Source organism: Gordonibacter sp. RACS_AR49, from assembly GCF_030418435.1.
GTDB lineage: Bacteria > Actinomycetota > Coriobacteriia > Coriobacteriales > Eggerthellaceae > Gordonibacter > Gordonibacter urolithinfaciens.
This window is the reverse complement of the sequence record NZ_JAIUDM010000001.1, coordinates 401,414-516,756: the sequence shown is the minus strand read 5'-3', so window position 1 is coordinate 516,756 and position 115,343 is coordinate 401,414. Positions and strand designations below refer to the sequence as shown.

General features: G+C 67.1%; 99 protein-coding genes and 2 tRNA genes (2 of these 101 running past the window's edge). 74 read left to right on the top strand and 27 right to left on the bottom strand.

Going from position 1 to position 115,343, the window contains the following annotated elements; all coding sequences use genetic code 11:
* From nrfD to LB310_RS02185, 7 genes are all read left to right on the top strand, one after another.
* A protein-coding gene (nrfD, locus tag LB310_RS02215) for an NrfD/PsrC family molybdoenzyme membrane anchor subunit (protein WP_087190083.1) crosses the window boundary here: on the top strand, positions 1–121 show its end. Its footprint begins 773 nt before the window's first position; only the last 121 of its 894 coding nucleotides appear in the window; the start codon falls outside the window, past its left edge; the stop codon is at positions 119–121.
* A gap of 197 nt (positions 122–318) precedes the next feature.
* A complete protein-coding gene (locus LB310_RS02210) occupies positions 319–1,014 on the top strand; it encodes a polyphosphate polymerase domain-containing protein (RefSeq protein ID WP_278805352.1) in 696 nt (231 codons plus the stop codon).
* A gap of 11 nt (positions 1,015–1,025) precedes the next feature.
* On the top strand, positions 1,026–1,709 hold the full coding sequence (locus LB310_RS02205) for a DUF4956 domain-containing protein (protein ID WP_278805351.1): 684 nt from the start codon (positions 1,026–1,028) through the stop codon (positions 1,707–1,709).
* Between the two features lie 10 nt (positions 1,710–1,719).
* On the top strand, positions 1,720–3,282 hold the full coding sequence (locus LB310_RS02200; protein WP_278805350.1) for a CotH kinase family protein: 1,563 nt from the start codon (positions 1,720–1,722) through the stop codon (positions 3,280–3,282).
* A gap of 15 nt (positions 3,283–3,297) precedes the next feature.
* Positions 3,298–5,538: a hypothetical protein gene (locus LB310_RS02195; RefSeq protein ID WP_278805349.1), complete on the top strand. Its 2,241-nt coding sequence runs from the start codon at positions 3,298–3,300 to the stop codon at positions 5,536–5,538.
* Positions 5,535–6,650: a HEAT repeat domain-containing protein gene (locus LB310_RS02190; RefSeq protein WP_278805348.1), complete on the top strand. Its 1,116-nt coding sequence runs from the start codon at positions 5,535–5,537 to the stop codon at positions 6,648–6,650. The genes LB310_RS02195 and LB310_RS02190 overlap by 4 nt, the downstream gene beginning before the upstream one ends.
* Positions 6,647–8,074 (top strand): glycosyltransferase, encoded by a 1,428-nt coding sequence (locus LB310_RS02185; protein WP_278805347.1) that lies wholly within the window; start codon positions 6,647–6,649, stop codon positions 8,072–8,074. Before LB310_RS02190 ends, LB310_RS02185 begins: the two co-directional genes overlap by 4 nt.
* Before the next feature lie 524 nt (positions 8,075–8,598).
* Here LB310_RS02185 and LB310_RS02180 read toward each other — a convergent pair.
* The 3 genes from LB310_RS02180 to LB310_RS02170 are packed head-to-tail and all read right to left on the bottom strand — an operon-like array spanning position 8,599 to position 13,314.
* Positions 8,599–10,665: an alkyl sulfatase dimerization domain-containing protein gene (locus LB310_RS02180; protein WP_278805346.1), complete on the bottom strand. Its 2,067-nt coding sequence runs from the start codon at positions 10,663–10,665 to the stop codon at positions 8,599–8,601.
* A gap of 10 nt (positions 10,666–10,675) precedes the next feature.
* Positions 10,676–12,886, bottom strand: coding sequence for an MBG domain-containing protein (locus LB310_RS02175; RefSeq protein ID WP_278805345.1), 2,211 nt, complete (start codon positions 12,884–12,886; stop codon positions 10,676–10,678).
* The gene (locus tag LB310_RS02170) at positions 12,883–13,314 is read right to left on the bottom strand and encodes a four helix bundle protein (RefSeq protein WP_301154290.1); all 432 of its coding nucleotides are present in this window, start codon (positions 13,312–13,314) and stop codon (positions 12,883–12,885) included. Before LB310_RS02170 ends, LB310_RS02175 begins: the two co-directional genes overlap by 4 nt.
* A gap of 141 nt (positions 13,315–13,455) precedes the next feature.
* On the opposite strand from LB310_RS02170, the gene LB310_RS02165 reads away from it, so the two are divergent.
* Positions 13,456–16,014, top strand: coding sequence for a LuxR C-terminal-related transcriptional regulator (locus LB310_RS02165; RefSeq protein WP_301154288.1), 2,559 nt, complete (start codon positions 13,456–13,458; stop codon positions 16,012–16,014).
* An 87-nt stretch (positions 16,015–16,101) separates the two neighbouring features.
* On the top strand, positions 16,102–17,208 hold the full coding sequence (locus LB310_RS02160; RefSeq protein WP_278805342.1) for a DUF559 domain-containing protein: 1,107 nt from the start codon (positions 16,102–16,104) through the stop codon (positions 17,206–17,208).
* Between the two features lie 55 nt (positions 17,209–17,263).
* Here LB310_RS02160 and LB310_RS02155 read toward each other — a convergent pair whose 3' ends face one another.
* Positions 17,264–20,404: an ABC transporter ATP-binding protein/permease gene (locus tag LB310_RS02155; RefSeq protein WP_278805341.1), complete on the bottom strand. Its 3,141-nt coding sequence runs from the start codon at positions 20,402–20,404 to the stop codon at positions 17,264–17,266.
* Positions 20,405–20,644: 240 nt separating this feature from the next.
* Here LB310_RS02155 and LB310_RS02150 point away from each other — a divergent pair, with 240 nt between their 5' ends.
* Positions 20,645–21,880 (top strand): hypothetical protein, encoded by a 1,236-nt coding sequence (locus LB310_RS02150; protein WP_278805340.1) that lies wholly within the window; start codon positions 20,645–20,647, stop codon positions 21,878–21,880.
* Between the two features lie 191 nt (positions 21,881–22,071).
* The gene (locus tag LB310_RS02145) at positions 22,072–22,587 is read left to right on the top strand and encodes a ferritin (RefSeq protein WP_087190038.1); all 516 of its coding nucleotides are present in this window, start codon (positions 22,072–22,074) and stop codon (positions 22,585–22,587) included.
* A 117-nt stretch (positions 22,588–22,704) separates the two neighbouring features.
* On the opposite strand, the gene LB310_RS02140 is transcribed toward LB310_RS02145, so the two are convergent.
* A tRNA-Val gene (locus LB310_RS02140) sits at positions 22,705–22,779 on the bottom strand.
* Positions 22,780–23,189: 410 nt separating this feature from the next.
* Here LB310_RS02140 and cpaB (LB310_RS02135) point away from each other — a divergent pair.
* The 24 genes from cpaB (LB310_RS02135) to LB310_RS02020 all read left to right on the top strand — a co-directional run bounded on the left by cpaB (LB310_RS02135) (position 23,190) and on the right by LB310_RS02020 (position 44,521).
* Positions 23,190–23,909, top strand: a complete 720-nt coding sequence (gene cpaB, locus LB310_RS02135; protein ID WP_278805339.1) for a Flp pilus assembly protein CpaB — start codon at positions 23,190–23,192, stop codon at positions 23,907–23,909.
* Positions 23,906–25,333: a chromosome partitioning protein ParA gene (locus LB310_RS02130; RefSeq protein ID WP_278805338.1), complete on the top strand. Its 1,428-nt coding sequence runs from the start codon at positions 23,906–23,908 to the stop codon at positions 25,331–25,333. The genes cpaB (LB310_RS02135) and LB310_RS02130 overlap by 4 nt, the downstream gene beginning before the upstream one ends.
* The gene (locus tag LB310_RS02125) at positions 25,321–26,646 is read left to right on the top strand and encodes a CpaF family protein (RefSeq protein WP_278805337.1); all 1,326 of its coding nucleotides are present in this window, start codon (positions 25,321–25,323) and stop codon (positions 26,644–26,646) included. The genes LB310_RS02130 and LB310_RS02125 overlap by 13 nt, the downstream gene beginning before the upstream one ends.
* Entirely contained in the window at positions 26,616–27,596 is a 981-nt protein-coding gene (locus LB310_RS02120; RefSeq protein ID WP_278805336.1) for a type II secretion system F family protein, read from the top strand. Before LB310_RS02125 ends, LB310_RS02120 begins: the two co-directional genes overlap by 31 nt.
* Positions 27,593–28,600 (top strand): type II secretion system F family protein, encoded by a 1,008-nt coding sequence (locus LB310_RS02115; protein ID WP_278805335.1) that lies wholly within the window; start codon positions 27,593–27,595, stop codon positions 28,598–28,600. Before LB310_RS02120 ends, LB310_RS02115 begins: the two co-directional genes overlap by 4 nt.
* Positions 28,601–28,675: 75 nt before the next feature.
* Complete coding sequence (locus LB310_RS02110; RefSeq protein ID WP_278805334.1) at positions 28,676–28,921, top strand: hypothetical protein; 246 nt, start codon at positions 28,676–28,678, stop codon at positions 28,919–28,921.
* Positions 28,922–28,977: 56 nt separating this feature from the next.
* Positions 28,978–29,145, top strand: a complete 168-nt coding sequence (locus tag LB310_RS02105; RefSeq protein ID WP_224767945.1) for a hypothetical protein — start codon at positions 28,978–28,980, stop codon at positions 29,143–29,145.
* A gap of 36 nt (positions 29,146–29,181) precedes the next feature.
* On the top strand, positions 29,182–29,757 hold the full coding sequence (locus tag LB310_RS02100; protein ID WP_278805333.1) for a TadE/TadG family type IV pilus assembly protein: 576 nt from the start codon (positions 29,182–29,184) through the stop codon (positions 29,755–29,757).
* The gene (locus tag LB310_RS02095; protein WP_278805368.1) at positions 29,754–31,994 is read left to right on the top strand and encodes a molybdenum cofactor biosynthesis enzyme; all 2,241 of its coding nucleotides are present in this window, start codon (positions 29,754–29,756) and stop codon (positions 31,992–31,994) included. Before LB310_RS02100 ends, LB310_RS02095 begins: the two co-directional genes overlap by 4 nt.
* Positions 31,985–32,425 (top strand): hypothetical protein, encoded by a 441-nt coding sequence (locus tag LB310_RS02090; RefSeq protein WP_278805332.1) that lies wholly within the window; start codon positions 31,985–31,987, stop codon positions 32,423–32,425. Before LB310_RS02095 ends, LB310_RS02090 begins: the two co-directional genes overlap by 10 nt.
* Positions 32,426–32,454: 29 nt before the next feature.
* Positions 32,455–32,886 (top strand): hypothetical protein, encoded by a 432-nt coding sequence (locus LB310_RS02085; RefSeq protein ID WP_096227726.1) that lies wholly within the window; start codon positions 32,455–32,457, stop codon positions 32,884–32,886.
* Positions 32,887–32,888: 2 nt separating this feature from the next.
* Positions 32,889–33,353 carry a DUF192 domain-containing protein gene (locus tag LB310_RS02080; protein ID WP_278805331.1) on the top strand — a complete coding sequence of 155 codons (465 nt, stop codon included), beginning with the start codon at positions 32,889–32,891 and terminating at the stop codon, positions 33,351–33,353.
* A gap of 850 nt (positions 33,354–34,203) precedes the next feature.
* Positions 34,204–35,100, top strand: a complete 897-nt coding sequence (locus LB310_RS02075) for a helicase associated domain-containing protein (RefSeq protein WP_301154279.1) — start codon at positions 34,204–34,206, stop codon at positions 35,098–35,100.
* Positions 35,101–35,164: 64 nt separating this feature from the next.
* Entirely contained in the window at positions 35,165–35,398 is a 234-nt protein-coding gene (locus tag LB310_RS02070; RefSeq protein WP_154270831.1) for a hypothetical protein, read from the top strand.
* Complete coding sequence (locus LB310_RS02065; protein WP_278805329.1) at positions 35,385–35,903, top strand: TadE/TadG family type IV pilus assembly protein; 519 nt, start codon at positions 35,385–35,387, stop codon at positions 35,901–35,903. Before LB310_RS02070 ends, LB310_RS02065 begins: the two co-directional genes overlap by 14 nt.
* Before the next feature lie 107 nt (positions 35,904–36,010).
* A complete protein-coding gene (locus LB310_RS02060; RefSeq protein WP_301154274.1) occupies positions 36,011–36,496 on the top strand; it encodes a hypothetical protein in 486 nt (161 codons plus the stop codon).
* Complete coding sequence (locus tag LB310_RS02055) at positions 36,493–37,173, top strand: hypothetical protein (RefSeq protein ID WP_301154273.1); 681 nt, start codon at positions 36,493–36,495, stop codon at positions 37,171–37,173. The genes LB310_RS02060 and LB310_RS02055 overlap by 4 nt, the downstream gene beginning before the upstream one ends.
* Positions 37,174–37,175: 2 nt before the next feature.
* Positions 37,176–38,102, top strand: coding sequence for a Flp pilus assembly protein CpaB (gene cpaB, locus LB310_RS02050; RefSeq protein WP_301154272.1), 927 nt, complete (start codon positions 37,176–37,178; stop codon positions 38,100–38,102).
* Positions 38,095–39,414: a CpaF family protein gene (locus LB310_RS02045; RefSeq protein WP_301154271.1), complete on the top strand. Its 1,320-nt coding sequence runs from the start codon at positions 38,095–38,097 to the stop codon at positions 39,412–39,414. Before cpaB (LB310_RS02050) ends, LB310_RS02045 begins: the two co-directional genes overlap by 8 nt.
* A 118-nt stretch (positions 39,415–39,532) precedes the next feature.
* Complete coding sequence (locus tag LB310_RS02040; RefSeq protein ID WP_301154269.1) at positions 39,533–40,468, top strand: type II secretion system F family protein; 936 nt, start codon at positions 39,533–39,535, stop codon at positions 40,466–40,468.
* Positions 40,469–40,503: 35 nt separating this feature from the next.
* Positions 40,504–41,613, top strand: coding sequence for a type II secretion system F family protein (locus tag LB310_RS02035; RefSeq protein ID WP_301154268.1), 1,110 nt, complete (start codon positions 40,504–40,506; stop codon positions 41,611–41,613).
* Positions 41,614–41,627: 14 nt separating this feature from the next.
* Complete coding sequence (locus LB310_RS02030) at positions 41,628–43,790, top strand: RICIN domain-containing protein (protein WP_301154265.1); 2,163 nt, start codon at positions 41,628–41,630, stop codon at positions 43,788–43,790.
* 58 nt (positions 43,791–43,848) lie between these two features.
* Positions 43,849–44,034: a type II toxin-antitoxin system HicA family toxin gene (locus LB310_RS02025; protein ID WP_096227735.1), complete on the top strand. Its 186-nt coding sequence runs from the start codon at positions 43,849–43,851 to the stop codon at positions 44,032–44,034.
* A 22-nt stretch (positions 44,035–44,056) separates the two neighbouring features.
* On the top strand, positions 44,057–44,521 hold the full coding sequence (locus LB310_RS02020) for a type II toxin-antitoxin system HicB family antitoxin (protein WP_301154263.1): 465 nt from the start codon (positions 44,057–44,059) through the stop codon (positions 44,519–44,521).
* A gap of 65 nt (positions 44,522–44,586) precedes the next feature.
* Here LB310_RS02020 and LB310_RS02015 read toward each other — a convergent pair whose 3' ends face one another.
* From LB310_RS02015 to LB310_RS02005, 3 genes are read right to left on the bottom strand one after another with little or no spacing between them, the layout of a single operon-like run.
* Positions 44,587–45,816, bottom strand: coding sequence for an ABC transporter permease (locus LB310_RS02015; protein WP_301154262.1), 1,230 nt, complete (start codon positions 45,814–45,816; stop codon positions 44,587–44,589).
* A complete protein-coding gene (locus LB310_RS02010) occupies positions 45,803–46,984 on the bottom strand; it encodes an ABC transporter permease (protein WP_301154260.1) in 1,182 nt (393 codons plus the stop codon). Before LB310_RS02010 ends, LB310_RS02015 begins: the two co-directional genes overlap by 14 nt.
* Before the next feature lie 10 nt (positions 46,985–46,994).
* Positions 46,995–47,933, bottom strand: a complete 939-nt coding sequence (locus LB310_RS02005; protein ID WP_301154258.1) for an ABC transporter ATP-binding protein — start codon at positions 47,931–47,933, stop codon at positions 46,995–46,997.
* A 124-nt stretch (positions 47,934–48,057) separates the two neighbouring features.
* Between LB310_RS02005 and LB310_RS02000 the strand changes: the two genes are divergently transcribed.
* The 3 genes from LB310_RS02000 to nrdD all read left to right on the top strand — a co-directional run bounded on the left by LB310_RS02000 (position 48,058) and on the right by nrdD (position 50,597).
* Positions 48,058–49,221, top strand: coding sequence for a sensor histidine kinase (locus LB310_RS02000; RefSeq protein WP_301154256.1), 1,164 nt, complete (start codon positions 48,058–48,060; stop codon positions 49,219–49,221).
* Complete coding sequence (locus tag LB310_RS01995) at positions 49,218–49,958, top strand: response regulator transcription factor (RefSeq protein WP_087190017.1); 741 nt, start codon at positions 49,218–49,220, stop codon at positions 49,956–49,958. Before LB310_RS02000 ends, LB310_RS01995 begins: the two co-directional genes overlap by 4 nt.
* Before the next feature lie 288 nt (positions 49,959–50,246).
* Positions 50,247–50,597 (top strand): anaerobic ribonucleoside-triphosphate reductase, encoded by a 351-nt coding sequence (gene nrdD / locus LB310_RS01990; RefSeq protein WP_301154254.1) that lies wholly within the window; start codon positions 50,247–50,249, stop codon positions 50,595–50,597.
* Between the two features lie 124 nt (positions 50,598–50,721).
* Here the strand turns inward: nrdD and LB310_RS01985 are convergent, their stop codons facing one another.
* Both LB310_RS01985 and thrC read right to left on the bottom strand, forming a co-directional pair.
* Positions 50,722–51,066, bottom strand: coding sequence for a winged helix-turn-helix domain-containing protein (locus tag LB310_RS01985; RefSeq protein WP_087190015.1), 345 nt, complete (start codon positions 51,064–51,066; stop codon positions 50,722–50,724).
* A gap of 50 nt (positions 51,067–51,116) precedes the next feature.
* The gene (gene thrC / locus LB310_RS01980) at positions 51,117–52,685 is read right to left on the bottom strand and encodes a threonine synthase (protein ID WP_301154252.1); all 1,569 of its coding nucleotides are present in this window, start codon (positions 52,683–52,685) and stop codon (positions 51,117–51,119) included.
* Positions 52,686–53,077: 392 nt separating this feature from the next.
* Between thrC and LB310_RS01975 the strand changes: the two genes are divergently transcribed.
* The 10 genes from LB310_RS01975 to LB310_RS01930 all read left to right on the top strand — a co-directional run bounded on the left by LB310_RS01975 (position 53,078) and on the right by LB310_RS01930 (position 64,115).
* Complete coding sequence (locus LB310_RS01975; protein WP_301154251.1) at positions 53,078–55,219, top strand: HAD-IC family P-type ATPase; 2,142 nt, start codon at positions 53,078–53,080, stop codon at positions 55,217–55,219.
* Positions 55,220–55,366: 147 nt separating this feature from the next.
* On the top strand, positions 55,367–55,708 hold the full coding sequence (locus LB310_RS01970; RefSeq protein ID WP_278807024.1) for a FeoA family protein: 342 nt from the start codon (positions 55,367–55,369) through the stop codon (positions 55,706–55,708).
* A 342-nt stretch (positions 55,709–56,050) separates the two neighbouring features.
* On the top strand, positions 56,051–56,293 hold the full coding sequence (locus LB310_RS01965) for a FeoA family protein (protein ID WP_087190012.1): 243 nt from the start codon (positions 56,051–56,053) through the stop codon (positions 56,291–56,293).
* Positions 56,294–56,652: 359 nt separating this feature from the next.
* On the top strand, positions 56,653–59,004 hold the full coding sequence (locus LB310_RS01960; RefSeq protein ID WP_278807023.1) for a ferrous iron transporter B: 2,352 nt from the start codon (positions 56,653–56,655) through the stop codon (positions 59,002–59,004).
* Between the two features lie 144 nt (positions 59,005–59,148).
* A complete protein-coding gene (locus tag LB310_RS01955) occupies positions 59,149–59,388 on the top strand; it encodes a hypothetical protein (RefSeq protein WP_087190010.1) in 240 nt (79 codons plus the stop codon).
* Positions 59,389–59,889: 501 nt separating this feature from the next.
* Complete coding sequence (locus tag LB310_RS01950) at positions 59,890–60,270, top strand: metal-dependent transcriptional regulator (protein WP_041239223.1); 381 nt, start codon at positions 59,890–59,892, stop codon at positions 60,268–60,270.
* A 311-nt stretch (positions 60,271–60,581) separates the two neighbouring features.
* Entirely contained in the window at positions 60,582–61,565 is a 984-nt protein-coding gene (locus LB310_RS01945) for a septum formation initiator family protein (protein WP_278807021.1), read from the top strand.
* A gap of 75 nt (positions 61,566–61,640) precedes the next feature.
* On the top strand, positions 61,641–62,642 hold the full coding sequence (locus tag LB310_RS01940) for a Ppx/GppA family phosphatase (protein ID WP_301154250.1): 1,002 nt from the start codon (positions 61,641–61,643) through the stop codon (positions 62,640–62,642).
* Between the two features lie 109 nt (positions 62,643–62,751).
* Positions 62,752–62,836, top strand: a tRNA-Leu gene (locus LB310_RS01935).
* A 229-nt stretch (positions 62,837–63,065) separates the two neighbouring features.
* Positions 63,066–64,115, top strand: a complete 1,050-nt coding sequence (locus LB310_RS01930) for a polyprenyl synthetase family protein (protein ID WP_015539437.1) — start codon at positions 63,066–63,068, stop codon at positions 64,113–64,115.
* Between the two features lie 36 nt (positions 64,116–64,151).
* Here the strand turns inward: LB310_RS01930 and LB310_RS01925 are convergent, their stop codons facing one another.
* From LB310_RS01925 to LB310_RS01910, 4 genes are all read right to left on the bottom strand, one after another.
* The gene (locus LB310_RS01925) at positions 64,152–64,850 is read right to left on the bottom strand and encodes an LrgB family protein (protein WP_015539438.1); all 699 of its coding nucleotides are present in this window, start codon (positions 64,848–64,850) and stop codon (positions 64,152–64,154) included.
* 5 nt (positions 64,851–64,855) lie between these two features.
* Positions 64,856–65,344, bottom strand: a complete 489-nt coding sequence (locus LB310_RS01920) for a CidA/LrgA family protein (protein ID WP_087190007.1) — start codon at positions 65,342–65,344, stop codon at positions 64,856–64,858.
* A gap of 188 nt (positions 65,345–65,532) precedes the next feature.
* Complete coding sequence (locus LB310_RS01915; protein WP_087190006.1) at positions 65,533–65,901, bottom strand: phage holin family protein; 369 nt, start codon at positions 65,899–65,901, stop codon at positions 65,533–65,535.
* 138 nt (positions 65,902–66,039) lie between these two features.
* Entirely contained in the window at positions 66,040–66,816 is a 777-nt protein-coding gene (locus LB310_RS01910) for a dimethylarginine dimethylaminohydrolase family protein (RefSeq protein ID WP_096227745.1), read from the bottom strand.
* Between the two features lie 90 nt (positions 66,817–66,906).
* Here LB310_RS01910 and rlmD point away from each other — a divergent pair, with 90 nt between their 5' ends.
* From rlmD to LB310_RS01855, 11 genes are all read left to right on the top strand, one after another.
* On the top strand, positions 66,907–68,247 hold the full coding sequence (rlmD, locus tag LB310_RS01905) for a 23S rRNA (uracil(1939)-C(5))-methyltransferase RlmD (RefSeq protein ID WP_301154247.1): 1,341 nt from the start codon (positions 66,907–66,909) through the stop codon (positions 68,245–68,247).
* A gap of 1 nt (position 68,248) precedes the next feature.
* Entirely contained in the window at positions 68,249–70,864 is a 2,616-nt protein-coding gene (locus LB310_RS01900; protein ID WP_301154246.1) for an EAL domain-containing protein, read from the top strand.
* A 194-nt stretch (positions 70,865–71,058) separates the two neighbouring features.
* Positions 71,059–71,997: a cysteine synthase A gene (cysK, locus tag LB310_RS01895; RefSeq protein WP_301154244.1), complete on the top strand. Its 939-nt coding sequence runs from the start codon at positions 71,059–71,061 to the stop codon at positions 71,995–71,997.
* Positions 71,998–72,007: 10 nt separating this feature from the next.
* Positions 72,008–73,126: a tRNA lysidine(34) synthetase TilS gene (gene tilS, locus LB310_RS01890; RefSeq protein WP_301154242.1), complete on the top strand. Its 1,119-nt coding sequence runs from the start codon at positions 72,008–72,010 to the stop codon at positions 73,124–73,126.
* A 54-nt stretch (positions 73,127–73,180) separates the two neighbouring features.
* Positions 73,181–73,870, top strand: coding sequence for a nucleoside triphosphate pyrophosphatase (locus LB310_RS01885; protein WP_301154238.1), 690 nt, complete (start codon positions 73,181–73,183; stop codon positions 73,868–73,870).
* Between the two features lie 215 nt (positions 73,871–74,085).
* A complete protein-coding gene (gene hpt, locus LB310_RS01880) occupies positions 74,086–74,655 on the top strand; it encodes a hypoxanthine phosphoribosyltransferase (protein ID WP_227115076.1) in 570 nt (189 codons plus the stop codon).
* Positions 74,656–74,801: 146 nt separating this feature from the next.
* Positions 74,802–77,150 carry an ATP-dependent zinc metalloprotease FtsH gene (gene ftsH / locus LB310_RS01875; protein WP_301154236.1) on the top strand — a complete coding sequence of 783 codons (2,349 nt, stop codon included), beginning with the start codon at positions 74,802–74,804 and terminating at the stop codon, positions 77,148–77,150.
* The gene (folP, locus tag LB310_RS01870; RefSeq protein WP_301154234.1) at positions 77,147–78,454 is read left to right on the top strand and encodes a dihydropteroate synthase; all 1,308 of its coding nucleotides are present in this window, start codon (positions 77,147–77,149) and stop codon (positions 78,452–78,454) included. Before ftsH ends, folP begins: the two co-directional genes overlap by 4 nt.
* Positions 78,451–79,254, top strand: a complete 804-nt coding sequence (locus LB310_RS01865; RefSeq protein ID WP_162457323.1) for a biotin--[acetyl-CoA-carboxylase] ligase — start codon at positions 78,451–78,453, stop codon at positions 79,252–79,254. The genes folP and LB310_RS01865 overlap by 4 nt, the downstream gene beginning before the upstream one ends.
* Before the next feature lie 143 nt (positions 79,255–79,397).
* Complete coding sequence (locus LB310_RS01860) at positions 79,398–80,915, top strand: MATE family efflux transporter (protein ID WP_301154231.1); 1,518 nt, start codon at positions 79,398–79,400, stop codon at positions 80,913–80,915.
* 262 nt (positions 80,916–81,177) lie between these two features.
* Entirely contained in the window at positions 81,178–81,789 is a 612-nt protein-coding gene (locus tag LB310_RS01855; protein ID WP_301154230.1) for a biotin transporter BioY, read from the top strand.
* Between the two features lie 124 nt (positions 81,790–81,913).
* Here LB310_RS01855 and LB310_RS01850 read toward each other — a convergent pair whose 3' ends face one another.
* On the bottom strand, positions 81,914–83,023 hold the full coding sequence (locus LB310_RS01850) for a 3-oxoacyl-ACP synthase III family protein (protein WP_301154229.1): 1,110 nt from the start codon (positions 83,021–83,023) through the stop codon (positions 81,914–81,916).
* Positions 83,024–83,693: 670 nt separating this feature from the next.
* Here LB310_RS01850 and LB310_RS01845 point away from each other — a divergent pair.
* The 3 genes from LB310_RS01845 to LB310_RS01835 all read left to right on the top strand — a co-directional run bounded on the left by LB310_RS01845 (position 83,694) and on the right by LB310_RS01835 (position 87,195).
* A complete protein-coding gene (locus LB310_RS01845; RefSeq protein ID WP_301154227.1) occupies positions 83,694–85,934 on the top strand; it encodes a molybdopterin-dependent oxidoreductase in 2,241 nt (746 codons plus the stop codon).
* A 2-nt stretch (positions 85,935–85,936) separates the two neighbouring features.
* The gene (locus tag LB310_RS01840) at positions 85,937–86,275 is read left to right on the top strand and encodes an oxidoreductase (RefSeq protein WP_301154224.1); all 339 of its coding nucleotides are present in this window, start codon (positions 85,937–85,939) and stop codon (positions 86,273–86,275) included.
* A gap of 215 nt (positions 86,276–86,490) precedes the next feature.
* Positions 86,491–87,195 carry a hypothetical protein gene (locus LB310_RS01835; protein WP_301154222.1) on the top strand — a complete coding sequence of 235 codons (705 nt, stop codon included), beginning with the start codon at positions 86,491–86,493 and terminating at the stop codon, positions 87,193–87,195.
* 31 nt (positions 87,196–87,226) lie between these two features.
* Here the strand turns inward: LB310_RS01835 and LB310_RS01830 are convergent, their stop codons facing one another.
* A complete protein-coding gene (locus LB310_RS01830; RefSeq protein WP_301154220.1) occupies positions 87,227–87,892 on the bottom strand; it encodes a haloacid dehalogenase type II in 666 nt (221 codons plus the stop codon).
* A 383-nt stretch (positions 87,893–88,275) separates the two neighbouring features.
* Positions 88,276–89,709 (bottom strand): SLC13 family permease, encoded by a 1,434-nt coding sequence (locus LB310_RS01825; RefSeq protein WP_123673356.1) that lies wholly within the window; start codon positions 89,707–89,709, stop codon positions 88,276–88,278.
* A gap of 341 nt (positions 89,710–90,050) precedes the next feature.
* Between LB310_RS01825 and LB310_RS01820 the strand changes: the two genes are divergently transcribed.
* The gene (locus LB310_RS01820) at positions 90,051–91,490 is read left to right on the top strand and encodes an SLC13 family permease (RefSeq protein ID WP_301154217.1); all 1,440 of its coding nucleotides are present in this window, start codon (positions 90,051–90,053) and stop codon (positions 91,488–91,490) included.
* Between the two features lie 72 nt (positions 91,491–91,562).
* Here the strand turns inward: LB310_RS01820 and LB310_RS01815 are convergent, their stop codons facing one another.
* From LB310_RS01815 to LB310_RS01805, 3 genes are all read right to left on the bottom strand, one after another.
* A complete protein-coding gene (locus LB310_RS01815; protein WP_157780564.1) occupies positions 91,563–92,960 on the bottom strand; it encodes a LuxR C-terminal-related transcriptional regulator in 1,398 nt (465 codons plus the stop codon).
* Between the two features lie 150 nt (positions 92,961–93,110).
* Positions 93,111–94,127: a cell wall metabolism sensor histidine kinase WalK gene (locus LB310_RS01810; RefSeq protein WP_227115073.1), complete on the bottom strand. Its 1,017-nt coding sequence runs from the start codon at positions 94,125–94,127 to the stop codon at positions 93,111–93,113.
* A 23-nt stretch (positions 94,128–94,150) separates the two neighbouring features.
* Entirely contained in the window at positions 94,151–94,846 is a 696-nt protein-coding gene (locus LB310_RS01805) for a response regulator transcription factor (protein WP_015539450.1), read from the bottom strand.
* Between the two features lie 124 nt (positions 94,847–94,970).
* Here LB310_RS01805 and LB310_RS01800 point away from each other — a divergent pair, with 124 nt between their 5' ends.
* Positions 94,971–95,753 (top strand): type III pantothenate kinase, encoded by a 783-nt coding sequence (locus LB310_RS01800; RefSeq protein ID WP_301154215.1) that lies wholly within the window; start codon positions 94,971–94,973, stop codon positions 95,751–95,753.
* Here the strand turns inward: LB310_RS01800 and LB310_RS01795 are convergent.
* On the bottom strand, positions 95,750–96,217 hold the full coding sequence (locus tag LB310_RS01795; protein ID WP_301154213.1) for a hypothetical protein: 468 nt from the start codon (positions 96,215–96,217) through the stop codon (positions 95,750–95,752). The genes LB310_RS01800 and LB310_RS01795 overlap by 4 nt on opposite strands.
* 739 nt (positions 96,218–96,956) lie before the next feature.
* A complete protein-coding gene (locus LB310_RS01790) occupies positions 96,957–97,238 on the bottom strand; it encodes a hypothetical protein (protein ID WP_301154211.1) in 282 nt (93 codons plus the stop codon).
* Between the two features lie 629 nt (positions 97,239–97,867).
* Here LB310_RS01790 and LB310_RS01785 point away from each other — a divergent pair.
* The gene (locus LB310_RS01785; protein WP_301154210.1) at positions 97,868–99,556 is read left to right on the top strand and encodes a formate--tetrahydrofolate ligase; all 1,689 of its coding nucleotides are present in this window, start codon (positions 97,868–97,870) and stop codon (positions 99,554–99,556) included.
* Between the two features lie 109 nt (positions 99,557–99,665).
* Here LB310_RS01785 and LB310_RS01780 read toward each other — a convergent pair whose 3' ends face one another.
* Positions 99,666–100,949, bottom strand: a complete 1,284-nt coding sequence (locus LB310_RS01780) for an ATP-binding protein (RefSeq protein ID WP_278806970.1) — start codon at positions 100,947–100,949, stop codon at positions 99,666–99,668.
* A 355-nt stretch (positions 100,950–101,304) separates the two neighbouring features.
* Between LB310_RS01780 and LB310_RS01775 the strand changes: the two genes are divergently transcribed.
* Genes LB310_RS01775 through LB310_RS01750 form a run of 6 tightly spaced genes read left to right on the top strand, consistent with a single transcriptional unit; the run spans position 101,305 to position 106,964 of the window.
* Positions 101,305–101,919 (top strand): cyclodeaminase/cyclohydrolase family protein, encoded by a 615-nt coding sequence (locus LB310_RS01775; RefSeq protein ID WP_301154208.1) that lies wholly within the window; start codon positions 101,305–101,307, stop codon positions 101,917–101,919.
* 25 nt (positions 101,920–101,944) lie between these two features.
* On the top strand, positions 101,945–102,814 hold the full coding sequence (locus LB310_RS01770; RefSeq protein WP_301154207.1) for a bifunctional 5,10-methylenetetrahydrofolate dehydrogenase/5,10-methenyltetrahydrofolate cyclohydrolase: 870 nt from the start codon (positions 101,945–101,947) through the stop codon (positions 102,812–102,814).
* Complete coding sequence (locus LB310_RS01765) at positions 102,811–103,470, top strand: 4Fe-4S dicluster domain-containing protein (protein WP_301154205.1); 660 nt, start codon at positions 102,811–102,813, stop codon at positions 103,468–103,470. Before LB310_RS01770 ends, LB310_RS01765 begins: the two co-directional genes overlap by 4 nt.
* Positions 103,471–103,474: 4 nt before the next feature.
* Positions 103,475–105,820 (top strand): formate dehydrogenase subunit alpha, encoded by a 2,346-nt coding sequence (gene fdhF / locus LB310_RS01760; protein WP_301154203.1) that lies wholly within the window; start codon positions 103,475–103,477, stop codon positions 105,818–105,820.
* Positions 105,817–106,440 carry a 4Fe-4S dicluster domain-containing protein gene (locus LB310_RS01755; RefSeq protein WP_301154200.1) on the top strand — a complete coding sequence of 208 codons (624 nt, stop codon included), beginning with the start codon at positions 105,817–105,819 and terminating at the stop codon, positions 106,438–106,440. The genes fdhF and LB310_RS01755 overlap by 4 nt, the downstream gene beginning before the upstream one ends.
* Positions 106,440–106,964 carry a 4Fe-4S dicluster domain-containing protein gene (locus LB310_RS01750; RefSeq protein WP_301154199.1) on the top strand — a complete coding sequence of 175 codons (525 nt, stop codon included), beginning with the start codon at positions 106,440–106,442 and terminating at the stop codon, positions 106,962–106,964. Before LB310_RS01755 ends, LB310_RS01750 begins: the two co-directional genes overlap by 1 nt.
* Positions 106,965–107,073: 109 nt before the next feature.
* Here the strand turns inward: LB310_RS01750 and LB310_RS01745 are convergent, their stop codons facing one another.
* The gene (locus LB310_RS01745) at positions 107,074–108,150 is read right to left on the bottom strand and encodes a Xaa-Pro peptidase family protein (RefSeq protein ID WP_301154198.1); all 1,077 of its coding nucleotides are present in this window, start codon (positions 108,148–108,150) and stop codon (positions 107,074–107,076) included.
* Between the two features lie 342 nt (positions 108,151–108,492).
* Here LB310_RS01745 and tsaE point away from each other — a divergent pair, with 342 nt between their 5' ends.
* The 3 genes from tsaE to LB310_RS01730 all read left to right on the top strand — a co-directional run bounded on the left by tsaE (position 108,493) and on the right by LB310_RS01730 (position 112,300).
* Positions 108,493–109,008 (top strand): tRNA (adenosine(37)-N6)-threonylcarbamoyltransferase complex ATPase subunit type 1 TsaE, encoded by a 516-nt coding sequence (tsaE, locus tag LB310_RS01740; RefSeq protein WP_157005187.1) that lies wholly within the window; start codon positions 108,493–108,495, stop codon positions 109,006–109,008.
* Complete coding sequence (gene tsaD, locus LB310_RS01735; RefSeq protein ID WP_301154195.1) at positions 109,005–111,518, top strand: tRNA (adenosine(37)-N6)-threonylcarbamoyltransferase complex transferase subunit TsaD; 2,514 nt, start codon at positions 109,005–109,007, stop codon at positions 111,516–111,518. The genes tsaE and tsaD overlap by 4 nt, the downstream gene beginning before the upstream one ends.
* Positions 111,519–111,634: 116 nt before the next feature.
* Positions 111,635–112,300 (top strand): BRO family protein, encoded by a 666-nt coding sequence (locus LB310_RS01730; protein ID WP_301154193.1) that lies wholly within the window; start codon positions 111,635–111,637, stop codon positions 112,298–112,300.
* 46 nt (positions 112,301–112,346) lie between these two features.
* Here LB310_RS01730 and LB310_RS01725 read toward each other — a convergent pair whose 3' ends face one another.
* The 3 genes from LB310_RS01725 to LB310_RS01715 all read right to left on the bottom strand — a co-directional run.
* On the bottom strand, positions 112,347–113,843 hold the full coding sequence (locus LB310_RS01725) for an MFS transporter (RefSeq protein WP_301154192.1): 1,497 nt from the start codon (positions 113,841–113,843) through the stop codon (positions 112,347–112,349).
* Between the two features lie 111 nt (positions 113,844–113,954).
* Positions 113,955–114,701, bottom strand: coding sequence for a class I SAM-dependent methyltransferase (locus tag LB310_RS01720; protein ID WP_301154190.1), 747 nt, complete (start codon positions 114,699–114,701; stop codon positions 113,955–113,957).
* A 333-nt stretch (positions 114,702–115,034) separates the two neighbouring features.
* Positions 115,035–115,343: the 3' end of a TIGR04190 family B12-binding domain/radical SAM domain protein gene (locus LB310_RS01715; RefSeq protein WP_301154188.1), read on the bottom strand. 1,950 nt of this gene lie beyond the right edge of the window; the window shows 309 of its 2,259 coding nt (coding positions 1,951–2,259); its start codon lies off the right edge, out of view; its stop codon occupies positions 115,035–115,037.

The window sequence follows — 115,343 nt, the reverse complement described above, 5'->3', positions numbered from 1 at the left end:
CCGCAAGGCCCACTGGATCAGCTTCGGCTCCGATGCCGGCGTGCTGGTAGGCGGCTTCCTGCTGCGCTTCCTGGTGGTCATGGCGGCCCTGCCGGTGACGATCACGGTGCCCATGCTGTAGCAGCGCTCTGACAAGACGCGTATCCGCAATGCGCCGTCCCTTCCGAGGGGCGGCGTTTTTTTGCATGAAAGGGACGGATATGGTAGGTTGGTTCAACCGCTGATTGAGCTTGAGATGTTGCGGAACCAGAAAATTTTGCACGGGCCTTCGGGGAACGGTAGAATCAGCTTTCCAATGAAGAGAAGCCTGGGTGCTGCATGAGAAACGTCAGCCGAAAAGAGAAGAAGTTCCTCGTCGACTTGGCGAATGCTAAGCAGCTCGAAGGGCTGCTCTCGCAAGTGATGCCCGGCGATCCGCACAATGGCTCGCGCGGCTACCCGGTACGGTCGCTCTACTTCGATACGCTGCATGACCGCGACTTCGCAGAAAAGCTGTTCGGCACCGACCCGCGCCGCAAGGTGCGGTTGCGCGTGTACGATCCGGCTGCCGACTTCGCGCTGCTCGAGCTCAAGCAGAAGCAGGGCGAGAGCCAGCGCAAGCGCTCGCTGCCCGTAACGCAGGCCGAGGCGCGCCGCCTCGTCGAAGGCGATTTCGACGTGCTGCTCGATCGCGAGGAGCCCTTCGCGGCGGAGATGCACGCGCTTATGAGCATCAACGGCTATCGGCCGAAGGCCGTCGTCGAGTACGACCGCACGGCCTTCATCGCGAAGGAGAACAAGACGCGCGTGACGTTCGACCGGTCGATCCGCGCGTCCGAGCTGAACTACGACCTGTTCGATCCGAAGCTGCCCCTGTACCCGGTGTTCGACCCGTTCAACGTGGTGCTGGAAGTGAAGTTCGACGGTTTTCTGCTCAGCTACGTCCGGTCGGTGCTGAACATGGCAGACAAGAGCGAGCTGTCGGTGAGCAAGTACTGCCTGGCGCGCGGCGCGCGCATGGCGTACCAGTTCTAAGAGGAGAGAGCGTGAAAGAGCAACTGTACCAGCTGTTCCAGGGCACCACGGGCGCGCCCACGGTGGAGGACCTCCTGCTGCGCGTGGGCGTGTCGGTGGTCATCGGCCTGGCCATCTTCGTGTCGTACTGGATATCGCATGCGGGCACCATCTACTCGCAGAAGTTCAACATCAACCTCATCACGCTCACCATCCTCACGGCCACGGTGATGACGGTCATCGGCAACAACATCGCGCTGTCGCTCGGCATGGTGGGCGCGCTGTCCATCGTGCGTTTCCGCACGGCCATCAAGGACCCGCGCGACACTACCTACATCTTCTGGGCCATCATCTGCGGCATCTGCTGCGGTGTGGGAATGTTCCTGGCGGCGGCCATCGGCAGCGTGGCCGTGTTCGTGGTGCTGCTCATCCTGGGGCGCGTGCGCAACGACGTGCGGACCCTTCTGGTGGTGCGCGCCGCGCGCACGCAGGAGCTGCCCATCGAGGGCAAGGTGTACGAGTACTTCGGCGGCCGCGCCGTGCAGCGCGTGAAGAACACCACCGAGGACGCCGTCGAGTTCATGTTCGAGCTGTCGCGCGGCATGCTCGAGCGCGCGCAGAAGAAGGCGGAGCGCCCTATCACCGACGAGCTGTACGCCCTCGGCGGCGTGGAGTACGTGAACGTCGTGGCGCAAAACGACGAGATAGGCAGCTAGCACGCAGGGCATGGAGGCATTGCGAGGCAGGAAATACCAGCTCATCGCCATGGCGGCCATCGTGGCCGTCGTGGCTGCGGGCGTCGTGGGCACACTGGCGGACGCGAACAAACTGCTGCCGGAGCGGTACCATCAGCATGAGAAGGCCCAGAAGCTGGCCGACCTCCCCGAGGCCGACCGCGCGGCGGCGTCCGGCACCAACACCGATGCGGCCACCTTCGCCTCGCACCTGCCGGTCGTGAGCATCGACACCGGCGGGCAGGAGATACCGGGCGAGCTCGTCCGCGACGAGAACGGCAAGACCATCGAAGGCGAAGACGGCCGGGCCGTCGTCACTGCTGTGCCTTCCGGCGAGCCGTCCATCACCGCCAGCCTGGTCGCCTTCGACGCCGAGAGCCAGGACGCGGTGCGCGCGAACCGGCTCTCCGACGAGCCTGAGATTGAAAGCTCGTGCCTTCTGCGCATCCGCGGCAATTCATCGCGCGCTTTCGACAAGAAGAACTACCAGATCACGTTCGTGAAAAGCGACGGAACCGACAACGACCAAGAGTTCTTGGGCATGGCGAAGAGCGAGACGTGGACGCTGCACGGTCCCTCGCTCGACAAGACCCTCATGCGAAACTACCTGGCGTACGGCATCGCTGGCGAGTTCATGAACGACTACGTGCCCGACGTGCGCTATTGCGAGCTGTTCATCGACGGCGAGTACCAGGGGCTCTATCTGGCAACCGAGACGGTGAAGGTGGAGGACGGCCGGCTCGACCTCAACCCCACCGATCCGAAAAGCCCCACGACCAGCTACGTGCTCGGCATAGATCTGACGGGCTCCGGTCCGCTGACCATCTCGGATTTCCTCCGCTACACGCTGCGCCTGAGCAAGTACATGAACATCGAGTATCCGAACGCGACCACGCTCACCGATGAGCAGAAGGCGTGGATCGAGCAGGATGTGAGCTCGTTCGAGAAGGCTTTGTTCTCGTACGACTACGACACCCGCGACTACGGGTACGCCAACTACATCGACGTCGACAGCTTCGTTGATTCATTCGTGTGGAACGAGTTCGTCATCAACGACGATTTCGCCGCCTACTCGACGTATCTGTACAAGGACGTTCGGGGCAAGCTCACGTTGGGACCTCCTTGGGACTTCAACAACGTGTTCGACAATTATCGACTGGCCACGCCTACTGACAAGTTCTACCTGGTCGATCGCGCGTGGTACTTCATGCTATTCAAAGACGAGGCGTTCACCGAGCGCGTGATCAGCCGCTATAGGGAGCTTCGGGCGGGCGCATTGAGCGAGGAGCACCTCAACGCCTACATCGACGAGACGACGGAGTACCTGGGCCCGGCCGTGGAGCGCAACTTCAAGGTGTGGGGCTATCTGTTCGACGCTGAAAATGTTTCCCATGCGCAGAAGGTTGAGCCTGACGAGCGGAACCCGCGCTCGTTCGACGAGGCCATCAGCCTGTTGAAGTCATTCGTGGCGGAGCGCGGTGCGTGGCTCGACGGTTCCATCGAGCATCTGCGCCAATACTCTCATGAGTCGGCCGTCAAGAAGTTCAACCATTAGGGAAGGGAGGGGTCCGTGAAGAAGTTCATCATCGCTGCCGCGTGCCTGTTTGCGCTGGCGGCTTGCGCGGCGTTCGCCGTGTTCGGCACGAGCGTGAGCATCGATCTCGACCCCTCAAAGCCCGTGACCGCCTGGGTGCGCCAAGAGGGACGTGCGATCCAGATCGATCGCGGCGACGGTTGGGAGGATTTCGAGATACGCGGCGTGGACATGGGCGCAGGCATCCCCGGGCATTTCGCCACCGACTACGCCATCGACAAGGAGACGTACCTGCGATGGTTTCAGCAGGTCAAGGATATGGGTGCGAACACCATCCGCGTCTACATCCTGCTGGGCACCGACTTCTACGAGGCCTTCTACGAGTTCAACAAGGATAATCCCGATCCGCTCTACCTCATCCACGGCGTGTGGATCGACGACTACGCGCAGAACTCCCATATGGACGCATACGACCCCGCCTACCTCGGGCGGTTCAAAGAGGATGCGCGCACGGTGGTGGACGTGATACACGGCCAACGTTGGATCGAGCTTGGCCGGCTGTCCGGAACGGGCATGTACACGAAGGACATCTCGCCATGGGTGCTCGGCTACATCTTGGGCGTCGAATGGGAGGCGCCTACCGTCATCTACACCGATCGCACGCACGAGGGCATGGGCACCTACCATGGCTCCTACGTGAGCAGCACGTCGGAGGCGAGCGCGTTCGAGATCATGCTCGCCCAGGTGGGCGACGACCTGATGGGCTACGAGTCCAAGCGCTACAAGCAGCAGCGGCTGCTTGCTTTCAGCAATTGGCCCACCACCGACCCGATGAGCTATCCGCTGCCGCTGCAGCTGTTCTTCGAGAAGTACAGCCAGGTGGATGTGGAGAACATCGTGGCCGAGGAGACCGTGGTGTCGGGCATGTTCGCCTCTTACCACGTGTACCCCTACTATCCCGACTACCTGCAGTACCTGCCCGAATACGCCAACGCTTTGGACGATACGGGCCAGGTGAACACCTACCGCGCGTATCTGGAGACGCTCGTTGCGCACCACAGCGTGCCGGTTGTCATATCGGAGTTCGGCGTGCCCAGCTCGCGCGGGCGCGCCCAGGTGGACGCGAACACCGGTCGCAACCAGGGCGGCATGAGCGAGGACGACCAAGGGAGGGCCATCGTTCGCTCCTATGTCGATATCATGGCTTCGGGATGCGCGGGGTCGGTGATCTTCACCTGGCAAGATGAATGGTTCAAGCGCACGTGGAACACCATGGCCAACGTGGATCTGCTGAAGACGCCCTACTGGAGCGACTACCAGACCAACGAGCAGTATTTCGGGCTTTTATCGTTCGACCCTGGCACGGAGCGCAGCGTGAGCTATGCGGACGGCGACGACGAGGAGTGGACGGACGCAGACGTGATCGGCGAGGCCGACGGTCGCACGCTGTCGATGAAGTACGACGAGAAGTTTGTGTACCTCATGGTGCGCGGAAGCGACGTCGGACCGGGCACGCCGCTGTACCTGCCAGTGGACACGACGCAGAAGACGGGCGCAACGACCAGCGCCGACCCGATCGTGTCGTTCGAGCGTGCGGCTGACTTCCTCATCGTGCTCGACGGCGAGGACGAGAGCCGCGTGCTGGTGCAGGAACGCTACGAGGTCATGCGCGCCATGGCGTTGCGCACCACCACTGGCGAGGATCCTTACGAGAACATCCCTGCGAAGGACACGACCCGCTTCAAGCACATCGACCTGGTGCTGCAGACCATAACGGAAACCCAGGCCATTGCAGATGCGGTCGCCAACCAGAAGAACGCCATCGCGGACAATTTCTACTTCGAGTCCTACGAGACCGGCAAACTCGTCTACGGGGACGCGAACCCTGCGCACGAAAACTTCGACTCGATGGCCGACTTCTGCTATGGCGACGGGTTCGTGGAGATCAAGCTGCCGTGGCAGCTGTTGAACTTCTCGAATCCCTCCGAGATGCAGATCCACGACGACTATTACGAGCATTACGGCGTGGAGAACATGAAGATCGACCGTATGTACGTGGGCGTGGGCGACGGGGCGGACGGGCAGGTCATCCCTTTGTTCGAGAAGCCGCTTAAAGGCTGGGGCACGAAGGTGACGTATCACGAGCGCCTGAAGGAGAGCTACTATATCGTGCAACAGATGTGGGCAGAAGGCGTTCCGGCCGAGGAGCTGTGGCGCGAGGACGCGGCAACGGGCGGTGAGACGACGGATGCCGTCGAAGCGGGCGGCACCTCGTGAAGATCGAGTGGCTCATAGCGTTTTACCTGTTCATCAGCGTGATGATGATCGTATTCAACTTCGGCTACCTGGCCTACGAGAAGCTGCATGCGAAGCGGTTCGATGCCCGGACGAGGCGCATCGCGGAGCTTCTGGGGCAGGAGATCGAACGCAACGCGGACTTCCCCACCGAAGAGCATAAGCGCACGCTCGAGCGTGCGATGCGCCGGATGGCCGGCATGGAGTCGTTCGACCTGACCATGGGACACCTGCTGCGCAAGGATCCCGGCAAGAGCGAACGCTATCTGCACGGCATCGCTACGGTGTTCGACCACCTCACGTACCACTTCTCGAAGAAGGATGACCTGCACCGCGCCTACTTCGCCTACATCGTGAAGCGCTGGTACCGCGAACGTCCGGCCAGCAACACCGTGGAGCAGGCGCTCCTGCGCTATGTGCGCGAGGGCTCGTTCTACGCTCGGCAGAACGCGCTCGAGGCGCTTTCGCAGGTGGGAAGCGCCCGCGCGCTGGCCGAGGCCATCGCCACGCTCGAGCGCGACGGCGAGTTTCACAGTCCCAAGCTGGTCACGGAGGCCGCGCTTGCTTTCTCGGGCGAGGCGGCGGAGCTGGAGGCTGAGCTCAAGGAGCGCGTCGGGCGCTTCAGCCCCCATACCGTCGCGGCCCTCGTCAACTATCTGCGTATGGCGGACCTCGGAGATCCCGACGTCATCCTCGCCCTCATGCGCGACGAGCGGGAGGACCTCGAAGTGCGCCTTGCGTGCATCCGCTACTTCATGCGCCGGCACTGGCCGGCCGCCGAGGCCGACCTGCTCAAGCTCGTCTCCGACAACGATCCGGCGCGCTGGGAGTACCAGGCCATCGCGGCCACGGCGTTGTCGAACTATCCCGGCATGGAAGCCGTCGTGACGTTGAAAGGGTGCCTCTCGAGTCCCTCGTGGTTCGTGCGCAACAATGCAGCGAAGACGCTGTACGACTACGGCCTCACGCTCGATGACCTTGCCGACATCATGAATGGCCCCGACGCCTATGCACGCGACATGCTCGCCTACCACTGGGAGCTCAAGCGCGTGGAGGAAGAGGAGCGCAAGCGGAAGGAGGCGAAGCCGGCATGATCACCACCACCGTGGCGGCGGCGTCTTTCGTGCAGGGCTTCCTGTATTTCGTTGGCGTATTCTTCGTGCTGTACCTCATCGGTTACTCGACGTTCCTGTTCCTGTCGGTGACGGTGGGCTCGTCCATCCTGTACCGCCGTAAGCGCGAAGCGCACTACAAGAGCACGCTCGAGGTGGAGTGCTACGTGCCCATCACCATCATCGTGCCCGCGTACAACGAGAGCGTGACGGTGGAGAGCTCCCTGCGCTCGCTGCTCAACTTGGATTACACGCTCTACGAGGTGGTTGTCGTGGACGACGGCTCCACCGACGACACCGCGCAGACGGTTATCGACGCATTCGACCTGCACCCTATCGACCGGCCCATTCGCCGGCAGGTACCCTGCGCCCCCGAGCGCGGCGTGTGGTACGGGCGTGTGGGGCGCGTGCCGGTCACCCTCATCTCCAAGGAGAACGGCGGCAAGTCCGACGCGCTCAACATGGGCATCAACGCCTCGCAGTATCCGTACTTCATCTGCATCGACGCCGATTCCGTGTTGCAATACGACTCGCTGCGCGAGATTTCCGCTCCGCTCGTGGAGCACGAGAACGTGGTGGCCGTGGGCGGGCTCGTGCGCATTTCCAACGGCATCAGCATTAAGGACGGGCGTCTGACCAATTACTCGCTGCCGAAGAAGGTCATCCCCGCCATGCAGGTGCTGGAGTACGACCGCTCCTTCCTGTCGGCGCGCATCCTGTTCGACCAGTTCAACGGCAACCTGATCATCTCGGGAGCGTTCGGGCTGTTCCGCAAGGACCTGGCCATCGCGTGCGGCGGCTACGACCTGGACACGGTGGGCGAGGACATGGAGCTGGTCACGAAGCTGCACGTGTTCTGCCGCACCAACGGCAGGGACTACCTGATAAAGTACGCGCCCGACGCCATCTGCTGGAGCCAGGCGCCCGAGACCCTGCGCGACCTGGTGAAGCAGAGGCGTCGCTGGCACACCGGCCTGTTCGAGACCATGACGAAGCACTGGCGCATGTTCGCCAACCTGCGCTTCGGGCTAGTGAGCTTCTTCTCGTACACGTACTTTTTGATCTACGAGCTGCTTTCGCCGGTCATCGAGTTGTTCGGCCTGCTTACGGTGGCCATTGCGGTGGTGTTCAACTTCATCAACATCCCGTTCATGATCATGTTCTTCGGTATCTATGCGGTGTTCGGGGCCGTGATGTCGCTCACTGCGTTCTTCTCGCGTGTGCAGACGCGTGACCTCAAGCTCTCGCCGAATGACGTGGCGAAGGCGCTGCTGCTGTCGCTCTTCGAGGTGACGGTGCTCCGGTTCATCCTGGCCACCACGCGCATGCTGGCCTTGGTAGGCTACCGTAAGAACCGCGGTCGCTGGGGCAGCATCCAACGCCAGAAGATCGACGCCGAGAACTGAACGAACGAACGATCTCTCCAGGTCGTTCCGAGCGAGAGGCTCTTGTCATCCCGAGCAAGCGCAGCGAGTCGAACGATCTCCATGCGGTGTCAGCCATGGTGCTTCCTGCTCACGCCGCGCGTGATCCTTCGACTCCATGCTGCGCACGCCGCACGAGATGACAGCCGGAGGAGTACCTCGTCAAAAACTTCTTTCCGATGCACGGAAATCAACGCTGTGAAGCGTTTTGGCGGGCTCCGGTGCTCCTGCACGCGCACTCACGGCTTCTGGGGGAGCGTTTCCCCTGTTCGGAAAATGTTGGGATGACCAAACGTCCCCTCGCGAGCTTCACAGCGACACGTTCTGTGCATCTGGGAACCCGAAAATGCGAAGAACGGATCGCGGCTGAAAATGTCGAAAGGGGATTGTCCCTTTTCTCGACATTGCGATAATCCGATTTTCCCAACCGAGAAAATCCTAACTTTCAATACCGTATTTCCGTAGGTGAGGCAGTTGGCAGAAAAGAGGGACCGCCTCCTTTTGGGCTATTTTTGCGGCTCCACGATGTTGAAGAAGAAGTCGAAGTCGACCAGGTGCTCGGTGAGCTTCTTCAGCACGTCGGGGTCGCCTTCTACCTGGATGTTCTTCGCCTGCGCTTCCGTGTCGTTCTTCAGGATGTCGAACATGCCCAGGCGCGGCAGGGTGAGCGTGGCGTCGGTGCCCGCGTCCTGCGCGCCGCGCTCGTACAGCACTACGCCCGAGCGCACCATCAGCACGTAGGGGTCCTCGTCGGTGAACGCGAGGTTCACGGTGAGGTTCAGATCGGCGGCCGCGTTCGCGTCCAGCAGCACCCCTACGTAGTCGAGCATCATGTCCGGCGTCATGGCGCGTAGGATGTCGGCGCTGCCGGTGGCGCGGAACCGCGGATCGGCGTCCACGCCGTTGCGCAGCTCCAATGCGGCGGTGAGGTAGGCGTTGCGCCACGGACCCGACTCGGCCGCGTAGCCCAGCTGTTCGAGCGCGTCGGCGCACAGCAGGCGGGCGAGCTGGTTGGACGGGTCGGCGAACACGAGCAGGTTCGTCACTTCGGCCACCCATTGGTACTGGCCGTCGTCGAAGTCGGCCTGGGCCTTCGCCAGCACGGCATCCGCGTCGCCGAGGTACGCCGAGAGCTTCTGGGCGAATTCCTGCGGCGGCAACGCGTTCAGGTGCACAGGGTTCGCGTCGTACCAGCCCATGTACTTCTGGTAGACGGCTTTCGCGTTGTGCGCGACGGTGCCGTAGTACTGACGCGTGTACCAGCTTCGCTCGAGCGCAGGCGGCAACTGGATCAGGTGCGCGATCTCGTTGGACGTGAGCCCCTGGTTCAAGTACATGAGCGTCTGGTCGGTGATGAACTTGTACATCGCCGCCGTGTTCACGAGGTATTCGTTCAGCTCGTCGTTGCCCCAATGCGGCCAGTTGTGCGACTGGAACGTCACCTGCGCTTCGCTGCCGTAGCGGGCCCTCGCCTCCATGAGGTAGTTCGCCCACGCGTTGCCGTCGCGAACCTCGGCTCCGCGCAGGGTGTAGAGGTTATGGAGCGTTCCGGTGCAGTTTTCGGCCATCCATAACGCTTTGAACTGGGGGAACCACGTATTCATCTCGGCCGGCGCCTCAGTGCCCGGTGTCATGTGGAACTCCATGAGCACGCCGTCCACCTCGCGCCTCTCGCCCGTGGAGACGATCTCGTCGTTCGGCGGAAGGTAGGTGACGGTGCCGGTCGATTGTCCCATGCCGATGCCGATGGCAAGCTTTCCCTGCGGACCCGGCTCCAGGAACGTGCCGTACTGATACCCCGCGCGGCGGCCCATCGCGTTGCCGGCGTAGACGTTCTCGGACACGGCATGCTCGGCGAAGCCGCTGGGAACGATGATCGGGATGTTGCGCGCAGCCACGTCCTCCTCGCTGACGATTCCCTTGATGCCGCCATAGTGGTCGACGTGCGGATGGCTCATGACGATGCCGGCGACGGGTCGCTCGCCGAGATGCTCGGTCACTAAAGCGAAGGCTGCCCGCGAGCATTCGCAGCTCATGAGCGGGTCGAACACGATCCAACCGGTGTCGCCACGCACGAACGTGATGTTCGTCATGTCGTAGCCTCGTACCTGGTAGATGCCCTCTACGACCTCGAACAGACCGTACAGGTGGTTGAGCTGCGCATTGCGCCAAAGGCTCGGGTTCGCGGTGTCGGGCGCATCGGCCGGCTGGCCGTCGACTCCGTCCAGGAACGCGTAGGCTTTCTGGCTCCACACTGCTTTTCCGGCGTCGTCGACGATCTCGAGCGCGTCGGGCGCGGCGATGAGGCCTCGAGTGGCGAACGCGCGCTCCTGCTCGTCGGAGAAGTCGAGCAGCGCGTACACCGCGTCGTTGGCGGCGCGCGTGGTTTCGGTCGCCGGCTTGGGATCGGCCGTGAGGTTGTCGGGCGTAAAGCCCGCAGCGCCGGAAGGGTTGCTCCCTTCATGGGTGTCGCCGGTCGTGCAGCCGCACACGGCAGCTCCGGCCACGAGTGCTCCCGTAGCGAACGTTCCGGCGATGAACGAACGTCGATCGATGCGATGGTTGCAGGTCATGGGAGTGTACTCACTTTCGTTTGGAATCGCTATGAAGCCGCTGGCGCGAGGGTCGTTCGGAGAGGGCGAAGGATGCTCCGACGGCGAGGGCTGCGAGGACGGCTACGAGGACGAACCCGGGCAGGGCGGCGTCGCCGGTGGAGGCAAGGGTTTTTGACGCGGACGTTGCGAGCTTCGCCTCGGACTTAGCCGCAGGAGTGAGGGGTTTGACCTCGGGCTTTACGGGTTCGGGTGTAGGTTCAGGCTTGGGTTCCGGTTTGGGTTCCGGTTTGGGTTCGGGCTGCGGCGCGGCGCTTACGGTGAGCGTGCCGCTTGCGTAGGACACGTTGTAGCACGCCTGGTTGTCGACCACGGCACCCGAGATGGCGATGGTGCAGCTCCCGGCCGACGCCGTGTCGCCCACGACCGTGAGGAGAGGCTCCCGCGTCACGCGGTCGGAGCCCTGAAGGCCGGAGACGTTGTAGCCGAGCTTCGGCACTGCGTCGCCGGCGGTCATGGACGCGTTCTCGGCGTGGAACACGAGCGACGCCTTGTCGATGGCGAAATCGAGCACGGCTGGTTGGCCCGTGCAGGGCGCGTTTTGGGGTAGCGCGAACGTCGCCCGGTAGATTCCGGCTGCGGTGGGCGGCGTGGAGGTGGGTCCGTAAGCTGTGCCGTCGGCGGTCGTGCCGCTGTAGGAGATGTCGAATGGCCCGTCGTAGGAGATGGGATCCGTCGTGCCGGCGGGCGTGTAGACGGCTGACGGCGCCCCCGTGTAGCCCGCCTGCGGATTGCCGTTGTAGACGAGGCCCGTGGCAGTCGCGGGTCCCGCGACGACGCCGTCGGCGCGTTCATAGCGCACGGTCACTTCGATCATGCTGTTCTCGTAATTGCCCATATCGGAAAGCTCCACGGCCACGGTGTCGATCGCGCTCTCCAAGGCGTCGGCTTTTGCCGTGAGCGTGAGCATGCCCGACGCGTCGTCCACCGAAGCATCGGCGAGACCTTCCGTCGTGGACGACTTCACGGTGTGGACGGGTCCAGAGCCCATATCGCCCGGCAGCACGCTTGCAAGGTCGACGGTTGCTACGCCGCTGGGCTGCAGCTGCGCATTCGTATAAACCGTGGCAAGCGGGGCCTTGCCGATGGAGAAGTCGAGCGCGAGCGGGGTCGCGACGACGGGAGCCGAGTCCGGCACGGCGAACTCCACGCGGTAGGCTCCGGCAGCGGCGGGAGCCTGGTCGGTGGGGCCGTAGGCCGTGCCGTCGGCGGTCGTGCCGCTGTAGGTGAGGTCGAAGAGCCCGTTGTAGGTATCAGGGGACGTGTTCGCGGGAACCTGGTAGGTCGCTTGCGGTGTGCCAATGTAGCCCTGCTGCGGGTCGCCATCATAGACGAGCCCCGTCGCGGCCTGAACGCCGCCGATCATGGCGTCCGGCTTCGCCGTATAGCCCACGTTTACCTGAACGATGCTGTCCTCGTAGTTGCCCATTTTGAGCGCCACGGTTACGGTGTCCGATGTTGACAGACCCGCCCCGCCTTTCGAGGTGAGCGTCAGCGTGCCGGTCTTGGAGTCGATGGAGACGGCCGTCAGGCCGTTCGCCGTATGGGCGGTCACCGAGTATGCGGGCCCGCCGCCCAGATCGCTCGGCAGCTTGAGCATGCTTGCGAGGTCGAACTCCCGCTGGTAGCCCGCCGCGTCGATCGTCGGTGCGGAGAGCGGCGAAAGGATGAGCTCGGGTGCCTTCGCAATTGAGAACTCGAGGCAGTTGGGAAGGAGGTTGAACGGTGCGTCGTCGGGAACCGTGAAGACCACTTGGTAGCTGCCGGCGTTGGTGGGGGCGTTGTCGTTGATTTCTTGATATCTTGCGCTAAAGGCCTTGAGGGGGCCGTAATGGGTGCCGTTTATGCCGGTGTACTCGACGTAAAAGGGACTGTGGTATTCCTCTAGGTTGCCGCCATTGCCGGTATACTTGGCTGTCGGATAAACGCCGTTGGGGTAGCCTTGCTGACGCGTGCCATTGTAGACGAGGTCCGTCGCGGCTTCATCGGGAAGTATAAGCTTGCTGGATTCCTTCGAGAAACCGGAGACGTCGGCAGAGGCGCTGTCGCCCCAGAACGGGCCTGTGGCAATGTTCGCGACTGCGAGGATGCAGACGAGCACAAGGGCGAGCGAGTGCGTTGCCACCCTGCGCATCGTCTTGACGCGCTTGCGGGCTGCGATGTTCGTGCTGGCGGTGTTCATGAGGATGCTCCTTGGTCGGGGTGATCGGAGGTGGACTCGTAGGTGGACGGGAGAGGGAGAGGGAGAGGGAGAGGGAGAGGGAGAGGGAGAGGGAGAGGGAGAGGAAGCGGAGACTCTCCAGTAAGCGCTTCCCGCAGGTCGGTTCCCATCTGACGGACGCGAGCCGCTTCGAGCTCGGTCAGGTAGCCGGAGCGCACGGCCATCTCCAGGTAGTAGCGCACTTCGTCGATAGCGGCTGAGGCCTCGCGAGCGCGAGACGCCTGGGCAGCGTCGGCCAAATCTTCCAGATCGCGCGCCGCCATGCCTGCGCGCACGCCGGCGGCCAGCATCTCGGCGGCAAGAGGAAAGCGCTCGGGCTTCTCGCGCACGTACCGCACGAGTTCGGCCACGCGGATGGCGAAGTCGAACGCGTCGTTCGATCGGTTCATGGAACACCTCCTCTTGTTCGGCCAGGGGATCGTGAAACGTTCCCTGTATGACACGATATCGGTGCCCGCCAGCGAAAAGTATCATCCGGGATGAGGTTTTGGCGATATACTTTTTTCTCAAAAGGGAACGAGGGGGATGCTATGGAGCGCGACGACGCAGAGCTGATTCTGAGCGAGAAGTTCGCACCGGCGGACCTTCCCGACGTGTGCGCGCCGCGCCTGCGGGTGGTGGATGCCATCGGCCGAGCCGTCCGTGCGCGGCGCTTCGTGTACCTGGGCGCGCCGGCGGGCAGCGGCAAGACGGTGTCGGCGCTGCTGTGGTTGAAGCAGGCGAAACGCGCGTGCGTGTGGATCGGCCTCGACCGCTACGACGATGTGCCCTCGGTATTCTACAAGCAGCTTGCTTGGGGCCTCTATTCCATCCAGCCGGATAACGCAGCCATGCGCGCCGTGCTGGAAAGCCCGACGTTTTCCGCATCGCCTGTGGAGCACACGGTGCAGCTTGTGATGGAAATGCGTCCGCTCGAGCGTCGCTACGCGCTGATCGTCGACGACATGCATCTCATTCACAACCGCGAGATCGTCAAATCGCTGCCCGCCGTGCTCCGCCGCCTGCCCGGCGCGTTCGCCGTGCTGCTGCTGTCGCGCGCCGAGCTGCCCGAGGAATGGCGCGCGCTCGGCGGCGCGGAGGGCCCGGCGGTGCTCGGGGCGGATGATCTGCGATTCGCGCCCGACGAGATACGCGGCTACTTCAACGCGCTCGGCCGCTTTCCCACGCCCGACGAGACGCGTCTTGTGCACGCGGCCACCGAGGGGTGGGCCATCGGCGTGGCGGCGCTCGCGAAGTCGGATCGCACGGACGGACGCAACGGCCACTACCTGTTCGCCAGCTATTTCGAAGAGCAGGTGTGGGGTGCTTGGGACGACCAGCTGCGCGCGTTCTGCCTGGCCACCAGCGTGGCGGAGGAGTTCGACCCGACGTTGGCGGCGCTGCTGTCCGGGCGCGACGACGCCCAGGAGGTCATGGAACGCCTCGCCCGCACGAACACCTTCCTCTCGCGGTTGCGCGGCGACACGTACCGTTACCACCACCTGTTCCGCGATTTTCTGCGCGAGAAGGCCACGGAGGCGGGCGTGGATCGCGTGGCGCTCTGCAAGCGCGCGGCCGAGCACTTCCGCGACCGGCACGACTACACGCGTGCCCTGCGGTTCTGGTTCGAGAGCGGCGACTTCTCCGGCATGGACACCTACCTGCTGCTGTTCCTGTTCGAGAACGCGCGCGGCTCGGTTGCCGACTACGCGGACTTCCTGCGCACGCTCGACATCGAGTCGCTTCCCGCCGACGCGTACCGCGTATGCCCGCCCTTGCGCGTGTTGGCCGCGTGGTACTTCTATCTCACCAGCCAGCGCACGGCGTTCGAGCACCACCTGGACGAGCTGTACCGAGCCCTGCCGCGCATCGCGGCGTCGGACTCGCGGTTCATGGAGTTCGCGCTTCTGGCCTACAGCGTGGACCACCGCACCACCATCATCGAGAAGGCGCGGAAGTTCTCGCTGTTCGGCCGGTTCGTGAGGCGCTTCACCCCGGCGGGGCTGGCCACCGAGATCGCGTCGTTCACGCACAACCTGCCCTATCCGCATCGCAGCAACGTGGATTACTCGGCAATCGTGCTGGAAGACGGCGGCATGGAGCTGATCGGCCGCACGTTCGCACCGCTGCTGGGGGCGGAATGGGGCTACGTGCGTCCGCTGCTGCCTGCATGCTTCGCCTACGAGCGCAATCGACTGGACGAGGCGCTCGCTGGCCTGCGCGAAACCGAGAAGGCGCTCGTGCCGGAGAACCGCGAGGACGGGCGCGTGTGCATCATGGTGATGAAGCATGCGACGTTGTGGCAGATGGAGCGCGAATCGGAGGCTGCGGCTGCGCTCGACGACCTCGTGGCGCTCACGGAGACGGGAGCGCCGCATTTCCTGCCCAACCTGAAAGCGTACCGAGCGAAGCTCGCGCTGTTCAATGCGGACAAGCGCGCGGCGCGTGCGTGGCTGGACGAGTACTTTGTCACCGATGTCGAGCGCATCGAGTTCGTGCGCTCGTTCCAGCACTTCACCACCGCGCGAGCGCTCATCGTGCTCGGGGAGGCGGACGAGGCCGAACGCTTGCTGGAACGCTTGCGGGCATTCGGGCGGTCGTTCAACCGCCCGCTCGACGTGGGCGAGGCGTGCGCGCTCCTGGCGGCGCTGTTATGGGCTGCGCGGCGACGGGCCGAGGCTGTGGACGTGCTGCTCGAGGGGATGGAAGCGCTCGCGCCCTACGGATTCTTCCGCGTCGTGGCCGACGAGGGCGCAGCGGTTGAGCCGGTGCTGAAGAGCCTGGTCGAGCGTCTGGCGCGCCCGGGCTACGACGGGCCGCTCGAGCGCGCGTTCGTGCAGGAGACCTACCTGGCCGCGCACGATCGCGCGCGGCGCTTCCGCGGCGTATGCGCCAACCTCGGCGTGCGCACCAAGCCGGTGAAACTGTCGCCGCAGCAGAAGCGCGTGCTAGAGCTGCTTGCGCGCGGCCTGCGCAACGCCGAGATCGCCGCCGAAACCGGCCTCACGCTGCCCACGGTGAAAAGCCACGTGCAGGCGGCCTACCGCAAGCTGGACGTCCACGCCGCGCCCGATGCCGTCCTGCGCGCGCGAGAGCTGGGACTGCTGTAGGGGCGGTTCGCTCCGATCAGGGGGGCGGGACATCCCAATCTAGGCGCTAGGTGCTCTGGTTTGCCACGAAATTTCGATAATGTACGAATGTGCATCGTACGTGAAAAACGCGACCTGGTCTTTTGCATCGAGACGCTGCCGTCGTCCGTAAAAGACCGTACATTATCGAAATTTTTTGCCAAAAATGAAGAGGATTGCGAAAAAACGCCGTACTATGGCACCATGCCTCTCGTTTTGAGCCACATATCGGCGCTTGAATACTGGTTGTCCGTGCGCAGGGGGTCGCGCAGCTTTGTCAGGGTCTCTCGTGCGCGGTCGCTGCTTTCGTCTGTACCGAGCCTTTCGTCGGAAAAAGTGCTCGGACCTTGGTGGCTCGCCCGTCCGCTGCACGCCATCGTGGCAGGTCAAGAGCTACGACGTCCGTCCAGCGAGTTCGTATGCCACGTGTGGAGCGGCCCGCTGCCGAAAGGATCGGTGCTCGACACGCAGAACGGCTTCTGCGTCTGCTCGCCCGAGCTGTGCTTTTTGCAGATGGCGAATAGCCTGTCGATGGTCGAGCTGATTATGCTGGGTTTCGAGCTGTGCGGCACATACGATGTGAGTGACGGCGATGTTCGCGAGTGCCAGCCTTTGACGTCCGTTGCGAAGCTGTCGGCGTTTGCCGAAAAGATGCACGGGGTGAACGGTCGCAAGAACGCGCTCGCCGCTCTGAAGCAGGTGGTCGGCGGCTCCGCTTCTCCGCGAGAGACCGCACTGTGCATGTGCCTGTGCCTGCCGTATCGGTTGGGAGGGTATGGGTTCGAGAAGCCGGAGCTGAATCACCGTATCGACATTCCCTCGACGTTGAAGTCGCATGTGCGCCAAAGCTACTTCGTGGGCGATCTCTGCTGGCCCGAGCGCCGCCTTGACGTGGAGTACGACGGCTCGCTTCATTTGGACGCGGACCGCAGGGCGAGCGACGAGGCGCGCCGGACCGTCTTGGAGACGATGGGGTTCACGGTGGTTGCGGTAACCAGGAAGCAGTTCAACAGCGTTGCCGCCACACATGCGGTGGCCGAGACGCTGGCGCTTCACCTGGGGCGACGTCTTCGATTCAGAGATCCTTCGTTCTCTCAGGTTCGATTGAGACTGCGGACCAAACTGTTCGAGGGATCGCGATACGGCTTGTCGCCGATGGGCGATCCTCTCAAGTGAGAAGCGGCGTCGCCGGTCGGTCTCATGCTTGACCGACCGGACGTCCGTCTGCGAGCTATTCGCTTCGCAGCGCTTCCACGGGGTCTTTGCGGCTGGCGGCACTCGAAGGGATGAGGCCGGCCAGGAACGTGAGGAACACGCTGATGGCCACCAGGATGACGGCCGCCTGCCATGGCAGGGAGGCCACGTTCGCCACGTCGAACAGCGAGTAGACGATGGCGTTGGCGGGTATGCAGGCCAGCGCAGTCAGGCCGATGCCGATGACGCCGGCCGTGAAGCCCACGATGATCGTCTCGGCGTTGAACACGCGGCTGATGTCGCCCTTGCTGGCGCCGATGGAGCGCAGGATGCCGATCTCCTTCTTGCGCTCGAGCACGCTGATGTAGGTGATGACGCCGATCATGATGGACGACACCACGAGCGAGATGGCCACGAACGCCACCAGCACGTAGCTGATCATGTTTACGATGTCGGTGACCGAGGACATGAGCGTGCCCACGAAGTCGGTGTACGTGATGACCTTGTCGTCCTGCCCTTCGGCGGTCATGCGATCGTTGTAGCCGTCGAGGATCTCGATGACCTTTTCCTTGCTCTCGAAGTCGATGGGGTAGATGTCGATTCCGCCCGGCTTGGCAGGGTCGGCGTAGCCCAGCTTCTTGAGGTTGTTGTCGTACGAGGTGTCCTCGGTGTTCATGAGTGACATCATCAGCTCGCCGAGCTCTTCCTCGCTCATGTTCATCTGGAAGGCGTCTTTGAACTTGTCGGGGTCGATGGACATGGCCGAGGCCATATTGTTCGCCATCTGGTTCATCGATTGCTGGAGCGCGGCGGTCACCTGCGATTGCAGCTCGTTCGCCATTGCCCCCATGTAGGTGGTCATGGTGGTTTGGACGTACCCTTGCAGGGCGGTGGCAAGCTGGGCCTTGAGGGCGTCCTGGTCGACCATGCCCTGGATGGCTCCAGCGATTTGAGCTTGGATCTCCGGTCGGTTCATCCATTCCTGGGCGCTTTCCGGTTTGGCGTTGGGGTCGTACGACGGATTGGCGCTACCGTCGGGCAGCGTTGGGGAATTGCTCTCGTAGAAGCCCTTCAAGTAACCTGCATAGCCCTCCATAAGCTTGGACATGAGCGCCGACACCTGGTCGACCGGCAGGTCGATGTTGAGCGATCCGGCGATCTCGTCCATGTTCGGCTCGGGAGCGGCGGGCATGTTCTGCAGGCTGCCTTGCAGGTTCAAGGCGTTGGACATGTCCACGGACAGCTTGCTCTGGTCGATGGTGAACGCGGCCTGTATGGCATCGCCGTCGATGGTGAACAGCGAGTCCATATTGAAGCCGCTCTCCTCGGCCTCCTCGTCGTCGAAGGATTTGCCGGTGAACACGTTCGTGTCGGGATGCGCGATCTGGTCCTTCACGATGGCGCTGTCGGCGGCCTGGTCGATCACGTAGGAAGTCAGCGAGGCGGGGTAGTTCAGCCCCGAGCTCAGCATGGTGGCCGTCGCGTCGTCGCGCGGCTGCACCACGCCCACCACGTGCACGTCCTCGCCGTTCGCCACGAGGTCGCGCATGTAGTCGGTGTCATCGGTCTTGTCTTTCCACACGTTGAACTCGTCGTCGCGCTGGTAGTAGTCGGCGGCGTTCACCAGCTTGAACGTGACGTCCAGAATGTCCTCGTAAGAGGGATCCGCCAGGTCGGAGGGGGCTTCGATCTCCTCTTCGGCCGCGAACTTCTTCACCATGTCGTCGAGCTCGGCGGGGTCGCGCAGGCCCAGCGTGTACAGCATGAGGTCGCTCATGCCGCCGTTGCCGGTGAGCACGAGCACCACCTCGGTGGGGCTCTCAGGCCAGCGTCCGGCCTTCACGTCGTACTGGTTCTGGTAGAGGCCCGGGTCGCTCGGCATCTCGTAGAACGTGTCGGTGCTCATGCTCATGGACATGAGGCTGTTCGAGCTCGTGGAGGAGCCCAGTCCCAGCGCCGAGAACGATTTGTCCGGATTCACCTGTCGCAGCTTCTCGGTGTTCGAGCTGTATATCTGCGGCGCCACGTTGTAGGTGTACTCGATGGCGTTCGTGTACTGGTCGATGTCGCTCTCGCCGGAATCGAGGTACTCCTTGAGCGAGGCCAGGTCGTTCGACCCGATGCTCGACACCATGTTCGACACCATCTCCACCACATGCACGGAGTCTTCGCCCTTGTCCTTGGCGCCACCCGAGGCCTCCCCGCCCTCGCCCGCCGCGCCGAACATCATGGACGTCATGTCGAAGCCGGTGCTCTGGATTTGCAGGGGGTACTCGGAAAGCGTCTCCTCCTCGACCGATTTGATGTAGTTGTTCACGCCGTTGGCCAGCGCCAGGATGGCCGCGATGCCTATGATGCCGATGGAGCCCGCGAACGCTGTCATGAGCGTGCGGCCCTTCTTCGTCATGAGGTTCTTGAACGACAGCGCGAGCGCCGTGAGGAACGACATCTTCGTGCGGCGCACGGGCTTCTCGCTTACGCGCAGGTCTTCGGCAGTGGGAATGAACGGGTCGGTGTCGCTGCGAATGACACCGTCGGAGAGGTTCACGATGCGGGTGGCGTACTGCTCCGCGAGCTCGGGGTTGTGCGTGACCATGATGACCAGGCGGTCGTTCGCGATCTTGGTGAGCAAGTCCATGATCTGCACCGACGTCTTCGAGTCGAGCGCACCGGTGGGCTCGTCGGCGAGCAGGATCTCGGGGTCGTTGATGAGGGCGCGCGCGATGGCCACACGCTGCATCTGGCCGCCGGACAGCTGGCTCGGCTTCTTGTTCACGTGGTCGCCCAGGCCAACCTGCTCAAGCGCGGCCACGGCGCGGTCGTGCCGCTCGGCGCGCGACACGCCCGACAGCGTGAGCGCCAGCTCCACGTTGGAGAGCACCGTCTGGTGGGGGATGAGGTTGTAGCTTTGGAACACGAAGCCGATGCGGTTGTTGCGGTAGGCGTCCCAATCCTTGTCTTTGTACTGTTCGGTGGAGATGCCGTCGATGACGAGGTTGCCCGAGTCGTAGTGGTCGAGGCCGCCCACGATGTTGAGCAGCGTGGTCTTGCCCGAGCCGGAGGGGCCGAGTATCGCCACGAACTCGTTGTCGCGGAACGACACCGACACGTTGTCGAGCGCGGTTTGCGTGAAGTCCGCCGTGGTGTAGGACTTGCATATGTTGAGCAGTTGCAGCATGAGGAGCCTTTCAGGGCACGCTTCGTGGAGGAAGCGCAGGTGTAACGCAATGGTTGATAGTCCGTCAATCATGCTCGATTCTCCCGCTTGCCCGTGCTGAGAATCCCCAATCTTCACCGAGTTTACCGAACGGTTACCTTTGACGCGCGGTTTCTGGAGGGCCTATTTCGGAATGCCCCCGGGTGCGTTGCCGCTTTGCCTTATAATGTGTGGTTCGAATGAAGGAAGGAAAACGTCACGATGAAGGCACTCGCGCGCGCATGGTCACCGGTGAGCCTTGCGCTGTCTTGCGTCCTTGCGAGCATCGCCCTGTGCCTGCATGCCGACAACATTCTGCTGTACGCGCTCGAGAAGGCCGGCGCTGCTGACTTGTTCGTCTGCGCTTTCCTCGGCGGGGCGGCGGCGCTCTGCCTGGCTGTGGCCGTGTCGGCGCACGACGACGAGCAGCGACGGTGGTCTATCGGTGTGGGGTTGGCGAGCGCCGGGGCGGGCATCGCCTTCGCGCTGCTGCTGGACGCGCTGCCGGCACCGATGGTGTCCGTGTGCTCGGGCGGGCTGCTGGGCTTCGGCCTGACGTGCCTGCTGAGGCAATGGGGGCGCTTCTACCGCTCGTTCACGTTCCAAGGCGCGCTGCTTAATACGGGGCTGTCGTTCCTGCTGGCGTCGTTGTGGTGGTTCGCCATGGTGCATGCCGGCTCGCCCTTCCTGTTCTGCCTGGGGCTCATCGTGCTGGTGCTGAGCGGCGGCCTGCCGCTTCTGGCCAGCGACATCGTGCGGGCGGACGAGGTTAGGGCAGGGTTGCGCGACCGTGAGGAACGGTGGGTGCCGCATGTATCCATTTGGCAGGTCATGCGCCAGGGATGGGCGGCCGTGGTGGGCCTCATGTTCAACTTCTTCGTCATCGGGCTGACGTTCTGGCCGCTGGCCGCCGGTCCGGGCTCCGGCATTGTGCCGAAGCCCTTGGCGTACGTGCTGGTGGTTGCAGTGGTATGGCGGGTTGCCGCGCGCGTGCACGAGCCCCAGGGCGGCATGCTGGAGGCGTTCTACCGGGTGGCGCTCCCCATAGCGGCGACTTTGATGCTGGCCAGCCCCTTGCTGTCGGGGCTGTTCCCCGGCTTGGACGGGATGGTGCTCTCGATTCTTTCGTACTTGGGCGTTGCGACGATCAACGTACTGGGGCTCGTGGTGCTTTTCTGGTCTGCGAAAAGCTCCGAGGTGGGGTTCTCGAAGATGTTCGCAGCGTTCTGTGCCAGCTGCGCTGCCAGCTTGGCGCTGGGCATGCTTGTATTCCAGCTCTTGGGGCCTGGGGCTTCGCGCTGGTTTGCGCTGGTGCTGCTCGTGGCCTATCTGGGGGCCGTGCTGCTGGGCGAGGTTTGGCGTACTGCGATGCGTGCGCATGCGGCAGCGCCGGGTTCCTCGGGCGGCGAAACCGCATGCGAATGCGAGGCGGTCGATGCCCTGGAGGGCGGCGACTGACGGCGGCGGGGGGCGGCGGGGGCGTGGCCCGCGTCGTGCGGCGCGATGGCCTGCGCCGGGTGGTCCTGTGCTGATTCTGGGAGTCCTTCCTCGGCGGTTTCCCCTTCCCGCGGAGTGGGAGTATCATTGATTCCGGCAATGATGGTAGCTGCGGTGCCGGCTGGCGCGCAGCGTGACTCCGAGGAGGAATCATGGACGAGCGAGTGTACGAGCTGCTAAACGACCAGATCAACAAGGAACTGTATTCCGCCTACCTTTATATGTCGTTTGCCGACTACTACGAGGACGAGGGGCTGTCCGGTTTCGCCAACTGGTACATGATCCAGGCGGCCGAGGAGCGCGACCATGCCCTGATCTTCCGCAAGTACCTGCTGGACAACGGCAAGTCCGTGCAGTTGAAGGGCATCGACCAGCCCGACAAGACGTTCTCGTCGTACCTCGGGCCGCTGGAGGCCGCGCTCGAGCACGAGAAGTACGTGACGAGCCTGATCAACGACATTTACGGTGCGGCCCACGACGTGAAGGACTACCGCACCATGAAGTTCCTGGACTGGTTCATCGAGGAGCAGCTGGAGGAGGAGGCGAACGCCGAGGACATGATCACGAAGATGAAGCTGTTCGGCACCGATGCCAAGGCGCTCTACGACCTGGACCGGGAATACGCAGCACGAGCGTATACGGCGCCCACGCCGCTCGCGAACGCGTAGCGCACAGACGCGCCCTTCCGGCAAGCGGACGGGCGCGCGGTTGAAGATAGAAGGGGTCTCCTCGCAGGGGGATGACGAGAAAGGGTCGCAGGCTTTGGCTTGCGACCCTTTTGCTTTTGGTGGGCGATAACGGATTCGAACCGCTGACCTTGTGCGTGTAAAGCACCTGCGCTCCCGCTGCGCCAATCGCCCTTGTCCCGCAACGCGTCGGATGACGGCGGGTCATTCATTCTCCCACAGAATGCTGGTTCGCGCAATGCAGCGGGCCGGCGCAGCATTCTTTCATTTTCCATTCGACAGGCGCTGTTGCGATACGTGACGGCCGTTGGTGCGCCAGGCGCCTTGGGCGCATCGCGCGGGCGGGGAGGTTTTCCACCGTCCGTGTTCCGCGCGCGGTCCCCGGTACGCCCGCCTCGGCATCGGGGGTTTTGGATTTCCGCTTGACCCATGCTGGATCCACGTTGGATCCGTGCATGGTTCCGACGGTCGGGATGCTGGAAACGTACAAGATCGGGGCGGTTCCGCGTGGAGTGCCCTGACGGTTCCCGGGCAAGGTTGCGGATGCATACTGGGAGCACGGAATCCCGGATGCGGAGGCGACGATGAGACGAAGGAAGACGACGGTGGCGGGCATTGCCTGCGGCGTGCTGTGCGCGGCGTGCGTGCTCGCCTATCTGACCAGCGTGCGCGGCGAGGCAGATGCAGCCCGTGCGGAAGCGCTTGCCCGGTACGGGGGCGAGCAGGTGGAGGTATGCGTGGCGCGGCGCGACGTAGCCGTGGGCGAGAAGCTCGACGCAGCGGCGGTGGAGACGAAGCTGTGGGTGGCCGACCTGCTGCCCGCCGATGCCGTTCGCGCCGCGGGCGATGTGGTGGGGCGCATGGCAACGTCGTCAATCCTGGCGGGCGAGGTGCTGTCGCTCAAGCGGTTCGGCGAGGTGTCGACCTCGATCGACGTCCCAGCGGGTTTCGCCGCGCTGAGCGTGCCGGCGAAGACGGTGCAGGCCGTGGGCGGCGCGCTGGCGCCGGGGTCGCGGGCCGACCTGTACGCGTCGGGTGACACGTCGACGACGGCCGTGGCGCGCGACGTGCTGGTGCTGGCCACGAGTGCGGGCGGGGCCGACGGTGCGGTGACGGCCGACGTGACCTGGGTGACGGTGGCCGTGGAGCCGGAATCGGTGCAAGAGGTCATCGCGGCTTCGCGGAAGGCGGAGCTGTACTTCGCGCTGCCGGCGTCGGGTGACGCCACGGGGGGCGGAGGGGCTGCCGGGTTGGCCCTTGGCTCGACGGTCGGTTCGGATGCTTCGAGGGAGGGGTCGCGATGATGCCGACAGTGGCGCTGTGCGCGGATGCCGAGAGCATCCGAAGGCCCGACCTCATCGGGCTGGCAGGCGAGAGCCTGGCGCGACAGGAATGGCTGCGGCTGTTCTCGTCGGGCGAGGAGGCGCGGCGGTTCCTTTGCACGGACCGCAGCGTGGCCGAGGCGTGGGTTGCGGGCTGCGACGACGTGGAGCCCATCAACCTGGCGGCTGCGCTCAAACGCGATCGGGCGGACCTGCGCGTGTGCCTGCTGGCTTTCCAGGGAACCGGTTCGCTCATGAGTCGGGCGACGGCCGCCGGAATCGACGCGTCGCTCACGCGCCAAGCGTTCGTCGAGCGCTATACCGCGTCGAAGCGCCGGCATGCGCTTGAGGGAGTCGCGAGGGAGCCCGGCCTAGCATCGGGCAAGGCCCGTATGGTGGGCGACGATGCGGCGCGGGCGATGCGCGAGCACGGCCAGGGAAGCGGCACGCCTGCGTTTGGCGGAGCAGCCGCCTCGGGAGGTGCCTTCGGCCGAGAGCCGATTGCGGAAGGCCGGGACTCCGGTGCTCCGCGCTCGGCCGTGCGGTTCGCTCCGGTCCCGGCGACAGCTTCCCGGCCGGCGGTTTCGGGGCGCCCGGCGTTCGTGCTGCCGGTGGTGAGCGGCTCCGGCGGTGCGGGCAAGAGCACGGTGGCCGCGCTGTCGGCGCTGTTCGCCCAAGGTTTGGGATACCGCACGCTGCTGCTGGATTTCGACCTGCGCTTCGGCGATGCGCACGAGCTGGTGGGCGTGCCCGACGCGCTTGCCGTGGACGAAGCGCTGTCGGCGCCCGCGCGGCTGGAGGGGCTTGCGCCCGATGGGCTGGTGCCTGCGGTGCTCGCCGCGCCGAAGCGGTTGGAGGATGCCGAGGCGGTGGTGCGCGAGGCGCCGCGTTTGCTGGACGAGCTGCAGGGCCGCTTCGACGTGGTGGTGGCGAACACGGGCGCATCGTGGGCGGAAGAGCACGCGCTGCTGCTCGAGCGCTGCTCCAAGGCGCTGTTCCTGGTGGACCAGCGGCCCTCGTCGCTGCGCGCCTGCCGGCATGCGCTGGAGCTGTGCTCCCGCTGCGGTATTGCCACGGGGCCGTTCCTGTTCGCGGCGAACCGCTGCGCCAAGGGCGCGCCGCTCACGTCGATCGATGTGTCGTGCGCGCTGCGCGGCGTCCCGGCGGTGGAGCTGCGCGACGGCGGGAGCGAGGTGGAGGAGCTTATGGGAGCTGGTCAGCCGCTCGACCTCATCGCGGTGAAGAACGACCTGTGCACGAGCTTGGAGCACGTGTTGGTGGATATCCTGCCCGGCTGCGAGGGACGCACGCTCTCCCTGGCCGAGCCGAGCGACGGACGCCGGGAGCGCCGATTCGGCCGCAGCCGGCGCCGCAGTGGAAGGAGGGGTGCCCCATGTCCCTGCTAGAAAGGGTGGAGCGTGCGGGTAACGGTGCGTGCCCTCGCGAGGGGGCGGAGGGGGCTTTGGGCCTCGACGCGCTGAAGGAGCAGGTTCAGATGATCGTGTCCGCCGACGAAGTGGCGGCTCTGCAGGCAGAGAATCCCGGCCGTGCGCGTAGCGAGGTGCGCAGCGCCTGCCGTCGCGTGTTCGAGAGCCTGGCCTGGGCCGATGTGCCAGCCGCGCAACGCGCGCGACTGGAGGGCGAGCTCTTGGACACCGTGTTCGGCTTCGGCCCGCTGGAAGGGCTGCTCGCAGACGACACCGTCACCGAGATCATGGTGAACGGTCCGCGAAGCGTGTACTTCGAGCGTGACGGGCGGCTGTACCGCAGCGAGCAGCGCTTCGCCGACGAAGATCAGCTGCGGGCGCTCGTGGACCGCGTGCTGGGACCGCTGGGCCGCCGGATAGACGAGTCGTCGCCCATGGTGAACGCGCGCCTGCCACAGGGCCACCGGGTGCATGCGGTCATCCCGCCGCTTGCGCTGGACGGCCCCGTGCTCACCATCAGGAAGTTCGCACAACGTGTGATGACGCTTGCGGACATGGAGGCGCTCGGGTCGTTCGACGGGGCCATGCGCACGTTCTTGACGTGGGCGGTGCGGGCCCGCAAGAGCGTGGCGGTGTCGGGCGGCACGGGGTCGGGCAAGACCACGCTGCTTAACGCGCTGTCGTGCGCCATCCCGCACGAGGAACGTATCATCACGATAGAGGACTCGGCCGAGCTGCGGTTCCTGGAGCACCCGCACGTGGTGCGGCTGGAGGCGCGTCCCCGCAACGCGGAGGAGCGCGGCGAGGTGACGATCCGCGACCTGGTGACGAACGCGCTGCGCATGCGGCCCGACCGCATCGTGGTGGGCGAGTGCCGGGGTGCCGAGGCCCTCGACATGCTGCAGGCCATGAACACGGGGCACGACGGCTCTCTTACCACGTTGCACGCGAACTCGCCGGAGGAGTCGGTGGCGCGCCTCACCACCATGGTGCGCTACGGGGCCGACCTGCCCGTGGACGTGATCGAGGCGAACATCGCAAGCGCCATCGACCTGGTGGTGCAAACAACGCGAGCGTTGGACGGCTCACGGCGCATTGCCGAGGTGGTAACGCTGTCCTACGACCGCGAGCGGCGGCGCTGCGTGGTTGACCCCCTGTTCAAGCGCAGGGAAGCGGAGGCGCGCGGAACGTGGGCGGCCGTGCCGGCATGGATAGCCGACCTGCCGTTGCGGGGATGCGCCGGGCGGGCGGAGGTGGACGCATGGATGCGCGCGTGCTGCTTGGCGGCCTGAGCGCGGGGCTGGCGTTCGCGTCGGCGGCGCTGCTGGCCTCGGGCGTGCGTTCGGTCGTGCCGCGACGCCGCGATGCGGCGGATATGGCGCGCGGAGCCGACGCGCCGCGTGCCGGAAGGCTGGCGTGGCGGCTCCGCAACGGCTTCGCGGTGGCGAGCCCGATTGCGGAGCGGCTGTTGGCGAGCGCCCGCGTGCGGCGGTTCGCGGGAGGGGCCGTGCAGCTACTGGCCGAGCGCCGCTACGTCACCACCGAGCGGGCGCTGCTCTCCTGCATGGTTGCAGCGTGCGTGGTACTGGGCGCCGTGGCCTTCGCGGCTACGGGGAGCGCGGTGGGCGCGGTTGCCATCGTGGTCTGCGCGTTGGCGGGGGCGGCCGGGCTCGCGCGCGCGGCGGCCGACCGGCGCGGCGACTCCGTGCGGGACGCCGTGCCTGATGTGCTGCGGTCGATGGGAACGTGCTTCGATGCTGGTCTCTCGCTGCAGCAGACGCTGGCCCAGGTAGCGAGCGAGGCGGACGGGCCCCTGCGCAGCCTGTTCGCGCATGGGGCCCATGTGCTGGACACGGGCGGGAGCGCGACGGAGGCGCTCGGGGGACTGCGGCAAGGCTCCGGCGCCTCGGAGCTTGCGTTCGTCGCGGTGGCCCTGGACGTGCAGCACCAGACGGGCGGCAGCATGAGGCAGGTGCTCGATGCGGCGCGCGACTCCGTGGAGGGCGAGCTGGCGCTGCGGCGCTCGCTCAAGGTCCAGACGGCGCAGGCGAAGTTGTCGGCCCAGGTGGTGAGCGTGATGCCGTTCGCGTTGGTGGCTGTGTTCTCGCTGGTGAGCGAGGACTTCCTGTCCCCGTTCTTCGCCAGCCCGGCCGGTTGGGCGCTCTTGGGCCTGGCGCTGGGCATGCAGGCGGCGGGCGTGGGCATGGTGCGGCGCGTGCTGGCGGCCGGGGCGGCGTCGTGAGCGGGGCGGAGGGTTTGGCGGCCCTCGCCTGCGCGTTCGCCGGCGTATCCGGCGCATGCCTGGTGCAGGGGGCGCTGCGGCGCCGACGTGCAGCCGATCGGCGGCGGGCGGCGCTCGGCAAGGCGGACGCCGAAGCAGCAGGCGGCGCGGTGTCAGGCGGGTGCGCCGGGGCGGTTGTGCGCTATGCGGCGGATCTGAGCCGCCGGCTCGCATTTGGCGCGGTGCGGCCGCTCGCCGTGCCGGTACAGCCGGGTGGGAACGGCCGGCAGGCTGCGGGCTCGGCGGTACCTGCGGCAGGCGGTGCGGGGACGCCGGCGGATGCGTGCGGCGCCGGTTGGTTCGCGGCGCATGCGCGCAAGGCGGGCCTTGCCGACGGGGTGAGCCCCGAAGGATTTCGCGAGTGTCGTGTGCGCCTGGCTCTGGGGCTCGCCGCCGTCGGCGGCCTGGCGGGGGCGGCGCTGTCGAACGAGCTCATGGCACTTCTCGGCGTGGTGGGGCTTGCGTCGGGTGCGCTGGCTCCACGCTGGGCCGTGCGCGATACCGAGCGGCGGCGTGCGCAGGAGGTGGAGCGCCACCTTTCGGAGATGTTGGAGGTGACGGCCCTGGGTCTGCGCAGCGGGCTGTCGTTCGACCGCAGCTTCGAGCTGTACGGCGCACACTTCGACACGCAGTTTGCGAAGGCCTGCGCGTCGGCCCGGCGCCGCTGGTCGCTGGGGCTCACGACGCGCGATGAGGCGCTGCGCGATCTGGCCGCCACGTATGACTCGGAGCAGCTCGCGCGCGTGGTGGAGAGCATGGTGCGATCTCTTAGGTTCGGCTCCTCGCTGGCCGGGAGCCTGGAGGCGGCTGCAGCGGAGGCGCGCGCCGAGCATCGCGCGCGCCTGGAGGAGCGGGTGGCGAAGGCCCCGGTGAAGATGATGATGCCCACGGGCGCCCTCATCCTCCCGGCTATGCTGCTGCTGGTGCTGGGCCCGGTGCTGCTGGAGCTGGCGAACGGGGTTTGATGGCAGCGCGGCAGCGGCGGGGCGGCTGTGGAGGCCGACTGGGGGATGGACTTGTTGAGACGAGAGGAGCGTTCGATGAAGAAGCGGATGGCAGCGGGACGGGTGGCGTGGGAGCGCTGGAGCGAGCGGTTTCGGGTGGATCTCCTGCGCTGGGCGGTCGCCTGCCGGGCAAGACTCGTGCAGGCGAAAGGGCAGGGTACCACCGAATACGCCATCTTGGTGGGCGTGCTGGTGGTGATAGCCATCCTGGCTATCACGGTGTTCCGCCCGAAGCTGCAGGAGCTGTGGGATGCCATAGCCAGCGGCATCAACGGGCTGTGAGCGGCGATCGCGCTTGGCCCCGGATGGGGCCCGACGATGAGCAAGGGCAGGGAACGGTGGAGTTCGCGCTGGTCACAGCCGGGCTGCTCGCGGTTATCGTGGCATGCGGGGCGCTCTGGCGCTCCTTCGAGGGAGGCCTGTTCGTGGAGCACGCGCTCATAGCGGCGTCGCATCACGTGCAGGGCGCCGCCCCGGGAGCGGTGGCGGACGTGTTCCTGTACTAGGCGATTGATCAAGAGAGGAAAGGGAAGGAGGCAGTCGTGGCGGGTCAAGGACGCTGGTTCGGTTGTGGGGCGCTGGGCGTGCGACGGCTACGGAGCGTGCCATCTGGTTTCGCGGCCCGCGAACGGGGGCAGGCTACCGTGGAGGCAGCGGTGCTTATCCCGGTGCTGTTCACGGCGTTGCTTCTGCTGTTGCAGCCGGGCATCCTGCTGTACGACCGCATGGTCATGCAGGGCGCGGCGGCGGAGGGTTGCCGGCTGCTCGCCACCAAGACCGCCGCTTTGGGCGATATGGACGGCAGCTGCGAGGCGTTCGTGCGTCATCGCTTGGGCGCAGTGCCTCCTCATGACTGCTTCCACGTGCACCATGGGGGCTGCAGTTGGGACATCGTGATGACGGGTGACGAGGGGTCTCAGATGGTGAGCGTGTCCGTGGGCACCGACGTGCGCCCGCTGCCGCTGCTGGATGTGGGCGCGACGCTGCTCGGCATGACCGACGCAGCGGGCAACTTGCATCTGGAGACGACGGTTTCGTTGCCCGTGCAGCCTACGTGGGTCGATGGGGCCGAGGCAGGGCGCGACCCTGCGGCATGGATCGGGGCGTGGCTGCGATGAGCGGGAAGCTGTTTGCGAAGGATGCGGACGGATGCCTGCCGGGGCGCCGGGGCACGGTGCCGGGCTGGTTGCGCGCTGTCTTGCGACGACGTGCCGTGCTGGCACGCGAGCCGTTCGCCCTGTTCCGCGACGAGGCCGGGTTCACCACGGCGGGGGTTGCCTGCGCGCTGCTCGTCACGTTGGCGCTGGTGTTCACGTCGGCGCAGGTGTACCGCGTGAGCTCGGCTTCGGCCGATGTGCAGAATGTGGCGGATGCGGCGGCGCTCGCCGCCGAGAACGAGGTGGCCGAGTTCATGATCGCCGTGCGGGTGTGCGACGCCGTGGTGCTCTCGCTCTCGCTCACGGGGGCGGCGACGGCCGGCCTGGGCGTGGCCGCGCTGTGCACGCCTGCGACGGCGGGCGCGTCCGAGGCGCTGCTCAAGGCCGCACGCAAGGTGGTGGAGGCGCGCGACGAGTTCGCCGAGAAGGCGTCTGCGGGGCTGAACCGCCTGCAGAAGGCGCTGCCCTTCCTGGCGGCAGCCAACGCTGCCTCGACCGCCTCGGCGAATGACGGAGGCCCGATGGGCGCCTCGTACGTGGCGCTCGCCGTGCTGGTGCCGGCCGACGGTGAGGAGCTGGGCGTGGGCGCTGCGGAGGGCGCGGGGGACTTGGTGGACGATGCCGAGCGCGAGGCGGATGGTATCCGCCAGGCTGCCGCGGACGCCGAGGAGGCGGCCCGGGAGGCGAATGCCTGGAAAGAGCGTGCATTCCTGCGCGATTGCGGCGACGATCCTTCGTACTGCATGAGCGAGCGCGCCCGCACGCTGGCCGGCATGGCCGGGGCGGACAACCCGCGCTATGCGAGCGTCGATGCCTGGTCGTTCTCGGTGGCCCTCGACCGGGCCCGCGCCTACTATGCGCGCCGCCTGGCCGTGGAGGCCCCCGAGGGATCGTCGACGGAGGAGCGGGTCCGGTCGGCCCTGCGCCAGCGCTTCTACGCCTATGCGGCCGACGAGGTGGGGCGCGGCTACGTGCACGAGAGCGTTGACTCGTTCGACGCGCGCTTCCCGCACCTGCCGAAGAACACGGACGAGATGCGCGGGACGGCGCTGTATACGGAGGCGGTCTACCCGACGACGGTCGACGGGTCCGGGAGCCTGGTCGTGCATGCCTGGCACGGGTGCCCCGAGGCGGGAGGCGCGGCGGGTGCGGCCTCCATCGCCGAGATGGAGGCGGGCGGGAGCGCCCCCTGCCCCGCCTGCGGGTTCACCGCCGCGAGCATGGGGAAGGTGGCCGCCGCCTCCACGTCCATCCAGAACGGCTTCGAGTACCACTACGAGGCCGTGGCCCAGGCTGCCGACGAGTACCAGAAGGCGCGCGCGAAGCTGGATCCGCTCGCGGCCGAGGTGAAAGGCAAGGCCGGCGGATTGCTCGAACGCTGTCGGGACGTGCTTCAGCGTGCGGGCGGCATGCGCATCGACGTCGCCCCTCCCGGTCGGTTCGGCGTGGTGGCCTTCGTGGCGAACACGGCTGCGGCCGCCGCCTCCACCGGGTTCGCGAGCGGCTATGTGCACGAGGCCGGCTCGTTGGGCGTGCGGGCCGCCGTGTCGGCCGCAACGCTCCTCGCCGAGCCGTCTGACGAGGGTCGCAGCGTGGTCTCGTCGCTGCTCGACGGCCTGCGGGAGGAGGGCGGTGCGGCGGTGGGCGCGCTCGGCGTGGTGCTCGATTGCTGGTCGGGGCTGCTGGGGGCCTACCTGGAAGGGCAGGAGGCCGTGGAGGAGGCCGTTGGGAACGCTGTGGGCGCGCTGCCGTTCGCCAGTGCGAGCGGGTTGGGAACGTGGGCGGCAGGCGCCTTCAAGGCGACTGCGGAGGCGTTGGGCCTCGAGCCGGCGGAGCTCGAAGCGCTCAAGCCGGTGCTCGTGAGCTCGGCTCACGTGGCGGGGGCGGAGGGCTCTTCGTTCTCGGCACGGTTCCTTGCCGTAAAGGCTCGGGCCGTGGCGCATCCTCTGGCGTCGACCGATTTGTTCTCGTCGGTCATCACGGCGGCGGAGGCGGCTGCCGTGGAGGCGATCGCGGGACTCGACGGCACCATCGAGATCGCCTCGGTGCGGCTGTTCGGCGACGAGGGCCCGGCCATCCCGGTGACCATCGCGCTGCCGCAGGCGGCGAAGGACGCCGCAGCGGGGTTCGCGAGCAGTGCTGCCAGCGCCCTGCGCTCGTTGTACGCGCAGGTTACAGGGGTGAAGACATGGGAGTAGCCCAGGCGGATGCCCGCGAGCGCGGGCAGATGACGGTGGAGTTGGCCGTGGTGTTCCCGGCGCTCTTGGCAGTGGCGGTGATAGCGGTGAACGCGCTTCTTTTCTTCTCGGAGTGCGCGGCGTTCGACCGGGTGGCTCGCGAGGCGGTACGCGTGCATGCGGCGTCGCCGGCATACGGGCAGGGTCTCGAGCAGAGCTGCGCGCAGGTTGCGCAGACGGTGGAGCAGGCGTTCGACCGCCCCTATCTGGGCACCCGGGTGGCGGTGGAGGGCACGGCCGACGGCCATGCTCGCTTCACCGCGACGATCGAGTTCTCGCCGACGCTGTTCGGCCTGGGTCTGAAGTCGTCGGTGTTCGGGGTGGCCTTGCCTCGCCTGGAGCATGCGGTGTCCCTGACGGTGGACCCGTACAAGCCGGGGATGCTGCTGTGAGCGCGCCCGCACACCGCAGGCGTCGGGCGGTGGCGGCCCTTGCCCTGCTGCTGGTCGCGGTATTGGCCGTGGACGCTGTGGGGAGGGCGGTGCGTCCGGGCGTGCTGCGCGAGGCGGCCGTCTTGGCGGTGGACGGTGCGGCCGCATCGCGGGAGCCCCCTCGGCTCCCCGAGGGCTTCTCGCAAGAGGTGGTGCCTGCGGAAGGCTTCGCCGGCCTGCGGGTAGGGGCTGGCGGATCGGTGGTTGGGTACGAGGTGGAAAAGGATCCGGCGCGAGCGTTCGACGAGGTGAGGAGCTTGCTGGACGAACGCGGGTGGAAGGCAGTGCCCTCCGGCGACCGCGCGGGCGGGTCGTTCGTGAAGGAGACGGGTCGGTTCCGGTGGGCTTACGTCTCGTGCGTGAGGGCAGGGGATACGACGAGCGTCGTCGTGCAGTGCGCGACGGCCGACGAGAAGGGATAGGCATGGTTGAGGAAGCGAAAATCGGGGCGCGGCACCGCGTGCCGGGAGGAAGGGCCACCGCGGGCGACGTACCGCAGCCGGAGCAGGGCCCGCGCGGACGTGCCCGTATAACGGTATCGCCGAATGCTGGCGAGGGGGATCGGAACGAGGCGCGCACGGCGCTCATGCTGGCTACGCGCACGCGGAGCAAGGCAGCGGGCCTGCTGCTCAGCGGTCCGAGCGACAAGGCGCTGCTGCTGGTGTCGTGCAACGACGTGCACACGGTGGGCATGCGCCATGCCATCGACGTGGCGTTCGTGGATCGCCTGGGGAGGGTCGTGGAGGCCCATCGCTCGGTCGGCCCGCTGCGCCGGCTGCGCAATGCCAAGGCCGTGGCCGTCGTGGAGCGCTTCGCCTCGTGCGATTCGCCGTGGTTCGCGAAAGGAGATCAGGTAGTGATATCCGGTGGAAGGGAGGTTGCCAGATGAAGACGTGTCCTGTGTGTCGGGCGCGCACCTTCGAAGACGCCGAGGTTTGTTACGGCTGCCTGCACCGGTTCGAGGGTGGCGGTCAGGTTGCGGCTGCGCCTGAGGATGCAGCCTGGGAGCCCGCCGATGTCGCGCAGCGCGCCGCGTCGGTGCCCCCGAGCGCGCAGACGCAGCACCGGTTGCAGGCGAATACGCAGATGCGCTCCCAGGAGCAGGCAAGAGCGCGGACGCAACCCCACGAGCCGGCAGGTCCCCGGACGCAGCCCCTGATGCCGTCGGACGACGCTTCTGCCACGGGCGATCCCTCCGCTGCAGGTGGCGTTCCCTCCGCGGGAGGCGGCGCTTGCATTGCGGGCGAGCCGCCTGCCCGCTTATCGCCGGCATCGCGGCCGAATGCGGAGGGAGCCGCCTGTAGAGCCGGCGGTCCTTTTACCGCCGGGGATGTGGAGCGTCCCGAAGGTGCGGCGCTCCACGCGAGGCCTGCCATTGGTCTTCCCGCGGCGCCGTTCGACCATGCAGGCTGGATCGTGCGCTTCGAGCTGCCGGGCGGCGTTGCGCGCGCATCCGGCGCAACGGGCGGAGGCGCCCGGCCGGCGGAGGCGTACGGAACTCTCCCGCTAGGCGGGGAGGCGGGAACCGGCCCCCTGTCGTTGGTGGTCAGCATCTGCCCTCTGCGCGAAGGGGAAGGGGCCGCCGCCCGTGCGCCGGTTCCGCGTGATGCGCCGAAGGCGGGTGGCCGCCTGCCCGGCGGGGACGTGCCGGTAGACGATCCTGCGCCCGCTGCCCTCGCCGCCAGGCGGGGAAGGCATGCCGGCCTTCCGGTGCCGGCAACTGGCGAAAGGGCAAGGCCATGAGCGCACCGTACGTCATCGCGGCGTCCATGCTCGGCTGCGCGTTCGGTTGGCTTCTCGTCCCTTGGGCGAGCGACGTGCTGCTGCACCGGGTGCGCGAGCGGGCGGACGCCTGGTGGGACGAGTCGCTGGAAGCTTACCGCGCGTTCAAGCGCGCTCATCCCGGGAACGAGCCGTCCAGTGCGGCGCCGGGGGCCGAGGGGGCGGTTGGCATATGGCGCGACGAGGCGTTTGCCGCTGGCTTGGCGGGCTCGCTCACCGAGGAGCGCTTGAAGGCGCTCGCCGGGGTCGGGTTCAAGGTCGGGGGCCTGGAAGCAGCGGGGACCGCCGACGAGCGTGGCCGGCGCTACTCGTTCGAGCCTCGCCCCCGGTCCCGCATGCTCTGCGCGGCGGCCCTTGGGGCAGCGTTCGCCGTCGCGGCGGCCATCGCCCCGAGCGCGCCCGCTGCCGCGATGTTGGGCATATGCGCGGCAGCCATGGCCACGGCCGTAGTCTGCGACCTGCGAGCGCGGGCCATCCCGCTCGAGGCATGCGGGTTGATGGCGGTGGCGGGCACGGCGTTCCAGCTGTTCGCCTGCGGTCCCGAGGGTGCGGCAACCGGCTTGGCGGTTGCGCTTGTCGTGGCGGCGGGCTCGGCGCTCGCGAACCGCCTGTTGGGCGCACGCTGTCCTGGCGGGGCGGTGGGCAGGGGCGACGTTCGTTGCATGGGGGCGCTGTCCTTGGCAACGGGCGCCGGCGCCCTGTGCGGGTTCGCGGCCTGCTATGTGCTCGCGGGCCTCGCGGCCCTGGCCGGATGCGTGGCAGGCAGGCTCAAGCTGGGCGACGGCATGCCCATGGCGCCGTTTCTCTCGGCCTGGCTTGCTTGCGGCGCGGCGGTCGGCGTGACGTTGGCATGAGCGCGATAAGGGAAGACGGGATCCGAAAGGATCTTTGAAAACGTGAGAGAAGGGAAGTTCCATCATGAAGCAGGAGAAGAATCGGTCCTACCAGCACAGCAAGCTTAAGGCGCTCGTCGTGCGCGGAGAGGAGGGAGGCGGGTCCGAGATCGTGCAGACGGTGATCGTGCTCGGTTTCGCCGTCGGCCTGGGGGCGGCGCTCATGCTGCTGCAGGGCAACATTCAAACGGCCATTACCACGGCAGGCACGAACATCACCGACCTGTTCTCGAAGGTGACGAACGGTGCGGCCAAGTAGGCGCTCCTTCCGATCCGAGCGGGGCGGCAGCGTCGTGGTCGCCGTGGCGGCCATGCCGCTGCTGCTCACGTTCCTGTTTGCGGCCATCGACCTGGGGCGCGTCGCGTTCCTGGGTGCCGAGGCGAGCACGGCCGCCCACGCCGTATGCCGTTTCGTGGAGACGACCCCTTCGGCGACGGCCTTTCCGGACCGGTTGCGGGTGGCCGCTCTCGAGGCGGCGCCGTCGCTGGGCGCCGCGGAGCTGGAGCTGTCCGTGGCTGCGGAGGTGGGCGGCGCCGTGGAGCGGGAGATCGCCTACCGGCTGCACGACGACGAGGACGGCTCGTTCGCCGTCCGCAGCGTTTGTACGCGTACGTGCCCGGTGGCGGTCGAGCTCTCGGTGCGAGCACGCTACCTGACGCCAATCGGCTCCCTGCTCTCGCAGGAGGAGTCCGGTCCGGTGTTCTCGTGCACGGCCAGGGCGTGCGGGTCGGTCGACGAGACGGCTCGGGGGGAGGCGGCATGAGGGCGGGGAAAGGCAGGTGGCCGGGATGCGGTGCGCGGGCGGGATCTGGCGCTCCGGCAAGAGGCGGTTTGCGGGTGCGGGGTGCACCCGAGCGGGGGAGCGAGATCGTGCAATCCGTGGTTGCCGTGTCGCTTGTGCTGCTCGTGGTGTTCGCGGCGGTGCAGGCGGGCGCCATGATGCTCTCCGTCAGCCGCTTGACGGCCGATCTCACGCGCGCCTGCCGACAGATGGACACGGCCGGGCTCGTCCTGGCCGCCGATCGCGAGCGGTTCGTGGCAGACGAGGTGCTGGGTGCGGCGACGCAGCTAAGACCCGATCTTCTGACGGTTTCGAACGTGCGGGCCGAGGAGCTTGCCACGATGCAGGGCGCGCGCCTTGCTGCAATGGCGCCAAGCGGAGGAGCTGGCGAGGAGGGCGCCAGGTCGGACGCGGGAGTGGTGCAGCGCACGGACGCCGTGAGCGTGTCATTCGACGTGCGCTACGAGCTGCCTTCCCTGGCGGCGATCCCGGGGCTGGCCCACTGTACGATCGCGCGGCACGTCGTGTGCGAGTTGATGGCGGGAAGGATCGTGGAAGTGGAGGTAGGGGCATGAGCCGTGCTGTCGACAAGAGGGCGTTGCGCGTCCGATCGCCGCGCAATGCCCTTCACCTGCACCGCATGCCGGGCGAGCACGGCACCATTGCGCCGTTGGCGGTGACGGCGGTGCTGCTCCTGTTCGCCGTGCTCGCGTTCTCGGTCGACCAGGGCATCGCGTGCGCGGCGAAGGTTCGCCAGGAAAACGCGGTCGACGCAGCGCGCGATGCCTGCTTCGACGCCTCGTTCGCGCTGATGGCGAAGAATGCCGACGACCCGGGGCTCGCGGTTGCGCATCGGGTTGCGGAAACGTTGCGAGCGGATGGGTTCTTCGGGGCGGTCGCCGTGTGGTTCTTCGAGGTGCCGAAGGAGGAGCTGCCGGGCTCGCGCCGCGTATGGGGCATAGCGGTGCAGCTGCAGGAGCAGGTGCCCACGGTGTTCGCGCGCGGGTTCGGCATCGAGTCGCTGCCCGTGGCGTCGAAACGGGTGGTGGTGGCCGAGCCGTTCGCCGGATCGGTGGTTTGGAGACCCGACGGGTCGGGAGGCGAGGTGTTCGAACTGGCCACTGGCGCCGACTCGACGGCGCTGTTGCGGGGGCGCTTCGACCGGTTGGATGACGGACCCGCTGAATTAGACCGCGAAGTTCGTGCTGCCGTTGCGGCGGCGGGCGGGCTTGCAGAGAGGAAGGAGCCATGATCATGCAACGGGCAAGGGAGCAGGCGGGGGCACCGTCCGGCTATGCCAGCCGTGCGGGTGCCTCCGCGGTGCCAGAAGGGCAGCCGGCCTCGGTCGGCGGATCGCGTACTCGGCCCGAGCGGCCGCAGGCGCCGCACAGTCCACAGGATCCCCGGCGGGTCAAGAGCTTGGCCGCCGTAGCGGCAGCCTCGGTGGCGGTCGCGCTGGTTGCGGCGGCTTACGGCACGTGGGCGGCGCTGTCTGCGCAAGCGATGGTGGAGGCTGCGAGCGCGGATGCGCAGCCCACGCTGGTGGCCGCCGCCGACATACGGGCGGGGGACGTGCTTGCGGCCTCGTCGCTCGAGGTGCGCTCGGTGCCGCGCAGCCTACGCGTGCAGACCGCGCTCGGTGCCGACGCCCTCGAGGGCTCCGCTTCGCCCGTCGGCCAGCGCGCGCTGGCCGACCTGCCCGCTGGCACCCAGGTCACGCCGGCGGCGGTGTCCGGACGTGCGGACGGCGCTCGCCTGTCGGCGGCGCTCGCCGCAGGTCGGCAAGCCGTGACGGTGGCGGTAGATGCCGAGTCGGGCCTGGCGGGCCAGCTGCGTCCGTCGGACCGCGTGAGGGTGGTCGCCCTAGAAGGCGCGGCTTCGGGGAAGGCCTTCCTGTCCACCATCTGCGATGACGTGCGCATCGTCTCGCTCGACGGCGACCGCGTGGGCGGGGATGGCGCCTACGCGTCCGTGACGTTGGAGGTGACGCCCGAGCAGGCAGATGCCGTGCGCGCTGCGCAATGGGCGGGAAAGGTGAGCCTCGTGCTCATGCCGGCGCTCGTGGAGCCTACGGCGGCCGGCGAGACGGGGGACGGGCCTGCAGGTGGTTTCGGGGCGGGGGACGGCGAAGCGCCGGAGGCGGGGACGGCTCATGCAGCGGAGGAGGCCGTCGATGGATAAGGCGCTCGAGCGCGCGCTCAAGGCCTCCGTGCGCGACGAGGTGGCGGCAAGGCTCGGCGGCCTGACCCCGAGCCCGTCCCAGGTGGAGCAGCTGGTGGTCGAGGCGGTTGGCGAGTTGAGGCTCGACTACGGTGCGCAGCTGGAACCTGGCGAGGCGCAGGCGCTCGCCCAGGCGCTCGTCGATGACTTTCTGTACTACGGACCGCTCCAACCGCTGCTCGATGACAGGTCCATCACGGAGGTAATGGTGAACGGGGGCGGCGTGGACCTGTCAGATCCATCGCTGCCGTTCCTGCCTCCCATCGTGTACGTGGAGCGGGCAGGTTTGTTGGAGTATCGGCCGGACATCGCCTTCGACGATGCCGGGCATGTGCGGAGGATCATCGACAAGATAGCCGAGCAGGCCGGCATCCGCTGCGACGAGGCGCACGCCATGGGATGCGCCATGCTGCCCGGCGGCCGGGCGCGCGCCACGTTCGTCGTGCCGCCGCTCGCCCCTGACGGACCGGCGCTCAACCTGCGCATGTTCAAGGAGGACCTGATGGGCATGGGTGACCTTGAGCGTGCCGGCGCGCTCACGCCCGCCATGTCCGACTTCCTCCGCTCGGCCGTGGCGGCACGCTGCCCCATCGTCGTCTCGGGAGGCACCGGCTCGGGCAAGACCACGCTCCTGAATGCGCTATCGGAGTTCATTCCCGCAGGCGAGCGCGTCATCACGTTGGAGGACACACCCGAGCTGCGCCTGCGTACGCCTCACACGGAGCGAATGCAGACGCGCGAGGCGAACGTGGAAGGCGAGGGCGCGGTGAGCATGCGCGAGCTGGTGGCCATCGCGCTCAGGCGCCGCCCCGACCGCATCATCGTGGGCGAGTGCCGGGGCGCAGAGGCCTACGACATGCTGCAGGCCATGCAGACCGACCACCCCGGCTCCATGACCACGGTGCATGCGAACGACCCCGGCAACGCCATCAGCCGCCTGCGCACCATGGTGGGCTACGCCGACGGCGACCTGAACCGCGAGGTGATCATGCAGCAGATAGCCGAGTCGCTCTCGGGCGGGCTCATCGTGCACGTCGAGCGGCTGCAGGACGGGAACCGCCGGATCACGAGCATCGTGGCCGTCGACCCGCTGCCCGAGGGCGGCGCGGTCATCCCGCGCGCCGAGCTGTTCGCCTACGACGTGGCCGGAGTGGATGACGATGGCTGGGTGGTGGGCACCTGGCGGGCATGCGGCATCCAGCCCCAGCACATCAAGGAGCGGATGAGGGCGGCGGGCGTCTGGTACGACCCTGCGTGGTTTTTCGCGGAATAGGGGGCTTCTGCTTGCTGAAGACCCGCGGGTGGTTTAAGCGAAGGCGCCGATCTGCCCGGTCGCTGAGAGCAGTTGGTGCCGGGGCGGTTGCGCCCAAGGTCGAAAGAGGAGGAAGGCGATGGTCTACTTAGTTGCATCGACCGCCATTATGGCGCTATGCGCCGTACTGGCGGCGAGAACGCTCGGCTGCGTGAGGGAGGAGCGGCTTGCGCAGCGGGCTTGGGCCGCCTCGGCGGCTTCGGGCGGACTGCCCGGACGTTCGGCGCAAGCCGAGCTTCCGATCCGGCGCGCGCCTTCCGGTCCGGAGCGCGACACGCCGCTTGGCAGGTTGCTCTGCGCCGCAGGCATCGGGCTGACAGCGCGGCAGGGGGTTGCCGCCACGGCCGGAACGGCTGTGCTGGTGGGCGCGTGCGCGGGTGCGGTGAGCGGGGTCGCCGCATTCGGGGCGGTGGCGGCAGGTGCCGTGCCTGCCCTGGCCTACCTGTGCTTGCGCCAGCGTTGTCGCAAGCGCAGCGAGCTGCTGGACGTCCAGCTTGCCCATGCGCTTCCGCAGATAGCGGCCAGCCTGCGCAGTTCGCTCACGCTGGAGCGTGCGCTGCGCGTCGCCCTCGTGCATATGGACGATCCCCTTCATGGCGAGATCGCGCGCGTGCTGGCCGATGCAACCTACGGCATGCCCCTGCACGAGGCGCTCGAAGGCATGGCGCGCCGCACTCAGAGCGAGGACGTGAGGACCCTCGCCTCGGCGGCGCGGATGCGCCAGGGCAGCGGCGGCAGCGTCGCTGCCGCCCTCGCCCTGGTCTCGTCGCGCGTGAACGCCCGTCTGAAAGCGGCGCGCGAGCTCAAGGTGGAGGTGGCGGGGACGCGCCTGGCGAAGTGGTTCGTCGCCGGAGCCATGCCCGCCATCTTCCTCATCATGTACGCGATGAACGCCGATTTCGCGCGTTTCTACACGACCGAGCCGCTCGGCTGGGCCGTGCTCGGCGCGGCGTCGGTTATGGAAGCGGTCGGCCTGGCGCTGGCGCATGCCGTCACGTCGCTCGATCGAAGGTAAGCGGCCTGCACGGCAGATGGAAAGGGGGCGGGGCAATGGAAGGATCGTGGATCGCGGCCATCGTGCTGCTGGTTCTGGGAGGCGGTGCCGCATGCGCTGTCTACGAGGTGCTGGTAAGGAGGTTTGCCCCACAGCGCACCGGGCGCGTGAAGATGGGCGAGGTACCGGTGGGCGACCGGCCTCGAACGGCGCGCGGAGACCCGGGCGCACGGGAGGGGACGGGGAACGCACGCTTAGGGGCGGACGAGCGGTCGGGCACGGCGCAACGGCGGGTGGCTGCGAGGTCAGGTTCGGCACGGCGGCAAGCGGAGGCATCGCGCTCGCTTTCGGGCGTCCGCATCCATGGACTCGCTGGCGCATGGCGCGCGCTCGCAGCCGCGTGCGGCGCCCGGGGGCGTTTCCTCGGGGCGGCCACGAAGCGCGTCGAGCGCTTGCTGCCCATGACGCGTGCCGACGGCGACGCGTACCGTGCCGAGATAGCCCGGGCTGGGTGGAGCATAGAGCCCGAGACGTGGCGCGTGCTGCGCATCGTGGCCGCGACAGGATGCGGCGCGTTGGCGGGCGTCGGGGCGGTGGCCGCAGGCGCGGTTCCGATCGCGGCGCTCGCCGTCGTGGGCACCGCCGCCGTTGTCGGATGGACGGCACCGCGCCTTGCTATCGCGCAGGCAGCCGCCTGCCGGCGCCAGGCGATCGAGGCGCAGCTTCCCGACGCCATGGAGCTGCTGGGCATCGCGATAGCGGCCGGCTCGCCGGTCGAGCAGAGCTTCCGCGAGGTGGCGCAGAACCTCCGGCCGCCGCTTTCGGGCGAGTTCGAGGCCGTCGACCGCGAGGTGAACCTGCTGGGGCACTCCCGCGAGCAGGCGCTCGACCATCTTGCCGCGCGGTGCGCGAGCAGGGACGTCTCGGCGTTCGTCGCGCAGCTCGCCCAGGCGGTGAGCCAGGGCTCGTCCATTGCCGAGGGGCTGTCGTCGCAGGCGGCCATTGCTCGCGAGACGGCGCAGGCGGCGGCTCTCGAGCGCATCCGCAAGATGCCGACGAAGCTGGACGTGGTGCTGTCGTTCTGCTTCCTACCGCCCACCATCGCGCTCGTCGTCGTGCCGACGGTGGTCGACCTGCTGAAGTTCCTGAACGATACGCTGCAATGAGAAGGGTGATTGCCATGGGTGAGCAACGGGGAAGCGGCGCGGCTTTTGGCGGTGGCGGGCCGCGGGACGCAGCAACGGACACCGCGCGTCCGGATGCCGACGCTGGTGCCGCACCGTCGGGCGCCGGCGCCGCGCATCCCGGCGGGGCGCCGGGTGGGAGGCAGCGGAGGCGCGGCATCTCGCGGCGCGCGTTTTTGGGGCTGGGCGGCACTGCGGCGTTGACGCTGCTGCTGGCGCCGCGCCTGGCCTGGGGTGGCGTGGGCGGAGGCAGCTGGGGGAATGCCGGCGGCACGGCGTACCCCGGGTCGCACTTCGGCTACGACGGGGGCTGGGGCTACTCCAGCAACGGCAAGGTGTGGCTCGCGGTGAGCAGCAATGCCACCATCGGGCGCATGACCGAGCTGTTCGTGGAGATAGCGGTGACGTCCTACTACGCCAACGGCGGCGCTTGGTCGCCCACGTGGTTTACCGACTACCCCGACACTCACGTCGACTCGTTCGTGCGCAACGAGGCGGGGGTCTGGCTGTCCTCCACGAGCGGCTTCTACGATACCACCTACGATAGCGCGTGGTTCCAAGGCCCCTATGCCACGCACCGCCTGCGCGTAAGGCGGGAGGTCTGGGACTGGTGGTCGTGGGCCGGGGTGCGCGCCTGGTGCGACTCCCCCGACAGCGCCAACGGCATAAACACCACGGCCGAGGCATCGCAGCTGATTCCTCACCATCCGCTTGTCGACGATCGTTCGTGGCAGGGCAAAATCGTCACCTTGCGCCCCGAAGCCGCTCCCCACCTGCGCCTCGATGCCAGCGGCGGCGGCACTGTCAACGGTACCAACATGCTGGCATGGAGTGCGTCGGACTACACGAACCAGCACTGGCTCGTGCTCACGAGCGCCCAGGGCCGCACATGCCTTGTGCCCGTGCACACGGGCGAGGCGCCGCTTTTTGCCGATGTGTCCAGCAACGACTGGAACGACGGCGACAACGTGCATCTCTGGAGCGGCACGGGAGGATGGAACCAGTCGTTTTGGCTGCACGACCTGGGCACGGGCTACCATATGATCGTGCCCGAATGCTCCGGGTGCGCCCTTGACCTGGCGGGTGGTGGGCAGGGCAACGGCACGAACGTCGCCCAATGGAACTGCTACGGCGATTGGAGCAACCCCAACCAGCACTGGGCTTTGGAAGAGCCGCTGTTCCGCGAGCGGGATCCGGGTGCGCTGGTGCTTTCCGGCATCGATAGCTCCGGCGAGGGCGAGGGTGCTGGCGAGACCGGCAAGGTCGAGGGCGCAAGCGAGACCGACGATGCTGGCGAGGCGCGCAAGGCCGGCGAGGCCGAGCCAGGTGCGGTGCTCGCACCTTCCGATCCTGATCGCGCGTGCCTGCCGCGTAACTACCCGGGAACAGCGGGCATGTTCTACCGCTACGCCTGGTACCGCGGCGCGTCGCCGGGGGAGCGTGCGGAGACCGTGAGGGAGCCGAGCCAGGAGCCGGCGTACGAAGTGGCGGAGGGCGACGAAGGTGCGTACCTCACCTGCGTGGTGAGGGCGTACGCGCGCTACGGTAACGTGCCGTATCAGGGCGAGGTCGAAACTGCGTCGGTGCACGTCCGCTCCCGCCGCGTGCGCGTGCGCTTCTTCGCGGACGGCGACCCGGAACCGTGCTTCGTGGAAGAGCCCGACCGCGGGAGCGCCTATGTGCCCCCGCAGGCCGCCTGGCAAGCTGCCGAGAAACCCGGTTGCGCCGGCGTGGACGGCTGGTACCGTGATACGTCCTGCACCGAGGCCTTCGTTGATGGCGCTCTGGTCGAAAGCGACCTCGACCTGTTCACGCGCAATCGCGTGGAGCTGACGTACGCCCAGTCTGACCGCTCCTGCCTGCTGGCCTCGCCACGCGCGTACTTTCTCGATGAGGCATGCGAGCATCCGCTGCCCAACCCGTCGGCCTTGCTGCCGTCCCCGGCATCTCTTCACTACGGCGACCGCGTGTCCTTCGCCCGCGGGGCGAGCGCCTGGTACGAGGACATGGGCCGCGTCCGCGAGGCATCGTGTGCCCCGGGCGCATACGCCGCCCCCGATGCGGCCGACCTCCCGCTCCGCAGCGCCCGCCTCACCTGCAACACGACGGCCTACCTCCTGTGGCGCACACCTGCCTACGACGGCATCGCGCTCTCGTGATATAAACCTTGCTCTTGAGTAATACTTACTCGTGCGTTATAGTGAAAGGAGCGATTAGATGCCGCCGAAAGCATCCGAAGTGTATCGCCGTCTCTTGCGAGAAGGTTGGCGTGAGCAAGAAGGCGGGAAGGGCTCGCACCGAAAATTGAGACGGAATGGCGTGATGATAATCGTTCCCTATCATCGGAGGGAGTTGAGGGCGAGAACATGGGAGAGCATTAGGAAAAAAGCCGGCTGGAAATAAACAGGGAACAGAAGGAGTCGACATGCGCTACACCTATCCAGTGCTCGTCATCGAGGACGAGCTAGGAGGCTACTGCACGTACCTGAACGATTTCGATCAAGTGACAGAGGGCGAGGACATCGCCGAGGCTATTGAGATGGGCGCCGACGCCCTTTGGCTCATGATCGACGACTACCTCCAGCTGGACAAGCCGCTTCCCAAGCCGACGTACCCCGAGGAGCACGAGGGACTGCTCGTGGCCATCTCGGTGGATGTGGACACCGAGCGCGGCTTGCTCACCACGAAGATGGCGGCGGGCCTGCTCGGCGTGAGCGACGCTCGCGTGCGGCAGATGGTGTGCTCGGGCCAGCTTGCCTCCAAGAAGATCGGCCGCGACAACTACGTCTACCTGTGGAGCATCCGCGAGCGCCAGGCCAACCCCCCGAAGCCGGGCCGCCCCAGGAAGAAGGCCGCCTCCGCCCCTGCGAAGGGTACGGAGGCGGTGTAGCGGCTGGTCGTCGGCGTGCATCGCGGGAGCGCCTGACTGCGGCAAGGCTCCGGCCGCCGCGCCCCCTACGCCCCCGTCAAGCTGGCGGCCGCGTTGCCGCCAGCCTCCGCCGAGCGCATGCGCACGCGCCCCGCGGCAAGCGCCACGGCGAAGATGGCGGCCGCGAACAGCACGATGATGCCGAGGTTGCCCAAAATCGGCGCGGCGGATTCCCAGGTGACCTCGGCGAGGTGCGCGCTCTCGGTGACGGCCTGGGTGTACCAGTACGTGGGGAAGAACTTCGCCGCCGTCTGAATCTCGGCGCCCAGCAGGTCGAGGCTGATCCACGCCCCGCCCATGAACGCCATCACCATGCCGCCGATGTTGCCCACCGCGTTCGTGGTGGCCTCGCCCACGCCCAGCTGCCCCAGAAGAAAGCCCACCGCCAGCGGCACGAGCGCCAGCGCGAACGCCGCCGCCAGCATGAGCGCAACGGCCCCTGCGGGCACGCCCTCCAGCGTGTACCCGAACGCCGCCAGCCCGATGCCGCAGGTCACTGCGCACACCGCCATGGTCACCAGCAGGCTGGCGGCCGCCTTCCACAGGCCCAGCCGCACACTGCCCACAGGCCCCACCTGCGTGCGCCGCAGCACGTCGGTGCGGTTGAACGCGCCCATGAGCAGGCTCACGCACACGATGATGGCGGCCATGAGCGTGTAGGAGCACCACATGAGGTAGAAGGCGAAGCGGTCGGCCGGTATGGCGCCGCCCTGCGTCCGCACCGTCTCGACGTCCGCCGTCTGGGCGGCGGCATCGTCGGCGCGCGCCAGCACGTCGGCCGCGGAGGCGTCCGGCTCGAGCGCGGCCTCGGCCCGCACGAGCCCCAAATACTGGTTCGCCTGCTGGTCGAGCAGCGTGCCGGCCATCGTCCCGTAGCTGTACGCCACCTCGACGGCGGGCACGTCCTCGCCCGAGCGCGCCGCATCCAAGAACGCGCGCTCGTACCCCTCGGGCACCACGAGCACGCACTTCGCCTGCCCCTTGGCCACGGCGTCCTGCATCGCGAACGCGTCGTCGGCGACTTCAATCCGCTCGCCGTGCTCGCCCAGAAACGCGGCCAAGTGCTCGGAGAGCGCGCTGCCGTCCCGATCCACCACGGCGAACGGCTCCCTCGCCGCCTCATAGCTTCCTTCTTCCGTGTCGGGGGCGACGCCCATGGCCACGAACAGGCCGAGAAGGCTCAAGAAACCCACGTACACGACCACGTACACCGGGTGCGTCAGCACCACGCGCAGGGCGGTTTTAAAGACTTGCATAGCGCTGCCTCCTCACGAACAGGGCGGACACGGCGAACACGACGGCGGTCATCGCAAGCAACAGGCCGACTTTCTCGGCGAAGGGCACGAGCGAGTCGTAGTAGTACAGGCTGTAGAACGTGTCGGTGACCACCTTGGCGGGGTTGAGCGAGGCGAGCAGCGGATAGTCGCGCGCCAGCTGGTCGGCCATGTTCATCACCGGCTCGCCGTAGAGCCCCGCGAACAGCGACAGCAGGCAAGTCGTGCCGGTGAGCAGGCCCGTCTTCACGCCGAACCCCACCTTGGGAAGCGACCCCAAAAGCGTGCCGAACGCGGTGGAGAACAGCGCGCACACCGCGATGGCCCCGATGCAGGCAACCTCCCGGCCCGCGAAGTCGATGTCCGCCGTGAAGCGCATGTAGGCCAGCGCCGCCAGAAGGCACGCTGTCGCCAGCACCCAGCTGGCCGCCAGCGCGGCCGCGAGCGTCTTCCCGCGGCTCACGGCGCCCACGGCCCGGCGCGCGCCCAAAGGCGAGAGGTTCGGCTGCGCCTCGCACACGGCCACCATCCCTATCTGCGCGCAGAACAGGCAGGCCATGCCCAGAAGCGCGTAGTAGAACCGCACCGATTGCGAGGGCTCGCTGCGCGTGAGCGACACCTGCACGGTGGCGTCGCCCTGCGAGAGCGCGCGCTCCACCAGGTCGGGGTCGGCCAGCGCCATCGGGTTGTCATGCGCGATGCCCTTGAGCAGGTCGGCGTTGCGCACGTAGGTGTCGGCCACCGTGTTCAGGATGGTGCGGCCGATCTGCTTCGTGCCCACGCCGTCGGAGACGGGAGACACCGCCAGATGCGGCGCGCCCTCGCCATCCACGGACAGCACGCCCATCACGTCGCCCGTCTCCAGCGACCCTCGCGCCTCTTCGGCGGTGGCGAACTCGCGCACGTCGAGCAGCTGGTCTTCGCCGGGCTGGGACAGCTCGTCCACCAGGGCGGAGAATTCCTCGTCGGCGCGGTAGGCGTCGTCGGCCACCACCGCCGTGGGCACGGCCTCGAACGACATTGAGCTGTCGAGGTTCGCGAACATGAACATGAACAGGGTGCACAGGATGATGGGGAAGGCGAGCGCCCACACCGCGAGCTCCGTCTTCCGCGTGAGCACCGCCAGCGCCCCTCTGAATGCGTTCCACATGGTCGGCCCCCTAGTCCCTGAGCGCTTTGCCGGTGATCTCGAGGAACACGTCGTTCAACGTGGGCGGCTCGGCGTAGATGCGCCCCGTGGCCACGCCGCGTGCGGCGAGCGCTCCCAGCACGTCGGCCACGTTGTGCGCGCCGTTGCCGCAGTCGGCCTCCAGCATGGTCCCGTCGAAGGACGCCCCCAGCACGCACGGCAGCGCGCGCACGGCCGCCAGCACGGCATCGTCGCACGCGTCCACCTCCACGCGGATGCGCTCGCCCGTGCCGATCATGGCCTTCAGCTCGTCGTTCGTGCCGGTGGCCAGCGCCCGCCCCGCATCCATGATCATGATGCGCGTGCAGATGTCCTCCACCTCCTCCATGTAATGGCTCGTGTACACGATGGTGGAGCCCTGGGCGTTCAGGCGCAGGATGCCCTCGAGGATGGCGTTTCGGCTCTGCGGGTCAACGGCCACGGTGGGCTCGTCGAAGAAGATGAGCTCGGGCTTGTGCGCGATGCCGCACGCGATGTTCAGTCGGCGCAGCAGGCCGCCCGAGAGCTTGCGCGGCCGGAACTTCTCGAAGTCCTCCAGCCCCACGAACGCGATGGCCTCCTCCACGAGCTCCCGGCGGCGGCGCTTGTCGTCGACGTAGAGCGCGCAGAAGTAGTCGATGTTGCCGCGCACGGTGAGCTCCTCGAACACCGCCACGTTCTGCGGCACCACGCCGATGCGGCGCTTCAGGTCGTAGCGCGACGGCTTCATGTCCTCGCCGAACAGGCGGATGGCGCCCTTGTCGTAGGTGAGCAGCTGCAGCATGCAGTTGATGGCCGTGGTCTTGCCCGAGCCGTTGGGGCCCAACAGGCCGAACACCTCGCCCGGCGCGATGTGCAGGCCGAAGTGGTCGAGCGCCACCACGTCGCCGTAGCGCTTCACCAGGTTGTCGACCGCGATGATGTCTTCCATGGGAATCTCCCTGCCTTCTCCTCGATGATGGTTCCATGATGGCCGCTTCCCGCCCGCGCCGCCAGTGAGCGCCGTCATCGATCGCGCCGACCGCCCCATGACAAATGTCACGGATTCCCCGCGCATGCGCGCATGCGGCGTGTGCGGCCGCATGCGACCTGCTACCATGGCCCCCATGGAGAGAATCGTCGACAAGGCCATCGTGCTCGTTTGCTGCCTCGCGTGCTTCGCCGTGATGCCGTGGGAGGTCGTGCTGCTGCTCGCGCTGCTCGCGGCCGTGGCTGCCTCTGCGCTCGGAGAGGCGCTGCCGGAGCGGTTCGCCTTCCTCCCGGCGCTTGTCTACGCGCTCGCAGCATTCGCGTGGCCGTCGTTCGCCGCGTTTCTGGCGCTCGCGGTGTACGATCTTGCGCGCGATGATCATCTGGCAATCCGCTGGTGCTGGCTGCTCCCCGCGCTCTCGGCGTTCGTGCGCCTCGAAGCCGCGCTCGCACTCCTCATGGCGCTGGCCTGCGCCATGGCCCTTCTGCTCTCGTACCGCACGCGCCGCTTCCAAACCGAGCTTGCCGCGTACCGCCGCCTGCGCGATGACGTGCAGGAAACCTCCCTTGCGCTGGAGGAGAAGAACCGCGGGCTGCGCGACAAGCAGGACCTCGAAGTAAGGCTGGCCACGCTGGCCGAGCGCGGCCGCATCGCACGCGAGATCCACGACAACGTGGGGCATCTGATCACGCGCTCCATCATGCAGGTGGAGGCGCTGCAGGTGGTGCACCGCGACGACGAGCGGGTGCGCTCGGAGCTGGCGCAGGTGGGGGCCACGCTGCACGAGGCCATGAGCACGGTCCGCGCCAGCGTGCACGACCTGCACGACGACGCGTTCGACCTGGAGACCCAGCTGAGGGAGGCGGCCGAGGCCTTCACGACGCTCGCCGTGGACATCGACTACCGCGCGTCCGACGTGCCGTCCGACGTGGGCTACGGCTTCATAGCCATTGTCCGCGAGGCGCTTTCGAACGCCTCCAAGCACTCCGACGCCAGCCGCGTGTCCGTGTCGGTGGCCGCCTACCCGGCGTTCTACCGGCTGGCCGTGCACGACAACGGCTCCGTGCCGCCGCCCGCCTCCGTGCTCGACCGGCAGGGGGCCGACTCGGCGCCCGCCTCCGGGGCCGCTCGCGGCATCGGGCTGGCCACCATGTCCGACCGCGCCCGTGCGCTGGGCGGCATGCTCCGCATCGACTACGACCAGGGCTTCAAGGTGTTCGTCACCGTACCGAAGGAGGATATCCCATGAGCGAGGAGAAGGCCGCGGGCCCGTCCGCGGCACAGGAGGGGCGTATCCGCGTGTGCATCGTGGACGACGACCCGTTCGTCACCACGTCGCTCGCCACCATCCTGGCCGCCGAGCCCGACGTGGCCGTGGCGGGCGAGGGCTGCGACGGCGAGGCAGCTGTGGCGCTGTTCGAGCGCGAGCGGCCCGACGTGCTGCTCATGGACATCCAGATGCCGGGTACGGACGGCCTTGCGGCGGCCGAGCGCATCCTGGCCGCGCATCCGGAGGCGCGCATCGTGTTCCTGACCACGTTCTCAGACGACGAGTATATCGTGCGGGCGCTGCGCCTGGGCGCGAGGGGCTACCTCATCAAGCAGGAGGTGGCCACCATCGCCCCGGCGCTGCGCACGGTGACGTCCGGCCAGAGCGTGCTGGGCGGCGAGGTGCTCGGCCGCGTGGAAGCCCTCGTGCAGGGCAGGGGGCCGTCCGGCACGGCACGGCTGGCACCTGCTGGCGTTGCCGCGGTGCCGCCGGCGCAGAGCGCCGAGCAGGCGCATGCCGCCGCCGCGCTCGAGCTTTTGTCCGAGCGCGAGCACGCCATCGTGGAGCAGGTGGCCGAGGGCCTGGACAACAAGGAGATAGCCGCCGCCCTCTACATCAGCGAGGGCACCGTGCGCAACCACATCAGCGCCATCCTGCAGAAGCTCCAGCTGAAGAACCGCACCCAGCTGGCCATCGCATACTACCGCGCACGGTAGCCGGGCTCCGCGGGACGGGGATAATGTCACATTCTGCGATGCGACAAGGCTTTGGCGGACGTATTGGAATGTGACATTATCCCCGTCCCCCTGTCACGCCCCAAGAAATCGTCCGCACCTCCCTGTTCCCTTGTCACGTCCCCGTCCCCCCCCCTGTCACGTCCGCAGCCCCTCTGGCGCGCCCGTCGTTGCCCGGCCGTTGCCGGAAACCTCCCGCACGCCTCGCGTCGCTGTGCTATGATGGCTTCCGTAAATGATACTAAAACTATACCAATTAAAGGAGCCACCATGCCCCAGAAGATCGAACTGAAGGTTTCCGGCATCGACGTCGCCATCGCCTACGCCAACGAGAGCGACCAAACGGTTACGCAGCGCGAGATCGAGGCGTACATCGACCGTGCGCACGCCCAGCATCCCGGCCAGGTGCTGCAGTCCCTGGATCTGGACGTCGACGGCGAGGACGTGGGTATCACGTATGGGTTCGAGGCCGTGCCGTTCGACCGCATCCGCCGCATCACGGGCTACCTGGTGGGTACGATGGACCGCTGGAACGATGCGAAGACCGCCGAGGAATCAGACCGCGTCAAGCACGGCCTCGCTCGCGAGGACCGCGCCCTCACCTGCTCGAACGGCTGCTAGCGTTCCTGCAGTGCGCGCGAGCCCCGAGAAGCGGCCGCCCGGCTCCCTCCGGACAGGCGCGCTCTCGGGGCTCGTCGTTTTTTCTGCGGCCTCGCGCGCGGCGCAGGCGAGGGCGGCTTGATTGCTAGCCGAGGATGCGGGCGAACTCCTTCTCGGCATCTTCCTGCAGCTTCTTGTCTATGGCCACGTAGGCGTCGAGCAGCTTGTCGCCGGCTTCGGTCAGGGTGGATCCGTGCGCGCCGTCGCGGTCGAGCAGCTGGATGCCCAGCGCCGCCTCGGTGTCCTTCACGATGCGCCACGCCTTGCTGTAGGCCATGCCCATGCCCTTGGCGGACGCGTTGAGCGAGCCCGTCTCGCGCACGCCCAGGCACAGGTTCGCGATGCCGCGCCCGAACAGCGAGCCGCTCTCGGATTCGGGGTTCATGATGGACAGCCTGATCGTCGGCTTCAGGTTCGCAAGTTCGCTCATAGTCTATCCTCATCCTTTTCTGGTCATGTCCGCCGTCGCTGCGGGGACCGTCAGTCGTTGCGTGCGGGCGTCGTCGCGTCCAGCTTCTCCAGGAAGCGCGCGGCGGCCGCCTCGATGCTGTCCGTGCCTCCCTCTATCACCTCGCCGAAGCGGATGGGCAGCGCATCGAGCTCGGCCAGGCCGCGGGGGATGTCGTCGTGCCCCGTCTCGCGCGCGATGAGCTGGTTCAGCGCGCAGCCGGAGAGCGCGGCAACGTCGTCGGGCAGCGGCGCGCCCGGCTCCAGGCCGTGCAGCGCGCGGTACACGTTGTCGCCGAACTTGGCCCAGTGCGCCGTGCTGGCGATGAGCACGGGATTTTCGCCCCGGAGGTTCTCGGCGGTCTGATAGGCGACGGCCGTGTGCGGGTCCAGCAGGTAATCGTGCTCGTCGAGCACGCGCTTGATGGTATCCAGGCACGTGGCGTTGTCGATGGAGTCGGAGGCGAACAGCTCCCGCACGCGGGCGAACGTCTCCTCGTCCACACGGAAGCGGCGCTGCTCGCGCAGGTCGGACATCCAGCCGGCGATGGCCTCGGCGTCGCGCCCCGTCAGCTCGAACAGCTGGCGCTCCAGGTTCGACGACACGAGGATGTCCATCGAAGGGGAGGGCGTCAGCACGAATTCGCGCTCGGAGATGTCGTAGGTGCCCGTGTTGATGAAGTCGGTGAGCACGCGGTTCTCGTTGCTGGCGCAGTACAGCATGCCCAGCGGCACGCCCATGCGCTTGGCGTAGTAGGCGGCCAGGATGTTGCCGAAGTTGCCCGTGGGCACGCACACGTCCAGCTCGTCGCCCAGTCCCAGCTTGCCGTCGGCCACCAGTTGCGCGTAGGCCGACACGTAGTACACGATCTGGGGCATGAGGCGCCCCCAGTTGATGGAGTTCGCGCTCGACAGCGCAACGCCGTGCTCTTCCAGCAGCCGCGCGGCGAACGCCTTGTCGCCGAACACGCTCTTTGCGCCGGTCTGGCAGTCGTCGAAGTTGCCGCGCACGCCCCACACCTGCACGTTGCGCCCGCGCTGCGTGGCCATCTGCTTGAACTGGATGTCGCTCACGCCGCCGTCGGGGTACATCACGGCGATGGACACGCCGTCCACGTCGCGGAAGCCCTCGAGCGCGGCCTTGCCCGTGTCGCCCGACGTGGCCACGAGGATGAGGAAGTCGTGGTCGAGCTTTCCCTGCTCGCGCAGCTGGGCGGCGCTTGCGGAGAAGAACCGCGGCAGGCACTGCAGCGCCATGTCCTTGAACGCGCTCGTGGGGCCGTGCCACAGTTCCAGCACGTGGGTGTCGGCCGTGAGCGACGTGATGGGGCAGATGCGCTCGTCGTCGAAGTTGTCGCCGTAGGCCTGGGCCATGAGCTCTTCGATGGTCTCGGCGGGCAGGTCGACGTCGAACGCCCGGTAGATACGCGCCGCGCGCGGGGCGTAGGGCAGCTGCGCCAGCGCCGCGATGTCCTCCAGGGAGAGCTCCGGGACGCGCTCGGGCACGTACAGCCCGCCCCCCGCCGCCAACCCGTCGACGACGGCTTCCGTGAACGTGACGGGCCGGGGTCCAGCGCCCCGCGTGTCGATGTAGAGGTTCAAAGCCTTGTCCTGCGCTTTCTGGTCGAATTCGCACGTTTCGATTATCCATCCTAAGTATACTATGTTCCGAAAACAACCGGCGCGTCGCGAGACCCTGTTTTTCTTCCTGAAAACTCGATTTGACGAGAACCTGTTCGGCGCATCGCCCGAGTATTGGTTGAACTTGCAGCGCAACACCGATTTGTGGGAGTAGCTCGACCTCCATCGCGATGATCTTGAGCGCATAGAGCCGCTCGCCTTGGGCATGGTGGGCTGAGCCTCTTTCGCCCGCCCGACCGCCTTGTTTCCGCTGTGCAACGGTTCGCCTCCGCAACCGCGCGATGCCGCTGTCGCGTCCTACCCTGGTGCTCGATAGCGCAGGCAGGGCACCCGATGAAGGCGAGGCGAGGCGGATGGGCGGGCATGACGACGAACGCGAGGACGGGCGGGACGGCTCTTCCGGAAAGGACGCCTCCGGAGGCGGCATGGCGATGCACGGGGCGAACCTCAAGCGGCGGTTCTTCGCGAGCCTCGTGCTCACGGTGCCCATCCTGCTGCTATCGTCGCCCATGGGGATGGCGCTCCCCATCACGCTCGCGTTCCCCGGCTCGGACTGGGTCGTGGCGGCGCTCGCCACGGTGCTGTTCGTCTACGGCGGCATGCCGTTTCTGCGCGGGGCGGCGGACGAGCTCAGGCGCCGCCAGCCCGCCATGATGACGCTCGTGGCGCTCGGCATCACCACGGCCTACGCCTACAGCATCTACGCCTTCGTCCAGCGCTCCGTCCTGCATACGGCGGGCATGCACATGGACTTCTTCTGGGAGCTGGCCACACTCATCGTCATCATGCTCCTGGGCCACTGGGTGGAGATGCGGGCCGTGATGGGCGCGGGCGACGCGCTCAAGGAGATGGCCGAGCTCCTGCCGGCGCAGGCCCACGTGGAGCAGCCGGACGGTTCCTTCGCCGATGCGCCGCTGTCCGAGGTGCAGGTGGGGCAGACCGTCATGGTGGAGGCGGGCGAGAAGGTGCCCGCCGACGGCGAGGTCGTGCGCGGCGAGTCGCAGGTGAACGAGGCGCTCGTCACCGGCGAGGCGCGCGACGTGGCCAAGGGAGCAGGCGACTCCGTGTTCGGCGGATCGCAGAACGGCGACGGCACGCTGTACGTGCGCGTGACCGGCACGGGCGAGTCGGGCTACCTTGCCCAGGTCATGAAGCTGGTGTCGCAGGCGCAACAGGAGAAGTCGCGTGCCGAGGTGCTGTCGGACAAGGTGGCGCGCTGGCTGTTCTACGCCGCCGTGGGCGTGGGCGTCGTGGCCTTCGCCGCGTGGCTTGCCGTCACGGGCAGCGTGGGCGACGCGCTCACGCGCATGGTCACGGTGTTCGTCATCGCGTGCCCGCATGCGCTCGGCCTGGCCATACCGCTCGTGGCCGCGCGCTCCACGTCCATCGGCGCGCGGCACGGCCTGCTCGTGCGACGCCGGCGGGCGCTCGAGGTGGCGCCGCGCGTGAACGTGGTGATGATGGACAAGACCGGCACGCTCACCGAGGGCGACTTCCGCGTGGCGGAGGTGCGCGCGGTGGGAAAGCCGGGCTCCGGCGACGGCAAGGGCGATGATGCCGGAGGGGCCGCCGGCACGGTCGCCGGCAATGCCGGGAAAAACGGCGGCGCATCCGCCGACGACCGTGCCGATGACCGCGTGCTCGCGATCCTCGCCGGCCTCGAGCAGTCCTCATCGCATCCGCTGGCGGCGAGCATCGTGGCCGCCGCGCGCGACCGGGGCGTGCGCCCCGTGCCCGTGCGCGACGAGCACGCCGTGGCCGGCGTGGGCGTGGAGGGCACGCTCGAGGACGGGCGGAGGGCGCTCGTTGCGAATGCGCGCCACCTCGACGAGCGGCGCATCGTCTACGACCGCGACCTGTTCCAGCAGCTCGCAGGCCGCGGCCTCACAGTGAGCTTCCTCGTGATCGACGGCGTTGTGGCCGGCTTGGTGGCCCAGGGCGACGAGGTGAAGCCCACGGCGCGCGAGGCGGTGCGGCAGCTCAGGGAGCGCGGCATCGCGCCCGTCATGCTCACGGGCGACAACGAGGAGGCCGCGCGCGCCGTGGCCCGCGACCTCGGGATCGACGAGTTCCACGCTGGGCTCGTGCCCCAGGACAAGGTGCGCCTCGTGCAGGAGCGCCGCACGGCGGGGGATACCGTTATGATGGTGGGCGACGGCATCAACGACGCGCCCGCCCTCGCGAAGGCCGACGTGGGCGCGGCCATCGGCGCCGGCACCGATGTTGCCATCGACTCCGCCGACGTCGTGCTCGTGAAGAGCGACCCGGAGGACATCGTGCGGCTGCTCGACCTGGGCACGAACACCACGCGCAAGATCAAGCAGAACCTCTGGTGGGGCGCCGGCTACAACATCGTGGCCATCCCGCTCGCAGCCGGCGTGCTGGCGCCCGCGGGCATCCTGCTGAGCCCCGCCGTGGGCGCCGTGCTCATGAGCCTGTCCACCGTCATCGTGGCCGTGAACGCGATGACGCTCAAGGCCGGCGACGAGGGGTAGGGCCCGGTGGTGTACGCCTCCCGAAAATCGCCTACGGGCCGTTGAGCGGATGCGGACAAAAAAAGAAAAGTTAACCAAGGCTTCCATTTCTTGAAAGTTTGCTATAGAATACTTATTGTTATACGAAGCTAACTGATGGGAGCTCAGATGGGCAATGCAACGGTAGCGGGCATGAGCGGGCAGGCGGGCGTGCAAGCCCGCGCGCGGGCCGGTACGGGTATCGCATGCGCCGATGCGGGCGCGGTTCCCAGCGCCTCGTGCCGCCAGATGCCGCTTTCGTTCCTCGGGAGCGGCGAGACGGCCACGATAGCGAAGGTGCGCGGCAGGGGCGACCTGCACCACCACCTGGAGAACCTCGGGTTCGTGGAAGGAGCGCGCGTCACGGTGACGGCCGAGGCCGCGGGCGACCTTATCGTGGAAGTCAAGGGCACGCAGGTTGCGCTCAACAAGCAGATCGCGTCCCGTATCATCACGAACGCCGCCGCTTAGGCGCTGCGGTGCGGCTGGGCGCTTGCACGCTGCTTGCAGTTTGCTGGCGTGCGGACCGTCGGCCTTCGCCTGCTGCTCGTTTTTCGTACAAATGTTTCACGTGAAACATTCGGAAGCGAAAATCCGGGGAACCGAGAGCCGAATGGTCGACGGTGCGCTTTTCCGGACGTCCCAAAGCTCTGCATGGTTACAGGCACAAGGTTGCAGGTCCGGCCCGCATGGCCAGGTCGCGCATTCGGTACGAGTGCCCAGATCTGCAGGTTTCGCATTCCCTTGAGTTGGCAGAAGAGTTGGCAGGAATCGGGTGCCGTAGGCACCTGGCAAGGAAGAAAGGATCGGCACATGACAGAAGGGCAGGGTAAGACGCTGCGCGACGTCGCCATCGGCGAGTCGGTCACGGTGCGCCGTCTGACGGGCGAGGGAGCCATCAAGCGCCATATCATGGACATGGGCATTACGAAGGGCACGGACGTGTTCGTGCGCAAGGTGGCTCCGCTGGGCGATCCCATCGAGGTCACGGTGCGCGGCTACGAGCTTTCGCTGCGCAAGAGCGAGGCGGAGAACATTTTGGTTTCGTTGGCCTGACGGCCGGCGAAACGACGCTGCGGCTTTTCGTGGCACTCCATCTTGCCGCGCTGGCTTGAGCTCACGTGCAAAAGCACGCTCTCGCCCAACCCGTCACGCCAATCTGGAGCACCACGAAAACTCTCGCTGACCTCGATGGACCAGCGGCTTCGTTTCGCGCGACGCGCGAACAACCGGAGCCCTGTTTTTTGAGACAGAGTTAGTTACAGTTAACTTCACGATGAGGGAATCAGCAATCCCTTTGCGGCGTTAAACGTGTGTAGGACGGTGTCGGGAAAGCACCGTCCCTCGCGAATGGAACAAGAAAGCCCGCCTGATGCTGCAAGGTAACGGGCGGGGACAAGTGGGAAAGGCAGAACATGGGAATTCGCATAGCGCTTGCCGGCAACCCGAACTGCGGCAAGACGACGATGTTCAACGACCTGACCGGAGCCTCGCAGTATGTGGGCAACTGGCCGGGCGTGACCGTGGAGAAGAAGGAAGGCACCTACACGCGCGACAAGGACGTGACCATCACGGACCTGCCGGGCGTCTACTCGCTTTCGCCGTACTCGCCCGAGGAGGTCGTGACGCGCGACTACCTGCTCGACGGCCGCCCCGACGCGGTCATCAACCTCGTGGACGCCACGAACTTGGAGCGCAACCTCTACCTGACGACGCAGATCCTCGATCTGGGTCTGCCGGTAGTGGTGGCGCTGAACATGATGGACCTGGTGGAGAAGAACGGCGACAAAATCGACGTGGCCAAGCTCTCCAAGAAGCTGGGCTGCCCCGTAGTGGAGACCTCGGCGCTCAAGGGTCGCGGCATGGAGGACCTGCTGAAAACCGCCATCGACGCGGCGAAGAAGGGCACGCCGGCCGCGTCTGACCTGCGCTTCACCTCCGAGGTGGAAGAAGCGCTGGGCCGTGTCATCGACGTGCTGGGCACGCGCGTGACCCCGAACGTGGCGCGCTGGTACGCCATCAAGCTGCTGGAGGGCGAGCAGAAAACCATCGACAAGCTGGGCCTGCCTGCCGGTGACCTCTCGGCCGTTGCAAGCATCCGCGAGGCGCTCGAGAACAGCCAAGACGACGACGCCGAGAGCATCGTCACCGGCGAGCGCTACGACGCCATCGGCGACGTGGTGTCGGAGACGGTGAAGAAGTCGCTCAAAGGCGCCACCACCACGCAGAAGATCGACCGCGTGGTCACGAACCGCTGGCTCGGCATCCCCATCTTCATCGTCATCATGACGCTGGTGTACTACATCTCCGTGTCCACCGTGGGCACGCTGTTCACCGACTGGGCCAACGACGGCGTCTTCGGCGACGGCTGGCTCTACACCGGCACCGAGCAGTACGACGAAGCGGTCGGCGTTTGGGAAGAGAACGTGGCAGCCGCCGAAGAAGCCGGCGCAAGCGAGAGCGAGCTGGCACTCTTAGCCGAAGAGGAGCCCGATCCCGCAGAGTTCGGCGTGTACATCCAAGGCCTCACGCCTGTGGCTACTGAGGCGCTGGAGTCCATCGGCACGGCACCGTGGCTCATCAGCCTCATTGTGGATGGCATCATCGCCGGTGTGGGCGCGGTACTCGGCTTCGTTCCCCAGATGATCGTGCTGTTCTTGCTGCTGTCCATCCTAGAGGCCTGCGGTTACCTGGCGCGCGTCGCGTTCATCATGGACCGTATCTTCCGCAAGTTCGGCCTGTCGGGCAAGAGCTTCATCCCCATGCTCATCGCGTCGGGCTGCGGCGTCCCCGCCGTCATGGCCACGAAAACCATCGAGAACGAGAAAGACCGTCGCATGACCATCATGACGACGACCATGATCCCCTGCGGCGCAAAGTTGCCCATCATCGCACTCGTGTTCGGCGCCATCGCTGGCGGTGACGCGGGCACCACCTGGTGGATCGCGCCCGTGTTCTACTTCTTAGGCGTCATCGCTATCATCGTGTCCGGCATCATGCTGCGCAAGACGAAGATGTTCGCCGGCGAGGCCACGCCGTTCATCATGGAGCTGCCGCAGTATCACATCCCCGCCGTGAAGAACGTGCTTATGGCCACGTGGGAGCGTGTGAAGAGCTTCATCGTGAAGGCCGGCACGATTATTTTCCTGTCGACCATCGTCATCTGGTTCCTCATGAACTTCGGCTTCTACGAGGGCTCGTTTGGCCTGCTCGATACAGAAATGGAAGGCTACATCCAGTACAGCCTCATGGCCGGCTTGGGCAACGCGCTGGCGTGGGTGTTTGCGCCGCTCGGCTTCGGCAACTGGGAGTCCGCCGTCACGTCCATCACGGGCCTCGTGGCCAAGGAGAACGTCGTGGCCACGGTGGGCATCCTCACCAGCCTGGGAGACGCCGGCGAGGCCGATCCGTCCATGTGGATGGCGTTCGGCGCCCTCATGGGGGGCAGCGTGCCGGCGATCATGGCCTTCTGCGCCTTCAACCTGCTGTGCGCCCCGTGCTTCGCCGCTATCGGCACCATCCGTCGCCAGATGGCGAGCGCGAAGTGGACCTGGTTCGCCATCGGCTACATGACGGTGTTCGCGTGGGCCGTGGGCCTGATGATCTACCAGTTCGGCATGCTGCTGGGCGGTGGCGAGTTCAGCGTGTGGACTGCCGTGGCCGTCGTGGTGCTGGTGGGCATGCTGTTCCAGCTGTTCCGCCCTCTGCCCGAGTACAAGGACAAGGGCGGCGCGCCGCAGGCCGAGGCCGAGCAGGGTGTTGCGTAAGGCTCCCGCAGGAACCGAACGGCGGGCGCATCCTGCGCCCGCCGTTCGGTGCGTTCGGACGCGAGCGCGTGAGGATATTTCTCGCGAATCATCTGTGCGAAAAGCAATGCGCCGGAAAGCGGCGCCGTGGAAAGGAGGCGGCTCGTGCTGCCATTGGAGATAAGTCCGGCAACCGTCATCATCGGCCTTGTTATCGCGGTGCTGGCCGTGCTAGCCGTGCGACGCCTGGTGCGCCGCGGCACCTGCGACTGCCACGACCACGGAGGAGGCCCGGCGAAGGGCGGCTGCGCGGCAGGAGGCTGCGCTGGGTGCACCGGGTGCGGAGTCGCAGATGCCCTGGTCGCCGACATTGAGCGCGCCGCCAAGCAGGGAAGCGCTCGGTAGGCGCTCGGCAGGCGCGGGCGCAGGGAAATCCAATATATGGAGGAATTGTAAACCAAGGAAAACTTTGCCTTGACCATACGCGTAAGTTAGCATAGACTAACAAATGTCAGAAAGCGACAGCGAAACTTTCCCGGCGCAAGGCAGGCGCCAAAGGGGAAGGCTCGAGCTCTCTGCCTCCTCTTCTTGCTGACACGGCGGCGAAGGCTCCTCTCGTCTGGTCATTCGCCGCACAGCATCGCCGACGGGGGATCCCCCCCTCTTCCCCCGTCGGCACTCCTCCCTTTCAGCCTCTTCTCATCTTCGCCTTCGGCGTTCTCTCGGATCTGCGTTTTCCTGTGGCAGGCTGTCAAACTTCGCGGCCCACCGTTTCGAGTGCGACCGGCCGCGACGCTTTCTGCCTCCCGGCGTGCAACGCTCGGGGACTACGGGGGGGGCTGATGCCGCCCTTTCGGAGGGGGCGAGGGGTGTGGTACCATGGGCGAGGCGCGAAGGAGGGTTCCTGTGGAAAAAATGTCCATGTCGCACGAAGATTATCTCGAGGCCATCGTCATGTTGGGCGGTACGACGGAGGCGTCGGTCCGTTCGGTCGACATCGCGACGAAGCTCGGCGTGTCCAAAGCGTCGGTCAACAAGGCCGTGACGTCCCTGAAGGAGAAGGGCCTGGCCGACCAGCCGTACTACGGCGACATCACGCTTACCGAAGAGGGCTACGCCTATGGAACGTCGGTGCTCGACCGCCATCACATGCTGTTCTCGTTCCTCACGAAGGCCCTCGGCATTCCCGAGGAGCAAGCCGAGCGCGAGGCGTGCCTCATGGAGCATGCCATCAGCGACGAGTCGTTCGAAAAATGGAGTTCTTATATTAAGAAGCTCGATCTCTAGTCCTTGAGAACGCCGCCCTCGAGCGGCGTTTTTTACGGTTTCACCCGCGCTTCGGGCCGCGATTCAACGGTTTCTCAACGGGCCGGCTGTGCGCCTGCGTCCGGTGGCGGGGCCCCTGCTTCTGTGGTATCCTTGAGCAAGCTTCTGGCATTACACCCACCATCAACGAACCACGATGCTAAGAGGAGCGCACTCCATTGGGCAACCAGGCGAATATACTTTCGTTTGACGAGGTGAAACGCGATTCGGGCGCAAGGCGCTCGTCTGTCGCTGCGCCTTTGCGGCCCTCGCGGAGGCGCCCTGCCGGCAGCGTGGAGCAGGGCGTTTCCGCATCGGTGCGCCCGGCCGGGCGCGCGGGCGCCTCTGCCCGTTACGCGGCCTCGCGGCCCCTCTCGGATGCCGCGCGCATCTCCGGCACCGCACCGCGCACGGCTTCCCTCGCAAATCCTGCCCGGCCGCGTTCTATCGTCGATGATTTCCCCGCCTCCTCGGCGCGGGCCGCCGTTACCGCGTACGCCGACCGCGGTTCCCGCATCGAACCTGCCGGCACCGCGCCGCGCCGTTGCCGGGGCGCCCATGCCAGGCAATCCTTCGTCGACCTCGACGAGCCCGACGAGCGTTCCGCCGATCGCGGCGAGGCGGAGGACGAAGCCCCCGATAAGCGCTCGCGCCTGCAGGAGTTCCGCCGCAGGCGCCAGAAGGACCGTGCCGACAAGAAGTTCGACAAGCAGTTCGGCGGCAGCCGCGCAACCGATGCGCCGGCCGCGGGATCGCGCGCGGCCGTGTACAAGGGCGAGATGGGCTCCAACCACAAGCGCGCCGCGCGCATGCAGAACGACGCAGCCGGCAAGGCGCGCACGTTCTCGCTCGCATCGCTCAACCCGCTCGCACTGCTCTCCTCGGGAAAACAGTCGCCGAAGGCCATCGCCGGCCTCGGTTTTGTCGCGTGCCTTCTGCTCACGTGCTGGTTTTTGTACACTCCGACGCAGCAGCTGTACCATTCGGTACGCGAGCACGACCGGCTCCAGGCGGAGTACGCGGCCATCGAGCAGCGCAATGCCTCGCTCGAGTCCGAGGTGGGCACGCTGCAGACGGACGCCGGCATCGAGGACCGCGCGCACGAGCAGTTCGGCTGGGTGCCGGAGGGCGAGCAGACCGCCAACGTGCACGGCCTTGCCGCCGACGCCGGCAACGACGAGGGCTCGAACTTCACGGCGAACATCGTGGCCGGCAGCGTGGAGGCGCCCGAGACGTGGTACTCGCCGGTGCTCGACGCCCTGTTCGGCGTGAAATAGCCCCGTATTCGCGCGCGTCCGGCCCGCGCACGGGGCGGCCCGTGCGACCGAAGCATCCAAGGAGGAAGCGACCCTATGGCAACCCATCTGACGGATCACGCGCCTACCTGCACGGCCCCCGGCACGCTGCGTCCCGGCCGCTATGCTGCCATCGACATCGGTACGGTGACGTGCCGCATGCTCGTGGCCGACATCGACGAGGCGGGAGCGCTGCACGAGCTGCGGCGCGAGTACGCCATCACGAACCTGGGCGAGGGCGTGGACGCCTCCGGCGTGTTGAGGCCCGAGGCCATGCAGCGCGTGGCCGACGTGGTTGCCCGCTACCAGGCCATCCTCGACGCGTGCGAGCCGGAGGACGGCGGCGGCATCACCGTGACGGCCGTGGCCACGTCGGCCTCGCGCGATGCCCGCAACGCCGACGAGTTCGTGGCCCTGCTGGCCGAGGCGGGCATCACGCTGACCGTCGTGCCGGGCGAGCGCGAGGCGGCGCTGTCGTTCGCGGGCGCGTCGTGCGACTTCGCGGGCGAGCGCATCCTCGTGGTGGACGTGGGCGGCGGCTCGACTGAGCTCGTAGCCGGGCGGGCGGGCGAGGTGCCCGTTCAGGCGCATTCGTTCGACATCGGGTGTCGCCGCGTGACCGAGAAGTTCCTGGAGGCCGATCCGCCTTCCGACGAGGAGCTCGGCCGTGCCCGCGCGTGGATCGCCGAGGAGATGCGCTCCTACTTCGACGACCTGGGCGCCGGCGGGTTCGCGCCCGAGCGGGTGGTGGCGGTGGCCGGCACGGCCACGAGCGTGGTGGCGGTGCACGAGCGCATGGCGGAGTACGACTCGTCGCGCGTTCATCGGTCCGTGGTGGAGCGCGCCGTGCTGGACGAGGTGTACGCCCAGCTGGCTAGCGTGGGTCTGGACGAGCGCCGCCGCACGGCAGGCCTCGATCCCGGCCGCGCCCCCGTGATCGTGGCGGGCCTTGTGATCTTGCAGGTGGTGCTGGACCTGGCCGGCATGCCGTCGTTCACGGTGAGCGAGTCCGACATCCTGCACGGCATCGTGCTGGAAGCCGCGCGCGCAGCCGTGTAGCATGCGTTGCGGCCGCATTGCCCCGTCCCGCCCGCGCCGAAAGTTTGCTACCATATACCGTACGCACCGCCTGTTCGGGGAAGAGGCGCACGCGAAGGCGGAGCTACGTGGGGACGTGGCGGAATTGGCATACGCAGCGGACTTAAAATCCGCCGGCCTCGGTCTTGTGGGTTCGAGTCCCACCGTCCCTACCATTCTCCCGGCCGCCCTCGCCGCTTAGGTGCTTTTCGCGGCCCGCAAGGCTCCATGCACCGGTTTCGCATACTCCACCCCAGCCATGCAGTTTTCACGTAGATGATGCTGCCGGTCGCCTCGCCTGTTCATAGTGCGCGAAAACCTTGTGGTACGATTGCTCAAGCTATCGCGGCGAGCGCGATGAGCGCGTTTTGGGGCAGAGCCTATCCGTCGAGCGAAGAAAGCGTTATGGACAACATCAACGACATCATCGCGGCCATCGAAGAGCCGCCCGAGACCTTCGAAGAATACCTCACCCGCTACGCCGCCCAGGTGGGAACGCTGGTGAACTCGTACATCCCCCAGGGATCGCACCCCGACATGGACCGCTACCTGTACGAGCCGCTCAACGCGTACAGCCAGAACGGCGGCAAGCGCCACCGTCCGCTCATCTGCTTCGCGGCCTGCCGTGCGGTGGGCGGCGACATGGCGCGCGCCACGAGCGCGGCGGCCGCCATCGAGCATTTCCATACGGCGGCACTTATCCATGATGACATCGCCGACGAGGCCGAGCTGCGCCGCGGCGAGCCCTGCCTGCACCTCACCGAGGGCATGGGGCTGGCCATCAACATGGGCGACCTTGCGCTATCGTTGGTGAACGGCACGGTTATCAACGACCCGCTGCTCGACGATGCCACCAAGGTGCGCGTGGTGAACGAGCTCATAGAGATGACGCGCCGCACCATCGAGGGCCAGGCGCTCGACATCGGTTGGGCGCGCGACGGCCGTTACGACATTACCCCCGAGGATTACCTGGTCATGGCAACGCACAAGACGGCGCATTACTCCGGCGCCGTGCCGCTGGCCATCGGCGCCATCATCGGCGGCGGCACCGAGGCCGAGATCGAGGCGTTGCGCAACTACGGTCTGGACACGGGCCTGGCGTTCCAGATCCAAGACGACCTGTTGAACCTCATAGGTTCCGAGGAGTCCACGAAGAAGGACTTCCGCAACGACATCACCGAAGGCAAGCGCACGCTCATGGTGGTTCACGCGCTGCAGCACTCCGACGACCGCGACCGTCTCATCGACATCCTGTCGTCGAAGGAGAAGGACCAGGCCGTGCTCGCGGAGGCTGTGGACATCATGGAGACGTCGGGCAGCATCGAGTACGCCCGCAACTACGCCGAGAACCTCACGAGCATAGCGAAGAACCGCCTGGTGGACATGGTGCGCCCGTCCTCCTCGCGCGAGCTGCTCATCTCCATGGCCGACTGGTTCGTGAACCGCTTGAAGTAACGGGTTCCGGCGGCCTGCCGGCCCGCGGGACCCCGCCTACAGAAAGCAGCTCGCCACGATGACGATGGCGGTGGTCAACAGGCCCGACACGGCAATGCTCACGCCGCTCATGGCGCCTTCCAGCTCGCCCATCTCAAGCGCCTTCGTCGTGCCCACCGCATGGCTGCACGTGCCGATGGCCACGCCCTTGGCGATGCCGTCGCGCACGCGGAACAGGCGCGCCATGAGCGGCGCGGTGATGGCGCCCAGGATGCCGGTGACGATGACGGCCGCCACGGTGATGGACGTCACACCGCCTAGCTGCTCCGACACCGCGATGGCGATGGGCGTGGTCACCGACTTGGGGATGAACGACAGCGCCAGCGCGTCGTCGAGCCCCAGCAGCTTGCATAGCGCATAGGCGCTGGTCATCGAAACGATCGATCCCGCGAGGCATCCGGCGAAGATGGGAACGAAGTGGTCCTTGAGCGTCTGGCGCTGGCGGTACACCGAGTAGGCCAGCGCCACCGTGGCCGGCCCCAGCAGAAACGAGATGAGCTGCACGCTCTGCTCGTACGACTCCAGCGGGATGCGCAGCGCCACGAGCGCCGCGATGATGAGGGCGACGGTGACCAGCAGGGGGTTGAGCAGCGGAGACTTCACGCGCTCGTACAGCAGCACGGAAAGCTTGAACACCGCGAGCGAGGCTGCGGTTCCCAACAGGAGGGTCAGCCCGAGGTGCGCCATCGCCTCCATTCCGCCTACGCCTCCTCGTCGGCCGTGCGAGCGTCGCGCTTCGCCATCAAGCGCGATACGAGCATCACCGTGTACGCTGTTGCCAGAAACACGAGCACCGTGGTCACCACGCAGACGAGCGCGAACTTCGCCGCATTGCCCTCCAGCAGCGACACGCACCCCAAGATGGCCACGCCGGCGGGGATGAAGAACAGCGACATGTTGTCCAGCAGGCAGTCGCAGGCATCGCCCACGTGCCGTGCTTTCAGCAGGCCCGTCCCCAGAAGCACGAGCAAGAGCACCATGCCCACGATGTTGCCCGGCAGGTGGATGGGGAGCACCGACGCGAGCGCGCAACCGGCGGCGTACACAGCAACCACGACGGCGAGCTGCGCCGCGAACCGCGCGCCCCGCTTGCCGGCGCGCCCGGCCCTCGCGCGCCACGAGGCATCGTTGGGAGAGGGTGCGCAAGCGCACCCGGAGACGCCCGATACGGCGTCGTTCAGCTGTTCCATGACACGGATTCCTCACCAGTAGGCGGGTTGCATGCGGCGGCTCGCCCCGCTTGTCCCGCTCGTTTTTCCGTGCTTATTGTACGGCTGCGCAAAAATATATGCGCGGCAGGCGCCCAGAATCCACGTAAAACGAAAGCGGCACCGCCGAAACCCGGCGATGCCGCACGCGATCCGATGGCGTCCCTTCGCTAGTCCTTGCCAACCAACGCATTCACCAGGGCCGATACGATGCTGATAACGATGGAGGCCACGAACGCGCTGCCGAACGAGTCGATAACGAGCCCCACCTGGAAGATCCCGTTCGCCAGCCATGCGGCAATGTAGAGCATGAGCGTGTTCACCACGAGGTAGAAGATGCCGAGCGTGATCACGCTGATGGGCAAGCTCAGCACCTGCATGATGGGCTTGATGCTGATGTTGACGAGCGACAGGATCAGGCCGAAGATGGCGATGCCCACCCAAGCGTCCGTGCCGCCGAGGATCTCCATGCCCGGAACGAGCCACACGGCCACGCCCACGGCGACGGCGGTGACGAGCCAGCGGATGATGAAGTTCATGGCGGGTCCTCTTTCTAGATGGTTGCATACGGATTGCACTATAGGCGCGAAAAACGAAGCCGCGCGAAACGGTGGGGAAACCGTTACGCACGGCTTTTTGGAAACGTCCTCGGCCGCCACCCTAGATTCCCTGTTGGGTTAAAAGCGCAAGGAAAGGCAGCTCAAGCCCCCGTCGAGCTTGCGGTACTCGCTCGTGTCCACGGTGATGGTCTCGTAGCCGGCGTCCTGCACGGCCTTCAACACGGTGGGGTAGCCCTCGGGCACTATGACGGTGCCGTTAACCCAGATGCAGTTGGCGGCATAGGCCTCGTCCTCGGGGATCTCGATGCGGTGGTACTGCTCGAAGTCCGGCTTGGTCACGAACTCGCCGGACACCAGCATGTTGCCGTCCTCCAGGTAGTTCACGCCGGTCTTCAGGTGCAGCACGTGCTCAAGCGGCACCTCGGAGCCCTCGAGGCCCCAGCCCTCCAGGATCTCGAAGAACTGGCGTATGCCCTCCTCGTTCGTGCGGGCGGAGCGCCCCACGTAGAAGTGGTCGCCCACCATCATCACGTCGCCGCCGTCGAGCGTGCCGGGGCTTTCGATGTGCTTCACGCGGCTATCGTCGAAGAACTGGCGCACGGCGGGCTCTATCTCGTCCTTCTCGCCGTTGCGGCTGGCCGCGCCTGGGTTCGTGATGATGGCGCCGCAGCGCGTGATGACGGCCGGGTCCTCCACGAAGCAGGAGTCGGGGAACTGCTCGAGCGCAGGCAGCACCGTCACTTCCACGCCGCAGTCCTTCAGGGCCGCGATGTAGTCGTCATGCTGCTTGCATGCCAGCTCGTAGTCCGGCTTGCCCAGCTCGGGTGCCGACGTGATGCCCTCCACCATGCTCTTGGCGGGGCGGCGGACGATAACGTTGGTGAACTTGGTCATGTGTGCTCCTTCAGTTGCGCGGTACGGGTACGCGTTTCGATGCGTATACTATAGTGTAGCTTTCCGCGATGACGATAGACGGGTTCGAAAATGACGAAACGGTTGCAAGACGCGCACGCCCTCCACGGTCCCGACCGTCCTCGGAAGGGCTCCGAGGGCGCCCGCGCAGGGACGCCCGTCTGCCCCCATGCCCAAACGTGCGGCGCCTGCCAACACGCGAACGAGCCCTATGCGGCCCAGCTCGCGCGCAAGGATGCGCGCGTGGCCGAGCTGTTCGGCGGCTTCGAGGGCGCCGAGCTGCGGCCTATCTTGGGCATGGACGACCCGTTCCGCTACCGCAACAAGGTGGTCTCGCCGTATGCGCCGGGCAAGAAGCTGCCGGGTGCCGCGCCGGGTGGAAGGGCCGAGAAGGGCAAGGGCTCGCGCGGCGACCGTGCCCGCGAGGCGCGCGGCCGCCGCACGGCGGGCCGGGCGCGCCATGAGATACTCTGCGGCATGTACGCCGCCCACTCCCACCGCATCGTGCCGACCGATGGGTGCCTCGTGGAGAACGAGCAGGCCAAGCAGGTTATCCTGGCCATCCGTTCCCTCATGCCCCGCTTCGGCATCGAGCCCTACCGCGAGGATGCGCACAGCGGCTTTCTGCGCCATGTCGTGGTGCGCGTGGGGCATACGAGCGGCGAGATGCTGGTGACGCTGGTGACGAACGGTCGGGAGTTCCCCGGCTCGCGCGCGTTCTGCCGCGAGCTGGTTAAGCGCTGCGCCGGCATCACCACCATCGTGCAGAACGTGAACGAGCGCCAGACGAACGTGATCCTGGGCGAGCGCGAGCAGGTGCTGTACGGGCCCGGGTTCATCCTGGACCAGCTGTGCGGCTTGAGCTTCCGCATCTCGCCGCAGTCGTTCTACCAGGTGAACGCCGTGCAGACCGAGGTGCTGTACCGGCAGGCCGTGGAGTTGGCGCACCTTGCCGGCGCCGAGCGCGTGGTGGACGCGTACTGCGGCACGGGCACCATCGGCCTCGTGGCCGCCAAGCACGGGGCGGCTCGGGTGGTGGGCGTGGACTCCGTGGCTTCGGCCATCCGCGACGCGCGCGAGAACGCGCGGCACAACGGCGTGGAGAACGCCCGGTTCGTCGTGGGCGACGCGGGCGCTTTCATGCGCGAAGCCGCCGCCGATGGCGAGCAAGTAGACGTGGTGCTCATGGATCCGCCGCGCGCGGGCTCGAGCGAGGAGTTCCTGGAATCGTTGGCTGGGTGCGCGCCCGCGCGCGTGGTGTACATCTCCTGCAACCCGGAGACGCAGGCGCGCGACGTGCGGCAGCTGGAGCGCCGCGGCTACCGCCTGCGCACGCTGCAGCCGGTGGACATGTTCCCCCACACGGACCACATCGAGACGATCGCGCTGCTGGAGCGCGAAGGAGGGCGATAGCATGGACGAGCAGGCGAAGGCGGGCGGTTGGGACGGGGTGTCCGCGGGCGCCGGACGCGCAGGCGGGGAAAGGGCCGACGCCTACCGGTTCGCGCTCGACACGATCCTCGACGGCATGCGCGCCAACGTGTACGTCACCGACCCCGCCACCGACAAGATCCTCTACATGAACCGCTACATGAGGGAGGACTACGGGCTGGACCGGCCCGAGGGCACGCTATGCTGGCAGACGCTGCAGCGCAACCTGGACCGCCGCTGCCCGTTCTGCCCGGTGGACAAGCTCGAGGCCGCCGAGCCTGGCCGTTTGGTGGAATGGGAGGAGACGAGTTCGAAAACCGGTCGCGTGTACCGCAACTGCGACAGCCTCATCCGCTGGTTCGACGGCTCGCTCGTGCACCTGCAGCAGTCCGTGGACATCACCGACGTGAAGACGGCCAGCATCGACGAGCTCACCGAGCTGCTCACGCGGCGTGTCGGCAAGGGCCGCCTGCAGGCGCGCATGGACCGCGAGCGCGACGAGGGCGACGTGTTCAGCGTGTGCCTGTTCGACATCAACCGTCTCAAGGAGATCAACGACCGGTTCGGACATGCCGAGGGCGACGTGGTGCTGCGGGCTGCGGCCGACGCGGCGCGCAGCCAGCTCTCGGGCGAAGAGTTCGCCTTCCGCCTCTCGGGCGACGAGTTCGTCTGCGTGGTGGAGGGCGATGCCGCCGAGGCGCGCGGCAAGATGGAGCGTGCCGACGACCTGCTCTCGGGCCGCGTGAAGGGCGATCTAAGGGAGACGGGCTTCTGCTTCGGCATCGTGGAGGTGCAGGGGAGCGACGTCGCCGAGGTCAACGAGGTGCTCACCATGGCCGACGAGCGCATGTACGAGCAGAAGCGCCGCCTGCACATCGGGCGCAGCGAGGCGCGTGCGCAGGAGGCGCTGGAGCGCAACAGCGTCCTGACCGACGAGGACGTGGGCGCGTTCGCATTCGATGTGGACTTGCTGTACGACGCCCTGGTGGACAGCACCGACGACTACCTCTACGTATGCAACATGAAGACGGGCGTGTTCCGCTATCCGCAGGCCATGGTGGAGGAGTTCGGCCTGCCGGCGCAGGTGGTGGCCGATGCGGCGGCTGTATGGGGCTCGCACGTGCATCCCGATGACCGCCAGGCATTCCTCGAGTCCAACCAGGACATCGTCGACGGGCGCACGACGCGGCACTGCGTGGAGTACCGGGCCCTCAACCGTGCGGGCGAGTACGTGTGGCTGCGCTGCCGCGGCATGCTCATGCACGACGGCGACGGCGAGCCCAGCCTGTTCGCGGGCTTCATCACCAACCTGGAGAAGAAGAACAAGGTGGACCACCTCACCGGGTTGTTCAACAAATTCGAATTCGAGGACGTGGTGCGCCGCGCCTTGGAGGCGCGCCCTGACGAGCGGCTGGGCCTCATGGTGCTGGGGATCGACGATTTGCGCCACATCAACGACCGTTACGACCGCAGCTTCGGCGACGACGTCATCCGCATCATCGCGCATCGCATCCAGAGCGCGCTCGTAGGGCGTGCGTATGTGTACCGCTTGGACGGCGACGAGTTCGCGGTTGTGGCGCGCGGCGACGATGCCGCCACGCTGCCCGACGTGTACCAGGCGTTGCACCAGGCCTTCCGCCGCCAACAGACGCACGAGGGCAAGAAGTTCTACTGCACGCTCTCGGCCGGCTGCGCCCAGTACCCGGCGGATGCGGAAACCTACGAGGACCTGGTGAAGTTCGCGAACTACGCGCTGGAGTACGCCAAGGCGCACGGCAAGAAGCGCCGCGTGCCGTTCTCGCCCAGCATTCTGGCGGAGCGCTCGCGCACACTGGAGCTGGTGGAGCGCCTGCGCGACAGCATCGAGCACGATTTCGAGGGCTTCCGGCTGGTGTTCCAGCCGCAGGTTAACGCCGCGGACGGGCGCGTGATCGGCGCCGAGGCGCTGGCGCGCTGGAGTTGCGACGCCTGCGGGGAGGTGCCGCCGCTGGAGTTCATCCCGCTGTTGGAGGAGAGCGGCCTCATCGTGCCGTTCGGCGCCTGGGTGCTGCGCTGCGCCATGGACACGGCTGCGCGGTGGCGTGCCTGGAACCCCGACTTCGTCATGAGCGTTAACCTGTCGTACCGCCAGCTCGACGAGGCCAAGCTCGTGCCGAGCATCGCCGAGGCGCTGGCCGCCACGGGCCTGCCGCCGGCGAACCTGGTGGTGGAGATGACCGAGAGCTGCTTCGCCAGCAGCAGCGAGGCGGCCCAGAAGCTGTTCGTTGGCGTGCGGGCGCTGGGCGTGCGCATTGCCATGGACGACTTCGGCACGGGCTACGCGGCGCTGGGCATGCTGAAGCAGTCGCCGGCCGACATCGTGAAGATCGATCGCACGTTCGTGCGTGACATCCGCGACAGCACATTCGACGCCACGTTCATCCGGTTCGTGGTGGAGCTGTGCCATGACGTGGGCATCCGCGTGTGCCTGGAGGGCGTGGAGGTGCCGGAGGAGTACGAGGCCGTGAGCGGCATGGGCCTGGACAGCATCCAGGGCTTCCTGTTCGGCCGTCCCTGCCCTCCGGACGAGTTCGAGCGGAAGTTCCTGGGGAAGGGGTAGGCTTCGGGCGCGCGAGGGCGCGGCAAACGCCGTTTTGCCGCCGGCGGCCTGCGGGCTCTTTCCCGCAGCAGCCGACCGGGTGGGCGGATCGCGAAGATTCCGTGGCGGCGTCCTTCTTTTCGCGACGGCGTCCTTCTTTCCGCGGCCGGCGTGGTACGATTTCCTAAAACCCAGCAAAACACTAGGAGATAGACATGGCAGACCATATTTCAGAGCTCATCGGCGAGACCCCGCTCGTGCTGCTGGACGCGCTCTCGCAGGAGACGGGCCTTCGCGTGCTCGCCAAGTACGAGGCGGCGAACCCCGGCGCGTCTATCAAGGACCGCGCGGCCCGTTCGATGATCGACCGCGCCGAGGAGCGGGGCGAGATCGCGCCGGGCCGCACGGTGCTCGTGGAGCCCACGAGCGGGAACACCGGCGTGGCCGTGGCCATGATCGGCGCCGCGCGCGGCTACGAGGTGGTCATCGCCATGCCCGAGTCCATGAGCCGCGAGCGGCGCGCGCTCATGGCGGCCTATGGGGCGCGGCTGGAGCTCACGCCGGCGGCGGCGGGCATGGCCGGCGCCGTGGCGCGCGCCGAGGAGATAGCGCGCGAGGTGCCGGGCGCATGGATCGTCGGCCAGTTCACGAACCCGGACAACCCCCGCGCCCACGAGGAGACCACCGGGCCCGAGATCGTGCGGCAGCTGGGCGGCTTCCCCGACTACGTGGTGGCCGGCGTGGGCACCGGCGGCACGCTGTCGGGCGTGGCGCACTACCTGCGCGCGCAGGGCGCTCCCACGAAGCTCTACGCCGTGGAGCCGGCGGAGAGCCCGCTCGTGTCGCAAGCGCTGGCCGGCGAGGAGCTGGCGCCCGCGTCCCACGGCATTCAGGGCATCGGCGCGAACTTCATCCCCGCCACGCTCGATTTGGACGCGTTGGACGGCGCGCTGGCGGTCTCGGCCGACGATGCGCTGGCCGCCGCGCGCGACCTGGCGTCCCGCGAGGGCCTGCTCGTGGGCATCTCGTCGGGCGCGAACGCCGCCGCCGTGCGGAGGCTCGCGGCCGAGCGCCCCGAGGCGCGCGGCGCGACCGTGGTCACGTTCGCGGTGGACACGGGCGAGCGCTACCTGTCCACCCCGCTGTTCGCGTAAGGAGCTCCCCATGCCCGCGCCAGACGCCATCGACCGCATGCGATCCACCCTTGCCGAGCGCGTCCTCGCCGGCCCGGACACGCCGGCGCTGCTCATGGTGTCGGGCGGGTCGGACTCCACGGCGCTCGCGTACCTGGCCGCCGAGTTGCACGAGGCCGGGGAGCTGGGACCGCTGGCCATGCTGCACGTGAACCACCGGCTGCGCGGCGAAGCCGCCGATGCCGATGCGCGCTTCGTGGCGCAGCTGGCCAAGCTGCTGGACATCCCGCTGTTCTCGTGCGAGATCGACATCGCGCGCGAGGCCGAGCGCACGGGCGAGAACGTGGAGGCCGTGGCACGCCGCGAGCGCTACCTGGCGGCGAACGAGGCGCTGGAGAGCCTGTGCCGCCATGCGGCCGCACCGCTGGTCGACGGCCGCATCGTCACGGCCCATACGGCCGATGACCGGGTGGAGAGCTTCTACATGCGCTCCATCGTGGGAACGGGGCCGGGCGGCTTCCGCGCCATGCGGTACCGCAACGGGCCGGTCGTGCGCCCGCTGCTGGACGCGAGTCGGAACGATCTGCGAGCTTACCTGGTCGAACGGGAGCGGGCGGAAGAGCCGGTGGCCGTGGATGCGGAGGGGAGCCTCTGGCGCGAGGATGCCACGAACGCCCACACGGACCGGTTCCGCGCCTACGTGCGCCACGAGATCGTGCCCCGGGCCAAGGAGCGCAACCCGCAGCTGCTCGACGTGCTGTGCCGCAGCATGAACCTGATCGCCGACGAGGACGATATGCTGGAGGCGCAGGCCGAGGCGCTTGCGAACCGCCATGCGGCGTGGATCGAGCAGTCGGAGGCCCTGGGAATCGACCACGGCGCCGGCTGCGTGCTGGCCCCCGCGCTGGGCGCCGAGCCGCGCCCGCTGCAGCGCCGCGCCGTCCTGCGCGTGCTGGGCCTCGTGCTGGGCGCCGAGGCGCGCGTGGAGGCGGCGTCGGTCGAGGCCGTGCTGGCCGCCTACGACGGCGCCGGCGCCCCCCGCGGCGGCTACGTGGCGAACATCCAGGGAGACCTGGCCGTCAGCGCCAACAAGCGCGGCGTGCGCATCGAGCCCATGGCCGCGTTCCGCGCACGCCGCAAGCGAGGGTGACGGAAAGACGGGTTCGCGCCCCTCTGCACCCGGCCTTGCGTTACAATACCGGGCATGGATAACGAACAGAACACCCACGAGGCGGCCGCGCGCAGCGCGGAGGCCGCCGCTTCCGGCGGGGAGCCCGTCCCCGACATCATCCTGGCCAGCGGCTCGCCGCGGCGCAAGCAGCTGTTGGAGGACGCGGGCATCGCATTCTCCGTGCGCGTGTCCGAGGTCGACGAGACCTTGGAGCCCGACCTTTTGGCCGACCCGCCCGAGGCGGCGAAGAAGCTGGCCGAGCGCAAGGCCGGCGCCGTGGTGCAGGAGGTGCTGTCGGAGAACTACCTGGGCATGGCGGCCGTGCTGGGCGCCGACACCATGGTCGTGCTCGACGGCGAGATATTCGGAAAGCCCGTAAGCCTCTCGGACGCCAAGCGCATGCTGCGCCGCCTGTCCGGGCGCACCCACGAGGTGATCACGGCTGTGTCGCTGTGGATGGTGGCCGCTCCTGCGATCGAGGACATCTCCGTGGGCTTCCGCACATTCGTCGACCGTTCCGCCGTCACGTTCCGCTGCCTCACCGACGAGGAGATCGCCGACTACCTGCGGAAGGGCGAGTCGTTCGACAAGGCGGGCGCCTACGCCGTGCAAGGGGAGGGGGCGAGCCTCGTGGAGCGCGTCGACGGCTCCTTGGACTCGGTTATCGGCCTGCCCGTCGGCCGCCTGCTGGACGAGTTCCCGGACCTGTTCGCCGTGCGCTGACGGCTGGCTGACGAAAACGAAACCCCTTGTTTTTTCAACCTATACGCCCTGCTCCCGCGGCGAAATGTAAAAATCGTGGCCCTTGGCCCGGCGTTACCGTCTCGTCTCCTTTTATGAAGAACGCAATGGTACACTAACCGAATCTCAAGGTAAGCGTGACGCCTCCGCTCACGTATCGCGCTTCGGCGCGGAGCGTGGGACGGCGGAGCGCGGATATGACGAAGAGGATGCGAGCTGTGCAGAACGACCTGGCCGAGGTGCTGTTCACCGAAGATGAGATCGCCGCGCGCGTGGCCGAGATCGGCCGCGCCATCACGCGCGATTACGCCTGCACTGCGGACGAGGGCGGCATCGTCCTCATCTCCGTGCTGCGCGGGGCGGCCATCTTCATGGCGGATTTGGCCCGCAAGATCGAGCTGCCGGTGGAGATGGACTACCTGGCCGTCTCGTCGTACGGCAACGGGGCGAAGAGCTCCGGCGTCGTGCGTATCCTGAAAGACCTCACGTCCGAGATCGAAGGGCGCCACGTGATCGTGGCCGAGGACATCCTCGACTCCGGCCTTACCTTGACGTACCTGCTTAAAAACCTGTCGTCGCGTCATCCGGCCTCCCTCGAGGTGGCCACGCTGCTGCGAAAGAAGACGCCCGCGCAGGCGAAGATCGACTGCAAATACCTTGGCTTCGAGTGCCCCGACGATTTCATCGTCGGCTACGGGCTGGACTTTGCGGAGCGCTACCGCAACCTGCCCTGCATCGGCATCTTGAAGCCGGAGATCTACCAATAACGACGTACCCGCGGCGGACGGGCGGCGCACCGATAGGTGGCGGCCGGTTCGCCAGGTAAGCGTGCGGCGGCGGCTCGAACGGGCGGCGGACGGGAAGTCCGCACCGGGTGCCGCGGCCGACCGTTCGGGAAGGAAAGTCAGGCTCCATGGCACAGGATAACAAGAACAGCAACAAGAAGTCGCAATTCCAGCAGCCGAGTCCGCGGACGACCATCATATCGGTCGTCCTGTTCCTGATCGTGGCCTTCTTCGTGGGCCAGCAGTTCATGAACATGTCCAGCACCACGCAGACCGACAGCCTCATCACGTCGGAGTTCGTGCAGGCCGTGGAGCAGGACCGCGTGACGAAGGTCGTGTACGACGCCGGCGGCCACACCGTTTCCGGCTCGTACTACCCGGCCGTCACGGCCGGCTCGACGGCAGCCAACGCGTTCAACGACGCGTTCCAAGCGCTCAACGCGCGCATGGCCACGCTCAAGAACCCCGACACCGGCAAGGCTCTGGGCGGCGTGGGCACCACCGACGTCAACGCGGCCACGCTGGGCAGCGAGCGCAACTTCACGTCCACCTACGTGGGCCAGGACTCGCTCGGCGAGCTCATGGCCGCGCATCCGAACATACCCTACCAGGTGAACCTGCCGTCCGGTTTCATGGACCTGCTCATCACGCTGCTGCCCATCATCGCCATCGGCGCGCTGCTGTTCTTCTTCTTCAACTCCATGCAGAAGGCGAACAACTCGCAGATGTCGTTCGGCAAGGCCAAGACGAAGAAGTCCATCGAGGAGCGTCCCGACGTGAAGTTCTCCGACGTGGCCGGTGTTGACGAGGCCGTGGAGGAGATGCAGGAGATCAAGGACTTCCTGGCGAACCCGGCGAAGTACCAGTCCATGGGCGCGAAGATCCCGCGCGGCTGCCTGCTGGTGGGCCCTCCGGGCACCGGCAAGACGCTGCTCGCGCGCGCCGTCGCCGGCGAGGCGGGCGTGCCGTTCTTCAGCATCTCGGGCTCCGACTTCGTGGAGATGTTCGTGGGCGTGGGCGCGTCCCGCGTGCGTGACCTGTTCCAACAGGCCAAGGACGCCAGCCCCGCCATCATCTTCATCGACGAGATCGACGCCGTGGGCCGCCAGCGCGGAACCGGCCTGGGCGGCGGCCACGACGAGCGCGAGCAGACGCTGAACCAGCTGCTCGTGGAGATGGACGGCTTCGAGAGCAACGATTCGGTCGTGCTCATCGCCGCCACGAACCGCGCCGACGTGCTGGACCCCGCCCTGCTGCGTCCCGGCCGCTTCGACCGCCAGATCGTGGTGGACGCGCCCGACGTGAAGGGCCGCGAGAAGATCTTGCAGGTGCACTCGAAGGACAAGCCCATCGGCAGCGACGTGGACCTGGCGAAGGTGGCCAAGCTCACGCCGGGCTTCACGGGCGCCGACCTGGCGAACCTCATGAACGAGTCGGCGCTGCTCACGGCGCGCCGTGGCAAGAAGATCATCACGCAGCGCGAGGTGAGCGAGTCCATGGAGCGCGTCATTGCCGGCCCGGAGCGCAAGGGCCGCGTGCTCGACGAGCAGACGAAGCACACCATCGCCTACCACGAGAGCGGCCACGCCCTGGTGGGGCACCTGCTGCCGCATGCCGACCCGGTGCATAAGATCAGCATCATCTCGCGCGGCCGCGCGCTGGGGTACACGCTGTCCATCCCCAAGGAGGACAAGGTGCTCAACTCGCTCGGCGAGATGCGCGACGAGCTGGCCGTGTTCATGGGCGGCCGCGTGGCGGAGGAGATCTTCTGCGACGACATCACCACGGGTGCCAGCAACGACCTCGAGCGCGCCACGAAGATGGCCCGCGCCATCGTCACCCAGTACGGCATGAGCGCCGAGCTGGGCACGCAGGTGTTCGGCCAGCCGAACCACGAGGTGTTCCTGGGCCGCGACTACGGCAACACGCAGGACTACTCGGAGGAGACGGCCAAGCGCATCGACGACGAGGTGGCCCGCATCATGAAGGACGCGCACGACCGCGCCTACGAGATCCTCGTGAGCCATCGCGAGCAGATGGACCTCATGGCCAGCGTGCTCTTGGAGCGCGAGACGGTGGAGGGCGAGGCGTGCCTGGCGCTGCTCGACAACACGTGGGACGACTACCTGAAGCACGAGGGAGAGATCAACGCCCGCAAGGAGGCCGAGGAGCAGGCGGCGCGCGAGCGCGATGCCAAGCTGGCCGACCCGAACTGGAAAGAGGAGCCGGTGGAGCCGGGCGACCAGGATCCGAACCCGCCGTTCCGCGAGCCCTCGGACGAGGATGATGGGGCTGCAGCCGGCGCGCAGGCACCGGGCACAACGGCCCCTGCAGCGCCCGCCGACGGCTCTAAGGGCTTCCTCGACGAGATGGAGAAAGGCTTCCGCGAGATGATGGGCGACGGCAAGGGCGCGCCACAGGAGGGCAAGCCCGCCGACCGCACCGACGATGAGAAAGGCGACGGAGAGCGTAAATGATCTGGCGCTGCGCTGAGTTCGAGTTCGACACCAAGATGCCCATCGTCATGGGCATCTTGAACGTTACCCCCGATTCCTTCTCCGACGGCGGCGAGCACGAGGACGCTGGCTCCGCGCTCGCCCATGCCGAGCGGATGGTGGAAGAGGGCGCCGTAATCGTGGACGTGGGCGGTGAGTCCACCCGCCCCGGAGCCGCGCCCGTGAGCGTGGACGAGGAGCTGGAGCGCGTGCTGCCCGTGGTGCGCGCGCTCGCCGAGCGCGGGATGTGCGTGAGCATCGACACGCGCCGACCTGCGGTGGCGCGTGCGGCCGTCGAGGCGGGTGCGGCCATCGTGAACGACGTGTCCGGCTTCCGCGACCCGGCCATGGTCGACGTGGCACGCGGTTGCGACGCCGGGCTCGTGGTCATGCACATGCAGGGCGACCCGGCCACCATGCAGGACGACCCCGTGTACGACGACGTGGTGAACGACGTGCGCGACTACCTGCGCGACCGGGCGGCCGCGCTCGAAGTGGCGGGCATCGCGCGCGAGCGCATCTGCATCGATCCCGGACCCGGCTTCGGCAAGACGCCGAAGCAGACCATCGAGCTCGTGCGCAACTTCCAAGAGTTCGCACGGCTGGGATACCCGGTGATGGCGGCGCTGTCGCGCAAGAGCTACATCGGCTACGCGTACCGTATCGACGAGCCGCGAGAGCGCGACCAGGCATCCGCCGCCGAGGCGCTCATGGCCTGCGAGCTGGGGGCGAACGTGGTGCGCACGCACAACGTGGCCGAGACGGTCAAGGCACTCAAGGACCTGCGCCCCTACGCGCTGCTGGGCCTGGGCTGCAACGTGCCGCTCGTGGCCGAGCCGGGCGAGGAGCGCGAGGGGAAGATCGCGCTTTTGAACCAGGCCGTCACCGAGCTGTGCGCGCTGCCGGACTCGCAGATCGTGGACATTTCCAGCTTCTACGAGAGCGAGCCGGCCTACTACTTGGACCAGGACGTGTTCGTGAACGCCGTCATGCTGCTGCGCACGGGGCTCGCGCCCAAGGAGTTGCTGGGCTACCTGCACGCCATCGAGAACAGCCTTGGCCGTGTGCGCGAGAGAGAGAACGGGCCGCGCACCTGCGATATCGATATCATCGACTACCAGCTGTACGTGACGGACAACGACCTGCTCACGCTGCCGCACCCGCGCGCCCTCGAGCGCGACTTCGTGGTGCAGCCGCTGCTCGAGCTGCTGCCGGGCCATGTGCTGGCCGACGGCTCCCCTGTGACGCGCGACCGCGTGGCGGTGGGGAAGGCCACACGGCTGTGAGCGAGCCGCTCGCGTTCCGCCTGCGCGTGCTCGACGAGGTTACCTCGACGAACGACGAGGTGAAGCGCGCGTTGGAGGCTGGCGAGCCCGAGGGCCTGGCGTTGCGCGCCCGTCGGCAGACGGGCGGCTACGGCCGGCAGGGTCGCGCCTGGGCGAGCCCCGAAGGCGGCCTGTACCTGTCGCTGCTGCTGCGCCCCTCGGTTGACGCCGCCCTACTGCCCACCCTGAGCCTCGTGACCGCCCTGGCCGTGCGCCGCGCGGTAGTCGGGCTGCTCCCCGCCGAAGCTGCGGAAAGCGTCCAGGTAAAATGGCCAAACGACCTGGTGGTTCCGGCGGCCGGCCGGCCGCCGGAACCTCTCGACGCTGCGTCAGCACAGCCCGTCTTCCGCAAGCTGTGCGGTATCTCGCTCGAGGCTCATGCGGGCGGCGTGTGCGTGGGCATCGGCGTGAACGTGGAGCTGCCGGATCCTGCCGACAATGCCGAGGTGGGCGGCAAGAACGTCCCCGTCTACCTACCCGAGCTGGGCTTCGAGGGCGGCATCGACGATGTGGCCGCCGCGGTCCTGCACGCGTACGCGCCGCTGTACCGTGCCTGGCAGGCCAAGGGCTTTGCGCCGCTTGCAGGCGAGTACGCCGCCCACGCCAGCCTCACGGGGCGCAGCGTGCGCATGGTGAACCTTGCGGGCGAGCCGGTGGCCGAGGGGACGGTGGCCTCGGTGGACGCGTTCGGTCGCCTCGTCCTTCGCGCGCCCGACGGATCGTGCGTGCCGGTCGCCTCCGGCGAGGCGCATCTCGTGTAGATCAGCCGCCCGTCGGCGAATAGGCGCCTTTGGCAGCGCTTTGCTGTGGTTGCTTTATGTATCTGTCGACAAGGTGTTCTCCTTTCTCTGTGCGCGCGAGTAAAATATCTCGTTCCGCAAAAATGAGAAAGGCATCTCGAGCCATGGCAGCATCCTCAGCGACGAAGACGAAACTCCCCCTCGATCTCAACGAAGAAAGCACCGGCGCGCCCCTCGGCAAGGACCCGAAGAATCCCGGTCGCGACAGCAAGGTCAGCCGCATGGGCACGGCATCCATCCCGCGCCTCATCACCGAGTTCGCCATTCCCGCCATCCTCGGCATGGTGGTGAACGGTGCCTACAACGTGGTGGACTCCATCTTCCTCGGGCAGGCCATGGGCGAGATCGGCCTGTCGGCGGCCACCGTGGCGAACCCCATCATGATCGTGTTCATGGCCATCTCCATGCTCATCGGCAACGGCGGCAACGCGCTCGCGGCGCTGCGCCTGGGCGAGGGGCGGCGCGTGGACGCCGAGATCAGCTTGGGCAACACGGTGCTGCTGAGCGTGGTGGTGTCGGCCATAGTCGGCATCGCGGCGCTGAACCCCGCTGTCTTGGACGGCCTGCTCACGCTCTCGAGCGCCACCGACGACGTGCGCCCCTATGCGCGGGCGTTCCTGCAGATCATCTGCTTCGGCTTCATCTTCCAGTGCATCGGCATGGGCGTGAACAACTTCATCCGCACGGCCGGCGCGCCCAACCGCGCGCTCGTCACCATGCTCATCGGCCTCGTGGTGTCCACGGCGTTGAACTACCTGTTCGTTCTCCGGCTGGGTTGGGGGGTGGAGGGCAGCGCGCTGGCCACCATCATCGGGCAGGCCGCGTCGTGCGCCGCGGTGCTGTGGTACTTCGTGTTCACGCGCAACGTGCCGCTCAAGCTGCACTTCCGCTACATGGCGCCGCATCTGCGCGTCATCGGCACCATCCTGTCGCTCGGCTTCGCCAGCTTCGCCGTGCAGGCAGGCATGGCCGTGGTGAACTTCGTCATCAATCACCTGCTGGTCCAGTACGGCGCGTTGAGCCCCATCGGAGCGGACGACGCGTTGGCGTCCATCGGCGTGGTGCAGCGCGTGGCCATGTTCACCGTGCTGCCGCTCGTGGGCGTGGCCGTGGCCATCCAGCCGCTGCTCGGCTTCAACTACGGCGCGAAGCTCATCGACCGCGTGCGCAAGACGCTGTGGTACGGCATTGCCGGCGCCACGGTGCTCGGCACGCTCATGTGGCTGGTGGTGCACCTGTTCCCCGAGTTCATTGTGGGGGCGTTCGGCATCACGCACGACGGGTTGGTGGACTTCACCGTGTTCGCGCTCAAGGTGCAGCTGCTCATGCTGCCGTTCGTGGGCTTCCAGATAGTCGGCTCGAACTACTTCCAGGCCACGGGCCAGCCGGCGAAGTCCATCGTGCTGTCGCTCACGCGCCAGATCCTGTTCCTCGTGCCGCTGCTGTTCGCGCTGCCCGAGGTCCTGCCGCGCGTTCTGCCCCAGTTCACCGGCCTCGACGCGCTGTACTTCGCCACGCCCATGGCGGACTTCCTGTCCATCTTCGTCACCATCATCTTCATCATCGTGGAGATGAAGCGCCTCCGGAAGCTGGAGCGCGGGGAGATCACCGCGAAGTTCTAGCAGGGGCCCGTCGGGATTTGCCCGGCGGATGCCGGTTGCGCTGGTCGCGGCGCGCGGTCCCACGGTACCGTGCGCCGCGGTTTGGCCTGGCAGGTGCGGCGAGCAGCCGACCGTGTGGCCGGTATCCTGCGTATCGCGCGGTTGTCACCCCGATTGTCAACCTGGAAAGAGTCCGCTGGTTACGCGAACCGGCGGGCTCTTCTATACTGCGACGCGGTCTGACGGAAGCGGCGAGCAAGTCGCATGCAGGAAGGAAGCGCACATGGACGAGCGGGCGGTGCAGGGAAAGAAGACGGCGGGCACGCGGGGGAGTACGCGTTCGATCGCGTTCGTGGCGCTCACGATCGCGCTCATGGGCGTTTCGGCATGGGTGGCCATACCGTTCGGCCCCGTGATGCTCACGCTGCAGATGTTCGCGCTTATGTTCGCCCTGCTCGCGCTCAAGCCGCGCGAGTGCCTGGCGGCGATTGCGGGCTACCTGGCGCTCGGCGCAATCGGGCTTCCGATGTTCTCGGGTATGCGCGGAGGCATCGGCATGCTGCTGGGCCCGACGGGCGGCTACCTGTGGGGGTATGTGGTGGCCGCGGCCGCTGCACTCGCCGTGCGGGCGGCCCTCCGCCATGCGCTTGGCGGAGGCGCAGCTGGCAAGAAGCTTGCAGGAGGGCGCGCGTGGGCCGTCGACCTGGCTGCCTGCCTCGTGTTCATCATCGTTACGTACACGTGCGGCTGCGTGCAGTACGCCGCGGTGGTAGGGGTGGATCTCGCCGCCGCGTTCGCCGTCACCATCGCCCCCTTCGCGATCCCCGACGTGGTGAAGGCCGTGGCCGCCGTTGCCTGCGCCCGCGCCGTCACCCGCGCCGTGCCGCGGAGGTAGGGGGTCGATTCTCCTGTGACAGCGTCGGCGAAGCTGTCGGCGAGCGTGGAGGAGCTTTGAGCGCCAGGAGTGTCTCGCGTTTGAAGAGCGTTTGGCGGATCGCGGCGACGCCGGGCGCGTGTGCTTACGCCTCGTACACCACGGCGCCGCTGGTGAAGCCGCCGCCGAAGGCCACCAGCACCACCTTGTCGCCGGGCTTGATGCGGCCGGCGGTGTACGCCTCGGCCAGCGCCATGGGCAGGCTGGCGGCCGAGGTGTTGCCGGCGTGGGCGATGGAGAGCTGGAACAGGTCCATCGGGCGGTCGAGCTTCTTGGCGGCGTACTTGATGATGCGCTCGTTGGCCTGGTGGGGGACGATGCAGGTCACCTCGTCCAGCGCGATGCCCGCGCGGTCGAGCGCCTGGTTGACGGCGACGGTCATGGCCTCGGCGGCGAACTTGAACACCTTCTGGCCGTTCATGTAGATGGTCTGGCGCGGGCGGCCGTCCTCGATGGCCTCGCGCACGGCGAGCTCGTCGGCGATCTGCGCGGCCGCCGCGTCCGTGTCCGCGACCGCCGGCGCGATGCCGTCGGCGTCGAACGGTTGGGGCGCGTCGTACGTCGCGGGGCAGGACAGCGCGTTCGTCACGTCGTCCTCGTTCACGATGTAGCTGCCCAGGATGCCGGTCCGCTCGTCGCTCCACTCGAGCACAGCCGCGCCGGCGCCGTCGCCGAACAGCACACAGGTGTTGCGGTCGGCCCAGTTCGTCAGGCGGGTCAGGCGCTCGGCTCCCACCACGAGGGCGCGGCGCACGGGGTTGCGCCCGGCGGCGCCCGGAGTTTTCGGCGCGCTCGCGGCCATCAGGGCCTCGGCCACGGTCAAGCCGTAGACGAAGCCCGTGCAGGCGGCGTTCACGTCGAAGGCGATGGCGTTCTCGAGGCCCAGGCGGCGGCGCAGCAGGCCCGCCATCGAAGGCACCACCGTGTCCGGCGTGATGGTGGCGAACACCACGAGGTCGATCTCGCCCGCTTCGAGGCACCGCTCGGCGAAGCCGCCTTCGACCCAGCCCAGTGCCTCGCGCGCCGCCTGCTCGGCCAGGTCGGCGTTCGACTCTCCTACGGCCACGTGGCGGCTCTCGATGCCGGTGCGCGTCCTGATCCACTCGTCGTTCGTGTCGACGAGCGCCTTCAGGTCGTCGTTTTGCACCTCAAGCGCCGGAACCGCCTTGCCGAATCCCACCAATGCACTGCCCACGATGTTTCTCCTGCCTTCGACCGCCGCGCACTGCCCGGCGCCGCGCTGCCGCACCGCTGCGCCGACCCGTTGCCGGCTGTCGAAATACTTCGATAATCAAACTAATTCGATTATAGCACGCACCGGAAAAAGCCGAAGAATCCCAAAGCGATGTCCATAAAGCGCCGGCCGAAGCTGGCCGGCCGGTTCCGCGGTTGAGAGGAGGAGGGCGGCGACAATGGCGGGCCGTTGCATGACAAGGCTCGGCCGCGGTTGCTGTGCAAGAAGCAGCCGATCACGAATCGCAGTACGAGGCGCAGCCTCTTGCAGGCCGCGTTGTTTCACGTGAAACATTTGTACGTTTCAAAAAGGGAATCGCGATTGGAGTGACGAACTTTCGAGTGCTGAATGGTTGCCGTTACCCAGGTGCTCTCATTTTTTTCTGCTCGCTGTTCAAATAACCTTATTGAAATAGCCATATATATAAAACGAACGACAGCAGCGCGAAAGCGCCCTTCCCGTCCCTTTCCCGGCATACTACCCTCGGCAGTATGCCGCCCTTCGCCCCTCATCAATCCCATATCGTGACGCTTGTAGCGCGATTTCACGTTGCCGCGGCGATTCGCGGTCCCGCCCTGCGCGGCATGCTGTCCCCAGTGCTATTCGACGAGAGAACCAAGGAGGGCGAAGCATGGAGAAATCAGAGGGCATCACCATCCCGCATGAGAAGCCGTGGCGCTACGAGGAAGGCGAGTACACGGTAACGCGCGGCAGCGCGTGGTCGGGGCCGGGATGCCACCTGGGGTGCGGCGTGCTGATGTACACCGACAAGGACGGCAAGCTCGTGAAGGTGGAGGGCGACCCCGAGAACCCGATGACCGACGGCCGCCTGTGCGTGCGCTGCCTGGACATGCCCGAGATCGTGAACCACAAGGACCGCCTCACCTACCCGATGAAGCGCGCCCGCGCCGACCGCGGCAAGAACAGGTGGGAGCGCGTGAGCTGGGACGAGGCCTACGACATCGTGGAGCGCGAGTTCAACGCCATCAAGGACAGGTACGGTGCCGAGTCCGTGGTGTTCATCCACGGCACCGGCCGCGACATCGCGCCGTGGCAGTCGCGTTTGTGCTGGTCGTTCGGCAGCCCGAACTACGGTAACGTGCTCTCGGGCAACGCGTGCTACCTGCCGCGCGTGGCCGGCATGGCCGCCACGACGGGCTCGTTCTGGATCGCCGACGTGGCGCAGCATTTCCCCGACCGGTTCGATCACGAGGGCTGGACCATGCCCGAGGTCATGTTCGTGTGGGGCAACAACCCCCTCATCGCGAACTCGGACGGCTTCTTCGGCCACTGGGTCATCGACCTCATGAAGCGCGGCATGAAGACCGTGGTCATCGACCCGCGTGTGACGTTCCTCGCGGCGAAGGCCGACTTGCACCTGCCCATCCGCCCCGGCACCGACGCGGCGCTGGCGCTCGGCATGCTGAACGTCATCATCAACGAGGAAATCTACGATAAGGATTTCGTCGACTGCTGGTGCTACGGCTTCGACGAGCTGAAGGAGCGCGTGCAGGAGTATCCGGCCGGCCGCGTGGCCGAGATCACCTGGATCCCCGAGGACAAGATCGTGCGCGCCGCCCGCATGCTGGCCGCGGCGAAGCCGGCCACGCTGCAGTGGGGCCTTGCCATCGACATGACGCGCGAGGCGATCCCCGCCGGCCAGGCCATCGCAGCGCTGTTCCAGATCACGGGCAACATCGACTGCCCGGGCGGCCTGGTGCCCCCCGCGGAGATCATGGCGTACTCCGGCGGCTGGGGCCGCGATCTGCTGCCCCCCGAGCAGGAGCCGAAGCGCCTGGGCCTCGACCGCTACCGCCTGCTGCAGATGGGCTTCAAGCAGTCCTCGCCCGACGTGCTCATCGAGACCATGGAGACGGGCGTGCCCTACGAGATCCACGGCGCACACTTCCAGACCACGAACGGCATCGCCTGCATGGGCGCCGACCCTCACCGCGTGTACAACGCGTTCAACAAGTGCGACTTCATCGTGTCGGTCGACCTGTTCATGACGCCCACCATCATGGCGCTGGCCGACGTCGTGCTGCCTGCCGCCACGTTCGCCGAGCGCAACGGCATCCGCGTGGGCGACGGGCCGCAGCGCGGCGAGGTCATCAACAAGGTCACGCAGATCGGCGAGTGCAAGTCCGACATGCAGATCAACCTGGAGTTGGGCAAGCGCTTCAACCCCGAGGCCTGGCCCTGGGAGAAGCCGGAGGAGATGTTCACCGAGCTCTTGAAGCCCACGGGCTACTCGTGGGAGGAGCTGCGCGAGGAGGCGCCGGTGTACCTTCCGGTGGAGTACTACAAGTACAAGACCGGCAAGATGCGCAACGACGGCCAGCCCGGATTCCAGACGGCCACGGGCCGCATCGAGCTGTGGTCGACGTTCTACAACGCGGCCGAGCTCGACCCGCTGCCGTACTTCGAGGAGCCCGATCCGGGCCCCGGCTCCACGCCGGAGCTGTTCGAGCAGTACCCGCTCGTGCTTACCACGGGCGCGCGCAACTGGAGCTACTTCCACTCGGAGCACCGCCAGATCGAGCGTTTGCGCCGGATGCACCCCGACCCCATCGTGCAGGTGCATCCCGACAAGCTGGCCGAGCTCGGCATGGAGGACGGCGAGTGGGTGTGGATCGAGAACCAGAACGGCCGTGCCAAGATCAAGATCGAGTCGACGCCCATCCTCACCGATCCCCGCATCGTGGCCTGCGACCACGCATGGTGGCGGCCGGAGGGCGACCCGGAGAAGTTCTTCGACGTGTTCGAGTACAACATCAACAACCTCATGGTGTACAGCCCCGGCAAGAGCGGGTTCGGTTCCAACTACAAGACGAGCATCTGCAGGCTCTACAAGCTCGAGGACGGTGAGTAACAATGGCCCAGTACGGAATCTTGGTTGACTACGAATGGTGCACGGGCTGCCATTCGTGCGAGTTCGCATGCCAGATGGAGCACGGCTACCCGGTGGGGCAGACGGGCATCCTGGTGAACGAGATAGGTCCGTGGAAGATCGACGAGGACGTGTGGCAGCTGGCCTACATGCCGGTTCCCACCGACCAGTGCGACCTGTGCGCTGCGCGCCAGGCTCTCGGCAAGGTGCCTACCTGCGTGCAGCACTGCCAGGCGAAATGCCTGGAGTACGGCCCTCTGGAGGAGCTGAACGCCAAGCTGGCCGTCAAGACGAAGCAGGCGGTGTTCGCCCTCGGCGAGTAAGCAAGGGACCCGCGTCCCGGCTGCGTGCCGGGACGCGGGTCAGCGGTCGGCCGTGAGACGGCGGCCGGCCGAGTCGTCGCATACAGGAAAGCGGCTGGACATGCGACGCATACCCTCCAAAGTCTGCCAGAATTCGAAGAATCTGATGCGCGGCACGCGGCGAAGAAGGCGTTCTGCGCTGCCGTGACAGAATCGTTGTGTGGAAAGGGGCCGTTGTGGATACCATCGTGCTGCTCGTCGCGGTTGTGGCGGGCCTCGTGGCGTTGGAGCTGCTGGGCATGCGCGCATACCGTCGCCATCGTGCACGCAAGCAGGCAGCGTTCACGCGGGAGAACGTGGGCGCGGTCTACGACGACCTGCAGGCCGCCCGCGCCCGGTGCCTGGCGGAGAAACGCGCGTTCGCCCTGTTGGCCGATGCCGCCCGCTCGGCCGGCCGCCCGGAGGACGGTGCCGTGCTGGACGCGTTGGCGGCTGGCGAGAGGGCTCACCTGGCTGCGCTCGAGGCCTTCCGCGGGCCGCTGCATGCCGAGAGCGTCGATCCGGCGGCGTACCCGTCCCTGCCGTCGAGCTTGGACGACGCCCTGCGTGTCGCGGCCGGGCGGCTCGATGATTGGAGTACGGGGGCTTGCCGCGACGCCGCCGCGCGCGCCCGCGTGCGCGGCTACCGCGACATCGCGAAGCTCTACCGCCAGCTGCAGGAGGTGGAGCAGGCCGCCGCGTGCCTCTGCCTCGATATAGCCGAGGACGCCCGTCCTGCCGGGCTCTTCTCGCTCTGCCCGGCCTGCGGCCTCGTCGTGACCGGCCGTCGGCCCGCTTTCTGCACCGTGTGCACGAAGCCCGGCTTCGAGTTCGATGACGTGGCGATGCCCGCAATGCCGGAAGCGGCAGCTGCCGTGTTAAAACCTGAAGGCGTCGCGTAGCGGCGAGCCGAGGCCCGTGGGGCGGCGCCCGTCAGTCCGAAACCACCATCTCCGCCAGCTTCAGCAGGTTGGATGCCTCGTAATCCGCACGGACGCCCAGCTCCTCGGGTGGCAGGCCGCGGCGGTTGAGCCAACCCACGGTGAAGCCGAACGCCTTGGCGCCGGCCACGTCCCAGCCGTTCGACGACACGAACAGCAGGCGCTCCCGCGCAACGCCCAGGTGGTCGACGGCCAGCTGGTACACCTCGGGCCGCACCTTGAACAGCCCCGCCTCGTCGGCGCTCAGGCAGGCGTCCAGGTGCGCGCCCAGCCCGGAGCGCGTGGCGAGCGGCTCGATCATCCCCAGGTTGCCGTTCGTGAGGATGGCCTTCTTGCGCGTGCCGAAACGCGCCATGGCCTCTATGACCTCGGGGTACATCTCCAGCTCCAGATAGGTTGCCATGATGGCCGCGATCTTCCCCTCGTCGCCCTCTAAGCCTAGCTCGGCCAGCGTGTAGCGCAGTGCATCCTCGGTGACGCGCCAGAAGTCCGCATAGCGTCCCATGAGTGTGCGAAGCCACGAGTACTCCAGCTGCTTCTGGCGCCACAGCCGGCTCATGGCCGCCCCGCTGCCGGGGTATTCCTCCTCGCACTTCCGCTCCACCGAGTACACGTCGTACAGCGTGCCGTACGCATCGAACGCGATAGCCTCTATCATGGCCGTTTCCCTTTCCCCTGAGTATCCTGCCGCAGCCGCCAACGCTGCAGCCTCCTCCATTGTGCGCCGAAACCATCGGCGCGGCAAGCAGAAAAGGACCCGCACCCGTTTTGAGGCGAGCCCCTGCAGTTTGGTCGGGTTCAACGAAAGCGACCACAATTATCGGGGTCAAGTTCATAGAGGTGCGGGCCCTTGGGGGAAGGCAGCGCGACGGCGAGGTCGTTGGGGCAGGCGGCGAACCCGTCGTCGCGCTCGGACGGTCTTCGCCCGGGCCCGCACGGCCGGCCGCTCCGGCACCGCTTTCGGAAAAGGGAAGGGCCCGGGCCCCTTGCGGGGTCCGGGCCCTGGAAACACGAGTCCGCAGAGAGCTCGAACGTCGCGAATCAGTACCCCACCAACCCCACGAGCGGAGCCAGGATGGTGGCGTGGAGGATCATCATGGCGATGGTCGGCGCGATGCCGGCCTTGAAGAACTCGCCCATCTTCCACTGGCCGTGCTTGAACGTCATCATGTTGTTGCTGTCCACGCCCAGAAGGAACGTCGTGTTGGCGTTGAACGCGATGATGATGGCGAACACGGCCGCCGACACGCCCATGGCAGGGCCCATGCCCGCAAGCGGGATGAGGCTGATGGCGATGAGCGCCGGGCCCACCGGGATGATCAGGCGCATGAGCGGCAGCGCCACGGCGGTGGCGGCGACCACGGCGAAGGCTGACACGGCCATCTTGCCCACGGTGGCGCCGAAGAGCCAGCTGGCCGCGCCCTGCTCCTTGATGCCGCCCGCGATGGACTGCACGCAGCCGATGAGCAGCACGATGGCCCACTGCACGCTGGCGATGTACTCTTTCCAGGTAAGCACGTCGATGCCGGGCAGGAAGAACAGCGCCAGACCCGCGACGGCGATGGCCGTGGCGTCCCAACCCGTCCAGTTGCTGGCCACCCAGCATACGATCATGAGCGCCAGAATGGCGAGCACCTTCTTGTCAAACCCGTCGAGCTTGCCCACCGACGCGCCCGATTTCTCGATGGCGAGCATCGTCTCATCGGAGATACGGTCGGTCTTGAAGATGAACACCACCGACAGCCAGCACACCACCAGCAAAATGATGGCGATAGGCGCGCAGATGATGACCCAGTCGAGGAACGAGATGGTGAAGCCCGCGTTCGCGCCCAGCATGTTCAGCGTCATGATGTTCAACGCCGAGCCGGCCGGCGTGATCATGCCGCCCATGCACGAGGCGTACGCGATGCCTATCATGAGCGCCTTGCCCAGGTTGGCGGCGTGCTTCGCGGTGCCGTTCTTCTGCTCCACCTCGATGATGCTGGACATGGCGATGCCCGCGAACAGCGCCGTGCAGGGCAGGTTCGACACGAACGCCGAGATCACGGCCGTGGCCACCATGAACATGAGCACCGTGAGCTTCGCGTTGCCCTTCGTGATGTGCATGAGCGTGAACACGATCTTCGTGGGGATCTTCGTCTTCAGCAGCGCCGACGTGATGCCGAACGACGCCAGGATGAAGAAGATCACGTTGCTGATGAAGTTCGCCCATACGCCGGGCGTGCCGTTGTACGGGAAGATGCCGAATCCCGGCATGAGGCACATGAGCGCCAGGCCCGATATGGCCATGGGCACGGGCTCCGTCACCCAGAGCACGATGCCGGACACCATGAGCGCTATGGCCATCTTGCCCGCGTAGGACAGCCCTTCCGGCGTGGGAAGGAAGTGCGCTATCACGATGATGGCCACGGCGACACCGATAAGCGCCAGCCTCTTGCCGAGCGACGTGCCTTGTTGCTTTTTGTTGTCGGACATGAGATGAATCAACCCCCTTGCTTTTCCAGTTGCTTCCTTGTTCTGTTGGAGCTTCGGTCCATCCCCCTTTCTCCGCTGCGCGCCGTGCAAGGGACGCGCCTCTCTGCCGAATGCTCGCCTCCCACTATCTCCGAGCGCGCGGGATCGCGAATCGAATGGCCGTTGCTAAAACCGGGGGAAGTCATCGAAAAATCCGTATGAAGAACCCGCACGAAGGGGGTCATACGCACAGTAGTATGGCGTTCGTGCGCTTTCCTTTCAGGCGTCCGATTCGTGCCTTGCGGGTTCACGTTATGGTGGGCGCCTGTTCGAGGGCTCGGCGTGCGAGGGGGAGGTATTCGATGGGCGAAAAGGGACGGAGCGCGAAACGAAGCCAGGCGCCTGCTGGCGGCGCGGCGGCCAAGAGGGTCGCGTACATCGCGGTGGCGGTGGTGCTGGTTGCAGCGGCGTGGTTGGGGCCCACGCCGGAGGGGCTCTCCGAGGCGGGGAAGATGTCGCTGGCGCTTATGGTGGCGGGCATCTTCCTGTGGGTGACGGAGCCGGTGCCCGTGGCCATCTCGGGCCTCGTCATGATGGTGCTCATGCCTGTGTTCGGCGTGCTGGAGTTCAACGGCGGCGTGTGGAGCGGGTTCATCAGCAGCGTCATCTTCTTCATCTTGGCGTCGTTTGGTATCACGGCGGCGCTGCTGAAGACGAAGCTGCCTACGAAGATTGTGTTCGCGCTCATGCGCCTGACGAAGGGCAACGCGCGAGCCACCGTGGGCGCGTTCATGGTGTCGGCGGCGGTGTTGTCGTTTTTCATCTCCGACCTGCCGTGCACGGCGCTGTTCGCGGGTATCGCGGTGTCGAGCATTCTCAAGATCGAGGGGTGTGAGCCCGGCAAATCCAACCTGGGGCGGGCGCTCATGATCGGCATCACGTACGCGTCGGTGGTGGGCGGACAGTCCATCCCGTCGGGTAGCGCCATGAACATCATGGCCATGAACGTGCTGGCTGCCAACACCGGCATTGAGATATCGTTTCTGGACTGGACGGCCATCTGCATGCCTATTGCGATTGTGCTGTTGGTGGCGTGCTGGCTGTCGGTGACGCTCGTGTTTCGCCCGGAGCCTATCTCGGCGGCCACCATGGCCCTCATCGAGGAGAAGGGGCGCGCTGTGGGCAAGCTGGAGGCGCTTGACTGGAAGGTGCTCGGCGTCATGGGCGTGACGTTCGCGCTGTGGATCGCCAGCAACTGGACGGGCTGGGATGCCACGGCCATCGCGGTGCTGTGCCTGGTGCTGTTCTTCCTGCCGGGGCTCGACGTGCTCACGTGGCGCGAATATACGGCGTCGGTGTCGTGGAACATCGTGTTGCTCATCGGCTGCGTGCAGTCGCTGTCGGGCGGCGTGAAGGAGCAGGGGGCGGCCAGTTGGCTCTTTGGCTCCACGGTGGGCAAACTTGCCGTGAGCGGCACGGCCATCGTGGGCGCGACGGCGGCGCTGTTGCCGCTGCTGCGCTTGGTCATTCCCGTGGGGCCGGCGTTCATCGCCATCTGCCTTATCCCGCTTGCGTCGCTGTCCTCGGCGTTCGGCGTGAGCCCCGTCGTGTTCACGGTCATCGTGGCGGTGAATGCGTCCACCACGTTCCTCATGGGCGTGGACAGCAACAACATGTTGTCGTTCCGCTACGGCTACTGGAAGATGACCGACTTCTTCAAGGCGGGCGTTCTGCCCACGCTGGCCATGATGGCGCTGCACGCCACCGTGCTCGCCCCGCTCGTGGCAGCCGTGGGGTACTAGGGTAGCTGGGACGTCAGCTGACAGGCGCCGTTCGCCCGCCGGAACGCCGCGCCCGACGACCCCGGCGGCGCCTTACTGGTACACGACCTCCGTGGAGTCCACGATGCTGATGAGCTCCTGCTGCGAGTTGATGCCCATCTTCTGGTAGATGTGGTACACGTGCGTTTTGGCCGTGTACGCCGAGATGTTCAGCTCGTCGGCGATGAACTGGGCGTTGCGCCCCTTCGCCAGGTAGTATAGGATCTCGCCCTCGCGGTTCGACAGCTTGTAGGTTTGTGCTGCCTGGTTGCAGCGCTGCTTGAAGTAGCCTCCCTCCACGATCTCGGCCTTCACCGTCTTGTCGGCGAACGTGTTGTCCTTGAACGGCACGAACGCGGCCAGCAGCGCCAGCGCCAGCAGCAGGCCGAGCGCCAGGTAGGGCACGTAGGCGAACAGGCTCGGATTCGCATACTCGATGGCCATGCACAAACTCCAGCTCACGATCATGCCCGCCGGCAGCACCAGCTGGCCGCGGGCGATGCGCCAGAACGGCGAGGGATGGCCGCTCGCGAATCCCACGAGCGCGCTCAGGTTCGAGAAGTCCAGGTACACGTACACGCCGACGATGAACAGGCAGCATGCCAGCATGAGCCCCGGTCCGAGGAACGCGAGTCCCAGAAAGCCCACCACCAGCAGTAGAAGCGCCACCTTCTCCGCGGTGCCGAACGGCACGTAGCGCTTCACCAGAACGCTCAGCGCCAGGTGCAGCCCGGCGCCGCACGCGACGGCCGCCGCGACGGCCAGCGGGTCCACGGCGTCCAGGTTCGCGCACAGCAGGTACAGCGCGATGCCGAACAGCGCGCCGAACACGGCCACGGTGAATCCGGTAAGCGGGAACAGGCGCGTCTGCTCGAGCGGCGAATCGGGTTCCTGCTCGCTGCCCACGATGTGGGTGCGCACGTAGTGGAGCACGGCCAGCGATGCCAGCGGCAGCAGCACGAGCGCAACGTCACCGTAGGGTGGCAGCAGCTCGCAGGCGAAGAGGTAGACCACGGCCCCCGCCAAGGCGCTTGCCGACAAGTACGCCCCCACGTCCTTTTGCCAACCCACCATGAACACCTTGGGCCAGAGAAGGAAGATGAGCGAGAAGCCGCACCCGCCCAGGAACCAGGCGGCGAAGAACGCAGCCGGGGGAACGGCCGCGTAATGGGCGACGAGGTTGAGCAGCCCAAGCGGAAGGGATAGCAGGGCTGCCGCCCAGGGAAGCGGGTCGTGCTCCGTCCGGCTGAAAAGGTCGCGCTTCAGGTACACGAGCAAAAGCACGGCCAGGACGCCCACAAGGAACGCGAGCTTCAAAACGAGCGACAGGTCGCCGGCGTGGCTTGCCGGATAAGGGCTCAAGAGCACGAGGTAGAACCAGGCCCAGAAAGAGGCGAATCCTGCCGAGGCGACCGGAAGCATGGTTCTCACATGCGCTTTCTTCACTTTCATAGTGCGCTGCCTTCCCCTGAATCTTTGCATAGGCCGCCTTACGCCGGCGGCACGTCGCTCCATTATAGGCAAACCGCTGCGGTGAATGGCGCAGACCGTGGCTGCGGGCTGCGTTGTTCCGGCGCCGTTGCGCGGCGGTGCTCCGCCGCCCTAGGCTTTCCCCGGGACTGCCTCTGCTGGGATGGAGGGGAGCGCCACGATGAAGCAGGCGCCTCCCTCGGGCAGGTTGATGGCCTCCACCGTGCCGTCGTGCGCTTCCACCACCGACTTCACAATGGCCAGCCCCAGGCCCGTGCCGCCCGTGCCGCGGCTGCGCGAGGCATCGGCACGGTAGAAGCGGTCGAACAGCAGCTTGGGGTCGGCGTCGCCGAAGCCGGGGCCGTCGTCCTTCACGGCCAGGATGGAGTTGCCGCGCAGGCCGAACAACTCGATGACGATATGCCCGCCGGGGTCGATGAAGCGGCTTGCGTTCTCCACGAGGTTCGTCACGGCCTGCTTGAGGCGGTCGGGGTTGCCCAGCACGTCGGGCGCTTCGCCCACGATCTCGGTGTTCGCCTCGCGGTCGCGCAGGATGGGCTCCAGCGCGTCGAGCACGCTGTGGGCCAGGCTGTTCAGGTTCACGCGTGAGAGCTCGAACGGGGTATGGTCGTTCTCGATGCGCTGGAGGGCCAGAAGGTCGTTCGTCAGGCGGCTCAAGCGCTCGCTCTCGCCCACGATGATGGAGCAGAACTTGTCGTGCAGCTCGGGCGGCAGGTCGGGGTCGGAGAGCATCTCGGCGTTGCCGCGGATGGCCGTGAGGGGCGTGCGCAGCTCGTGGGCCACGTCGCTCACGAATGCCGACTGGCGGCGCTCCTTGAGCGCGAGGTCGATCTGCTGGGACTTCGTCTTCTTCACCAGCGAGTCGATGGTCTTCGACAGCTCGTCGGCCTCGTGCAGGCGCCCGTCCGGGGCCAGCGACACGTCGGCGCCGGAACGGACGGCCTCGGTTTTCTTCACCAGCACGTTCAGCGGTTCGGCCAGGAAGTGGCCGATGATGAGGCTGAGCACGAACGTGACCAGCCCCGTGGGTATGAGAAGTAGAAACGCCTTCGGCGGAGTGCCGAAGGCGATGAAGCAGGTGAGCACGATGATGGCGCCGGCGAGCAGCATGAGCAGCGTTGCCAGCAAGGAGAAGTATGTCTGCAGCCTCTTTATTGTCTGAACCTGTACCCGTATCCGCGAACCGTCTCCACCAGGCCGGGATCGTACCCGGCGCCCTCAATCTTATCACGGAGGCGCTTGATGTGGGTGTCGACCGTCTTGGTTTCCGTCAAGTATTCCCAACCCCACGCATCGCGCAGCAGGTCCTCGCGCGACACCACCTTGCCGGCGTTCTTCATCAGGCTGGCCAAGAGCTCGAACTCGCGCGGCGTGAGGTCTATCTCGCCGTGCTCGCCCGATGCCGTGTGGGCGTCCTCGTCCAGCGTGATGCCGCTGGCCGTGATGGCGTGGTTCGCGCCGGGGAAGTCGCCGCCGGAGCCGCGGCGCAGGAGCGCGCGGACGCGGGCGATGAGCTCGCGCACGCCGAACGGCTTGGCAAGGTAGTCGTCCCCGCCGATCTCCAAGCCCACCACCTTGTCGAGCTCCGTGTCGCGCGCCGACAGGAACAGCACCGGCACGGTGGTCTTGGAGCGCAGTCGGCGGCACAGCTCGTAGCCGTCCATGCCGGGCAGCATGATATCGAGCACGAACAGGTCGTAGGGGTTCTTCGTCGCCAGAGCCAGGGCCTCCTCGCCATTGTCTACCACGTCGGTGTAGAAACCCTCCTTCTTCAAGGCGTAGCTGACGAATTCCGTGATGGAAGGCTCGTCGTCCACGACGAGGATGCGGTTCGGTGTATCGTTCATGTGATACCTTTCTACGAGTGCGTAGTCAGATAAAGGCGGCGGGCGACCGCTTGGTATAATGATCAACCGCAACTATATCCGCTCCCGTCCGTTTCGCCTGCGTCCGAGGGGGTTTGTCAAAAACATGTTACTTGCCATCGATGTGGGGAACACCCAGACCGTCGTGGGGGTGTACGAGGGCGAGGTGCTCGCCCACATGTGGCGCGTGGCCACGAACAAGAGCCATACGTCCGACGAGCTGCGCGTGAAGGTGCTGCCGCTTTTGGACTCGGAGGGTATTGCGCCGGACGACCTGCAGGGGGCGGCGCTCGCCTCCGTGGTGCCGCAGCTCACGCAGGCGTGGTGTGCGGCGCTGCACCGCATGCTGGGCATCGACGCGCTCGTGTGCACGGCTGCCTCGGCCGGGGAGCTGTTCCCCACCACGTACGCCAACCCCGGCGAGATCGGCGCCGACCGCGTGGCCGACGCCGTGGCCGCGCGGTCGCTCTACGGCGCGCCCGTGGTGGTGGTGGACTTCGGCACGGCCACGAACATCGAGGTGGTGGACCGCGAGGGGCGTTTCATCGGCGGCGTCATCGCACCGGGCGTGGACACGAGCGCCGCGGCCCTGTTCTCGCGCGCCACGCGCCTGGCCGCCATCGACCTGGTGGACCCGCACACGGCCATCGGCGGCAGCACCGAGCAGGCCATCCAGGCCGGTATCGTGTACGGCGAGGCCGACCGCGTGGACGGCCTCGTGCGCCGCATCTTCGCCCAGCTGGGCTACGAGGCCCCCGTGGTGGCCACCGGCGGTTTGGCCCCCCGCGTGGCCGAGCTCTCCCAGACCATCACCGCAACGAACCCGGAGCTCACGCTGGAAGGATTGCGCCTGATACACGAGGCGCAGGGGAAGGGCACGGTGGTTTAGACGCCGACCGCAGCCGCGGGGACGAAGGCGTCCTTGGGCAGGGTGCCCTCGATGCGCGCGAGGACGTCGACCGAGCTTGTCGGCTCTATCGCGAGCATCTGGCGCACCCGCGCGCCCAAGAGCCGGTTGAGGGCGTCAAGCCGCTCCTCATCCACGGGATAGACGGGGTGGTTCGTCAGCTCGAAGGAGAGCATGCGGCGCAGCGCCTCGCGGTGCCGCTCGGTCATGACCACTTGGAGCACCTGGTTGAAGGGCAGGTTGCTGCCGGCGGGCGTCTGGCTGCCGGCCTTGCGGGGCCACTCGTCGAAGTCCGTAGCCATGTCTCCGGGGAAAAGCGCGAGGTTGTGGTCGAACAGCGGCGCGAACGACAGTGTTGTACCGCTGCGGTTGTCGCGGAGGAAGCCGTAGTTGTTGGCGTGGCGGTCGACGTGAGCGGGCAGACCGAAGCGAGCTTTCCCTGCCATTTCTCCAGATCGTAGTCCACATGGGGGATGCCGAATGCTTCGGCGGCCTGCGCGGCGAAGAACTCCGAATAGGGCTCCATGCCGGAGTTGGCGTACCCTTCCGTGCCGGCTTTGAACAGGAGGAGCGCATCGTCGATCCTTCGCCAGGCCTTCGGGTACTGGCCGTCGGTGGTCCATTCGGTCGAAAGCCCCGCGCGGCGGTGCTGGGCGAGGGGTATCCCGTGTAGGCCGTCAGTGCGAGAGCTTCGTCCAGCTCGTTGTCGAACAGGTTGTAAGCGGCGAACGTGCCCGCGAACCCTTCGGGAACCACCCAGTACGCGTCGTTGATCGAAAGGTCCAGGCACACGTCGATGATGCCCATGGTGTCGCCGGGGGTCAGCCCTGCTTGGGCGAGGATCTTGTCCGCGAATCGTCGGTTCTTCGGCACGACGCGCGTATCGAGCCACTCTTTGAGGGAGTCCTGTCCCAGGTCGCGCATCAGGGGGAGGGGGAAGAGGCTGCACGCGTCATCGTCACTGTCGAGGACGGAGAACGACACGTTTCCGAACGCGTCGGCCATCGCAGAGAAGACGAGCAGCGCCCGGTCGTAAAGCCGCAGTTCGTAGCGCTTTGCCTGGTTGACCATGAGCGCTCTTTCCCCGTGTCGCATTTGCCCTGGCTCGCCGGCCGAGCGTCTCGATTATACCTGAAGCCTCCGGGAAGGTTAACGCGGGCCGCCGCTCCGTTGCTGCCGCGAAGATCAAGCGGATGCGCAGCAGCGTTTCCTCGGCTTCGGCATGAAGGGCGTCGCTGCGATGCGAAGCTCATCTGCATCGGCGCGAAGCCGCTGCGCCGAAAGGGCCAAGGCGGCGAGCTCGCCCTCTAGGTACTCGCCGGTTTCCTCGGGGTTCGACCTCACGGCGGCATTCGCGAAGAGAAGAGCATCTTCAAGCTCTCGCGCTTCCCGCTTGACAAGGTCGATGCGGTCGATGACGTCGATGGGGATAGAGCCCCTTCGAGTTGCGTGCTTATTCTTGGCCATGAATCCCCCTTTTCGTCCACCTAGTGTACACAACTAAAGTTATTCGATCAACTCTAGTTATGCAATTTGCTTTGAGAAAAGCGCTTTCCTCCATCCTCCTAGTAACAGGAGGTGTGCTCATGAATACAAATGAAGCTATTAGAACAATGGTGGAGGAATCCGGCTATAGTCATAGAGCTCTTTCCGTCGAGCTCGGCCATTCAGCTACCTGGCTGAGTTCGACTCTGCATCGACCCGGAGACTCCGAGTGTGGGACGGTGGCGGCAATCGCCCGCATCGCAGGCTATTCGCTCGTGCTGGTTCCGAGGGATCGTCCTCTGCCGGTCGGCTCTTTGGTGATCGACCCGCCGAGCGACAACGCGTGAAAATGTCCCAAAAGGGGACAGGCGCCTTTTGGGACATGCTGCGGTGCGCTCGAATTCGCTCTCCGTTCAAGATGAGCAGGTGCCGTTCTGCGTGCATAGCGCGAACGGCACCCGCCTCCTCTTCCGATTTTGAGCTCGGGACGAGCGGCCCGAGCTCCCCGGTTGCTGGTATTTGATGGCCCTTGCGGAAAACAAGGTGGTCACGGGCCGAAAAACCAGTAGAATGCAGGAAAGCGCACCGACGAGGAAAAGGGAGGGCCCCACGTGTTGAGCGACATCGAAATTGCCCAGGCGACGAAGCCGCAGCCTATCAGCGCCATCGCCGAGAAGGCGGGCGTGCCGGAAACGTACCTGGAGATGTACGGCACCAACAAGGCGAAGGTGGACTACAACCTGCTCAAGGACGTGGAGCACACGCCGGGCAAGCTCATCCTGGTAACGGCCATCAACCCCACGCCGGCCGGCGAAGGGAAGACCACCACGACGGTGGGCCTGGCCGACGCGCTGGCGAAGCAGGGCAAGAACGTGGTCGTGGCGCTGCGCGAGCCGTCGCTCGGCCCCGTGTTCGGCATCAAGGGCGGTGCGGCCGGCGGCGGGTACGCCCAGGTCATCCCCATGGAGGACATCAACCTGCACTTCACGGGCGACTTCCACGCCATCGGCGCGGCCAACAACCTGCTGGCGGCCCTGCTTGACGCGCACATCCACAACGGAAACGAGCTGGGCATCGACGTGCGCAAGATCACGTGGAAGCGCGTGGTGGACATGAACGACCGCCAGCTGCGCAACATCGTGGACGGCCTGGGCGGCAAGGCCCACGGCGTGCCGCGCGAGGACGGCTTCGACATCACGGTGGCCTCCGAGGTCATGGCCATCTTCTGCCTGGCCACGTCCATCACCGACCTCAAGGAGCGCCTGGGCCGCATCGTGGTGGGCTACACCTACGACGACAAGCCGGTCACGGCGCACGACCTGCACGCGGAAGGCGCCATGACGGCCCTGCTCAAAGACGCGCTCAAGCCCAACCTCGTGCAGACGCTCGAGGGCACGCCCGCGTTCGTGCACGGCGGCCCCTTCGCCAACATCGCGCACGGCTGCAACTCCATCATGGCCACGCGCATGGCCATGGCGCTGGGCGACTACTGCGTGACGGAGGCCGGCTTCGGCGCCGACCTGGGCGCAGAGAAGTTCCTGGACATCAAGTGCCGCCTCGCCGGGCTCGAGCCCGACGCGGTGGTCGTGGTTGCCACGGTGCGCGCCTTGAAGAATCACGGCGGCGTGGCGAAGGCGGACCTCAACGAGGAGAACCTCGAGGCCCTGGAGGCCGGCCTGCCCAACTTGCTTCAGCACGTGGAGAACATCACGCAGGTGTACAACCTGCCGTGCGTGGTGGCCATCAACGCGTTCCCCACCGACACGAAGGCCGAGCTCGACCTCGTGGAGGCCAAGTGCCGCGAGCTGGGCGTGAACGTGGCGCTGTCCGAGGTGTGGGCCAAGGGCGGCGAGGGCGGCCAGGCGCTGGCCGACGAAGTGGTGCGCCTGTGCGCCGAGGGCGACGCCGAGGGCCGCAGCGCCGAGACGTTCGAGTTCTCCTACGGCGACGACCTGACGCTGGCCGAGAAGATCGAGGCCATCGCCAAGCGCATCTACCACGCAGACGGCGTCGTGTTCGAGCCGGCCGCGAAGAAGGAGCTGGCCCAGCTGGAGGCGCTCGGCTTCGGCGCCATGCCCGTGTGCATGGCCAAGACGCAGTACTCCTTCAGCGACGACGCGTCCAAGCTGGGCGCGCCGCGCGGCTTCACCGTGACCGTGCGCCAAGTGAAGGTGTCGGCCGGCGCCGGCTTCGTGGTGGCGCTCACGGGCTCCATCATGACGATGCCGGGCCTTGGGAAGGCCCCCGCCGCCTTCAAGATCGACGTGGACGAGAACGGCAAGATCAGCGGGTTGTTCTAAGGCTGACGAACGCGTGATCGGGGCCCCCGGCGGCATGCGTCGCCGGGGGCCGTTTTGCCAGGCCGCATTGCGCCCGCGGAGCAACTTCGGAGTTTTATCTGCCGGTCGGCTAGGGGCGCAGGCAGGTGATAGGCACCACCAGAACGCCGTCTTCGCGTCGGTAGGCGTACCCTCCGGGCGTGATGACGGCGCAGAACGACGGGGCGCCCATGATGCTTGCGTCGATCTTGCCGGCGAGCTTCCTGAGGTTTGCCGCGCCTTCGTCAACGAGGCGCGCGCTCATCTTCACTTCCAGCAGGGCGTAACGGCCGTCGTCCAGCGCGATGACGCAATCGGCTTCGAGACCCGTGTTGTCGCGGTAGTGCAGGACCTTTCCGCCGAGGGGTTCGGCATACACGCGCAGGTCGCGTACGCAGAGGTTCTCGAAAAGCAGACCGTAGGTTGACATGTCGCGCAACAGAAGCTCGGGGCTCGCTCCAAGGGCCGCGGCTGCAATGGACGGATCGGTGAAGAAGCGAACGGGCGTGGTGGTAATGCGCGATCTCGCATGCAGAGAAGGCGTCCATGCTGAGACATCCTCGATCACGTAGAGACGTCGGAGCGCTCCGACGTAGGAGTCGACGGTTTCCCTCGACAGCCCGCTGCCGCGCGTCTTTAGATTGCCGCGCACCGTGCCCATGTCTGCTTGGGTTGCCGAGCAGCGAGCGTAGGCTTGCATGATGAGGCGTGCGTATTGGGAATTGCGGCTCACGCCGTCTACCCGCGAGATATCCTCCTCTGCGATAGCCGACAGGTAATCGCGTGACATCTTAAGTGCGGCGTTTTCGTTAGCGATGGTGATCGCGCGAGGCCAACCGCCGCGGCAAATCAAGTAGGAAAGGTTCTCAACGTCCTGCTCCGAGTGGCCTTCCACGTGAGTTTCGTCATTCGGGATATGGTCGCCTTGCCCGAACAACTCGCCCAGGCTCACTTCTCCCGTGGATTCGCCCGACTCGAAGAGCGACATCGTGCGCATATCGAGGAAGGAGAACCGACCCGTGCCCGTATGCTGGGGTTGGGCCGTTGGCGTTGCCGAGCCCGTGAGCATGAACTGCCCGGGCTCGTCGCTGCGGTCCACAGCGAAGCGTACGGCGTCCCAGAGTTGGGGTGCTTCTTGCCATTCGTCGATGAGCCGGGGCTTTTCTCCACGTAGCAGCAAGGAAGGCTTCGCCTCGGCCATCGCCATGTTGTTGGCCCGCTCGTCGGGGTCTTGCATGAAAGCGACGCTCTTAGCACGCTGCAATGCCGTGGCTGTTTTCCCGCACCATTTTGGCCCGCGGATGACGACGGCTCCTGCGTAGGAGAGCCTTTCGACCAGCTCGCTATCGACGACGCGCGGTAGATATGTTGCCATAACCCGCTCCTTGCAATGAGTTTAACCTACACTTAACAACGATATTAACATACACTTTGCAATAATTACAACCAGCAGTTTGCAATTTGATAAAAGGAAGCCGCAAAAAGCTTTGCCGAAGGCTTCCGTAGCGACACCAGACGGCCCGACAGCTAACTCTACGTGAAGAGTTTGTGCAGGGGTGCCGGTTGGTCTTGGCAGTTTGTGGCCGCACGTCGAGGGTTCGTGCATGTTTCGCGGGGCGTATGGGGTTATTGCGGGCGGTGGGCTATCATACGGAATGCCGGACGTGCGGCGTGTTCGCGGCGGCCGGCCATCCCGATCAAACTTGACGCTCGCGCAAAAGGGAGGCGCCATGTACGACACCTCATTCATCGACGAGCTGGCTAGCGCGGCGCCCACGCCGGGCGGCGGCGGGGCCTCGGCCTGCGCGGGCGCGCTCGCGGCGGCGCTCGCCTCCATGGTGGGCAACCTCACGGTGGGAAAGAAGACCTACGCCGACGTGGAGGACGAGGTGCGCGCCTCGCTTGCGCGCCTCGACGCGCTGCGCGCCCGCCTGGTGGCGCTTGTGGACGAGGACGCGCGCGCGTTCGGGCCCCTGGCCGCCGCCTACCGCCTGCCGAAGGCCACGCCGGAAGAGCAGGCCGCCAAGAACGCCGCGCTCCGGCAGGCGCTCGTCGGCGCGAGCGACGTGCCGCTCGCCATCATGCGCGCCGTGGCCGACGTGGTGGACGAGGCCGACTACCTGGCTCATCACGGCTCCAAGATGGCGCGCTCCGACGCGGGCGTGGCCGCCGCGTTCGCCCGGGCCGCCTCCGACGGGGCCAGCCTCAACATCTTCATCAACGCCGCCTCCATGGACGATGCTGCCCAGGCCGCGCGCTACCGCGGCGAGGCCGAGTCGCTGGCCGCGCGCACGCGCGAGCGCTGCGACGAGCTGTTCGACTTCGTGAAAACGTCCGTCTCGTAAACTCTCGAAGGAGCGAATCACTCCCATGGCAACCCTCCTCACCGGAAAGCCCGTCGTCGACCGCTTGGCGCAGGAGCTCGCGCCGCGCATCGAGGCGCTGGCGCACGCGGGCATCGTGCCCACGCTCGCCATCGTGCGCATGGGCGAGCGTCCCGACGACCTGTCCTACGAGCGCACCGCCCAGAAGCGCGCCGAGTCGCTCGGCATCGCCGTGCGTCCGTTTGTCCTGCCCGAGGACGCCCCGCAGGAGGTCCTCGAAGCCGCGCTCGCCGAGGTGAACGCCGACGCCTCCATCCACGGCTGCCTGCTGTTCCGCCCGCTGCCCGCGCACATCGACGAGGCGCGCGTCTGCGATCTGCTGGCTCCCGAGAAGGACGTCGACGGCATCACGCTCGCCTCGCTGGCCTCGGTGTTCACCGACGGCGCTACGGGCTTCCCGCCCTCGACGGCCGCCGCGTGCCTCGAGCTGCTCGACCATTACGGAGTGCCGCTCGAAGGCAAGCGCGTTGCCGTGGCGGGCCGCAGCCTGGTGGTGGGCAAGCCCGTGTCCATGATGCTCTTGCGCCGCAACGCCACGGTGACGCTCTGCCATAGCAGGACCGAGAACCTTGCCGAGGTCGTGCGCGCCTCCGACGTCGTGATCTGCGCCACCGGCCGTGCCCGCATGTTCGGCGCGGAGTTCTTCCGCCCCGGGCAGACGGTGCTCGACGTGGGCATCAACTTCGACGCCGAGGGCAACCTCTGCGGCGACGTGGACTTCGACGCGGCAGAGCCGGTGGTGGACGCCCTCACGCCCGTCCCGCGCGGCCTGGGCACGGTGACCACCAGCGTCACGATGGCCCACACCGTGGCCGCCGCCGAGGCCGCGCTCGCCGCGCGCGAAGGAGGGCGGTGAGCTTGCGCGCGGCGACGCCTGCCGGCAGGAAGTTCATCATCGCCGACCCTTCGGTCTGCATCGGCTGCAAGACGTGCATGGCGGCCTGCCTCATGCGCCATGACTCTCCCGGCGACGTGGCGGTGCCGCGCCTCACGCTGGTCACGACGCGCACCATATCGGCGCCCGTGGGCTGCCATCACTGCGCCGAGGCGCCGTGCGTGGACGCGTGCCCCACGGGCTGCCTGTTCAGCGACGACGAGCACGTGGGCGTGCACCCCGAGAAGTGCATCGGCTGCCGCAACTGCGTGCTGGCCTGCCCTTACGGCGCCGTGGAGATCGTGACCGAGAAGCTGCCGCCCGAGCCGGAGCCCACGCCCGGGGAGGCGGCCGCGGCCGACGCGGCGGCCAAGGACGACAAGTCCGCCAAGGGCGCCCGCGCGCGGGCCCGGGCGAAGAAGCGCAAGCGCACGCGCTCGACGGTGGTGAAGTGCGACCTGTGCACGGGATGCGCGGGCGGCCCGGCGTGCGCGAAGGCGTGCCCGACCGACGCGCTGCGCCTGATAGACGCCGACTTCATGGAGCGCGCGCGCCAAAGCAAGCGCAAGGCGGCGGCCCGCGCCACGGCGTCGTTCGCCAGCATGAAGCTCAACGCGAGCCTGGACGAGGGGGAGTAGCCTCATGGAGAAGCATATGGCGGTGTGCCCGTACTGCGGCGCGGGTTGCAAGATGAACCTGGCGGTGGAGAACGGCCGGGTCATCGACGTGGAGGGACTGGACGGCATCACGAACGAGGGCGAGCTGTGCCTCAAGGGCCTCTACGGTTACGACTTCGTCAACGACACGCGCATTCTCACGCCGCGCATCTACCACCCGATGATCCGCCGGCGGAAGGGCGCACCGCTTGAGCGCGTGACCTGGGACGAGGCGCTCGATTTCACGGCCAGCCGCCTGCGCGCCATCATCGAGGAAAGCGGTCCCGAGGCCGTCATGCTCACGGGGTCGTCTCGCGGGGCCGGCAACGAGGCCAACTTCGTCATGCAGAAGTTCACGCGCGCGTGCCTCGGCACCAACAACATCGACAACTGCGCGCGCACCTGCCACGCGGCCAGCGTCATCGGCCTCATGGAGTGCGTGGGCTCGGGCGCGATGAGCGTGAGCATCCCCACGCTCGAGGAGACGGACTGCATCCTGCTCATCGGCTACAACCCGGCGGCCAGCCATCCCATCGTGGCGCGCCGCATCGTGAAGGCGAAGGAGCGCGGCGCCGAGCTCATCGTGTGCGACCCGCGCGTCATCGAGAGCGCCCGCATCGCCGACCTCTACCTGCCGCTCGCGAACGGCTCGAACCTCGCCTTCGTGAACGCGCTCGCGTACGCCATCGTCGACGAGGAGCTGGCCGACTTCGACTTCATCGACGAGCACACCGAGGGCTTTGACGACTGGTGGGAGATCGTGCAGGACTACGCGCCGGAGGACGTGGAGGGCGTGTGCGGCCTCCCCGCCGAGCTCATCCGCCAGGCCGCCCGCCGCTACGCAACGGCCGAGACGGCCATCGTGGGCTGGGGCATGGGCGTGACCCAGCACGCGCAGGGCGTGCAGACGGTGCGCGCCATCGCAGCGCTCGCGCTCATCACGGGCCACATCGGCAAGCCCCGAAGCGGCCTCGCCCCCGTGCGCGGGCAGAACAACGTGCAGGGCTCGTGCGACATGGGCATGTGGCCGAGCCTCTACCCCGGCTACCAGCGCGTGGACGACCCGGCCGCGCGCGCGAAGTTCGCCGCCGCCTGGGGCGTTCCCGAGGAGCGCCTGTCGCTCAAGCCCGGCTGGAAGCTCACCGACCTGCCGCATGCGGTGGAGGAGGGGAAGGTCCGCGCGTTCTACAACTTCGGCGAGGACCCGCTGCAAACCGAGCCCGACACGGCGCAGATGCGGCGCACGCTGGAGAACCTCGACCTCCTCATCAGCCAGGACATCTTCATGACGCAGACCACGGCGCTGGCCGACGTGGTGCTGCCCGCCACCTCGTGGGCCGAGCACGACGCCGTGTACACCGCGTCGGACCGCTCGTTCCAGCTGACCACGGCCGCGCTGCCGCCGAAGGGCGAGTGCCGCCACGACTGGGAGATCTTCGCCGACCTGTCCTGCCGCATGGGCTACCCGATGCGCTACGAGAGCACGCGGGAGGTCTGGGACGAGGTGCGCAGCCTCTGCCCGCAGTTTGCCGGGGCCACCTACGAGAAGATGGCGGGCACGGGATACGCGCAGTGGCCCATCCGCGCCGAGGCGGCCGACGACCCCGACAACCACGGCACGCCGGAGCTCTACGCCGGCGGCGCGTTCACCACGCCAAACGGCAAGGGGCGCCTGGTGGCGGCGCACTGGCGTCCTCCCACCGAGAAGCCCGACGACGCCTGGCCGCTCGTGCTGTGCACGGTGCGCGAGGTGGGGCACTACTCGTGCCGCTCGATGACCGGCAACTGCAAGGCGCTGGCCGCGCTCGCAGACGAGCCCGGCTACGTGAGCATGAGTCCGGCCGACGCCGACGCGCGCGGCATCGAGGAGGAGCAGCTGGTGTGGGTGCGCTCGCGCCGCGGCAAGGTGCTCGCGCGCGCCGCGGTGGACGAGCGCGTGAACGAGGGCGCGGTGTACATGACCTACCAGTGGTGGATCGGCAAGTGCAACGAGCTCACGCTGCACGCGGTGGACGGCGAGTCGGGCACGCCCGAGGACAAGTACAGCGCCTGCGAGGTGGAGGCGATCGCCGACCAACGCTGGGCGGAGGATCACCTGGTGGAGCGCTACGCCGCCCTCAAAGCCGAGCTGGCCGCCGAGGCCGACCGCCAGAACCCTCCGGAGCCGGAGCCTCCGGTCGTCCAGAGCGGAGCGACCGAAGGGGGCGCAGCCGAAGATTCCCCCGCGGCGTCTGCCGATGCCGCACCTGCTCCCGCCGCCTTTGCCCCCCACGAGGCCGAGGTGGCGGGCCGGGCGCTCTACGCGGACGGCGAGGAGGAGACGCTCGTATGAACCGCTTCGTCGTGTCCGACCCTGCGCGGTGCATCGGCTGCGGCGCGTGCCGCGTGACGTGCAGCGAGGCGCACCGCAAGCGCGCGCTGCGCCCGGCGTCGCGCCTCTCGCTCGTGAAGACCCGCGAGGTGTCGGCCGCGGTGACGTGCCACCAGTGCGAGGGCGCGCCCTGCCTGTCGGTGTGCCCGGAAGGGGCCATCTACCAGGAGCGCGACCGCCTTCAGGTGGACGAGGCGCGCTGCACGGGCTGCCTGCTGTGCGCGCTCGCGTGCCCGTTCGGCGCCGTCTACCCCTCCGCGCCGTCCACCGCGCACGTGAAGGCCGCGCCGTACAGCCGTGCGTCGTCGGCGCGCTCGGCGGGGCTGCTGCGCCAGAAGGAGACGGGCGCGTACACGGGCGTGGTGGTGTGCGACCTGTGCGCGAAGTCGCCCGACGGGCCGCGCTGCGTGGAGGCCTGCCCCACGAAGGCGCTCGCGCTCATGGACGAGGAGATGCTCGAGGCGCTGGGGAAGAACCGCCGCATCGAGGCCGTCGAGCGGGCTGAAGCAGCCCTGCGCGGCGGGCTTCCCGACGATGCGTTCGCGGGAATGTTCGATCTGCTCGAGGAGGTCGATCGCTGATGGTGAACGTGAAGCCCCGCACGTCGAACCCCATTTCGAGCCGCGACCGCGTGACGGGGGTTCGGCGCGCCTCGAGCGTGGTGGAGGGCAAGCCGCGCCACGACTTCTCCGCCTGCATCGCGTGCGCCGCCTGCGCGGCGGCCTGCGACGCGAACGCCATCCGCATCTTCATCGACGAGGACGAGGGCCTGCTGGTGTGGACGCTCGACCTGTTCGACTGCACGCAGTGCGGCCGCTGCGTGCCTGCCTGTCCCACCGGGGCTATGGACGTCATCGAGGGGGCCGACTTCGCCGACGAGCCCGAGCTGCCCAAGCGCTGCCTGTTCACGCTGGCGGAGTGCGAATCGTGCGGGCGCTACTACGCCACGAACAAGGAGATAGCATTCGCGAACGCCCTGCTCGAGCAGGAGGAGCACGCCGACGCCGCCCGCGCCCGCGCGCTCATGGCCACCTGCCCCGACTGCAAGCGCACGCGCGACGCCAAAGCCGCCGCCCGCCGCGCGGGGATGAAGCGGCGCCTGTAGGTCGAGCTTCTTGATGTGTCGTTCGACCGGCGAGGCAGCTGCGAGCCGCCGGTCGAACGACGGGGGGCGAATAGGCGCGCCGGGCCTCCCGCGCTAACACGTGGGCCTGTTACCCCAGTATCTCCAGCTCGTGGGGGTAGCCGTTGAGCACCTCGCAGCCGTCCTCGGTAACGATGACCAGGTCCTCGATGCGCACGCCGAACTCGCCGGGCAGGTAGATGCCGGGCTCGATGGAAAAGCACATGCCCACCTCCACCGGGGCCTCGTGAACCGACGAAACGTCGCCCGGCTCATGCACGTCCAGGCCGATCTGATGTCCCAGGCGATGAGTGAAGAAGGGACCGTAGCCCGCCTCCTCGATGACTTCGCGGGCGGCGCGGTCGATGTCGCAGAAGCGCACGCCGGGGGCGACAACGCGCTGGGCGGCCTCGTTGGCCCGCCGCACCGTCTCGTACACCTCGCGCTGCTTATCGGTGGGCTCGCCGAAGAAGAACGTGCGCGTCATGTCGGCGCAGTACTCGCCCTGACGGCAGCCCACGTCGAACAGCACCACATCGCCGGCGGTCAAGGGCGTGCCGTCGGGCTCGTGATGGGGGTCGGCGGCGTTCGCGCCGAAGCTGACGATGGGCGCGAACGAGTGGCCCTGCGCGCCCAGCTCGCGGTAGATGCCCTCCAGCTGACCGGCCACCTCGGCCTCGGTTGCGCCTTCGCGCACCAGCTTCTTGAAGCGCGCCATGGCGGCGTCGTTCGTGTGCGAGGCGTCGCGCATGAGGTCGCGCTCTTCGGCGCTCTTGTGGGCGCGCGCGTCGTCCACCACGTCGGAGGCCAGCACGAAGGCGCTTGCCGCCCCGCGCTCCATGAGCGGGATGAGGAAGCGCGCCGCAAGGTTCTTGTCGCAGCCCAGCGGGCGGGACGGGTCGAGCAGCCCGGCGGCCAGCGCAAGGGGGTCTTCCGTGTCGTTGAACGTGAGCGTGGCGCAGGAGAGGTCGCTCGGCACGGCGAACATCTCGTTATAGACGAGCGTCGGCGCGCCGCCCTCGACCAGAACCAGGCCCAGAAAGCGCTCGCCCGGCTCAAGGTATGCGCCGGTCAGGTACTGGATGGACCGCGGGTCGCAGACGAGCATCTGCGAGAGCCCGCGCCGGGTAAGGTTCTGCATGACGGTTTCGATATGCGCTTCGTACATGGCTGGTTGCCTCCTTCGTGTCGCGCCGTGCCGCCGCCGTGCGGGCGGGGGGCGGGTGTTTTGCGTTCAAGGCGATGATAGGGCAAAAGCGATGCGTCGCGATGAGAATTCTGCCGCGGCGCCCGTTCGGCGGCAGTCCGCGCGCCAGCGGCCGCAGGCGTCTCGCGTTCCGCACGCCGGCGGGCGCATGGCCTTCGCCCTCCCGTGTGTTGGCGGCCGCGCCGTACGTCCTCTTCGCTCGCCTTCGCCTGCGCCGCGCGTGCCAATGCCGCACCATGGAAGATTCCCGATTCCCCGCCGCCGTCGTGGCCTGGGCGGTCGTGTTGGCGTATCATACGCACCATGGCTAACGGACTGACCTACATACGCAAGACCACCTCCCCGGAGGCGACGAAGCAGCTGGCCTCCACGCTTGCGCCCTATCTGCACGCGGGCGACGTCATCGTGCTCTCGGGCGACCTGGGTGCGGGCAAGACGCAGTTCGTGCAGGGGGTCGCCGCTGCACTTGGCGTGCGCGACCAGGTGACCAGCCCCACGTTCAACATCCTGCTGCAGTATCCGGGAGGCCGGCTTCCGCTGTACCACTTCGACCTGTATCGGCTGGAAGATCCCGACGAGCTGGAGGACATCGGCTATTTCGAGACGATCGACGGCGACGGCGCCTCGTTCGTCGAATGGGGCGAGAAGTTCCCCTCGGCCCTGCCGTACGGCTACCTGGAGATAGCGGTCACCGTCGACGCTGACGGAAACCGCGACGTGCGCGCGCAGTCGTTCGGGGACCGTGCGCGGCAGCTGCTGTTCGTATGGGCGAAGGACTCGAAATCGCGCCTGATGAAGGCAGCGGGGTGCTGCGGGTGAGCGATCGAGAGTTCCTGGCGGCGCGTGCGGCGGAGGCCGGCGCGGCGCACGGTGCCCCAGCAGGCGCACGGCCACGCTACGCGCTTGCGTTCGACACGGCCAACGAGGTCATCGCCATCGGCTTGGGCGTGCTGCACGCGGAAAGCCTCGAGGTGGAGGTCGTTGCTTCCGCCGAGGCGTCGGCGCATCGCGCCTCGAACACCCAGCTGCTTCCGCGCATCGACGCGCTGCTGGCCGAGCAGGGCGTGGCGCGCGAAGAGCTGGCATGCATCGTCGTCGGCCGCGGGCCGGGGTCGTTCACCGGCGTGCGCATTGCCATGGCCACGGCCAAGGGCATCGCTTCGGCGCTGGGCGTGGGGCTCGTGGGCGTGTCGTCGCTCGATGCCGTGGCGTGGAACGCGCAGGCGGCGGGCGTGCGCGGCCCGCTGGCCGTGGTGGCCGACGCTATGCGCAAGGAGGTGTATCCCGTCCGCTACCAGCTGACGGACGAGGACGCCTGCCGCCTTGGGGCCGACCGTGTGGTGAAGGCCGAGGCTGCGGCTGCCGAGCTGGTCGCGCATGCGACCGAAACGCCCCGCTTGGCCGTCACCGGCGACGCGCTGGCGAAGTACGCCGACCTGTTCGCACCGGCGGGCGAGACCCTGCCTTCGGAGCTGTGGGCTCCCACGGGCCGCGGCCTGCTGCGGGCGCTGCAAGCCGCCTGGCGCGCGGGCGAGGCCGATCCCTTCGACGCCGCCCGGCATAACCCTGCCTTTGCGCTCCCCGTGTACACGCGCCTGTCCGATGCGGAGGAGAACGAGCGCATCCGCTTGGCGAAGAACGATCCGAAAAACCTCGCCGTCGGCGTGCAGGACGTGGCCCCGCGCCGCGACCAGCGGGCGAGCATGCACGACACCGCCATCCTGAACGCCCGCCCCGCCGCCGACGGCATCGTGTACAAGCCGCTTGATGCCGCGCATGCCGCCGCTGTCGCCGCGTTGGAGGCGCAGGTCATGGGTTCCGACGCCTGGAACGAGCACCTGGTTGCCGACGAGCTCCCGCGCCCCGACCGCGTCTGGTGGGCGGCTTACGATGGCGAGCAGCTGCTCGGCTATGCGGGCGGGTGGGTCGTAGACGGGCAGGTGCAGATCCTCAAGGTGGGCGTCGACCCGGCGCAGCGCCGCCGCGGCATCGCGCGCGAGCTGCTGGCCCGCGTGGCGGCCGACGCGCGCGACCTGGGCGCGGCAACATGCTCGCTCGAGGTGCGCGCGGGCAACGCCGGCGCGCAGGCGTTCTACGAAGCGCTCGGCTTCCACGCGCTTGGCACGCGTCCGCGCTACTACTCGGATGGCGAGGACGCCCTCATCATGGAGGGCCCGCTGCCCCTGGCCCCGCACGACGTGGCGGGCATGCAGCTGCAGGTCGACGCCGCCCGCGCCGAGGCCTCTCGCAAGGAGGCGTCCCGCACGGAATCTGCCTGCCCCGCTGTTGCGCGCCCGCTTATCCTGGCTATCGAGTCGTCCTGCGACGAGACGGCTGCCGCCATCGTGGACGGCGACGGCAACCTCGTGGCCGACATCGTGGCCTCGCAGGTGGACTTCCACGCGCGCTTCGGCGGCGTGGTGCCCGAGATAGCCAGCCGCAAGCACATCGAGGCCATCTGCGGCGTGTGCGACGAGTGCCTCGACGTGGCGGCCGACCATCTGGGTCTCGCACGCCTGACATGGACCGACCTCGACGCCGTGGCCGTCACCTACGCGCCCGGCCTCATGGGCGCGCTCGTGGTGGGCGTCGCCTTCGCGAAGGGCGCGGCCTGGGGTGCCGGCAAGCCGTTCATCGGCGTCAACCACCTCGAAGGCCACTTATACGCGAACAAGATCGGCGCGCCGGACTTCGAGCCGCCCGCCGTGGTGTCGCTCGTGTCAGGCGGCAACACCATGCTCGTGCACATGCGGGGCTGGGGCGACTACGAAACGCTCGGCGCCACCATCGACGACGCGGTGGGAGAGGCGTTCGACAAGGTGGCGAAGGCACTCGGCTTGGGGTATCCCGGCGGCCCCGTCATCTCGAGGCAGGCGGCGCTCGGCAACCCTGATGCCATCGCCTTCCCTCGTGCCATGATGCATTCCGGCGACCTGCGCTTCTCGCTCTCGGGCCTCAAAACGGCGGTCGTCACCTACATCAACAACGAGCGCGCCGCCGGCCGCGAGCCCCACGTGCCCGACGTTGCCGCCAGCTTCCAGCAGGCGGTGGTGGACGTGCAGGTGAAGAAGGCGGAGATGGCGCTGCGGCAAACGGGCGCGCGCACGTTTTGCCTCGGCGGCGGCGTGGCGGCGAACCCGGTGCTGCGCGACGCCTACAAGGCGCTTTGCGAGCGTCTGCATGTGCGCCTGACCCTGCCGCCTTTGAGCGCCTGCGGCGACAACGCCGGCATGATAGCCCTTGTGGCCCTCGATCGCTTCCGCGCTGGGAAGTTCTACCCCCTGGACGCCGACGCCCAAGCCCATGCGAATCTGGACGATCCCTACTAATTAGTATAGAACATAGGTTCGTTTTATGATATACTGGCGTCATCGATAAATCGCATGGCGTTGTGCTCGACCAAGCACCCTCCTGTCCAAAACGCCCCGGACCGAAGGAGGGAATCATGGTCGATTCTTCCGTAAAGCTGTTTGAAAGCCAGGAAATCCGCTCGGCATGGAACGAGGACGAGGAGGAGTGGTACTTCTCTGTCGTCGATGTGGTCGGCGTGTTGACGGAGAGCGCCAACCCAACTGACTATCTGAAGAAGATGCGCAAGCGTGACGAGCAGCTTGCGAGCTACCTAGGGACAAATTGTCCCCAGATAGAAATGGCAACGTCGAGCGGGAAGAAGCGCAAGACGCTTGCGGGGAATGCCGAGCAAATCCTGCGCATCGTGCAGTCCATTCCCTCCAAGAAAGCCGAGCCGTTCAAGCTGTGGCTCGCGCAGGTGGGCTCCGAGCGCATCGACGAGATCATCGACCCCGAGTTGACGCTCGACCGCGCTCTGGAAACGTACCTCAAAAAGGGCTACGACCGCAACTGGGTCAACCAGCGCCTGCAAACCATCCAAGTGCGCAAAGGGCTCACCGACGAGTGGGAGAGGCGCGGCGTCGAGAAAGGCAAGGAGTACGCTATCCTCACCGACGAGATAACGCGCGCCTGGTCGGGGATGACCACCCGCCAGTACAAGGATCTCAAAGACCTCAAAAAGGAGAACCTTCGCGACAACATGACCACGCTCGAGCTGGTGCTGAACACGCTGTGGGAGGCTGCGCCGAGAAGCCGGTAGCGCGCTGTGAGGAGCGAATCTGCCATGCTCCGCACAGCGCGCCCTGCTAGGCTTTCTTGTGCTCGCGCCTGGTGCTCGGGTACGAGAACCAGGCGACCACCCAGGCGGCCAGGATGCAGCCCATGACGCAGCAGATGGTGGCGGGGAAGCCGGCAGCGTCGTTGACGAGGCCCCAGACGATGGAGCTGACGCCGATGCCGACGTCGCTCGCCAGCAGGTAGAGGGCGTTAGCGGCACCCCAACGCTCGGCGGGAGTGTTCTTCACGGCCACTGCCTGATTGAGGGGCATGCTCACGCCGAGACAGACGCCGTACAGGATGCCGGCCGCGTAGTAGGCGAGATCGCTCGATCCGGCCATGAACAACAGCAGGAAGCCGGCGAGCCCGCAGGCGGTTGAGGCGGTGCATATCTTGATAGGGGCCACACGATCCATGAACGACTTCGACTTGAGGCGCACGGCTATCATGCTCAACGCCGAGAGCGTGTAGAACAGCCCGGGGTTCGCCACGCCCAGAGACGTGCCGTACAGCCCGACGAAGAAGATGCCGAACCCGAACGCCGGGCTCAGCACCACCATCGGCAGCGCACCTGGCAGCGCGCTCAGCTCGAAGAAGCGCCCGAGGCCGCGGGCTGAGGGCTCGGGCGCAGAGCTGCGTGCCTGCCGGTTGTCGGTGCGGGCAGCGCACGGGTCGGTCGCGTGGCCTCCCCGCGCGCTGCCGTGCTCCAACTCTCGGTGCTCCTCGTGGAGACGCCGGTACGCCGCGGTGGCGGGCAGGCGCGAGGGATTGCGCTCGTAGCGGCAGAGCGCGGCAAGCACCAGGCCGAGCGCGGCGATCACGGCGAGGCCCAGGTAGAGGTTGGCGGCGGGGTCGGTGTTCACCAGGAACAGCGCCAGCGCAGGGCCAACGGACATGGCGAGCGCCTGGCCCAGCCCGTAGTAGCCGATGCCCTCGCCCAAGCGGGAGAGGGGCAGCACGTCGGCTGCGGCGGTTGCCGAGGCCGTGGTGGCGGCCGAGAAGCCCACGCCCTGCACGATGCGGCAGACCACGAATACGGCGTCGTTGGAGCTTACGGCAGGCACCAATGTTCCGGCCAGCAGCAGCGCCGCCCCGCCGACCATCACGCGCAACCGGCCAGCGCGGTCGACGAGCGGGCCGCACACGATGCGCGCCGCTGCGGCCGCAGCCGAGAACACGGCGGCCAGCACGCCGGCGAAAGCAGCGCTGCCGCCCATGTGCGCGATGAACACGGAGGTTCCCGAGTTGAGGCCCTGGCCCACCATGAAGCAGCAGAGCGTGCCTGCCACCACGATCACGAACAGCGGCGACCACAGGCGCTCGCGGCTCCGCGCCCCGCGGCGGTCTTGCGCCCCGGCTCTCCAGGGAGCTGCACCTGCGCCAGGCGATCCGATGGGGGCGTGGTTGCCGCCAGCGCCCAGCGCGTCGGGATTGCCGAATTCGGCAATCCCTTCGAGCGAGTCGTACGCGTCGGGCTCCTCGAGTGCGGCGGCACCCTCGGATATATGAGCAGTTTTTGAGTCCATGATGTCATCCTACGCCTTTCGGCGTGCTCCGCATCATACCGAACGCTTGATTTCCCGCTCTGCACGCAAGCCGGTTGCGCTCGGGACGGTCAAAAACCGCGCAGGTCGGCTCTATCGTGCCGGCTTCCTCGCCACGTGCACCGCGGCGATGCCGCCGGTGTAGTTCTTCCAAGTCACATCTTTGAATCCGGCCTTCTCCATCATGGCCGCCAAGCCCTGCTGGTCGGGGAACGCCTTTATCGAGTGCGCCAGGTACACGAAGCCCTCGCGGTCCCCGGTGATGAGCCCGCCCCAGAACGGGATGAGGTGCTTAAGGTAGAACCCGTACAGCGCGCGCCACACGGTGTTCGGCGGCGTGCTGAACTCCAGGCACACGAGCGAGCCGCCCGGCTTGAGCACGCGGAACATCTCGGCGAGCGCCCGGTCGCGCTCGGGCATGTTGCGGATGCCGTACGCCATCGTGATGGCATCGTAGCTGGCGTCGGCATAGGGGATGTCCTGTGCGTCCACCACCTCGAAGTCAACCGGTACCCCGCCCGCCTTGCCGTCCGCGTAGTGCATGCGCGCCACGTCGAGCATCTCGTTCACGAGGTCGGTGCACTGGATATGGGCCGGGCGCTTCGCGCGCGCTACGGAGAACGTCACGTCGCCCGTGCCGCCCGCGATGTCTAGCACGTCGGCGTCCGACTCTATGGGAGCCTGGCGCATCATTCCGGCGAGCCATGCCTTGTACGCGCCGAAGCTCGACACGGCGTTGAACCGCTCGTACTTCTTCGCGATGGCCGAGAATATCTCCTTCACGCGCGCGGACGAGAGGTCTGCGGGCGCTTCCTTGCCGGTGGCGGTGTCGATGCTCACAGGTGGCGCTCCATCAGGTAAACGTGGTCGGTCGATTGGCGAAGCCCCAGTATAGCGCGACGCTCCGAGAAGTCGGTCGTTATCTTGCAGGTTCTCCTTAGATGGTCGGCCAGATACGCCACCGCAAACCCAATGACTGGACAAAATCGAAGGCTATGGTAAGGAAGAAGCGGGTTGTAGGAGCGTCTTGCTTACGCGAAAGCACGAAACCGCAGGTCGCAATAATCCGTGACGAAGCGGGCGAACGGGGAGACCCCCCAGATCCCCCCGTTTTGTCCATGATGATTTTGGTTATAAAAAAGTGCGGTCGCCGGGGAAGGCAGCCGCACTCTCCTACTTCTCCTTGCGATCCCGCAGCTCGCCCAGCTTGCGGGCCTCGCGAGCGCCCTTCGCGCCGCCGGCCCCCTGCAGGCCGCCGGCGTCGCGCGGCACCGTGCGCGCCACCTCGCCGCGGGCCAGGGCCTGCTCGCGTTCGCGCTCCTCGGCCATCATCTGCTCCAACAGCGGGTCGCGCTCCACGGTGCGCGCGGCCTCGGCGCGGATGGCGGCGTAGCGCCCGGCCTCCACACCCGTGCCGGCGCGTCCGGCTTCCAGCTGCGCGTTCGCAGCGTCGAAGGCCTCGTTCGTGTTCGCCTCGGAGAA

Bases quoted from the DNA above. Each gene is read 5' to 3' on its own strand.
- LB310_RS02210 (WP_278805352.1), top strand. From the start codon at position 319: ATGAGAAACGTCAGCCGAAAAGAGAAGAAGTTCCTCGTCGACTTGGCG.
- LB310_RS02200 (WP_278805350.1), top strand. From the start codon at position 1,720: ATGGAGGCATTGCGAGGCAGGAAATACCAGCTCATCGCCATGGCGGCC.
- LB310_RS02185 (WP_278805347.1), top strand. From the start codon at position 6,647: ATGATCACCACCACCGTGGCGGCGGCGTCTTTCGTGCAGGGCTTCCTG.
- LB310_RS02180 (WP_278805346.1), bottom strand. From the start codon at position 10,665: ATGACCTGCAACCATCGCATCGATCGACGTTCGTTCATCGCCGGAACG.
- LB310_RS02175 (WP_278805345.1), bottom strand. From the start codon at position 12,886: ATGAACACCGCCAGCACGAACATCGCAGCCCGCAAGCGCGTCAAGACG.
- LB310_RS02170 (WP_301154290.1), bottom strand. From the start codon at position 13,314: ATGAACCGATCGAACGACGCGTTCGACTTCGCCATCCGCGTGGCCGAA.
- LB310_RS02165 (WP_301154288.1), top strand. From the start codon at position 13,456: ATGGAGCGCGACGACGCAGAGCTGATTCTGAGCGAGAAGTTCGCACCG.
- LB310_RS02160 (WP_278805342.1), top strand. From the start codon at position 16,102: ATGTGCATCGTACGTGAAAAACGCGACCTGGTCTTTTGCATCGAGACG.
- LB310_RS02155 (WP_278805341.1), bottom strand. From the start codon at position 20,404: ATGCTGCAACTGCTCAACATATGCAAGTCCTACACCACGGCGGACTTC.
- LB310_RS02150 (WP_278805340.1), top strand. From the start codon at position 20,645: ATGAAGGCACTCGCGCGCGCATGGTCACCGGTGAGCCTTGCGCTGTCT.
- LB310_RS02145 (WP_087190038.1), top strand. From the start codon at position 22,072: ATGGACGAGCGAGTGTACGAGCTGCTAAACGACCAGATCAACAAGGAA.
- cpaB (WP_278805339.1), top strand. From the start codon at position 23,190: ATGAGACGAAGGAAGACGACGGTGGCGGGCATTGCCTGCGGCGTGCTG.
- LB310_RS02130 (WP_278805338.1), top strand. From the start codon at position 23,906: ATGATGCCGACAGTGGCGCTGTGCGCGGATGCCGAGAGCATCCGAAGG.
- LB310_RS02125 (WP_278805337.1), top strand. From the start codon at position 25,321: ATGTCCCTGCTAGAAAGGGTGGAGCGTGCGGGTAACGGTGCGTGCCCT.
- LB310_RS02120 (WP_278805336.1), top strand. From the start codon at position 26,616: ATGGATGCGCGCGTGCTGCTTGGCGGCCTGAGCGCGGGGCTGGCGTTC.
- LB310_RS02110 (WP_278805334.1), top strand. From the start codon at position 28,676: ATGAAGAAGCGGATGGCAGCGGGACGGGTGGCGTGGGAGCGCTGGAGC.
- LB310_RS02095 (WP_278805368.1), top strand. From the start codon at position 29,754: ATGAGCGGGAAGCTGTTTGCGAAGGATGCGGACGGATGCCTGCCGGGG.
- LB310_RS02090 (WP_278805332.1), top strand. From the start codon at position 31,985: ATGGGAGTAGCCCAGGCGGATGCCCGCGAGCGCGGGCAGATGACGGTG.
- LB310_RS02080 (WP_278805331.1), top strand. From the start codon at position 32,889: ATGGTTGAGGAAGCGAAAATCGGGGCGCGGCACCGCGTGCCGGGAGGA.
- LB310_RS02075 (WP_301154279.1), top strand. From the start codon at position 34,204: ATGAGCGCACCGTACGTCATCGCGGCGTCCATGCTCGGCTGCGCGTTC.
- LB310_RS02070 (WP_154270831.1), top strand. From the start codon at position 35,165: ATGAAGCAGGAGAAGAATCGGTCCTACCAGCACAGCAAGCTTAAGGCG.
- LB310_RS02055 (WP_301154273.1), top strand. From the start codon at position 36,493: ATGAGCCGTGCTGTCGACAAGAGGGCGTTGCGCGTCCGATCGCCGCGC.
- cpaB (WP_301154272.1), top strand. From the start codon at position 37,176: ATGCAACGGGCAAGGGAGCAGGCGGGGGCACCGTCCGGCTATGCCAGC.
- LB310_RS02045 (WP_301154271.1), top strand. From the start codon at position 38,095: ATGGATAAGGCGCTCGAGCGCGCGCTCAAGGCCTCCGTGCGCGACGAG.
- LB310_RS02040 (WP_301154269.1), top strand. From the start codon at position 39,533: ATGGTCTACTTAGTTGCATCGACCGCCATTATGGCGCTATGCGCCGTA.
- LB310_RS02035 (WP_301154268.1), top strand. From the start codon at position 40,504: ATGGAAGGATCGTGGATCGCGGCCATCGTGCTGCTGGTTCTGGGAGGC.
- LB310_RS02030 (WP_301154265.1), top strand. From the start codon at position 41,628: ATGGGTGAGCAACGGGGAAGCGGCGCGGCTTTTGGCGGTGGCGGGCCG.
- LB310_RS02025 (WP_096227735.1), top strand. From the start codon at position 43,849: ATGCCGCCGAAAGCATCCGAAGTGTATCGCCGTCTCTTGCGAGAAGGT.
- LB310_RS02020 (WP_301154263.1), top strand. From the start codon at position 44,057: ATGCGCTACACCTATCCAGTGCTCGTCATCGAGGACGAGCTAGGAGGC.
- LB310_RS02015 (WP_301154262.1), bottom strand. From the start codon at position 45,816: ATGCAAGTCTTTAAAACCGCCCTGCGCGTGGTGCTGACGCACCCGGTG.
- LB310_RS02010 (WP_301154260.1), bottom strand. From the start codon at position 46,984: ATGTGGAACGCATTCAGAGGGGCGCTGGCGGTGCTCACGCGGAAGACG.
- LB310_RS02005 (WP_301154258.1), bottom strand. From the start codon at position 47,933: ATGGAAGACATCATCGCGGTCGACAACCTGGTGAAGCGCTACGGCGAC.
- LB310_RS02000 (WP_301154256.1), top strand. From the start codon at position 48,058: ATGCGCGCATGCGGCGTGTGCGGCCGCATGCGACCTGCTACCATGGCC.
- LB310_RS01995 (WP_087190017.1), top strand. From the start codon at position 49,218: ATGAGCGAGGAGAAGGCCGCGGGCCCGTCCGCGGCACAGGAGGGGCGT.
- nrdD (WP_301154254.1), top strand. From the start codon at position 50,247: ATGCCCCAGAAGATCGAACTGAAGGTTTCCGGCATCGACGTCGCCATC.
- LB310_RS01985 (WP_087190015.1), bottom strand. From the start codon at position 51,066: ATGAGCGAACTTGCGAACCTGAAGCCGACGATCAGGCTGTCCATCATG.
- LB310_RS01975 (WP_301154251.1), top strand. From the start codon at position 53,078: ATGGGCGGGCATGACGACGAACGCGAGGACGGGCGGGACGGCTCTTCC.
- LB310_RS01970 (WP_278807024.1), top strand. From the start codon at position 55,367: ATGGGCAATGCAACGGTAGCGGGCATGAGCGGGCAGGCGGGCGTGCAA.
- LB310_RS01965 (WP_087190012.1), top strand. From the start codon at position 56,051: ATGACAGAAGGGCAGGGTAAGACGCTGCGCGACGTCGCCATCGGCGAG.
- LB310_RS01960 (WP_278807023.1), top strand. From the start codon at position 56,653: ATGGGAATTCGCATAGCGCTTGCCGGCAACCCGAACTGCGGCAAGACG.
- LB310_RS01940 (WP_301154250.1), top strand. From the start codon at position 61,641: ATGGCAACCCATCTGACGGATCACGCGCCTACCTGCACGGCCCCCGGC.
- LB310_RS01930 (WP_015539437.1), top strand. From the start codon at position 63,066: ATGGACAACATCAACGACATCATCGCGGCCATCGAAGAGCCGCCCGAG.
- LB310_RS01925 (WP_015539438.1), bottom strand. From the start codon at position 64,850: ATGGAGGCGATGGCGCACCTCGGGCTGACCCTCCTGTTGGGAACCGCA.
- LB310_RS01920 (WP_087190007.1), bottom strand. From the start codon at position 65,344: ATGGAACAGCTGAACGACGCCGTATCGGGCGTCTCCGGGTGCGCTTGC.
- LB310_RS01915 (WP_087190006.1), bottom strand. From the start codon at position 65,901: ATGAACTTCATCATCCGCTGGCTCGTCACCGCCGTCGCCGTGGGCGTG.
- LB310_RS01910 (WP_096227745.1), bottom strand. From the start codon at position 66,816: ATGACCAAGTTCACCAACGTTATCGTCCGCCGCCCCGCCAAGAGCATG.
- rlmD (WP_301154247.1), top strand. From the start codon at position 66,907: ATGACGAAACGGTTGCAAGACGCGCACGCCCTCCACGGTCCCGACCGT.
- LB310_RS01900 (WP_301154246.1), top strand. From the start codon at position 68,249: ATGGACGAGCAGGCGAAGGCGGGCGGTTGGGACGGGGTGTCCGCGGGC.
- cysK (WP_301154244.1), top strand. From the start codon at position 71,059: ATGGCAGACCATATTTCAGAGCTCATCGGCGAGACCCCGCTCGTGCTG.
- tilS (WP_301154242.1), top strand. From the start codon at position 72,008: ATGCCCGCGCCAGACGCCATCGACCGCATGCGATCCACCCTTGCCGAG.
- LB310_RS01885 (WP_301154238.1), top strand. From the start codon at position 73,181: ATGGATAACGAACAGAACACCCACGAGGCGGCCGCGCGCAGCGCGGAG.
- hpt (WP_227115076.1), top strand. From the start codon at position 74,086: ATGACGAAGAGGATGCGAGCTGTGCAGAACGACCTGGCCGAGGTGCTG.
- ftsH (WP_301154236.1), top strand. From the start codon at position 74,802: ATGGCACAGGATAACAAGAACAGCAACAAGAAGTCGCAATTCCAGCAG.
- folP (WP_301154234.1), top strand. From the start codon at position 77,147: ATGATCTGGCGCTGCGCTGAGTTCGAGTTCGACACCAAGATGCCCATC.
- LB310_RS01860 (WP_301154231.1), top strand. From the start codon at position 79,398: ATGGCAGCATCCTCAGCGACGAAGACGAAACTCCCCCTCGATCTCAAC.
- LB310_RS01855 (WP_301154230.1), top strand. From the start codon at position 81,178: ATGGACGAGCGGGCGGTGCAGGGAAAGAAGACGGCGGGCACGCGGGGG.
- LB310_RS01845 (WP_301154227.1), top strand. From the start codon at position 83,694: ATGGAGAAATCAGAGGGCATCACCATCCCGCATGAGAAGCCGTGGCGC.
- LB310_RS01840 (WP_301154224.1), top strand. From the start codon at position 85,937: ATGGCCCAGTACGGAATCTTGGTTGACTACGAATGGTGCACGGGCTGC.
- LB310_RS01830 (WP_301154220.1), bottom strand. From the start codon at position 87,892: ATGATAGAGGCTATCGCGTTCGATGCGTACGGCACGCTGTACGACGTG.
- LB310_RS01825 (WP_123673356.1), bottom strand. From the start codon at position 89,709: ATGTCCGACAACAAAAAGCAACAAGGCACGTCGCTCGGCAAGAGGCTG.
- LB310_RS01820 (WP_301154217.1), top strand. From the start codon at position 90,051: ATGGGCGAAAAGGGACGGAGCGCGAAACGAAGCCAGGCGCCTGCTGGC.
- LB310_RS01815 (WP_157780564.1), bottom strand. From the start codon at position 92,960: ATGAAAGTGAAGAAAGCGCATGTGAGAACCATGCTTCCGGTCGCCTCG.
- LB310_RS01805 (WP_015539450.1), bottom strand. From the start codon at position 94,846: ATGAACGATACACCGAACCGCATCCTCGTCGTGGACGACGAGCCTTCC.
- LB310_RS01800 (WP_301154215.1), top strand. From the start codon at position 94,971: ATGTTACTTGCCATCGATGTGGGGAACACCCAGACCGTCGTGGGGGTG.
- LB310_RS01795 (WP_301154213.1), bottom strand. From the start codon at position 96,217: ATGGCAGGGAAAGCTCGCTTCGGTCTGCCCGCTCACGTCGACCGCCAC.
- LB310_RS01790 (WP_301154211.1), bottom strand. From the start codon at position 97,238: ATGGCCAAGAATAAGCACGCAACTCGAAGGGGCTCTATCCCCATCGAC.
- LB310_RS01780 (WP_278806970.1), bottom strand. From the start codon at position 100,949: ATGGCAACATATCTACCGCGCGTCGTCGATAGCGAGCTGGTCGAAAGG.
- LB310_RS01775 (WP_301154208.1), top strand. From the start codon at position 101,305: ATGTACGACACCTCATTCATCGACGAGCTGGCTAGCGCGGCGCCCACG.
- LB310_RS01770 (WP_301154207.1), top strand. From the start codon at position 101,945: ATGGCAACCCTCCTCACCGGAAAGCCCGTCGTCGACCGCTTGGCGCAG.
- fdhF (WP_301154203.1), top strand. From the start codon at position 103,475: ATGGAGAAGCATATGGCGGTGTGCCCGTACTGCGGCGCGGGTTGCAAG.
- LB310_RS01755 (WP_301154200.1), top strand. From the start codon at position 105,817: ATGAACCGCTTCGTCGTGTCCGACCCTGCGCGGTGCATCGGCTGCGGC.
- LB310_RS01750 (WP_301154199.1), top strand. From the start codon at position 106,440: ATGGTGAACGTGAAGCCCCGCACGTCGAACCCCATTTCGAGCCGCGAC.
- LB310_RS01745 (WP_301154198.1), bottom strand. From the start codon at position 108,150: ATGTACGAAGCGCATATCGAAACCGTCATGCAGAACCTTACCCGGCGC.
- tsaE (WP_157005187.1), top strand. From the start codon at position 108,493: ATGGCTAACGGACTGACCTACATACGCAAGACCACCTCCCCGGAGGCG.
- LB310_RS01730 (WP_301154193.1), top strand. From the start codon at position 111,635: ATGGTCGATTCTTCCGTAAAGCTGTTTGAAAGCCAGGAAATCCGCTCG.
- LB310_RS01725 (WP_301154192.1), bottom strand. From the start codon at position 113,843: ATGGACTCAAAAACTGCTCATATATCCGAGGGTGCCGCCGCACTCGAG.